Consider the following 115,343-nt stretch of genomic DNA (forward strand, 5'->3'; position numbering starts at 1 on the left):
AATCTATACCTGCTGTAAGGTATACAAATCCACCGGAAAGAGGATTATATGTAATATCTGTAGACTATATCGCGCTTTTATATTTCTCTCATCAATAAGTCGCATTATGATAAGGTCTTCTTTGGACTTTGTTCTAGGAGTATAATATATCCTTGAACGATTAATATTTAGCAAATCACACTGTTGTGAAAGTGATAGATTTTCATCTTTAGATACCATAGTCACCTTCAATTTATGTTCACCTTTTTCAAGTTTTTTTAAGAAATTGTTCTCAATAGTTTGTTGTCCTATTAAACTTTGAAGATCTTCTTTTTCAGTTTCAAGCTCTTCAACTTTCTTCTTATTGATGTTATTTTTTTGAAATACAGATTCTGCATTTACTAAAAACTCTCGCTTCCATTGCCTTACTTGCTTTTTCTTCTGCCCATATCATCTTCTATTATAGATTTATATATACAGGAGTGAACTTAATTTTCAGAATATCTGTTTAAAAAAGTTAGACCGTTATACTTTCCTCTGTTGTTATTTTAGGTTAAGCAAATGAAAAGGTAATATATTCAGAAACCAATCGGACATAGACTTTTCTGGAGCTAGTTGAGTAACTATTGTTTTTTAATTCTCAATCATATTTTCCAGAATCGAAGGAACTTCTTCTTTTGCTATATATTTCTTGCTTTGCATATTTCTTAATATCCCTGTTAGTTTAAGAATATTAATAATTTATTTAAAATGAATTTATGATAGAGTATTTATAGTACTACGGGATAAGAGTAGTTATAGGCAAGAAGCGCTAAAGGTTCTTTTATACTGGAGAAATACTATGAATGAGATTGAACTGATAGAATCTAAAGAGAAAACGGATATCAAACTCTTTCCCAAATTAAAAGAAAGCCTGACCGAAACAAAGGGCTATTCCAGAAAACTACTGCCGATCCTTTCCTTTGACAGCGGGCTTATCCGTCCCGAATGGAAGGGAGTGAAGTTTAAATTTATTTATCATTCCCTTTCCATTTCCCGTTTGGATTTTAAACCGAAGGAGGGGAAATATGAACTTCTCGCCTTTGAAGGTACCATGAAATCTGTTCAAGATTATGGAGATATTGAACAGAACCAGCTCTATCTTAAACCCTTTGATGGAGATGAAAATATTGAGAAAACCCTGTTAAGCCGACAGTATTACAATGATAAGAATATTCTCCTTACCGAGTTAAAAGATCCTTTCGAGAAAACAGAAATTGAATATACAGTCATAAATTCACTTGAACTTCCGATTCGGAAAAAGAATTACTTTCGAATCGGAGAGACCTGGAATCCTTCCTGGGATGATGTGGAATACACCTATGATGATGAAGGTTACCTGAAGAAATACAAAAAATTATTTGAGCACAAAATGCTGACCGGAACCGAAAAGTTCACCTATTCGAAGCTGAAAAACGGGGTGAAGATTACCCATCCCAGACTTGGATGGTGTGCAACCATAAAAGAAGATAGTAAATACGGAACCTGGGATGTGGAGATAAAGGCCCCAACAAAGAATCCTATTCCCTAAACACAACAACATCACTGAATGAAGTAATTCGATACATTGTCTTTAACAATTTTCTCTTTGAAACTCATTTCAACTTTCTGAAAATATTCTGCTGGCAGGAAAATGATATGAAAATCAGAGAACTCATGACTCTGAATTACGATAAAGAGAGTGAACTTCCGCAAGTTTTTGATGTTCAGATCGAGATGATGGAAGACGAAACAAAAACCATCGACCTCTACTATCTGGAAAAGTCCGATGATAAAGTGGTCTTCCACATCCATGATCACGAAACTCAATTTACCCTAACAAAAATTGATCATGGATATAATGTCCTTCGTGAATACAAAAATGAAGAAGGAAACTATGATAAACCTAGAGAATACACCATTCACTCCAACCGCAACATAAAAGAAGTGATCATGAATATTCTTACAAACTTAAATTTATACGCCGATAATTTCGGCACAAAAGAAGAGGTCATTCCCTATTCTTACACAGCACTAAACTGTGAATACGAATATGCAGATAAAGAAAAAATGCGTCATGTCTACAGAATAGTACACCACACACCGACTACTAAAGCCTCTTTGTATTTAGACGAGCCCCACTGGTGTCAAAGTGATGCCCCCCCTTGATCCGGAGGGTAATCCAATGACCTTTGCTGCACAGCTAGAATATGGAGATATCTTCGGAACCCTCTACCTCTTTTACTCAGAAAAGTACAATCTGTTAAGCCAGGTGTTTCAGTGTACCTGATTTGAGAGAACATATATGGATACACAGCTGTCCAAAATAAATATTGAAACGGGTATTATAGAAACCGATCTCCAATTACAATAAAAGGATATCGACTAATGAGTCATCAGAATACCGTTTTTCACAACTTCTTCAATTTATTCAAAGACATGATTTTGCAAAGTTAGTTAAAAAGTATAAGGGAGACTTTCACTCCAATGGTTTTAGCTGTTTGCTCAACTCTCATGTCAAACTCAATCACTCTGGATACATTCCTTCTGTTCTGACCATGACAGACCCAGTTGTCATCCGGTGACATTGTAGTATTTGATAGTGCCTACAATAACTTTAAGATCTTTTCAAACCAAGACAATAGCAGCAATGTACAAGGATAGAAGGAAGATTCGAAATACACTAATGATACAGATCTGAATATGTATGATAAGCTATTTATTATTAAAAATGGATATGGCTAAACAAGCCTAAATTAATCGATGATTTTAGTGAAAGGAATACTGGACAGTTAGGTCTTGCTTGTTGAGATAATCTATTTTGGACAGCTATGATTCTAGAATTACTTGGATATGAAAGTTCTAAAACAACTGAGATATATACTCATGTGTCTAAGAATGCTATAAATAAAGTATAAAAACTTTTAGTGAGTTGTTCTAAAAAGGAGAATTTATGATAAATGAAAAATATAAACATTTGTGCTTACGACTCGATATGGGTGTTATAAGCACAATTAATTATACACAGACGTTGCCAGTAATTGAAATAAAAAGGTACAAAAAATGAAATTAATAGCTGTTGAAGAGCATTTTTTAACAAATGAAGTAAGTGAACAATGGAAAAAATATTCAAAGGACGATCCCACCAGTAATCTTCATCTAGGTGAGGTTGAAGATCGATTAGACGATATTAGTGAAGCACGTCTTAATTTAATGGATGAAACAGGTGTTGATATACAAGTCCTTTCTCTTACAAGTCCTGCACTTCACAACATACAAAACGGAAGTGTCCAATTAGCAAGGCGAACAAACGATTACTTATCAAAAATTATTGAAAAGTATCCGGAAAGGTTTCAAGGTTTTGCCACATTACCTATGCAATCACCTAAAGATATTGTAAAAGAACTAGAGCATTCAGTAAATTCTTTAGATTTTAAAGGAGCAATGCTTTGTGGAAGAACCGGAGAAAAAAATTTAGACCACAAAGATTATTGGGAACTGTTTGAATGTGCAGAGTCACTTGATGTTCCGTTGTTTATACATCCTCAAATTCCACAGAAAGCAATAAGAGATATCTATTACTCGGGTTTTGATGATTTTACCAATCTTGCTTTTTCTACATTTGGACTTGGTTGGCATTATGAAGCAGGAATTCAATTTATAAGATTAGTTTTAGCTAAAGTCTTTGATCGTTTCCCTAAATTGCAAATTGTTTTAGGGCATTGGGGCGAAGTTATTTTATTCTACACAGAAAGATTAGCGTCCTTAAGTAAGGTCAGCAAACTAGATAAAGCTTTTATAGATTATGTTCAACAAAATTTATATGTAACATCTAGTGGGATGTTTAGTTCTGAATATTTAAAACGTTCTGTTGAGATTATTGGAATTGATAGAATTTTATTTTCACAAGACTATCCTTATCAATACCGTCCTGGTAGAGATGCTCAGAATTTCTTGCAAAATTTAAATTTAAGTAAAGAAGATAAGGAAAAATTTGCTTTTAAAAATTGGGAGAGTTTAATAAATAGAAGTTAACATTCTTTTATGAGCATAAGAATCCGCCATCCATGGCGGATAGAAATTCAAGCTAGTTTATATGCAAGATTGAAAGATCCATTTGATAATCTTATTGTTATAATGGATTTATAAGACAGATGAATCAGGATTTGTAATTGGGAATAATAAAGTCTGACCGTTCGACATCCCTATCTCACTATATTTTATTACTCCGGCATTTACTGTTTATTACAGCTGAAACGGACAAAGTCTTTGTCATGTTTTTTGCCTTCGGGACGATTTGGCAGCTTAGCTCGGCGCTGAGACTGTAGAAAAAGCCAACTTTTCAACAGATCTCAAGAAATCCATGATAAAATTCCTAAAACGGGAGGATTCACATGGCAAAGTATAACGACTATTCTTACCAACAGACATTGATGAGTCCCGTAAGCTTCAAAAAGCAGATATTACCCGGTACATTCGAATACACACTTTCCCATTTAATTGATGAACAAATAGACCTGTCCATATTTGCCAACCGGTATGAAAATGATACTACCGATGCTCCTCAGTTTTTTGCGAAGCAAAAGACCGTGCGTACACCCCATATAAGGCACAACACCTATGATACGGCCATCCTGTTAAAAATTATCCTTTACACCAAAGGCATAAACAGCAGCCGGAAAATAGCCCAGCTATGTAATGAAAACATCGTAAGTATATACGAATAAGAAAGTAAGTAATTTCACATGTGTATTCAAAGATATTTATTTCTTGTCAATATAAATTGGAGGTGCGTATGCTTCTTTTAGCAATTATTTCAATTACATTAGCTTTAGTATTTTATTCTATTGGTGTCTGGAGTGAGAAACTACAGGGGAAACTCAGGTTATGGCATGTAATTATTTTTTGGATAGGTTTTATATTCGATTCGTTAGGGACAACCTTAATGAGTAAAATCGCCCAAAATGGTTTTCAAATAAATTTTCATGGTATTACAGGTATAGTCGCAATTTTATTAATGTTTTTTCATGCAACTTGGGCAAGCGTTGTAATAAAAGACAAAAATGAAATAGTACTATTAAAATTCCATAAATTCAGTATCTTTGTTTGGCTTGTTTGGCTGATTCCTTACATTTCTGGAGCCATATTTGGAATGGCAAGATGAGTACATAAATGAAATTAATAAGAAATCTAAAGTCTCGTTAGCTAGGCTCCCCTTCGCAGAGCTAAATAAGATACATTGAAACGACAAGAAGTAAGGTGTTCTGTAGAGTTCAACTATAAAATAAAGGAGAGACAATGGATATTAAATGAAAAGAATATCGTTTTTCCTCAAGGCAAAGATATGACCCAGTAGCTAATAAAATACCTCCTCATATCACATTAGTCTTTCCTTTTGAGAGTGATTTTTCAAAAGATGATATAGTTGACCATCTTGAACAAACTCTTAATAATGTTAAAGCTTTACCAATAAAATTAAGAAGTATAAAAGCTCAAGAGTCATATGGTTATTATTTAATTCTAAACATTTCTGAGGGCAAGGATATAATAACAAAATTGCATGAAAATCTATATAAAGGATTATTATCATCAATTAAGCCTAAATGACTAGACGTAAATAAATATACACCACATATCACTATTGGAAGATTTGACTCTAATGAAGGAATGCTTATTTCAGAAAAAGATTGCTCTAAATTTGACACGATATTTGAATCCTAAAAATAAAGAGGATATGAATGGAAAATTTAAAAGGAAATATTAGACATAGAAAGACTTATTAGTTTTAAACGAAATGATAGATAGTTGATAATTGCTACATAACAAGCTTTTGAACCAGATTTTACTATTGTCACACATATTGCTGAGCAAGATATGCGCCTCTATGTCTCAACTATGTTCAGGCTGTAAAACAGCTTAAAACGACGTTACATTCACGCAAATTTTAAACTTGACCAAATGAGACAAACGGTGAAACCTTAAGAAAATGAAAACGTCGTATATTAGCAGAACGTTAGGCACAATAATCAATTGAGTTTTGATTGAAAAGGAGTACTTAGATGATTGATAACTACATAATTTCAACAATGTCAAAGATAGAGAAGCTCGAGTTAGAATTAACTGTTTTTAATTCAAAAAGAGCATTGTCAAATATTGAAAAAAATATAGAAATTATAAGAATAGGTAATAGCACACTAATAATAGATAGAAATTCACCGAAATCTGGCTATTATAACCGAGTTAAAGGATTTGGTGATGGAGATATTGACAAACTCAAAAGTATACTCAATACGTATAGTAAATATAATATAGAACCTTTTTTTGAAGTTACACCCAATAATATAACCGAAAGTGTTTCAAAAGCTTTGAACAAAGAAGGTTATGCAAATATAGAGCAATTAGTCTATATGGAGTTGAATGAATTAGAAGTATCAGAGAGCAACAGAAATGTAGATTTTGAAATAGTTAAGGTGTCTGATGCCAATTCAGAAGAATTTGTAGATATTATTCAGCAGTCAAATGGAGGCATGGACATAAGTAAAGAGGTAGTTGAGAATAAGAAACATTATTTCTATAAACCGTGTTTTCATAACTACATAGCTTATAGTCGTGGTGAAGTAGCAGGAATGGGATCAATGTTTATTAGTGAGGATGCAGGATATATTGCAAATGATTACACATTTGAAAAAGCAAGAGGACTAGGATGTCAAAAAGTATTATTGACCCATAGAATAAACGAAGCAATAAATTTAGGTTTAAAAAGTCTTTATACAGATGTAGTATTTGGAAGCATTAGCCATAATAATATGAAGAAATTTGGATTTGAAGACGTATATACGAGCTCTTTCTGGGCAAAATAGATAATCGTTCATGAATACAATTGCTTACAATGCCTAACACAAGTATATCGATGGTCATGAATGATTCTATGGATTATCTTATTTGGTAGGGTATTTCAGGAAAGTAACCAGGTTTGTTTAAAAAAAAGAACGCCCTATCAGTCTTTATTATAATCAGCTAAACTAGTCGCTTCTTCAGGTGCTAAATACTTCTCCACCCCTACTAATTTACCGAGGTCTTTTATATGTGTTGGCTCATACCTATCCAATTGCTCATATTCGCCATCAACCCATCTAAAGTATGAGATAATTTTCAATCCTTCGTCAGTCTCTGCAACTATAAAAATTCTATGATATTTTGACTTTCCTTTCTTTACAGTTTTGTCACTACCTGTGTAACACAAATAGATTATTTCCTCACTCAACACACGTTTAATTACATCCCCACACTTTGGATTTTCGTACTTCCGTATTTGATAGAATGGACGCTTTTGGACATTTTCTAAATTAACCTTAATTAGTGTTTTAAAACGATACTTATCAAATTCTCCTTCCGATCTGCCAATACCAATATCATTGAAAATTGTATGAATGTAATCGTGTATTACAGAGTCATAAACCTTACATTCTTCATCACTAATGTTCTCATTATATCTCATTTTATTTGACTCAGATTCATAAGTCAAAAAAGATTCGATAAAGCTTTGTACTTGTTCCATACTTATTTTTTTGTATCAAATAATATATTGATATGGCAACCCCCAATTAAGACACTTTATTCACGAACAGGGAGTTCTTAAATTCAACAGGTGTCATGTAGCTTAATGATCCATGAAATTTTATATTATTGTACAGATATAATTCCATCTGTGCCCAACTCGTACCTTATTTACGCTTGCTTGTCTTCATTTCTGCTATCCACTTACTTATAGAAGATCTAGCGATATTATATTCAGCCACAATTTTATACTTTTGTGTATGGAGACTTATCATTTTTAATGATTTCAAATTGAGGCCTGAAGTCGGGTTTGATTATTTCAAATAGTTCAATGTAGTGTTTTACACGTTTTAGGGAAAGATTTTCTTTTATTGTGCATGGTATGGAATTTAGATAATTTTGTGTCTTGTCTTTTGTGAAATCAAAAAACAAAAAAAAATTTTCTAACAGCTTAGTAAGATGCCTGATTTTACCCGAATGAATCAATCTTAGGTTATAAGGGCCTTCAATATCCTTATCTTTTTCAATAGTTATGTTTATATCCAGATCATTCAAAAGTTCCATATATTTTTCAGCTCTATTTAAAGAAATATACTCTTTTATGGGATAAGGACACATTGAGAATATATTTTGAGATTCCTTGCGTAAATGTAATCCCCCCATTATTAACAGGAGTAATTTGTAGAATTATTTAAAACCATTCTAGGGGTAATGCCGCCCAAAAACGAATGAGGTCTTTCGTTATTGTATATCCACATCCATCTTGTCGCAAGTTCTTGTGCATGATAGATAGATTTGAAAATATTCAACTCTAGCCATTCATAATTGCATGTAAGCATTCTGTGTTGGCTTCCTTTTCTGGATAAAAGATAGTTCGAAACAGTTTTTTTCTACTCCATGTCTAAGAGCATCACTAATGTATTCTGGTCCATTGTCACACCTTAGTTTTTGTGGTTTTCCTCTCCATTCTATTATTTGCTGGAGTGATCTAATGATTCTTTCAGATGGAAGGGAAAAATCAAATTGGACTTCTCCCAATTTACTAGGAATTGACTTATTAACTTTGGCACAGTTTATCTTGATTCAGAATACGTTCTTATTGATCCAGAGAGGTTTACCTATTGTCCTTTTCCAGATTTCAGTAAGCCAACTATAAAGGTCTTCTTCTGAATCAAATTCTTCATTTGTTATTGTATCTCTCAGAAGATCTTCGTATTCAGTTCGCGTGGCATAGGACCAATTTTCTCTTCAGCAATGCTTTGCTAGTAATTCAATATTGATAGCGTTGACATGACAGTAGGCTTCCAATATTTTTTCTAGTTTTCTTGAGTTATTCATCATTATCTTTTGTTGCAATATTTTTGATAAGTTTCTCTGTCTTAATCTAAACCATTTAAATATGGGATAGATGTGATATATTATCTCTAAAAGATACTCTCACTTCATTGGTATGTACGAGTAAGAGGATTCTTCAAGAAAGGATTTCTTTTATTCTTTTCTTTATTAGAAACATGTATAAAAACGGAATATGTAAGAGGTTATTTTGGAAAAAAAAGTAATGATAGCACTCATATTTCTAGTTCTTATCTGTTGTACAAAAGAAGTTAAAATAGTCAAAACCCCTGATGAGCTATTATTTGAAGCCATAGATAAAAATGATATATCACTTCTGAAGGAGGCCATCAATTCTGGAGCGAATGTTAATGCAACCGACCTCGAGGAAGAGGCTGTTTATAACAATGGAGATAGCGCCTTAGTATTAACTTATGGATCTACAGATTTTGAAATATCCAAATATTTGATCGAGAACGGTGCAGAGATAGATGCCAGGGATATACATGGCAACACTGTGTTGATGCATTCTGCCCTATTTGCAGACTTAGAGAGAGTGAAATATCTAGTATCCCATGGTGCAGACGTAAATGCTAGTGCCATTGACGGTACTACTCCACTCATGAATGCATCAATAGCAGATTTCGAAACGATAGACAATGATTCCATGGAAAGATTAAGTACCAAAACAGTATCCTATCTTATTCAACATGGTGCAGAAGTCAATGCCAATAAAGAGGATGGAAATACCGCTCTGATGAATGCCTCTTGGTCTGGTAACTTATACACAGTTAAAACATTAATTTCAAATGGAGCCGATGTTAATAGTAAAGATATTGAAGGGACAACTCCCTTAATGTATGCTGTTGGTAGTAACAAGTACGCCCTCCTATCTGACAGAGAAATAAAAATGATATTAAAAATTGGTGATGCCTTGATTGCCAATAGTAATGTTAGTAAAACACATCCTGCTTTAACTGAGTTCAACGAACAAATAGAAGATCTTGGAAACACTGATATTTTAGGTGTTATGGAATTAATACAGACTGTCAATTATTTGATATTGATGGGAGCAAATGTTAACGATAGAAATAACAACGGGGCAACAGCTCTCATGCAGGCAGAATTAAAGGGAAATACAGAAATTATAGAAATCCTAAAGAAAAATGGTGCACGTCAATATCCTCTTGCTTTAGATATAGCAACAGATTATCTCATCACAGGTTGCCAACGAGGAGATATCACATTAATTGAACAGGCATTGAGAAATGGTGCAGATGTTAATAGGAAAAAAAGAGATTATATTAATAACAGTGGTGATACCCCTTTAGAAATAGCAATAAATGGGGGGTATCTGGAAGTTATCAACTATCTAATTGATAATGGAGCCAATCAATTAAATGAATCCTTATTATTTGCCTCACGCAAAGGAAATCTAAATACTGTTAAATTATTAATTGCTAGAGGAGCTAATATAAATTATGAAGATGAACATGGTAAAACAGCTCTAAAAATCGCATCTGTCTATCATAAAAAGGATGTTGTTGAATATTTAGAAACTTTTCAAAAAGGAAATTAGAGGTTTGAGTGAAGTGATCCCAAATTTCGAACACATAGTAAATTGCTTTCGACCATAAATATCATAGCCTCATACTTAGATGGAGTAATCCCTATTAAATGCTTTTGTGGTCTTTCTAAGATATATTTTTTTCAGATAACATCATTTAATTGAGATTTTGCTAAATCTATTATGTATTGATTTTGGTTCTCTTGTTTTACAATTTCTACCCAAAGCTTTTTAGCTTTCTTGCAATCAAATTTTACAAGAGCATCTACAGCATGAGTTCTTACTTTTGGATTTTCATCTTTTAATAATATCTCCAAAAGCTCAAGAGCATACTCATATTTAGAATAGTCTCCAAGTTGATCAGCAATATTCATCTTTATAAATTGATTTTTATTCTTCATAGACTCGTCTTCCTGCAATACTTCACCTAGAAAAAATAAATTATCTAGCATAATAAAATTACTTAATGCTTGTATTCCAAATCCTCTATGAAACTTGTCTTTCTCTATTCTTACATATCGTTTAATGAGTGGTATAGCTTTTGGATTGTGTAGTTCTCCTAAATTGAATACAGCTCCAGAACGTACACTGCCCTCTTCGTGTTCGAGGAAAGGTGCAATTAATTCAATAGCGTTTGGTGGATTCAAATCACTAATAGCATCAAGTGCTAATTCAATTTTGTTGGTATCAGTGCTGTTTAAATATTCTTTGATGGTCGACAAATCCATATAATCCGTTCTCTTTATCTACTCAACTTTTTGATTCATTCACTGGTAAATCAACATCTCTTTCTTGATATTGTAATGGACTATTTCTTATTTTCTGTGCTAGCTCTTCAATGTAGTCTATTCCCCTACTCTTGTAGTTGCCAGTTTCTTCTTTATTCAGGTAGATATTTATTTCAAATAATCCAACGGTACCACAGGTTACAGAGAGTAGAAATCCATCATTAACCTGATAAAAAATGTAATTCCATTGAGAACGATGTAATTCAATAAGATCAGCATTTTCCCTTATTTTAAAAGTAATTATCTCGCCATCTGCATCTCGGTGGTTAAAAAGTTTATAATTATCAATCACAGCATATTCTGAATTAGATTCATCAATTAAGTGGAATCCAGTTTGGGCTTGTATTTGATTAAGTGCCTCTTCAAGACGAGGTGCATTAAGATTATATATTTCCGTTTGTCTATTACCTTTTAAATCATATGGTAACCAGGCATATGAATAGGTTATTACATCGACTACATGTTGAACAATAGTTTGTCCACAAACGGATATAGGATCAGACCAGACTATTGGCTTACTATTTTTATTGTACAATATACCCTCTCCACATATCTCTATTTCAAGAGGATATAAAAAAGGAGAAGCATCATCAGGATGAAATACGCTAAACAATTCTTCTCTGACATTTGACGAACTAATAAGGATTATCTCATCTTTTTTATTCTGACGGGTCAACTTCCTTTTATTAGGATCGTAACTTGCCCATCCGCTAATGTTTATTTGATTTGGGTATAAAAGATTTGCAGTTAAAAGGATATCAACAGCATTACATAATTTATCTATCAAGGTAAGACAATCCTCTTTTGAAAAGAATAAATCCTTGATAATTTCCCCTTCAAACCACCAATCTGCTACAGGACCATAACTACGATTAATTACCATAAGTGTTAGTATCTGCCAATAGTAATCCCAAGTCAATAACAGTAAAAATTGAAAACCAGTATAAAAAATATAGTTTTTATATAAAATGATTTATATTACTAGTTTTAAGGATAAAGAAAGTGAAAGAAGTAATAGATATGATAAAAGCTTTGAATGTAGAGGAATTGAGACAGTGGCTAATAAACGGAAATAATCCCAATAGATCTTTAGGAGATAATTACAATTTCTCAATTCTTCAATATGTATTAGATGAGCTAGATGATGACGAATTTGATAATCAAAAGGGATCTAACATTGTTAGCTTACTCATTGAATATAATGTCGATGTAAATCAGTGTTGTGGTAATAAAAATGAGTTGCCTATTTTTAAAGCCATAAAAGAGAATAATCTGGAGATTACTAAACTTTTATTAAAAGCGGGAGCCAATATTGATTTTATAGATAATATTGGAGAATCCCCATTAAGGTATGCTGTATAAAATAGTGGAAGAACTCTTAAGCTACACAGATTTTGATTTAATAAATCAGGCAGGTGGATTTTGTGATTCAACTCCCTTGGGCATCGCATTTTCTAAATTAGATCTTACACTTATTGATTTACTGCTATCAAAGGGAGCCAATATAGAAGCCATAGATATGGATGGAAAAAAAACAATTGATAGAATCCCTGAAAATATAGATGTCACTATGAAAAGTAAGATTTTCACAATAATCCGTAAGTACAGAGACTGTAAATACTACTAATATTTTTATATGTATTATTTCTTTAATAATCTATAATCAATATCCACATATCTGTTTTTATAATAATTCGGGGAAAAACGAATCTCTTTTGCATGTTTTTTTATATACTCAATACCTGTATTGTTATATCACTTTACTCCTTTATCATCTAAATATATGTTTGTATCAAATATCACGACAGTACAACACCAGAATTCACTTATACTTCAAACACTACTAATAATTTGATTAATCTCCTCCCAATCAATATGTTTATTAAACTCTATTTCATCAAAAACAAAATCTAATTTCCCAATCTCTTTTTCAGGCACTTTTCTATTATTAACAATATATATTCCTTTAATGGCTTCTTTTTTAATTTCTAACTCAACAATTTCATCCACAATAAGAGAATGCAATTTTAAAGTAATTTCCTTATCTTTTGTATTTTGAAAATATGCAATCCAGCTAATTAGTGCTGTAACCCGTACCAGTTCATCAATATCGTTCTTCCATATGTTTTCTAGCTCAGTAATTATATATTTCCGTTCCCAATATGTGCTAAGAACCATAATTGCAGCCCTTCTAACTTCTGAATCTGTATGTTTTAAAAACCTTCTAACAACACTTTCGAATTCATACAACTCATTTTTACCTATATCAATTAAAGCATCATACATTTCAAATGTATCATCTGAGTTTATTTTCTTTCTTATGGATTCTATATCATACATAAGCTTATTTTCCTATTCGAGTTTTCCGAGAGTACAACGCCTGATATTTCTTTCTCGTTAAATCCTTTAATCCTGTTGTCATATAGAAGTTCTAGTAGTTTTGGTGATACGATAATTTGGTTAGGAATTTTATAGAGTTTATTTGAATGTGAAATCTTATTATAGAAAGCTATGTCATTCTCAAATATAGACCTAGCGGTGTTCTCTGAAACAAAATATCTACCATCACTAACGACAAAAAATATTTCATCTGATTTAGAAATTATATTTAGTTGTGATATTTTAGAAACACTGACAGGTTCTTCTACAGTAGTGTTAATTATCCATTTATAAAAGATGTTGCCTTCTCTCCCTAAAATCTCTTCAAATACAAATTTATTATTAAAATTAGTAAGGATATCTCTTAGAGACTTTGTAACAATGATATGTTCTGTATCTAAATCTTTAAGTATTTGTCGTTTTTTCATAGAACCCTCATTAACGACATTATCTTTTATTATTCCATAATTCGAGGGGATTCCAGGAAAGTAACCAGGATATTTGCCGATTTCATCTTTGTGAATCCTAATTTGATAGCTTAGTTGCCACTGAAGTTTTATTCTTTTCAAATAATGGCAAGCATTTATAATGTCTTTTTTTTGTTTAAATAAAAAGAACCAAGTTTCTTTAATTCTAAATATTGAAAAGTGTTCTGCAAATTCTTCTGCATCAATTCTGAGATGTGGTGTCTTAAATAAATCGATTTGAATCTTATAGTATATTTTCATTTTTTTCGCTAAGGATTACGGTTAGCCTATTCAAATTGACTCCCTTTGTCTTTTCTTTAATTAGTATATCAATAAATCTATTAGATATGATTAACCTAGGTTTTACCTTAAAGCACCTATCCTTATGTCTTATTGTTGAATAAAAAGCAATGCCATGATTTGTGATCTCTTTAGATGCATCTTCTTTAAGAAAATATCTTCCATCACTTGCCACTAAATGATAATTTGCTAATGCCGTTGGATTGCTTAACTTTTGTATTATTGGTATGTCAACTGGTGCCGTTAAGTATTTTTTTATCTCAGCAGTAAAGTAAATATTGCCCTTTTCATCGATTATTTGTTCATAGGCAATATTTTTTAAGTGTGCTTGAAATAGCTCTTTTGTTCTTGAGCTTAAAATGAGTTTGCCACTTGTCAAATCAATAAAAATATCTTTTTTTTGAATTATCCTTGAGTCTACTTGATTGCTAAGTAAAACATGATAATTTGAAAAGAATCCCGGGAAATAAGCTGGATATTCTGTTATCTCTTTATTAGATATGGATAGTCTATAATAAAAATCCCAGTTAAAATCTTGTTTCTTTAGGAAATCGATGGCATGATTTAATTCTGATCTATTATCAAATTGAAAAAACCATGAAATATCATTTCTATTTTTCTTAAAACGCTCTGCGAACTCAAGGGCATTTCTTTGTAATTCTTCTTCATCGGGAAAATCTATGTCAATGTGATAGTTCTTAATCATATTCCTTTATTTAACTCTTTAAACGAATCTCTGCTGTTGGCATGTCTTAATAACTTCCAAAACCCATCATAATTATTATAGCCATCTATTCTATAATCAAAGGATTATTTTTATTTAATATTGGCAAGAATCTATCAGTATTATTTAAACCTTTTATATTGTTATTGATGAGTGATTTTACTATTTTTCTCGACATAATTAGATAGGGAGGAACATCATAAGATACATCTTGATACCTCATTGAATGGCACATAACAATTCCAGCATTTTCAATTTCTTGTTCTAGTGCGCCATGAATATAATATCTTCCATCACTAACAATAAAATAAAGGTTATCACTACTATTTATTAGGTTAATTTCTGAAGCCTTGACAACATTTATGGGACTACTTAGTGCTATAACATTTTCTAGAAAATAGAATAGCTTTGACTTATCACTTTCAACAGGGATAAATTTTAATCCTTCAACTATGTTCTCTAATACTTTTTGGGTCTTTTCACTTAATATAATTCTATTGGAATCTAAGTCATTAATGATATCATAATTTCTTACTCTTCTTTCTAAGACAATACTATTCTTTAATATTTTATAATCTGAATAAATCCCAGGGAAATAGGCAGAATAGTCATCTATTTCATCATTACTTAGCTCAAATTCGTAGATAATCTCCCAATCAAAAGATTGTGATTCTAAAAAGGTTTTTGCTTTCAATAATTCTTTCTTATCAGATATCTTGAAGAACCAAGTCTTTTCGATTCGGCTACTACTAAACTGAATTGCAAATTGATTGGCATCTTCCATATATTGGTTATTATCCAAAGGATCTATTTCAATTCTATAATTTACTTTCATAAAGCTTGATTTGAGGAGAGTTCACTCCTTTTTTCCTCAGATGATGTATTATAACTGAATTGCCTAATCATTTTTTCCTTCTCTCGAGTTATCTATTCCAAGAGTCAGACCTAAACATTTACTATAGTAATTTTACTATAATTTAGAAAGCTTGTACTACACGGACTTGTTACTTTCTGATGATATTTTCTTTCTATTAAAGGTATATTTGAGAATTAATAAGGTTCACCATTGTTTAGCTGAATTTGTTAACAGTAAAGGACATTGTAGAAGGATCATTAAGCGAAAACTCAAAACCGGTTACACCTTTAGACCCTATTTGAGAGCGTAAAAATAGTTATCTGTATTTTAAGAAGATATTAAAAGTTCATGGTCTTTAGTACTTTTTCTCACAACCAGAGATACACAAGGACATGAGCTCAAGTTCAGACTAGAAATTAAGAGAAGGGTAAATTATTTACCCTTCTAACGTTAAGGCAATTGCGACTTAGTCAGGGAACTCATCATGAACAAATGAACTTACATCAAAACTTAGTTGATTCGCTAGATAGGTTCCATTACCTCTGACAATTTGTAGAGAATAAGAAAGTGCCCAAATAGCTGCTGATTTCTGTGGTGGTGTTACCAATTGTTTATTAACAGTATCTTCTCTAAATTCTTCAGTACTATCTGTTGTCTCCCAACCTAATTCAGTGGATATTTCAGCAGAAACTTCTCCGCCCAAACATGCAACTCCACTTGAGTAAGAAACCTTAATTCCAGTATGAACATAAAATGAACTACTCGTTGATTCAGATATACCTGTAGTAATACTTCTACTTACTACTTGATCTACTGATGTCATATTGTAATCATATAATTCTCTTTTGTACGAAATCTGTCGTTCTACTTGATAAAATGGTGAATTATTAACTTTCCAGGATAAACTATAAGCATCATCGTTTATTGCGGTAAAAGGAACAGATATTATTCTATCAATAGTCTTGCCAGCATATTCTGGAGGCATAAAGTGTCCAGAAAGTTTTGGAACTTCTGGTACTGAAGATACTTCAACAGGAAATTGTAAATATAAGCAGTTTAATTCTGGAGCATCTGTTGGCTTACTATATTTATTATTTCCAACAAATGTATTTGGAGCAAACACTCCTTTTTCAGAATCTAGGGTCTCACTATTTGCTTGAATTTGAAATGAAGTAAAATCACTCTTTGCACCAGAACCATGATCTGCCCATATTTCATTACCTATTCTTCCCCTGTCTGTTAAATCCTTTCTTACACACATAATGTCATTCAGAGAAGGAATATTATATCCACGAACAAAGACATCCCCTAGACTTACATATCCAGTAGGAGCTTTAGGTCGCCAGCAGGACCCATCCATATGTGCACCAGAACCATGATCTGCCCAAATCAAATCATATCCTATAGGTCTTTTTATTGCATCCTCACATCCAGGTGCAGCTTTAATACAAATACTCGCTCTTTTACCATTTATATTATCGTAATTCGATGTACCAATGCTTCCTAATGGATAAAAACCAGATGGGGCTATTGGATGCCAAAATGCTCCATCACTATGAGCCCCACTTCCACTGTCATTATATCTTAGTTCAAAATAATCTGTGAATGTAAGAATTAGGTCGCCAAACTGTTTTTCTTTTTTCATTATCTAATCTCCTATTAAGACTGTATAAGTTTATAGCTGGCCAACTAATAAGCTTTATCATAATAGACACATGAATCATATTTAATGTTCAGAAGAAAGGAACGAGATACTATTAAATAAATATACTAATTATGTACGTTAATAATCTGTGATTATAGATAGAATTTTAAAATCTTAGCCATAACAATGAAAAGAAAGTTTTTTAAGTATGAATAGGCTTTCTTATTTCATTCTATATAGTAATTTATAGTTGGAAATCCTTACCTAGCTTAAATCAATTAGACTTGAAAGCAACCTTATAAAAGTTTCTTGAATTAAAGCTTTTATTTCTTGACTACTCTCTTTTAAATATCAGGCGCATCAGGGAACCACATAATATTATCACCAGCATCAACATGAGATTCACCCGGATCCACAACAGCTCCTTTGGTGATTTTCTCTTTGGTCTTGTATTTACAATGTGGACAGTGGACAGTCTTCATAAAGATCTTACCCCCAGTTTGCATGTAATACTTGATAAGATCCTTTTTAATTTTTAAAGCTTTGTTACAATAAGGACATAATCTCTGAAGACCTATTTGAATAGGGATAAGGATAGGGAATATTAAGAAAACAAAAAGTGGAAAAAGATGATGTTCCCCTACAAACGCTATGATATCACCAGTAGTACTGGTTATTGCACCCATAAGTAAAACACTTAATCCTAAGGCAAAGGCTATACCTACTAGAATGGAAATGACAATAAGGGAAAGTTTCATCTTTGTGAGATAATCTGATATTTTTCCAAGTAAAGTTTTCTTTAAAGCTATCTTTTTACTATTCATCATTACTCATATTCTATCATGTTACATGATAATTACACAGAAGATTCCCTATTCCTTCGTATATCCGAAGAAATACCCCCTGCTTATCTAAATAGGGGGTATTCATTTAGGACTAATGAATTAGCGTTTCTTAATTTGTTTAATGTACTTGGCTAATTGTTTGCCTTTTGCTTTTTTGTCTAAGTTTGCCTTGGCTGATACTTTACTATCAAGATACTTGAGTTCTTTTTTCATATCCAGATAATTTTGATAACGCCTGTAATCCAATTCGCCATCAGCTAAAGCTTGTTGAACAGCACATCCTGGTTCTCCACTATGGGAACAATCAGTAAATCGACAATCTTCACTGATAGATCTAATGTCTTCAAAGGAATCACCTAAAGAATCTTCAGAACCCCATAATTGTAATTCCTTTAATCCTGGAGTATCGATGAGCAGTCCTCCATTTTTCATAAGAAGTAATTCCTTATGGGTAGTAGTATGCTTCCCCTTTTGATCACTTTCTCTAATACCCCCGGTTCTCATTAATTCTTCTCCATAGAGAGCATTAATTAAGGTCGACTTCCCTACTCCAGAAAAGCCTGTGAACATCAGAGTCATCCCTGGTCTGATATAATTTTTTAGTTCCTCGATGCCTTCTCCTGTAACAGTACTTGTTAGGTGAATGTATACACCAGGAGCTAAAGCTTCCGTTTGATAGACGAAGTCCTCACTATCACTACAAAGATCGCTTTTATTAAGGATAATGACTGGGGTCGCCCCACTATCCCAAGCTCTGGTAAGGAACCTCTCAACGGCACCAGAGGAATAATTTCGTCCCCCCTCTAAAGAGAAGACTAAGAAAATCATATCCACATTGGCTGCGATGATTTGCTCTGAGGCTTCTATCCCTGCCTGTTTTCGGGAAAAAGAACTGCGACGCTCGATCAATTTGTTGATAACAGCAGTGTCGTCCTTGATTTCTACAGCCACCCAATCTCCCACGGTGGGATAATCTGATGAGTTTACAGCGGTGTACATAAAATGCCCGGACACTTGACCTTTATAACTACCAGTTTCAGTTACCACTTGGTAAATGTGTTTTGACTCTTTTATAATTCTACCAGGAACAATTCCCTCATAGACATTCAAAGCAAATTTTTCTTTAAAGTAACGATTCCAACCCCATTTATCTAAGTTCATTATGAGCTCCTACGATTGATGAACTGATAATACTATTCAGTGTTCCTTCCACAGGGAAAGGCAACATCGTGATAGCTTGTACTGCTAACGTAAGTAGTAAGACTTCGTTGTCATCACCAGCAATTCTGGTGGGGCGTATAAAGCCACACTTCTCACATCTGTGAATCAATGACCATTCTTTATTGCTTTTAACCCATATAGAGATGGGTTTCATTAATCCTCTACAACCAGAACGTCTATCTCCCGGTTTCATATCCATATGACGGCTATAGAGACAGTAAGGACAATGATTTCTATGCTCACTACCAAATTCAATGGGACTTACAGTTTGACCGCATTTCTGGCATATAAATGTTTGAGTATAATTAATGTTTGATTTGTCGTATCTGGACAAAGATCTATCTCCTCATTTTTTTGTTTTGAGCAGATGTTGATGTCCTGTTAGAATAATTTAAGACTAGTTTGAATTTTCTTTAATTAGTTAGAATTAAGTTAATAATCCTTAAAACAGGACACCCTTCATTACAATAAGCTTCATAAGACCTCCTTACGTTTACGCTGATTCTCTTTAACTAATAGTAACATTAACTTTTTTGCTTATCAAGTAATTACTGTTATATTCATTAATAGAGTTTTATGGAGTAATATTTTAGGACAAGCTTAAACTATTCAAAATAGAAATAATATTGATAGGAAAGATAATGGAAAAGAAATCTACTTTTATTACAGTCATATCATGGTTTTACATAGTTGCAGCTTCTCTTGGTACAATCACTAATCTTCTGCAACTTATATTAGCATTATCTTTCACTAATAATGAGGCAATGAATTTACCAGGGGGAATGCCTTCTTTCCGTTTTTTAAATTATAACATAAACTTTTTATCAGCTTTAAAGCTATGTTTGGTCTATATATATTCATCGGTCTAAGCGCAATTTTGTTATTGCTGAGAAAGAATTTCGGTCGAATTATGATTTCTATAATCAATGTACTTTTTATTATTTTTATTACTATACAAAATATGGTAGTTAAATCCCAGTTTACAGATACTTTTACTAATAATGATAGCTTTTTAATACAATAATGTTAATTATGAGTGTTATATTCATTATTGCTCTTCTATCTATTACCTATATGATAAATAGGAAAGCTGTAAGGAATGAATTCTAAGAAGCCTAACACGCCTAATTATACTTAAGGATTTGATTTAATATGATGAAATTGGCTATGACCCTTTATATAAAAAATACCATCATTGAAAAGTATGGTGTATTTTGGTACTTATATGTCACTCAACATAAACCAAGTACAACAGAGGTTTAAACACATGAAAACAAAATTTTCACATGTCAATATTAAAGGGAATATCATTGCAATCCAGAAATGGGGATGAGTAAGAACAATGAAATATTTGAAAAAAACACTAATAATCCTTTCTTTATTTTCTATATCATTAACAAGCTGTCTATCATATTCAGAACCGGAATTCTTTGATGAAAAAAGAGATAGTCCCATCAATTATACAGAATTGGATCTAAAGTACATTCCTTCTAAAGACTCATATAGTCTTTCAGAAGAGGAAAAGGCAATTATTAAAGCCACAGCCTACTCTGATGGAACAAAGCAAATTATCTATAACGAACTATCGCAGTATCTTAATGTGGATATAATGGATAAGTTTTCAGATCTTACTAATTATATACCTAAGGACCTTCTGATAACTTTTGCTGCCTACAAGAACACTACATTTACAGTTGATAGTAAAACCAGTTATATCAACGATAACATTACATGGTATGATGAAGCAGAAGCTGCTTATATTTCGCTTTTCAATGAAATGCCCAAAAGTAAATTAGATTTTAAGTTTTATTATGAAGGTTATACTTTTACAGATTATTCACCAATTGTATTCAATGAAGACAAAGATGAAGCACTTGTAGCAGCTTCTTATGACATGCTACCAGGGGGATATACTCTATTGTATTATTTAAAACTCATGGATGGAGCTTGGACTATCAATCAAGCTATAATAACATCCTATTATTGGTAAGTCTTGTAACTGTGATGCTATAGTTTTAAGAGTACTTAATATCACAATAGTTATCTAATTAGTAGATTCAGTGGCTGGATGGAATGATGGTTAATTTTACGATTATACAGTGTGAGGTACCATTGATTTTCTTCATCAACTTGATATTGAAATATTATTCAAACTAATGAGATCTGTGTTAAAATTGTTACTCAGTATTGGAGAGAATATGAAATTAAAGTTATCTATCTTTCTTTTAGGATCCTTAATAATGTCTTGCAGTTCAACAAATAATATGGATTCAAATCCCATCGTCAAGAATCCTGACTCTCCCCGTATTGGAGCAGGAAGTAGAATCTATGAACCCCAATCAGAATGGGAACAAGCGGTATATGATGAATCAACATTTGATGTGTGGCCAGATGATGTTCGTGATAGTATTGAGACCTTCAAGGATACATCAGTAGCTTGGGCTGGAGTTGTTGAGAAATATTTTATTGATGAACAAGAAGAATATATCGTTCTTAATTTCTATGCGAAGCATCATTACTATGATTGGATTGAAGACTTTGGTCCTGAAAATAAACCTATAAAGCTATCTCCCTCAGGCGAAGGATATTTCCTCAGTTATTTTCTTTTTAAGAAAGGTACTGATATGGATGAGATGACAGCAGGTCTTATAGGAGACTGTATCATATCCTATGGAAAACCAGCTCATATAGAAGAAGACGGAACAATTCAACTGGAATCAGATTACGTCAGACTAATACCGAAGAATTTCGTTTCTATCTGGTTCAACTATGGTAGAGAAGGATTTGGTGGAGCTATTCTTAAATAGAACTAATGATAATCTTGATAACAGGTGCTAGCAGCACAGGGAAAACACTTTTATCTCAAAAGATCTTGGAACGATTTTCTTATACCTATTATTCTGTAGATCATATCAAGATGGGACTTATTAGAGGTGATTTGAACTGTGGATTTGATATTAGTTATGATGACTTTAGTATTGCCCAGTTGATGGGGCCAACCATTGAAGGCCTTATTCGAACGGCCCTTGAAAATCATCAACAGCTTGCCCTGGAATCCTGTTATTTCAATGTTCAGTCCATTAAGAGATTACAAAATCAATATCCCCAGGAAATATTATGTATAAGCCTTGTTATGAGTCAATATTATTGTACAAAACATTTTACTGATCGTGTTTTAAAATATCGTAGCATCATCGAAAAGAGGATCTATGAAGAAGATCGCACAGTAGAAGAATTTATCAAAGAAAATGAGGATATGAAAAAATTTGCCATAGAGAATGGCTTTCATGTTTTTGAAGTAGATAAGGATTATGATTTAACAATAGAAAATATACTGGATTTTATTAAAGAGAAGATTGGAAAAGCGTAACGAATGAAAATTACCACAATGACAATGAATGACTATCCTGCTGCCTATCAAATTTGGACACAAGCCGAAGGTGTAGGATTAAGAACTTTAGATGATTCAGAAGCAGGAATACAGAAGTTCTTAGAGAGAAACCCTAATACTAATTTTGTTTGTAAAGTTGAAGATAATCTCGTAGGAACAATACTTTGTGGCCATGATGGTAGAAGAGCATACATATATCACGCCTTAGTAGCCGAAGAATATCGTAGCAGAGGAATTGGGCGAAATCTAGTTAATAAACTAATCCAGGCATTAAAGGAGGAAGGCATTACAAAAGTCGGTCTCGTTGTTTACACCAATAATAATCAGGGTAACTTATTCTGGGAAAAACTTGGTTTCGATCAAAGAGAAGATCTTTATTATCGGAATAAAGTGATTAATCAAAATAACAAGTGATATTTAAGCATATATATGGAACAAGTCTACATTTATACACTACCCAATAAATGGACAGCCCTATTTTCCTTTAAAGGAGAATTCAATCAAGGCTGTTAAAAGAACTATATTTCGAATTGTAGGAGAAATAAAATGTCTAAAAAAGTAAAATTTTGTATAATACTAATTATTCAAACATTAACATTCACTAGCTGTATAACAAATGGAACTAACCCAAAGTACAAACTTTCAGAGGAACTACAGATTTCTAAAATCAAGAAAGATACTTATCTTGTAACTCATAGTTATCCATGGCCTGCTAATTCATTACTCGTCCTTATGAATTCGAAGTATATTCTCTGGATTGATACACCCTATACACCCGAAGCAACAGCACAAGTCTTGAAATGGATAGATGAGGAGATAGGCTCAGGTTATTCCCTTGTTGAGATCAATACAGGATTTCACATTGATAATTTAGGTGGGAACCAAGAATTAATAAAAAGGAATATTCCTATTTATGGATCAGAACTAACTCGTCAACTACTTGATTCAAACAGTGCATCTACCATGGCTGATATGCATATTTGGTTACAAGATGAAAAATATACAAAGTATAGAGATGTCTATTCACAGTTTATTTTTTACAAACCAACCCATACTTTTGATATTAATATTGAACAATCTATTAAATTAGGAAAAAATGAAGCAATAATATATTATCCAGGTCCCACTCATACCTATGATAATCTCGTTGTCTATCTACCAAAACAAAAAATTCTTTTTGGTGGATGTATGATTTTCAATGCAAATGCCAAGAAAATGGGGTATGTAAAAGATGGGAATATAGAAGAATGGTCTAAATCCTTAGAATATTTAAAAGAAAGATTCCCTGATATAAAAACGGTTATCCCTGGTCATGGAAGTCCTGGCGATTCCACACTAATCGCTCACACCAAAGAGATAATAGACGCATCAAAATAAAATAAGAGAGGGCAAAATGCCAAATATAGAAATCTTAACTTTGAACCAGAAAATGCCAAATGGGAACATACTGATTCATCCAACCATCATATATAATGACAATGACTTAGTTTTGTGTGATACAGGTTATCCAAACCAAGAGGATCAAATAGAAAAAGAGCTCAATCGTCTTGGCTTCTCCCTCAAGGATATTACAAAAATCATCATAACTCACCATGATCATGATCATGTTGGATCACTGAAAGCTATAAAGGATAAATACAATACTATCACCATAATCTCATCTGAAAACGAAGCTATGTACATTGAGAATCAAAGGAAATCTCTTAGATTGTCACAAGCTATTGAGTATAATAAGACTCTGGATGAAGAACATGCAAATTTTGGACGTCAATTTGTCACTTATTTAAAATCTATTAAAAGCTGTAAAGTTGATCAAAAGGTAGAAGAAGGAGATTACATTATACCTGGTTTACAAGTCATAGCTACACCTGGACATACTCCAGGACACCTTTCCTTTTATGATGAGAATAGTGAGACCTTTATTGCAGGTGATTCCTTAGCTATTGAAGATAATAAATTAGTAATAGCTAACCCAGAGTTCACCCTCGACAAAGAAGGATGTATTCAAAGCATAAATAAAATAGCCAAAATGGAACCTAAGAAAATAATATGTTACCATGGTGGAGTTATGGAAGGAGATTTGGCTACCTTATTAAGTGATTATCTAGATTGATACAATCTTAAGATTTCTTATACTACTTTTTTAGTAAACAACTTTCTGATTTGTATTGTTATATGATTATAAAATAGGAGTTGTATATGTTAAGAAAAAATCATGCATTAATCGCTGGAATAGCCTTGTTGTTAATGTCAATCATGGCACCTATTGCTATTTTTGGAATATTAGGTGGCTTAATTGATTATGAAAACGCCAGACAAACTGCACAAAATATCATTGATAACGAAGAAAGTTATAGACTAGCTATTACTTTCTTATTTTTTGTGGCAACCTCAGATATAATAGTGGGCTGGTCATTGTATTATTTCTTTAAAGAAGACTCACCTACCTTATCTGGACTAGCTTGTATATTTCGCATTAGCTATGGAGTGCTCTTCCTAGTTGCCCTATCACCTCTTCTGCAAATACTGAATCTACTTGAACAAGCTAGCTGGGCATCCATTGTTGATCAAGTATTGTTAAAATTGCAAGCATTTCAAAGTTTCTGGGATCTGACCTTAATAATCTTCTCTTTTCATCTCTTATTAATAGGAATTATTCTAATTAATATAAAAGCTATGAAAAGATTACTTGGTATCCTTGTCGTGATTGCTGGATTAGGATACCTGATAGATGGTTTGGGACAAATAATATCATCTAACTACCATATTGAAATATCCGTTTATACTTTTTTAGGAGAAATATTATTAATGATCTGGCTCCTTATACAAAGTTTTAAGAAAAGTAATTAAATAGGAATGGAGTGTGTTGGTCACAATTTTAAGTGTAAAAGGTGTATCTGAATGTTAGAAGAATTCCTCAGAATAGCAAAATTTTTAAATGATAAACTTAATTTAACGCCGCTACTGTATGGATCTCTTGGTCTTGAGATATTAATTAAAGAAGATCTAAGTCCTCAAGATATCGACTTTCTAATACCAGAAATATTCATCAAAGGCAAATGGGTTATATTAAAAACATTGATTGAGGATATAGGATATCATCTAGTGGATTTACACGAACATGAATTTTTTAATGGAGAGTATCAAATAGCTTTTGCGGAAATCGAAGGCCTTGAAAAAGATATTAATGTCAGACCAAATCAAATAAAAACACATCAAAAATCGGGAGTAACCTATAAGCTTCTTAATTTGGAACAATATTTGTTAGCCTATGAATATTCTTCAAAAGATGGATATCGTAGAAATAAAAATGATAATAAAGAATTCGCAAAGATTGATAAAATCAAGTCGCGACTCTCAATAATTGGTGAAAGTTAATGCGTCAAGTTAATCCCATCAGGTTCTTCCTTCTACTCTTTTTACTTACCCAATGTGATGGAGTTATTGCACAAAGAACAATATCACCAGACTCTATCTTGCATCCCAGCCCTACCCCTTTCTCCCTGGATGGCCAAAGTGCTGTTTATTGTAAACGTATACTCCGTAACAATTTTATTCTGGAATTACAGGATGATGGAAAATACACAACAATTATGGTTAAGACAGTACAAGCTCAATTCCTGAATTGGGATACAACTTATCCACTGGGAATGCAAAAACGTTATGATATTTTAATTAATGGTCATAAACTTGATTGGAATAAGACATATATACAATATGGAAAGGAAATGATTAATCTACGAGTCCTTTTTACTTACAAAAACCAGCAATTACCTGAAGACTTGGAGAAATACAAATTAGGAGAAGATTTCTAATAATATGATTGAAGGTCCTGAAGATATCCCCAAAACAGTAAATAGAACAGAAGCCTTCCATAGGATTATCCCTCCTGAGGAGATCAAATATCTTCAAGGGATATGTCATTCTCGATACATTAAAAAAAATGATTTTTTTATTAAGCAAGGGGATACATTAAGTCCTATGGCTATAATAAATAAGGGACTCTTTAGAGTCTATTGTGTTGATTATGAAGGTAATGACAAGACTTTAGCTTTTCGTAAGGAAGAACAATTTCTGTCTGGCTATACGCCGATTTTAAAGAATCAGCCCATATGGTATTCCATTCAAGCCCTGGAAGATTCCTTGATTAGTTACATTGAATTTGAACAATATTCTACATTACTTAAAAAAAACTTCTGCTGGGTAGAATTATCACACCATTATGTAATAGGGCTTTTTATGGAAAAGGAAGAAAGAGAAAGATCCTTACTAATGGATGATGCTCTGACTAGATATAGGAATTTCACACAAACCTTTCCTGATTATACCAATAGAATTAGCCAATATCACATAGCTTCTTATCTGGGAATAACTCCCTCTTCTCTTAGTAGAATTAGAGCCAACAGTAAAAATAATTAATTGTCATAAGACAATGAACTCAGGCTTCAGCCTCTATAATATTGTTCCCATCAAGGAGGAACAAATGAATCATACATTTGTCACAGGGGCAACAGGTTTTGTAGGGATCAATCTAGTTAATCAATTACTGGAACAACAATGGAAGATTACCGCATTACATCTCCCCCAGGAAGATACTAGCCAATTACCAAAACATTTTGATTTACAATGGGTCGAAGGTAATGTTTTGGATAGATCCTCATTAATAAAGGTAATGCCACAAGAGGAGATAGTCATTTTCCATCTGGCAGGAGATACAAGCATGTGGAAAAAGTACAAAGAAAGACAGTATAACATTAATGTATTAGGCACACGTAACATCGTTAAAACAGCTCTCTTAACCAAAGCTAAGAAGCTTATCTACACTTCATCCATATCAGCCTACGGCTATCATCGTGTTAGAGTTACAGAAACAACCACATCAAACGCTTTGACCTGTGGGATGAATTACAACAGGTCAAATAGTATGTGATGATAGTAAAGCCAAGAAAGAACTTGATTACCAACACTCCTCATTGAATCAGATATTATTTGATTCCTACTCTTGGTTACAAAAAGAAGGTTTACTATGAAGATAGTGGATGTAGAACAGGAACCTTTGCACAAAGAAGTATATCGTAATCAAAATCTGAGAATATACAGAACCATACTACAACCAGGACAAAAAACTCTTATTCACAAACACAGCCATAACACAATATACATAGTTGTACAGGGGGGTAAAATGTTGGAACAACCATTAAAAAAACATTCCCCATCCCCTCAAAAAATAATTTCTTTTATCAAACTAAAATACCTTGGTGAATTGCTTTTTCAGAAGTTGTTTCATAACTACATTAATTTAGAGACTGGTTTTACTTTTTATTTACCTAGCAAGAAATATCCCATCACACATACAGCCACAGCTTCTCCTGATAATAAGAAAGCGGTTGAATTATTAGGTATCGAAATATTATAAACCTGTTAGAACTAGTTTAATAAAGAAAGCCCAGATTAAGGAAAATGTACAAGATAGTAAGGTACCAATTAGTACATATTCTGCAAATTTTTTATTATCTAGTTCTTTGAAACGGGTAACACCCTTTGCTGTTAGGATAAAGGCTATTAGATTATAATTTCCAGTGATGACAAAACTAAAGAATAATATTCGTTCTACGACACCAATAATTTTTCCTCTACTCAACTCCTTACGATCTACTTCAATATTTTCATTCGGATCTGATGATTTTGGTTCTGTTTTAATAAGTCCCAAGATATAGCGAATTATATTATTCATTTCATTAGTCAGTATTAAAACAGCAAAGATATAAATGATAATCATTTTCCATACGGATCCAGTGAGGCTTCGTAATAGGATATTATGAGTGCTTATTGCACGGAGGATTCTTAATAAATAAGGGTTAAAAGACAGACAGGGATCAAGGATGCCAAACAGAAAACTACTAATGACAACAATAAATCCTAATTCCAGTATGCGGATGAGAAACATATCATCTATTTTTTTTCTTAACAGAATGCTTCCCCCATGGTAGCCAAGAAGGAAAATAAACATTGCAATCAAGGCTGACACACTAATAATTGGTAGAAAAAGCGAAATTTCTAATATAATTATAATCCAGATAGGATCTTTTTGAGATGATGGATCATCATTCCAATTAAACAATAATCTAGGAGTGAGAAAGCAAAGTAAAAAATAGATATACCCTATACTAATCATTGTTTTTCCAAAGTAAATTTATTTGTTGATCTAAGGACTTCATATATTCTAGATATCCCTTCAGCTTTTGAGTCTCCATGATTTTATAGACTCCCCTTTCTGAAATATTTATTTCATCTGCTATGACTTTTACCGCTTTCTCTTCAATTAAATTCTGAAAAATATGCATGGTGTTAGGCTTCCAGTCATTCATGAAAGACATCACAAGTTTTAAACTCTCATTAATAAACAGTAACCCATCCCCCTTCCTTTCATAAAACTGCAGGAGATTCATTTTCTCCTTCTTCATTCCTTCAAGACCGTCTCTCGCTAGATAAAAGGCAGGACCATCCATACCGATAGATTCTATCTCATTAATCTCTGTAAGTATTTCATCACGTCCGATAGCGACCCTTACCTGATAAGGGTACAAGTGGTGCATGATGTTAAAGATATCCCATATCAATCCCTCACAATTTTTATATAGAGCTTGAAACTCATCCCCCAAAGTTATTGTAAAAGGAGATATGATATTTGTCCTTAAGGAATTTATAGTTGCTAGTTTTTCTTTTAAATCTTCCTGAAAGGCATATCTATCTTCAATTTCTTTAGAACCGACAATATCAGCTATAATGGCTATCAACTTCATATACATATTGTAGTTAATTAGTTCATTTCATGTCAATTGTACTTTTTTAGTTCATTTTGTTTATTTTGTACTTATTTACTACAGAACAACGATTTTTCCAATAGAACATCAGATATAATTCTTATCAAAAGAATTACCATTAACTTAACCTAAATATAACAAAGGCATGATATAATAACTCCAATGTTTCCAATATGCATTAAAACACAATTCTCAAAGGAGCTAAAATGAAAAGATTATTCCATGGAATGATACTTACAGCTACTGTAATTGCAATCATTAGTTGCAACAGTATGAGTGATGAAATGACTAAGGATCTGCCACCAAACAAACCAACAGGTGTTAAGTCAGAATTTATTGTCGAGGTACCAGCTGTTACTGATCCACTACCAGCCGTCGATTTTATGAATAGAAATGATGGAAATGGAAGATTTTATCGTGACAAAAATCCAGTGGATTATAACCTGAGAGGAATTAATCAGATTTGGCAAGGCACTACAGAGCAATGGCAGACAACAGCAGGAGATTATACAAGAGAAGCCAATGGATACAAAGCGGGAGATGGACCTGGTCCTGATGATTATGTTCCAGCAGGAACAGAGATTAAAGATCCGGCATCATGGAAGGCTAACATACAATATGTTGTCAAAGTAACAAACAACAGGAGTGAAGAGAAAGAATATTTCGCCTACTTAGACGATATAAGAAGTAAAAATTATGGGACTATCGATGGTTTTGGTCCTTTAACAGAAGATTATGCAGCCAACTCAGGAGCTTATGCTAGCTTCAATCCTATTTTACTCACAGACGTAACCAGTAATGACAGATACAAACCAGATAATAATGATGATTTTGTCAAATATGGTGGACAAGAGAATTCTACTTTAGGAAATATGGTAGCCCTTTCAAGCTTATTCAGAAGCTATAATGCTTCTACAAGTGGTCCTAAATATTTGTATGGAACGCCCCGTCCCTGGAGGATGGATGATGAAGGCAAAATCAACTTTTTGGGAGTGGAAACACTTTCTGATGTAATTGATGGATCAAGCCCTAATCGAGACACAATAGAAGTACGAATAGACTCTTACGAAACAAGCGTTAAAGTAATTCCAGGATTATATAGCGCGAGAAGAGGACATAGTAGCAGCAAAGAGAAAAGCGGTCTCTACTCAGCTGATACAGAAAATCGACGGAAAGATAATGGATATCCAAGTGGTCACACCAATGCAGGAGTGTTAGCTTCACTGGCCTATGCTTATATGATGCCTGAACGATTTGCAGAACAGGTAATGAGAGGTTCAGATCTAGCTGAGAACAGAATTATAGCCGGAATGCATTCACCAGTGGATATAATGGGTGGAAGAATGCAAGCCTTAATGGTAGCAGCAGCAGCTTTGAACAATAATCCTGAAATAGCAGAAAAGGCTTACGAACAATCCTATGACTATTTTAATCCCAAAGCTGAATCAGAAGGCATGAACCTATATGAATATGCCCATAGAACTGTTGAGGAAGGTTCTTTTGTTAATGAAGACGGTACTTTAAATGTTAATGTATTTAATAACAATCGCTATTCTGACCACGAGGCCATGAAAAAGGCTTATCTCTTCCGTTTAACCTATGGGTTTCCTCAAAATGGAACTAAGGGATTAGATCCTATTGTACCTAAAGGTGCAGAAGCTTTATTAAAGACAAGATTACCTTACTTAACTGATGAACAACGAAGAGCCGTTCTCTATACAACATCTATCGAGTCTGGTTATCCTTTACTCGATGCATCAAATGGTTGGGGTCGATTGAATCTAGTAGCAGCTTCTGATGGATATGGAGCCTTACTTGGTGATGTTACTGTTGATATGGATGCTAGTAAGGGCAGATTCAATGCTCATGATTGGTGGCGGAATGATATTAGCGGACCTGGACTATTGACAAAGAAAGGAAGTGGAACATTAAGTTTGACAGGAGATAATAGTTTTACTGGTGGAGTCATCATTGAAAAGGGAACCCTGGAAGCTTCTTCAACAACAGCACTAGGACAGGGAGATGTTTATGTTGAAGGTGGAACACTTTTAGATAGTACTAAAGGCTCTTTAGATATTAAAGCTTTGACTATTACGAATGGTCAGATGGCGATAAGACTAGATGATAGCAAAACACAAGTTAAAGTTGATGGCCTTTTGTATCTTGATAATGCGGTTTTAACATTAAATACTGAAGACCTTAAACTAACGAAGGCTAAAGATATTAAATTATTCAAAGCTAAGGCTGTGGTAGGAACTTTTGCATCTGTTGATTCAGACGACTACAATGTTAGCTTGATATACAAAAATAAAACTGTCATTGCTCATATTGAGCCCAAATAATAAAAAAGGTCTGTTACAAAAATACCATTTGTAACAGACCTATTTTTTCAAACTCAACTTATACCTTATAAACACTTCTATAATTTTTTATAACCTTTTCCACTTATCGTCCTTCTATACATGCAGGCAAATGTCCTAACTCACTAGTATTATCGTTCAGTTGTTTAAAGAGATTATGTCTCTTGACCCGGAGAAACAGTCTCTTCTCTCCGGGTCTTTTTTTCTCTAGTGTCAATCCATTTATTGCATAACTTTTTAAACTCATCAGAATTATTTAAAGAAAAAAACTGTTTTACCTCATAACTTAGATTATTAAAATTGGAGATATCTTTTGAGTATTTGTAAATATTAATGGCCAAATGAACGAGGTAGACACAAACAGGTTCTGGACTTTTACAAGCAGCCGGGTAATTATGATATTCAATGACCTCCACTACGGAATCTGGAAAATTCCATTTTTTAGCCAACAAAGCTCCTATTTCTGCATAACTATATCCAGCAAAAGCTTCCTCATAAATATTGACTGGGATTTGTTTATCTCGACAAAAATCGCTAAACTTTTCTGCAAAACCAGGATTAAACATATCAAAACTAAAAGACCCAATATCATGTAGGAGAGACCCCAAAAAGGCAGATTCCCAATACTTTCTGGGAATATCATATTCTTTTGCCAACATAATAACGATTTGACTAATTCCTTCATTCTTTTTAAATAAAGAACTATCAGGCTTCTGATTAAAGACAGTTTCCACACCTGTTGTGTAGAGCAAATTTTCTAACAAACCTAATCCAATAATTTTTATAGCATCTGAGATATCTGAAATACTCCCTGACAATCCATAGACAGGAGAATTAGCTAGCTTTAGAACATTAGCGGTCAAATTTTTATCTTTTAAAACTTGTTGGCTAATGTCCCTTGTTGAAGAGTTTTCATCCTTAATAAGATTTTCTAATTTAATAATATGCTCTGGAAATGTGGGTAATGTTTCAATAGATTCAGATAACTTTCTATAGAGTAACTCTGTAGAATCTTTAACACCATGAATAAAAGGGATTCTAATTTTTATTTGCGTTTCTTCCTCTGTGAGATGATATAAAAAGCCTTCTTCTTCCACACCTATTTTTTTTAACATCAACGATAGTATAATGATACCCAGTCCAGCCCCTTCTTCATCATCTACCGATTGTAGTAAAGCATCCTGCATATCTGTATATTCATTGGCTCTCTGTATCTTTTTGTGAATTCTCTCTATCTCATGTTCTGTTGCCAATGAGTTGTTACGAACCCAAATATCCAAATACTCTGATGTAGCTAGAAAAGATACTCGTACATATAATCCTGCTTCCCTTTGCCATTTTTTAAATTGATCAATGTTGATAGACAATTGCTCTTTAAATTTTTCAATTCCTTCATAATAGCTGGCAGAATCATCTAAGTCATAATTATATTTATCAAAATAGAGCCTTTTATAATTAGCTTTCTGACCATTAATGATTAATTCTTTTAAGCAATAAAACAATTGATCACAAAACTCACTTTTATTGTAGAGATCTAAAATCATCTTCAAAAGACCAAGGATAAAATCTTCTTCTTTTTGATCGAGATCCTGAATTGTACAAGTAATGGGATATTTTTTTCTAATTGACCATTTAACTTTATCTATTGAAGTCTTATCCAATCTTTGTGGCCTCCCTTGTTATTATACTATCAGGGGCTGTATAAAAATACCAATCTTAAAACTGTTGCTCTTGTATTTTTTTATCGCTACACTGTTTTAGAGTATACAGCAATAGCAACAAGGAGCCCACTTTGGAAATTCACTATGGTACTTATATAATTGCATTATTCGGGGCTTTTTGTGGTGGATTAATCGACTCTATTGCCGGAGGTGGTGGTCTTATTACCGTACCCGTTCTACTAGCCTTAGGAATACCACCCCATTTAGCTTTGGGAACAAACAAATTTCAGGCCCTCTTTGGATCATTAACTTCTTCAGCACGGTATCGTTTCAAAGGATTATACACGTTCAAAGAAGTCAGATGGGGGATCCCTTTTACCATATTAGGTGCTTTATTAGGGACATATTCAGTAAATATCATCGACCCGGATATATTGGAAAGATTTCTTCCATTTCTGCTAGGAGCTATATTTCTCTACACTTTATTAGCAAAAAAGCAACTCAATACAGAGAATACCTCAAATGATAAATACTATAAATGGATCATAATAGGACTTATCTTAGGATTCTATGATGGTTTTCTGGGCCCTGGAACAGGCTCTTTTTGGGCGATTGGTTTAGTTATCTTAATGGGTTTTGATTTGAAGAAGAGTACAGGATTGACGAAACCCATGAATTTTTTAAGTAATATAACATCGTTTATTGTCTTTCTTATATTGGGCAAAGTCTTATGGCTATTAGGAATAATCATGGCTATTGGAGCTTTTTGTGGTGCTTGGACAGGGACTCATCTTGTTGTCAAAAAAGGGGTCAAATTTATACGTCCCCTCTTTTTAATTGTTGTAGGAGCCACTATATTAAAATTAATATTCTTTAGGAGTTAAAATGAAAGTTTCAATTATAGGAATGGGCAATGTGGGGTCTACTCTAGCGTATACTCTTATGTTAAAAGGATTAGCTTCAGAACTAATTTTGGTAAATAGAACAAAATCAAAAGCCCAAGGAGATGCTTATGATTTGATTCATGCTCAATCCTTCACTGATACTATTATCCCTATTAAAGCTGGTGATATAGAAGATACGATAGGTTCTGATGTCATTGTGTTAACCCATTCTGTACCTTATCAAGAAAGCTTTAAGAATAGAATGGATTTACTTCCTGGAAATATGCAATTATTTGCTGATACGGTTCCAGAATTAGCAAGGCTAAGCCCCAATGGAATTTTTCTTGTAGTAACAAACCCTGTGGATGTTCTTACTTATGGAGTCTACAAACTGAGTGGTTTTGCACCATCAAAGGTATTAGGAATAGGAACCCTTATTGATAGTGCAAGATTTCGTTCAGAATTATCCCAGAGAATGGGAATAGCACCTGACGATATTAGGGCTTACATTTTTGGGGAACATGGTGATTCCCAATTTCCAGCAACTTCTCTAGCTAGCGCTGGAGGAGAAAGAATTAATGATGAAGAGCTTTGTAAAGAATTGCTAGAAGAGTCTGTAATACTTGGTCATAAAATTATGAAAGCGAAAGGTTATACCAATTATGCTATTGCGATGGCAACTTCTCTAGTTGTAGAAGTTATCTATAGAAATAGTCATAGAACAATGCCTATTGCCACCTACATTGATGACTATCTGGGAATTAAGGACAATTGCTTTAGCATACCTGTTGTTGTAGGCAGAGAGGGAATTTTACGAATTCAGAAACCCAATCTATCTGATGAAGAAGTTAATAAATTCCAACATTCTGCTTCGATTATTCAACAAGGTATTGATAAAATCAAGCACTATTGGGAATAAAGGTTTTCAACCAATTTATCAATAGAATGTTGCAGATTATCCGCCCTTTTATCTAGCAGACTTTCAACGACCTCTGCGATTTCTTTCATAGTTGAATTATTCTCATCATAAGGTTTAAGGGCTATTTGATTAATAACTCCTGGTTGAGCATAACCTTTACTGCCAGGGGGAGATAGGGAGGAGACAAGCTCTCCCAATATCTTACTATTCATTACACCAGTTAGATATAAACCTTCTTTGTAATTATCTGTTCCTATATAGCAATACATAGCCTGATTAGGTAAATCTTCTTCTACGATTGCAGCTTTTAATTGACGGGCCCCCAGACTTCTCCATACCACTTTATATTTTTTAAATGTATATGGGCCTATACCAAAGAGACAGTACCAGTTATGAGAGGCAAATCTAGATTTTCTTTTCTTCAAAATATTTTTCTTACTAAGAAGATATTTATATTCTATGGGATATAGTTTTTTTAGGTCCTCTTCTTTAATGATTTTGCCATCTATATTATAGGGTAAGAGAACATACTTAGTCCCATTTGCTTTATAAGCGCTAAGGTCTCCAGATCTGAGAAGTGGCTTTATGAGTTTAGATTCAAAAGGCTTGATATCAAAAAAGAAAACGGAATTTGCTCCTAAAGTGTTGATTCCTTGTCTAGGCTCATAAGGATTGGATCCTAGTAAGTTATAAAATCTTTGCTCAATAAATGTATGATTATTGGTGGTCACAAGATCCTTACTGACCCCTTTTTCCTCAAAACGCAGTGGCCATATGGTTTGTCTATTTTTCTGACCTATCACGAATACATTCTCTCTGTTTGTATGAACAAAATTTTTACCCCTTGGTAAAGATTTTATTAGTTGCAGACCAATGTCCTTATAACTTCTAAATCCAGAGGATGCTCCATTACCAACTACTAAGGATTTTGGAAGGACAACTCCAATCTGGGCCTCGTTCTTCAAATACTTCTTGATAGTGTGTATATAACAAAGAAGAGCCAAATCTCCTCTACTCGTTCCCAGAAGCATTTTGAAACCTTTGGCATCCGGAAAATACTCAAGCCACAATTTTCTAAAGTGCTTTTTATCCTCTTCGATTAGATCTACATAGTTTACAAAGGGAGGATTACCGAGATATAGATCACACGCCGGTATAGGGAATTTATCTGTTAACAAGTCTCCATGAAAAACTTTTAAGTTAGGAACATTTTTTGAATGGGATGAAAGCCATTGATAAAGGGTTTTGTTTTTTTCAATTCCATAAAATTCAATATCTGGATGTTTTAATGCCAAAGGTAATAAAAAATTACCACATCCAGCTGTAGAATCAATGACCCTATTAATCTTTGAGAAATCAAAATACTGAGTAATTTCATCTACCACTGTAAGCGGAGTAAAATATATACCGTGAGATTTTTTGGTTTCTGAATCAATCTTGTCTTCTATACTCCTAAGTACTTCAAAATCGATCACTATATAAGACCACACGTTACATTTTGTCTTACAAGCTGTTCATAATATTCCTTAGCTTTTTCATGGGTTTCAAAGAGCAAGTAAAAGGCCCCACCACCTCCTGCTCCTGATAATTTACCAGCTACAGCACCTTTTTTAATACCTTCCTGTATTAACTTATCTTGTTGATGGTTTCCTAAGTTAAGTTTTTTTAGAAGGATGTGGGCTGTATTAATCAACCTAGCCCAGGAATCGATAGAAGCTAAAGACCTTGCCAACTGAATAGCCTCTTCTGTAATGAAACCAAGCTCTTTTATTATGGAAGAGCCCTCAGGCCTATCACATTGTTCTATTACTGAATAAACTAATTCCTTTGTATTACTTGTTCTTTCTACTGAACCATACACTATTGGATAATTAATATCTTTTAACTCTTCATAGTAACTGTTGTCTTGAATAAAGGGCACGACTCTCTTTACCCCTGGACTAAGAGAAAGGGCAGTGTCAATTCCTGAAGGTTTACCATGGTAATGTTTTTCAATCTGATGCGACAGTGACCAAATATCTGCCAGTTTATTTGGTAGTTTAAAGAAATCAACCATACATTTTGCAATCGCAACGGATAAGGCACTTGAAGAACCAAATCCACTACTTATAGGGACATCACTTATCACATCCAGAGATCCCCCCCAGTTCTTTAACTCTGGGAAAAAACTTTCAATATAACTTTTCAAGTGATTAAACTCATGGCGATAAGTATAGGCTTCACCAGATAAAACCCAAGGCTCCTTGTGTTTAGGAATCCATTTTATCTTCACTTTTTCAGGAAGAGCCATACCTAAAGCTGGATATCCTTGTACGGCTGAGTGTTCTCCAAAAAGTAAAAGCTTACCCCAACCAACTCTCTCTAATTCCATACAGCCCCCGAAGGACTTAGACTTAAAAGTTGATTCAATACAATTTCGGGGAAATACAAGGCTAACTCATTTCCCGCACCTAAACATTTTGACCACCCCTTTTCCATGGGAGAAAATTCGGCAGGGACACCAATCTTTTCTCCTAATGCAACAGCAAGCTGTTTATATTCTTCTAAAATACTTACCCATTTGGGAGATGCAATATTTTCTATCATTAGTGATACTAATCTTTGATTCTGTTCAAAGAAAGTCTCAATATATTGAGAATCCTTTTTTTGCAATTCACAAAAAAGCCTCATAGAAGATACAGTTCGTACAGGATTAGAGCCATTTAGAATCTGACACGGTGGCCAATAATAGGATTCTATGGGATGAAAAGAAGGAATTATTCCCCCTTGAAATGATCCAAGGCCTCCATATAAAGAAGCAGCTATATCATAACCTGAGCCTGTTCCTCCCTGAAAAATCCTATGTCCTTGCAATGCTAAGCTAAAAATATCATCGTAACCTAATTGGCCTGATTTTAATAAATCTTTTAAAACATAAATAGAAACAAGTACAGCGACAACAGCACTGGATCCATAACCTTTTTTTCGACCATCAGGAAAAGAAAAATCATTTGTGTCTATAAGGACTGCTTCAGAGGCTAGATTGACATTATAAATAGTCTGAGCTTTCTCATATATAATGGTGAAAAGAGATTCTGATTCACCCTTCCAGTTCACGGCTTTACCATTGAACTTACTGATAAGTTGAAAATGATCACTCGCTGATGATACAAGAGTTCCATATGTAGGAACTGCTGCTACCAGACCATATCCACCGCCCAAGGTAACGGCATATTCCCCTGCAATTAGTATATTTCCCGGAACTTTTATATTCATTAGATGAGATGTGCTCCCAGTCCTGGTTTAGTTTTAAATGTATTAAGCTCGGGATATTTATTATTTATAGCTCCCAGGATTCGATCTTCATCCTTTTCTTCAAAAAATAGCTTTACCTGGGGACCAGCATCCATAGTTTCCCATACGCATATTCCTTCGTCTCGTAATTTCTGTACAAAATGAATGATATCTAAAGTCTGTGGTGACCAGAAGATAAAAGGAGGATTGGCTGTAAACATGGTGGAAAACATTCTTAAATAAGACTGTCGAATATAAGGACCTAAAATAGCTAAATCTCTCTTAGCTATACCTTCAACAGAAGGTTTAATTATACTCCGTGACGATTCTAACCATTCATTGTAAAAAGGACTTGTTTCTTTGCTTAAAGTCATACCACTTCTACTAGATATTGATTTCTTGCCCTTTTGTGTTTGAATTAACAAAACGCGTAGCTCTGGCCAATGCTGTTTGTTATAAATACATTCAGCATGTGTCGAACCTTCAGACCATATGGTAAAACCTTCAAATAGTGCACGACAGGCAGAACCAGAACCAATACGAGCCAAAGAACTTAATTCCTCTCTAGGTAGATTCAATCCCAATAAATTATCCAGTGCTACTGTAAGCGCCGCAAATCCTGAGGAAGAGCTAGCTAAGCCAGCTGCTGTGGGAAAATTATTAGTTGATTTTATATTAAATCCATTTTGATAGTCACCTAATTGACGGAATTGATCCAAATAAGGTTTATAATAGGCAGGATCCTGCTCTTCATCATTAATAACTATCTTATCAACCCTTGCTGTTTCAACTGTAGTGGTCGTATCAATCCCATCTAAGGTTAAGGCCAAACTAGTTGTATCTGGAAGGTTAAGTATGGGATCTTTTTTACCCCAATATTTTATCAATGCCAGACTAGGATGAGCTATGGCAGTTGTCATGATTTTCCTTCCTTTTTTTTATGCAGGTTCATGTGACCTTTCTGTATACCTTCTGATACCAATGCAAAGAGCGCTGCAAAGTTTTGAGACAGACCTAAAGAAGCTGCGATTGTTCCTAATTCATTTGCATTAGGATTACCTAATATTTGATGCACAATTTTGCTAATAGGATGATAAGAAATACTACCACCAACAGTCCCCAACATTACAGGCAGATCTATGGATCCTATAAGATTATTATCTTCAATTCTATATTGTGATAAAGCTTTATATTGTCCTGAACAAGCGGCATAACTATGTATAGAGGCTTCCACTGCACGTGTATCATTACCCGTCGCTAAAGCTAAAGCAGACACTCCATTCATAATACCTTTATTATGAGTTACAGCTCTATTAAAATCCTCTTGTGCTATTATTGAGGCTCTTACTATTCGCTTTGCTACCTCATGCCCCGAATAATTGCCCTTTTTTAGAACATCTACAGGTATAGTGAATTGAGCATGAGCCTGCCTTTGTATGCCACTATTGCTTAATATTGTCATTATGACAGGGACAGCATATTGTTCCTCAATCCAGGGAACCATAGACTCCCCAATGGTGTTTAACAAATTGGCCCCCATAGCATCGCATACATCAATATACAGTTCCAGTTTGTAACATAGACTTTCTTTTAAATAATCTATGCTAATTCGATGAAGCCCCCCTCCACGTTTTATCATTGATTGAAGTTGTGGATATAAATACTGCTTGATCTCTTCGATTCGCTCTGGAATCTTTTCAACATCTGTTTGAGTCGTATCAATAAAAACTTGTTGAATCATTATTGATTTGTCTGTACTGGCTGTAAAGCCTCCCTTTCTGGATATAATCTGGGAGGCATAGTTTGCTGCAGCTATGACAGAGGGTTCCTCTGTCACTAAAGGAATGGTATAACTCTTATCATTAATAAGCATATTTGTGACAATACCCAAAGGTATTGGCATAGTACCAATAGCATTCTCTATCATTTGATCTGATAGTAAGAGTTGCTGATTATCATCATTTAAGGTGAGAAAGTTATCTTCTGATATATTCCATAATTCACATATTAATTGTCTGCGGACATGGGGATCTTTCTTCCGAAAACCCATAGGGAGACGGGGACCATTATTCATTATTAAATCTTGTCCTTCCAATCCTTTATTTGTTCTTGTATGTGATGGGATACCAATAGATGATCTCTTGATAAGTCTTTAAAGTGACTAACACCTGTTAATAAGCAAACAGATTCTAAGACTTTCTTACATTGATCTATGATTGTAAGAACACCATCAGCTCCATCAGCCTTGACCGCACGAATGAAAGGTAAAGCCATACCAACGGCATCAGCACCTAAGGCTAATGATTTAGCAATGTCCATGGCATTACGTATACCACCTGAGGCAAGAACCCCAGAGACCTGGTCATTTAATGCATAGAGAATATGTGCTGTTTTTAATCCCCAATTCTTAAACTCTAACGCAGCATTTTTATAGAGATCGTTTCCTCTAAAGGCTTCCACAGAGGCCCAATTAGTACCACCCGCCCCTGCTACATTTACATAAGTGGCTCCTAATTCCTTAAGATCCCGTACTTCTCTAGGACCAATTCCCATCCCTGTTTCTTTTACCATAACAGGAACCGGGCTTTGGTTCATAAATCGTCCAAGGCTTTCACGTATTCCTTCAAAATTCCTATCACCATCAATTTGAAATATTTCCTGTGCAGGATTGAGGTGAATAGCTAGTCCTTGTACTTCTAGGCGTTTAAGCATTTCAATTATTCGGGAATGATCAAAATCTCGAATTTGGACAAAACCAAGATTAGCAAATACAGGAACATCCCTAGCAATCTTCTTTAAATGAAAATGTGGAAATACTGACTCTTCTTCAAAAAGAATACGTATAGATCCCATACCTACAGGTATTCCCGCTTGATTGGCCGCTCTGGCTAATTCTTTGTTTGCTTTAAACCCCTCTGCACTACCACCAGTCATGGAAGAAATGAATAAAGGAAGTTTTATATCCTGTCCAAATAAATGGGTACTTAGGTCAATACTATTAGCATCTATTTCAGGTAAGGATCGATGAATAAATCCAAAATCATCAAAACCTGCTGATTCCCCTTCTATAGGGAGATTAGGATCTAGACAAATCTCAAGATGTTTTTTTTTCCGTTCCTCTATAGAAGAATTACTCATATATTCTAAATCCATCTTCCCTGATATATGAAAGATAAATTTCTGATTCATCTTTCTCTATGACTTTACTATCACGTTTAGTTTTAAAATCTTCAGGGCTGGAATATCCGTTTATCCAGTCTTCATATTCAGTGAAGTCAACATCATTTACATCATTCAATAATTGGTCTAGATCCCAGTTTTTGATAACTTTAATAGCATTGGAAGCAACAGTTGCTTCAATAATAATCATGGTGTTACCAGAACCATAAGAGGCCATCAAAAGTTTCTTTCCAATGAGATCATCACCATATTTATTGTACATGGCTCTTAATTGAAAGGCCAAGGATATATAAGTACTAGCAGTATAGGTATTACCTATATATTTAATGGGCTCTATGGAATCCAGGAAGCAACGTTCATTAAGAAATAAATCTAACTCTTCTTTATGCAAATTTAAATTCCGACTTATTAACTTGCGAAGAGCATTATAAGGCATCTTGTAGAAGGGTACATGTAAGACAAACATATCTGCTTCTTTCAGTAAGTTTTGTACACTGGCCCCTTTTCTTTGAGCATGATCATTGATGGCCTCTTCCAAAGCATTATCATAACATTCCATAGAATATCGACCTTGCACTCTTGCAATCACAGATCCATTTGGACGAAAGAAATCATCAACATCCTGACTGGAGAAGCCTAAAGTTTCCAAGTTTAATTCTAATAAATCAGGATTATTTTCAACCAATAAAGCGGCAGCACCTGAGCCCTGAGTAATTTCAGCGGTTGAGAAGGTCTCATATCTAGCCACATCAGCACAAGTCACTATACCTAAATCATCAATATGACCAGAAGCTATCAGTGAAGCTACAGAAATAAGTCCTGCAGTACCACCAGCACAAGCATGTTGAACTTGAAATGTAGTTTGTCTTTTATTAATAGGATAGCCTTTTCTTTCAAGTGCTCCATTTACATAAGCCGATACAGGCTTTGCTTGATCAACAGTTGATTCTGTTCCAACAACGTGATAACGCTGTTTACTCCATTTATCATCTTTATTGTTCATTAAACAACGGACAGCTTGAGCTGCAATAGTAACGGTGTCCTGCTGTAGATTAGGAAATCTAATATACTTTTGTCCTGTTGATTGGATAGCGGCTCTTAATCGACGCTCAAGTTTAGGCTCAACTTTTGATCTATATTCTTTCACTTTTTCAAGACTAATACGATTTTGTGGGATATAGATGCCAATATCACTAATTCCAACAGTAGGCTTCATTCACTGCTCCTCGATGCACTTATTATATTAATATAACTGATATGTTTCTCTTAGACCACCAATTATCACGCTTTGTCATATTTATGCCTTAATTAGATATTAAAATAATCTATCTCTCAAAATCAAAGCGTTGATACTATAAATGAAATAATCGTTAAATTGCAAGCGAATTACAACTTTGTATGAATAGTACATATATTAATAATCAGGAAAAAAGAAGTGGAGAAAAACTCCACTTTACCCCAAACTAGTCCTGTGTTAAATAGGATTCATATTGAGTATGATCCATTAATTTATCAAACTCAGAAGGATTTGTTAATGAAACTTTCATAATCCAACCTTCCCCTTCAGCATCTTTATTAACCCACTCAGGAGCATCTTTAAGGTGTTGATTTATTTCAACAACTTTACAACTAACAGGGGAATAAACATCACTGGCTGCCTTTATCGATTCTATATAGCAAAGAACCCCATCTTTTTCGACCTCTTTACCTAAAGCGGGAAAATCAATGAATGTAATATCACCTAATTCTTCAACATGAAATATACTTATGCCAATATAGGCTAAATCGCCTTCTTTACGAACCCACAGATGATCTTTTGAATAGCGCATGTCTGTCTCCTTATACCAATTTACTTACCATTTCTTGTAAAACGTTCTTAATAAAATTTTGAATCTTCTTTTTATTTATGGGTTGTTTTCGATGATCGAATACTATTACGTACACAGGAACTTCATCAAGCCTTCCACCAAAAACTATTCCACTAGTTGTGATGAGAACACCCTTAAGCTTTAATTGTATATCTTCTATCAAAGTATTTTTCTTAAAGTCAATATATTCATCAAAAGAGCAAGCCATTCCAAAGGAACTAATATCTAGGATCCTACCATTAATCAGTCGCCCTTCATTTCTGATGTTTAAGGAGGCATTTCCCTGGTATCCTGTATTAACCCGAAGATATTTTCTCCTACCTTTTGCCTTATTTGATTCAAGAAAACTAACAATATTTTTACGGCTTCCTTCAAAACCAGATTTTAATTCTATATAACTTACCTTAACTTTCCATTCGTTAAGAATTTTTTCTCGGATATCTTTATCTCTATTATTCGACATAACAGCAATAGAAATTTCTAGTTCTGTACCATCTGGTGACAAACTATGTATAAATTCCATCCACTGGCTCAATGATAATTCTTCATCAATATCAATTAGTAATATAGAATTGGGATATTTAGAGCATATGAGAGGTACAACCTTATGTTTGTCCAAAACATAAACCTCATACTCTTGCGAAATCAGATAGTTAACTAACTCCTCTTTTGTGCTATTAGGCAAGTAAACAAAAAATATCTTCTTACCATTTAATTCACTATCAGTCATAAAGCTAATTGTAATTCATTTACCTTTAAGTTCAAACAAATAACAATAACTAGTAACCTGATCAACTTACTTGACTATATAAAATATAAAAGCTATATTCCTGATTATATTAGTAAAAATCGCAAGGGAGGCGACGATGGGACACAAATCTAATTTATTATTTATCATTGCAATATTTGGATTGTTCATCAGCTGCAGCAATAAGACAGATGATAATCAAAAGGAATTGCTTCACGTTAGCTATGATATAGCGAGAGAAATCTTTAAGAATGAGAATACTGCTTTTGAACCTTGGTATAAGGAAAAAACAGGTGTTAACGTAAAAATTGAACAAAGTCATGCTGGTTCTTCACGCCAAGCACGTTCCGTTGTAGATGGTGTTCCTGCCGATTTAGTATCAATGAACCAATTTCTTGATATTGATATGTTATACCAAGAAACAAAAGACTCACCAGAAGGAAGCTTAATACCAAAAGACTGGTATACAAAGTATCCCAACAACTCAAATCCCTACTCTTCAACTATGGCTTTCGTAGTACGAAAAGGGAATCCGAAGAACATCAAAGACTGGTCAGACCTTGAACGAAATGATATTCAAATTGTAGCTCCTAACTATAAATCAACAGGCAATGGCCGTTTCAGTTATCTCTCAGCATGGGCATGGGGACTGAAAGAGAGTGGTAACAATCAAAACCTGGCCAGAGAATATGTGAAAAAAGTACTGCAACACACTATACTCCAGGCTTCTGGGGGAAGAGCGGCAACCAATGCTTTTGTATCTGATGGTTTAGGAGATGTATTACTAACTTTTGAATCAGAAGTTAACTTGATAGCTCGAGACTTAGGGGATGGAGATTTTGAAGTTGTTGTACCTTCTTATGGAATTGATGCAAAGATGTATGTAGTTGTCGTAGAAAAAAATGCCAAAGAAAAAGGAAACCTTGAAGTAGCCAAAGCCTATTGGGATTTTTTATATACCAAAGAAGGTCAGGAAATCGTGGCTCAAAGTTACTACAGACCTTACAATAAAGAAGTCGCTGCTGAATATGCCAATCAATTACCTACCCTGGATTTATTCGAAGTTGAGGATGTGTTTGGTGGTTGGAAGAAAGCAAAGGAAGTCCATTTTGCCCAAGGCGGAACTTATGATCAGATTCAGGAAGAACTAGGTAATAACCAATAGTATATGTGCTGATAGGAGGACTATGTGATCTTTAAAAAGAAGGATAATAATATACTCCCAGGTAAAAGCTTGAGCTTAACGATTGTACTAATGCACACTACCATAGTCCTTATCATTCCCTTGATAGCTTTAGTTATCAAGGGAACTTCTGTTGGACTATCTGGTATAATTCGTACACTTTTAACACCGGCCACTCTATACGCCATCAAATTAACTCTGGGAATTAGTGCTTTAGCTGCCTTATTTAACCTAATAATGGGATTAATTACTTCCTGGGCTTTAGTCAGATATGATTTTCCAGGGAAATCTATTATGGACAGTATGCTTGATTTGCCTTTTGCTATTCCAGGTGCCGTTGGAGGTGTGGCCTTAGCAGCTTTTTTTGGAACAAAAAGTTTTTTAGGGGCGTTCCTTAAGCAATTTGATATACAGTTATCCTATTCCCCTATAGGAATCTTCATAGCCTTGACTTTTGTTGGATTGCCATTTGTCGTTAGAAGTCTTCAGCCTGTAATTGAAGGACTTGATAAACAAGAAGAAGAAGCTAGTCTTCTCCTGGGAGCCTCTCCATTTAAAACATTTAAAGATGTTATATTCCCGGCCTTAATACCTGGCTTAATAAGTGGTTTTATCATGGCATTTGCCAGAGGTATAGGTGAATTCGGTACAGTCATCTTTATTGCAGGGAACCTCCCCTTCAAATCAGAAGTCCTAACGCAAATAATCTACAATAAGATTGACACCTATGACACAGAAGGTGCGGCAGCTTTATCTTTGGCCATCTTAACTATTAGTTTGATAACATTGATTATATTTAACGCCATACAGAGCCATACATTGAGGAAGTCAAAAGCATGAAAAAAATATTGATAACAATTTCAACTTCCTACATTTTTATCTTCATTGTACTCCCTCTGTTTTCCTTATTATTAAGTGGCTTTAGTAAAGGTCCGGAAAAATGGCTAGAAGGTGTTTTACATTCAGATACAATACAAGCCTTTTTATTAAGTCTATCACTAATCGTCGTGTCCTTACCTTTTAATGCAATATTTGGATTAGCAGCAGCATGGTTAATATGTCATTTTGATTTTCCAGGAAAAAAAGTGCTAAGAGCAACCCTAGACTTACCGCTCACAATAAGTCCAGTGGTCGCTGGACTAATGCTAATATTAGCTTATGGAAAGAATTCCCCAATAGGCGGATTCTTTGATCAATTAGGTTTTGCTATCATATTTAGTTGGCCTGGACTATTCTTAGCCACTCTCTTCGTCACCTTTCCCTATGTAGCTAAAGAAATACTTCCCATTATGGAAGAGCAAGGGCACAACGAAGAAGAAGCAGGATTACTACTTGGTGCCAATGGTTGGAAAGTATTCTTTCTCATTACTTTGCCCAAAATAAAGTGGGGACTCTTTTATGGCTTAATACTGGCAGCAGCGAGAGCCGCTGGAGAGTATGGTGCGGCTTCAGTAGTGTCAGGATTATTGAGAGGCAAAACAGTGACCTTACCCATACAAGTACAAATATATTTCAGTGAATATCAAACAATCAGGTCATATGGAGCAGCGACGTTTTTCTTTGCTTTTGCTATCATTAGTCTAGTAGTAAAAAAAGTAGTCCAAAAGAAGAGAGGAGAATAAGACATGGACGTACATGTGAACAATATACGGAAATCCTATGGAGACATTGAAGTACTACATAATATTGAATTAAATTTTACATCCGGTGGATTGTATGCCCTATTAGGACCTTCTGGTTGTGGTAAAACAACTCTCTTAAGAACAATAGCAGGACTAGAAACAGCTGATTCAGGAAAGATCCTCATTGAAGGAATGGATCAGAACGGCATTCACCCTAGAAAACGCAAGGTAGGTTTTGTTTTTCAACACTATGCCTTATTTAGACATATGTCTGTTTTTGACAATATAGCCTTCGGATTACGTGCTAAAAACAAAGAGCAACGTCCTAGCAAGGAAGAAATCGCGAAACAAGTCAAGGAGCTCATTCTCTTAGTTCAATTAGAGGGGCAACAAAATAAATATCCTGACCAGTTATCTGGAGGGCAAAAACAAAGGGTGGCTCTAGCTAGAGCTTTGGCCGTAAAACCCTCTCTACTCCTCCTTGATGAACCTTTTGGAGCTCTTGATGCCAATGTTCGGAAAGGTTTAAGACGCTGGTTAAAAAAACTTCATTCTCAGATGCATATTACCACTATCATGGTAACCCATGACCAGGAGGAAGCCCTGGAAGTCGCTGATAAAATTATTTTGATGAATGAAGGTAATGTAGAACAAGTAGGTACTCCACAGGAAATCTACGAAAAACCAGCCAATGAGTTTGTATATTCTTTCCTTGATACTGTAAATGTCTATCATCTTCGTAATGAGGATAAACAGGTCTTTGCCAGACCTCATGAAATAAAGATTAATGAAAAACCTCAATCAGAACATGATGTTGAAGCAGTGGTCAAAGAAATAAGTTGGCTAGGAGCTCGTCTTAAAGTAGAAGTACAGCGCAAGGACAACGATCAATTATTGGAAGTCAGTATATTACAGAAGGAAGGTCATGATTTGAATCTCAGCAAAGGAGATACTGTCTATCTACATCTCCAAGATTGGACAGTCTTTATGGGAGAAGGTATCTAATCAATATTGAAGCATAAACTCTTCTCTATTGGTTTAAGCAATAGAGGAGAGAAATATGCATCCCCTAAATCAATTTGCAAAAACGAAACTGGGAATCAATTACTTATATCCCAAACAAATTCTCGTCATACACCAATTAATAGAGTCTTTTAAATCAAGGAATAATGATGAGGCTATCAATAATCATATCTATGTTATGCCAACAGGAGCTGGTAAATCTCTTTGTTTTACCCTACCAGGATTGATTTGTCATACCCAAACCTTAATTATATTACCAATAAGAGCCTTAGTAGAAGATCAACACCGTCGCCTAAGGGAACAAGGCTTAGACGTTGTAAAAATTATGGGTAGAGTAGATAAGGATTTGATCAAAGAACAATTTAATAAGTTGAGTCCTAATGGTTTTATCTTAGCAACTCCAGAATCTCTTTTGAATCCCCAATTTGACTATATAATACAATCACACAAAATAGGTTTTATGATCTGCGACGAAGCACATACTATTAGTCAATGGGGTTTAACATTCAGGCCAACCCTACTAGAACTAGGAAAAATCCGATCAAAAATGACAATGGCTGTTTGCGGAGCTTTTACAGCCACAGCGACCCCACAAGTACAACAAGACATAAAAAAACATCTATTTAATGATCACAGTGCAATAGAGCTATTATCAAGTCCTTTGAGAGATAATCTAAGATTATTCTATATTAAGGTTCTAGATCCTCTTGTTAGTTTATATCACCTGCTAAACAAAACTCCTATTGTTTCAATAAGCAAAGAAGACCAGACTCTTATCCTTTATTTAACAAATTCCTGTATACTTATTTTTGTCTCAACACGCAATACAGCTGAGATTCTATGCCACCAAATCAGAAAAAGATATCCTGAAAGGGATGTATTTTACTATCATGCGGGCTTAGAGATTGATCAAAAAAAGCATATAGAAAAGGAATATATGATCAGTACCAATGCTATATTGGTAGCTACCTGTGCTTATGGATTGGGTATAGACAAAAAGGATATTGGTTTAGTCATACATTATCAAGAACCAGAAGACCCAGAATCGTACTTACAAGAAGCTGGGAGAGCAGGAAGAAATGGTGACACAGCGGCTAGTGTTGTGTTTGTACAAAGCTGTAAAAAAGAATCCTTCCTGCACCAGAAAAAATGCCGATATGAAACACTTATGGAATATTTCGATCACACCCTATCTTATTGTCCAGGTTGCGACATCTGCCATTCTAGCCATTCAAAAAAATCCTATAGTCTGAAAGCAGTACAATTGATTCATAGATACTATCATTATGATAGCATCAAAGAAACATCAAAATGGTTAAAGGGATTACGTTCTCTTCATAATCCCTATTCCCCTTTTATTCCTGGTTACGGCCATCTAAAACATTGGGTAATGGATGATATAATAAGCATAAGTGATAAGAAGTTTAATTCTAAGATACGTCGTGATAAAGACTATTACTATCCTTAATCACTCGTAAGCAGAGCTTTTACCTTATTGATTTCCACTACAGAAGCATTGGGAGATTGATATATGATAGAACTTTCATCCCATTGTTTTAGAGCCTCTTTATTATCATTAAAGGCAATAACATCCATACCAGCACGTATCGCCGCTTCTACACCATGAATAGAATCTTCCAGAACAAGACAACTTTTAGGATCTAGAGACATTCTCTCTGCAGCCATGAGAAAGACATCAGGATGAGGTTTGCCTTTACCAACCTCATCACTACTAGTAATAATGGGAAAAAAGGTATCTAACTTTGTAATTTTTAGTATCTCAGATATAATCTTCAAGGAGGATCCTGAGGCCACAGTCTGTTTTATTCTTTTTTGAGCGGCCCATTCGATTAACTGAACAACAGCAGGAAAAGGATTAACCCCTTTTTCCTTAGCTAACGCCAGATAGATTTGATCCTTTTCATACAATAAATCTTCTAAAGACTTTTTCAAGTTAAGCTTTTCAATAAAATATTGAACAAAAGCTCGACCTCCAGCACCAATGAACTTCTTATTTTCTTCTTCAGTATAGGATCCACCATAGTTTTCCACAAACTGCTTATCAGATTCATAGAAGATCGGTTCTGAGTCTACAATAGTCCCATCCAGATCGTAAATAATACCTTTATATTTCATGGTTAGCCCTATTTCTTGTCCTGTGTTTTACGATACTTTTCTGCTTTTCGAGATATTTTATTCCAAATACCAGTCAATCCCATAGCTTTCTTTGCTGCAAGAACTGTTTGCCGTGCTTCTTCACGCATTTTTAAGGTGCCTTCATAAATAATCTCATCCACAAGACCATTTTGACTTTCAAACTCATTCCTTTTCTCTCGAATGGGTTCAAGGAAGTTATTCAATGCTGTTGCGAGTTTTTGTTTGACTTCCACATCACCCACATTACCTGTCTCGTATCTTTGTTTTAGGTCTTCGACTTCTGCTTTATTAGGGTTAAATATGTCATGATATATAAAGACAGGATTCCCCTCTACTTTTCCGGGAATATCTGCACGAATACGATTAGGATCTGTATACATAGAATTGACCTTCTTAATAAGATCCTTTTCTGATTCAGATATTAAAATAGAATTGTTTAACGATTTGGACATTTTGGCATTACCATCAATCCCTACCAGAGTGGGAACTTCACCAATTAGTACATCAGGAATAGGAAAAACATCTCCATAGAGGTAATTAAAGCGACGAGCTATTTCTCTCGTCAACTCTACATGAGATTCGTTGTCTTTGCCGACAGGGACAAGATTAGCTCGAGGCATTAGGATATCTCCCGCTTGAAGAACAGGATAACCTAAAAGACCTAAGGGCATTTCTGTAAGATTAGCCCCTTTAGCCATATCTTTTAAGCTAGGTATTCTTTGCAAACGTGGCACGGTTACCATCATCTCAAATATAAGGTTCAATTCATATATTTCTGAAACAGCTGATTGTAAATAGATGGTTGATTTACTTGGATCAATACCACAGGCTAAATAATCCAATACCATTTCTCTGGCATTATCGCTTATTCGTTCAATATCTTCTTTTGCTGGCTTTGTGGTAAGAGTATGGAGGTCAGCAATGATAAAAAAACAGTCATATTCATCTTGAAGTCTAACTCGTGAAGATAAACTACCGACATAATGTCCTAAGTGAAGTTTTCCTGTGGGCCTATCACCGGTTAGTATACGTTTTTTATCCATAATATCCTCTCATTGTTATAGTTCAACCACTATAACAAGGGAGTTTCTCTTTAGCAATACAGGATGATCTAGAAAGCCTCAATGGCCTCTTCATAACTGTCATATATTTCCAATAGTCTTCCTAAACGTACCAGGTCAAATAGTATTTTTACGGATCTACCCACATTGCAGATCTTTATCTGTCCCTTTTTCTGATGCACACTTCTAAGAATGGCTAATATAGCCCCTAAACCTGCAGAATCAACAAATTCTAAGGATTGCATATCTAATAAAAGCTTACCCTCTTCTTCGACCTTCTCTAACAGTTCATTCTTAAAAGCCTTGTAACTATTCGTGTCTAATACCTTCATTTCAATGGATACTACTGAGATGCCCCGGTCTTTATAGATTTCCATACCTTTACCTATGCCATGATTTTATCATTTATACTGTCAACATCTTCCGAATAAAGGATTTTTTCCACATCAAGGATGATTTTTACAGATTCACCAACTTTCCCAAGACCAGAAATGTATCTATCTTTTCCATTTGTTTTACGAAATGATGGTGGAGGAGCAATATCATGGGGAAAAATATCATGTACTTCCGCTACTGTATCTACGATAAAACCCATCTGTGTAGAATCTAGTTTCACAATAATGATACAGGTTCTGTCATCATACTCCCGGGCAGTCATATTAAAGCGAAGTCGTAAGTCCATAACAGGAATAACGGCACCTCTTAAATTAATCACACCCTTAATATAAGATGGCAAATCAGGAACTTCTGTTATTTTCTGTAATTCTATAATGTTAATAACATACTTAATGCCAACTCCGTATATTTCCGTTCCTAAGTTAAATAGAAGATATTTATTATCCTGGGTATTATCATCATCATCCTCTACCCAGAGTAGGTTGTCGTCTTTGTTGTCCTTATTCATTACAACCTCCCCCTTTGGCTTAAGTCTAATAGAGTTCATTTAAATATCAAGAACTTTCCCATATTGCTAGTTAAAACAAAAATATGTCACTATATTAGCAATATGATCAGTAATTTAAAGCTTTTACTGCCTATTGCCTTACTCTTTCTGCTAGGCAGTTGTTCAACACTAGAAGTAATTGATAGTTGGGGACCCGGGAATAATCCCTTAGCCAAACAACAACAGCAACGATCTCAAAATCAAACTCATATTCAAACAAGTCTTGTTCAATCAGCCCGGAGTTTTGTAGGTAGACAGAACTTATGGGTTAGAAATGAATCCTTTCGTATGGACTGTAGTGGCTTGGTTTTAGCTATATACTGGTCAGTAGGCATTGATTTGGCCCAAGATTATGATCAGTATGTTGGCAATGGCGTTGACCGGATATATAAAACGCTTCAAGACAAAGGACTCCTATATAAAACCCAATACCCCCAGCCGGGAGACCTCATATTCTTTGATAATACCTATGATTACAACGATAATGGACTCTGGGATGATCCGTTAACCCATGTTGCCATGGTGGTATCTGTTGATTCCCAAGGGCAAATCGAATACATCCATGACAATTACAGCAAAGGCATTGTTATTGAAAAAATGAATTTACTCCATCCTGATATTTATGAGACAAATAAGGGTTCCAAAAGAATAAGATATAATTCCCCTATGCGTATGAAGATACCGGGAAAACCCCATCCTGATAAATGGCTCAGTTCTCATCTAATGCGTAATTTTGGTTCTGCATACAAGATATAGGTTCCTTCTTTTTTTCTTGAAACGCTATTGACAGTGTGTTACCATTACTTTTATACACTTACCACACTATGAAGGAATATATATGAAATGTCCCCTGTGCGGAAGCCTCGATGATAAAGTGCTGGAATCAAGACAGAACATAAGTGGTACCTCTATCAGACGAAGAAGAGAATGTAACTCCTGTGCTTATCGCTTCACTTCGTATGAGAGAATTGAAGAAACACCTCTTATGGTTATCAAATCTGATGGAAGACGACAGCCCTTTGATATAAAGAAGATAGAAAGAGGGTTAAACAGAGCTCTTGAAAAGCGCGCTGTACCTAGTGTCACCATCGAAAACATCCTTAACAAGATTGAAGATGAAGCGGCTATCCTGGGGAAAGCAAGTCATGAAATCCCTTCTATTCAGATTGGAGAAATAGTATTGAAAAAGCTCTATGAACTAGATCGTGTGGCTTACATCCGTTTTGCATCCGTTTATAAAAAATTCAATGATGTGGCTGAATTTGTGAACGAAATTGAAAAGATAGAGGATTAGGAAAAGTATGAAATCACAGTGGAATGAATTTCTTGGGTTTACCCAAGAAGAACTCACGCCGGACTGCCCCATAAAGAAGGTAGTAAAGCGGAATGGTAAAATTGAAGAGTTTGCCATAACAAAGATTGAAAAAGCCATCGAAAAAGCTATTAAAGCAACAATTAAAAAAGAAGACAAAACATTATCAAGCAAATTAACGGGTGAAGTATTAAAAAAACTAACCGACTTCATGAGTTCACGGCATCCTAATTCTGTTCCTGCAATTGAAGAGATTCAGGATATCGTTGAATCAGTCCTTATTGAGCAGAAAGAAGTCGAAATAGCAAAAGCTTATATACTTTACAGAGCGAAACACGCTGTTATTCGTGACACAAAAGCTTTGGTTCTTGACATTAATGAGACCATGGATGGTTACTTAGGACAAACAGATTGGCGGGTCAATGAAAACGCTAACGTCAACTTCAGCTTAGGAGGGCTAATCCTTCATAATTCCGGTGCTATAACGGCTAATTATTGGCTTAAAAATATTTATACACCTGAAATAGCAGAAGCTCATCGTAGTGCAGCATTTCATATTCACGACTTGTCCATGTTTTCAGGATATTGTGCGGGTTGGTCATTAAGACAATTGATAGAGGAAGGACTGGGAGGAGTTCCTGACAAAATCACTTCAAAGCCTGCAAAACACCTATCAACACTAGTTAACCAAATTGTTAACTTTCTTGGTGTTATGCAGAACGAGTGGGCAGGAGCACAGGCTTTATCAAGTTTTGACACTTACTTGGCCCCTTTTGTAAAACAAGACAAACTGAGTAAAGATGAAGTAAAGCAAGCCATGCAATCTTTTGTATTTGGGGTGAATACTCCCTCAAGATGGGGATCACAAGCTCCTTTTACAAACATTACATTAGATTGGATAGTACCTCAGGATCTAAAAGATAAAAATGCCGTTGTTGGTGGAAAAACAATGGAGTTCACTTATGGGGACTGCCAGGCTGAAATGGACCTCATTAATGAACTTTTCATACAGTCCATGTTAGAAGGAGATGCTAATGGTCGAGGATTTGCATATCCCATTCCCACTTATAACATTACTCCTGATTTTGATTGGAATACGGCCAATGCTAAGCTCCTTTTTGAAATGACAGCCAAATACGGAACTCCTTATTTTCAGAACTTCATTAATAGTGATCTAGATCCCAGTGATGTGAGATCCATGTGTTGTCGTTTACAATTAGATAAAAGAGAGTTAAGAAAACGAGGGGGAGGGCTATTTGGATCTGATGAGTTTACAGGAAGTATTGGTGTCGTCACTATTAATCTGCCTAGAATCGGTTATCTTGCCTCCTCTGAGGAAAACTTTTGGCATAGACTAAATCATCTCATGGATTTAGCTGCAGAATCATTAACAATCAAACGTAAGGTAGTAGAACGACTATTGGAAGCAGGACTCTTTCCTTACACAAAACGTTATCTTCAACATCTTAATAACCACTTTAATACCATTGGTTTAACAGGAATGAATGAAGCTCTACTTAATTTTATTGGTAAAGATATTACAACTACAGAAGGTAAGGCTTTTGCTGGAAAAATTCTTGATCATATGCGACAACGTTTAGCAGATTATCAGGAAAAAACTGGCGACCTATTTAACTTAGAGGCAACACCTGCAGAAAGCACAAGTTATCGGTTAGCTCGACATGACAAGATACATTATCCTGACATTATCACCAGTGGAGAAGAAGATCCTTTCTACACAAATTCAAGTCAATTGCCTGTGGATTATACAGAAGATATTTTTGCAGCACTTGATCATCAAGATGATTTACAGACTAAGTATACGGGAGGAACGGTATTCCATGGTTTCTTAGGAGAAGCAATTGATGATTGGGAAATTTGTCAGAAACTTGTTAGAAATATAGCAGAAAATTACAGACTACCCTACTTCACAATATCACCTACTTTTAGTATATGTCCGAAGCATGGCTATATAAAAGGAGAACATTTTCATTGTCCTAAATGTAAAACTGAGGAAGAACAGAACATTCAACAACAAATAACAATTCTTGAAAATAAAAAACGAGAGCTATTAAGCTAAGGGGGAAGCATGACTCAAGTAGAAACAATTGATTCACAAATTGAGGAATTACAATCACAATTAAGTAAGGTAAAAGGGACTCAAACAGAAGTGTATACCAGAATTGTTGGGTACTACCGATGTGTTAATAACTGGAACAAAGGTAAACGAGATGAATTTAACCAACGTGTTACTTTTAAACAAGAAGCTTCTGTATTGAGTAATAGTACACATAGTTATTATGAATATTATTTTAAAGATACCTGTCCAAACTGTCCTCCTGTTAAGAATATACTTGAGTCAGTTGACCTAGAGAGCAGACAGTACAATGTCGAAAGTGATGAGGGGTTTGAAAAGGCTCTAGAAAAGAACATCTTAGCAACACCAACAGCTATTTTCTACAATGAGAATGGTAAGGAATTATTCCGTGCATCAACACCTCAGGCGTTGATGGATAAATTGAACTAAATGGGAATTACATCAGAATCAATACTGGGCTATCTGCAACCATCATCATTCATTGATTATCCTGGGCAAATATCCGCAGTGTTATTTCTACCAGGCTGTAATTTACGTTGTCCGTATTGTCATAATCATGACTTATTAATACGCCCCTATCCAGAGGGGCGTATCACATGGGAAGAACTAAGTAATTTTTTGGATAAACGGAAGAAAGTACTCTCTGGTGTTACAATATCAGGAGGTGAACCTAGCATGTATCCTGATTTAAAAGAACTTATTCATTTAATTAAAGACAAAGGATATCTGGTTAAGCTGGATACAAATGGGTGTTATCCTTCTAAATTAGATAATATCGATGTTGATTATATTGCCCTGGATATAAAAACGACACAACAAAAACAAAAACTCATGGGTCTCAGTGAAAACTATGATTACTATGATCTGCTTCAACAAAGTATAGACAAGATTAAACATCAAAATATCTTTTTAGAAATGCGTTCCGTTATTGTTCCTCCTTTATTGGAGGATGATGATATAAGAGAGTTAATACCCTTTATAAGGCAATCCGATCAATACTACTTTACAAAGTTCAGACCCGGGAAATGCCTATCTAGAGATTACGGAATACATAATGTTCCAAGTGTAGAAATGATGAAAAAGGTTGAGATGATTCTATCAGATTATAACATTTCTTTTAAAATTCGAGCTTAAAAAATCCGCCCCCAAACAGGGACGGTCTTTTACTACTTATTGATCAAGAACTGTCATGACCCTTTCCAGAACTTTCTTTCTATCAAGCGGCTTAACAATATAATTCTTAGCACCGATAACGAGAGATTTTTTAACAAGATCTTGTTTACCAAGTGCAGAAATCATAATAACCTTCGCATCTTTATCGAATTCGATAATCTTTTCCAAAGATGTTACACCATCCATTTTAGGCATAGTTATATCCATTGTGACCAAGTCAACATTAGGATATAGTTCTTTGTATTTTTCTAGTCCTTCTTCACCATCAGCAGCGGTTCCAGCAACTTCAAAGCCTTCTGAAGTTAGAATCTGACCTATTTGCTTCTTTACGAACATGGAATCATCTACTATCAAAACCCTAAAGGGAGAACCATCTGGTCTGCTACCATCAGGAGATTTTGAGTTGATATTAGGGAAATCCACTTTCGTCTTCATATTTGTTCCTCCAAGTACAGTTCTTAAGCGATGAATGCACTCTAGTTACCAGTTTATTGTACTTCAGCTAGTAAATCAAGTACGGAAAATATAAAGTTTTCGAAGCTTTTTGCAATGGAATAAATATTCATTACTCCTTGTATAAGGCTTTGTAAATTATTATTATAGCAACCAAAATGGTATAAATTTTAGGAGAGACAATGAAGAAAACAGAGAGTAAAGCCTCCCTTAATATTAAAGGTATTGAATATACCTACTTCAATATTTCTCAAATTAAGGAAGCTCAAAATCTTCCCTTTAGTTTGAAGATTTTATTGGAAAATGTCCTACGAAAACAAGATGGTACTATTATTACAGAGGAACATGCAACAGAAATAGCTTCTGGAAAGGATAGAACAAAACACCCCTTTGAGATTCCTCACCATCCAGGACGTGTATTAATGCAGGATTTTACTGGTGTTCCTGCGGTAGTCGATTTGGCTGCTATGAGAGATGCGGTCAAAAAAGCTGGAGGCGATCCTCTCAAAATCAACCCTCTTGTACCTGTAGATCTTGTTATTGACCATTCTGTCCAACTTGATCATTACGGAACTCCTGAAGCCTTAGCCCAAAATGTAGAAAAAGAATATGAACGTAATAAAGAAAGATACTCACTCTTAAAATGGGCTCAAAAGAGTTTTGATAATTTTAGGGTTGTCCCACCAAACTCGGGAATCATTCATCAGATCAATCTAGAATACCTTGGTGAAGTAGTCCAGCAAAAAGAGGAAGCCGGTGAAATCATTCTTTACCCAGACAGTCTAGTAGGGACTGATAGTCATTCCACAATGATTAATGGGTTAGGTGTTATGGGATGGGGTGTTGGTGGTATCGAAGCGGAAGCCGTTATTTGCGGACAACCTTACTATATGCTCATACCGGATGTTGTAGGTGTCAAATTAACAGGAAAATTAAAGCCAGGTATTACAGCAACAGATATGGTCCTCACTATTGTACAAATGCTTCGTAAACATGGAGTCGTTGGTAAGTTTGTTGAGTTCATTGGCGAAGGAATGAAAAATTTAGGGGTAACTGATCGAGCGGTTATAGCAAACATGAGTCCAGAATATGGGGCAACAATGGGCTTTTTTCCCGTAGATGAAAATACAATTGATTATCTAAAATTGACAGGTAGAAATGAAAAAGCTTCTATTGTCGAAGCCTATGCAAAAGCTCAGGGAATGTTTTATACAGGGACGAATGACCCTCATTATTCCACCTTGTTAGAATTAGACCTATCAACTGTTGTACCTTCTCTAGCAGGCCCAAGCCGTCCACAGGATCGACTCAACTTTAGTGACACTCAAACAGCCTTAGGTAAAGTTCAAACTGATAAATCTAAAGAACGGGGCGCGATTGAAGTTAGACTAGGAAAAGAGACTGTTCAAATTGATGATGGAACCATTGCCATCGCTTCTATTACCAGTTGTACCAATACTTCCAGTCCAGCGCTTATGATAGGAGCGGGATTGGTAGCAAAGAAAGCCGCCGCAAAAGGATTAAAAGTTCCCTCCTGGGTTAAAACTACTTTAGCACCTGGATCCAGGGTCGTTAAGGATTATCTTGAAAAAGCTGGCCTATTAAGCTCCCTAGAAAATTTAGGGTTCAATATTGCCGCTTTTGGTTGTGCCACCTGTATTGGGAATTCAGGGCCACTACATCCAGCCATAGAAGAAGCAGCATCTACAAATGATATAGCCCTGACTTCTGTACTATCAGGTAACAGAAATTTTGAAGCCCGTATCCATCAATTAGTTAAAGGTAATTTCCTAGCCTCCCCTCCTTTGGTAGTCGCTTACGCTCTAGCTGGTAGAATAACAATTGATTTATCAAAGGAACCTATCTGTAAAACAGCAGAAGGAGAAGATGTCTTCCTAGTAGATATCTGGCCCACTGATGAAGAGATTCAATCCTTAATTGATTCCTCTGTCTCTGGAGAATCATTTAGACAACAATATGAATCCATCTTTGAAGGAGATGAATACTGGCAATCTCTTCAAGTTGAAGAAAGTGAAACTTTCCAATGGGATCCTGATTCCACTTATATTAGAAACCCACCTTTCTTTGAAGGTTTTACTAAAGAAATAACACTCGTTGATTCTATTGAAAAAGCACGGCCCCTACTTCTATTGGGAGATTCAATCACTACAGATCATATCAGTCCTGCAGGAGCAATTCCTAAAGACTACCCAGCTGGACAATATCTGTTATCCCATAAGGTAGATAAAGTAGACTTTAATTCTTACGGGTCCCGTCGTGGTAATCATGAGGTCATGATGAGAGGAACTTTTGGCAATATACGTGTTAAGAATCAGCTTGTGGCTCCTAAGGAAGGAAGTTATACCAAAAAGTTCCCTGAAGACGATGTAGTTTATATCTATGATGGAGCCATGTCCTATAAGGAAGAAGGAACACCACTACTGGTTATGAGTGGCAAAGAATACGGGACAGGTTCTAGTCGTGATTGGGCTGCTAAAGGAACTATCCTATTGGGAGCACGTTTTGTGATTGCCCAATCTTATGAACGTATTCACAGATCAAATCTTGTTGGTATGGGAGTATTACCTTTAGAATTTATTGAAGGACAATCTTGGGAATCCCTTGGTATCAAAGGGGATGAACAATTTAGTATTCATAACTTAAAAACGACTCAACCTGGAGATATACTTACCATTGAAGTCCAACCAAAATCAGGCGATGCTTGGTCATTCAAAGCAAAAAGCCGATTAGATACAATTGTAGATTTAGGTTACTTCCAAAATGGAGGAATCCTCCCTTATGTGATTCGTCAGTTAATATAATGTTAAATAACCCATTAGGTATTTGCCTAGTGGGTTTTCATTAACTTTATTTTCAGTCTTTGTTGCAATCCACTTTTCTTCCCTGCCCACTCATCATCAATCATAGAATACCAGGCTGTATCACGATTACGTCCTTTAATGATCATATGCTTCCTAAATAATCCTTCATAAACAAAACCAAGAGCCTCAGCAGATTTTTTACTGGAAATGTTAATATCATCACACTTCCACACGACTCGTCTATAATGAAGATCATCAAATAAATACTTAAGAAGACATAGAGCGACAGCAGTATTTACTTCTGTATGTTGCACTTTTAAAGAATACCAAATACTACCTATTTCTGCTTCCCCTGTTTTATTATTGATATTTATAAGTGAGACACTTCCCACAACTTCTTGTGAACGTTTAGATAAAACAGTGAATACTACATTTGCTGTATTTTGAAGCTGAGATTCTATATATAGCCTAACATCTTCCTCTGATTTAAAAGGTCCAAAGAACATGTGGTAAAAGAGATTATCATCATTCTGTTCTATTACCCTATATAAGGAATTTGTATCACTTATATCCATTGGAGTTAGAATTATATGCTCATTCTCTAGTATTCTCTTTTCCGGGTATGGGTACATTCCGTAGCTCCTTACTGATTAATAACTGTTTACCTAAAGCAAGCGCGACTTCAATACGAACTTGTTCTTCTGGATCGTTTCTTAGTCTCTTTATTTCCATAATAACATCTTTATCAGAGTCGGTAATCATTTCCGAAAGGGCATAAACAGTAGATCTTCGGACAAGCCATTCTTCATCATTAAGTAGTTGAACCAACTTTGGGATGGCATTTCTTGCAAGGTCTTTTTGGATTGCAAGAGCTAATACAGCACTGTCTCTAATGATCCATTCTTCATTATCCAGATCCAATATTAATTCGTCAACACTACGGGTCTCTATACTACTATCACTTAGTATACCCTTGTCTTCTATTCCACTATTAAACTGAGTGTATAAGACTTCCCAAATAGGGTTAGGAACTCGAATCTTAAGTTTTTCAAGATCAATATCCTTTTTATCAATATTTATTATATAGCGACCAGAGTCAGGTATGTCTCCAAGTTGATAGTCAAAGCCGGTATAGGGACTATAAATATTAAATGCCCAGAAACTCCAATGCCATTGATTACGATTGTATAAAGTAATCAGATCACCTAAGTATTCAGCACAACCATTAATTCTTCTATTACACCAAACTTCACTGGCGATAATACGAAATGGTTCTATTTCATTATCATTAATAAATTGATAAACAGGTGATAATAGTTTATTAAGATCATCAATTGTCCATACTTCTGTTAGGCCTTTCCAATATTGGGGCATAGCATTAGGATAGCTGTATCTCCCTTTATTTCCGTTCTCCAAAGAAGAGAAAGTCCAGGGTCCTGGATTATGAAATGCATATAGGATATTAGGATCCTCTTGTGGTTTAAGAAAAGGCATACCTTTGGGATCTGCCCATAGATAGCCATCAAGTAAAATAGGAGTTTCTGAATCCACCTCTCTAATGGCTTCGATCATCAGAGTATTAAACAAGTTTAAATCCGCAACGGTTCCCTCTGCCCTCTCCAACCATCTTTTAAAACTACCATTAGGTCTATCGAAACCATATGCATAAGCAGCACAAGGTTCATTAATAGGATTATAGGCAACAATCGCGGGATGATCCTTAACAGCACTAGCAAGCTCTTTCCAAAAATCAAATGACTGTCTCCAGTACTTCTCATCTTCCCAAAGTCGAGTATCTGTTTCAACTTCATTAGGATTACCATATCTATGTCCAGGGAGTTCGAACATTGTTAACACTATTGCTATATCATTTTTATAAGCATCATCCAAAATATCCAGCAATAATTCCAGATCATCTCGATTGATTGTCTCAAAATCATCAAGATCGCCTATCAGAAAATCCTTTTCATTTGCAGGTAATAGGTTTGGTCCAAAACGAATGTATTGCAAACCTATTTCTTTTGCTTTATTAAAGTAATCTGGCTCATATCTTTCCATGAAGAAATTCCCACCTTTCTTCTGCTCCAACCAGAATCCAATCTTTCCTGAAGTATTGTTGCCAGATAGAGCTTTCTGATTCTGATGTAAAGTTATTTTATCTGGTGCTTTTTGAAGTGTTGCTGAACATCCAATAAGGAATACCATTATCAAAGATATAATAGTTTTTCTCATTTTTACCCCGATTTTATAAATATGACATTTTATTATAAGTAGTTATAAGTGAAAATCACAGCTCTCCAAAAGACATTCTTCATATTTTCAAAATACCTTTAGAGATTGGAAAGACAAAAATTTTACAGTCTCTTCTACTTCCCTATAAAACACCTGAATCATATTTCTTTTTGATTCTCTAAATGAGATTAATAATTCATCGATTAAATATATACGGAAATCATAATAATCACTGTGTCTTGAATCAATGCTTTTTAATAGAAAAAGGATTTCTAGCATTCTATATAATTTTGATCTTAGGGAATAATTACTCATTTCTAATGTTTTAGATATTATTTTAGAATCCTGTATCTCCTCTACAGATTCAAAGATAAAATAATTACCACGTTTAACATATTCATCATCTGTTCTGTTATATATATGTATTTGTCCTAGAGTTCTTTCTTCCTGGATATATGTGATGGAACCATCTTGTTTGACAAATATCCTATCAATGGACAAGTCTAGTGGTAATTGGATTCTGGGTTCCAGATAATAGTTGTCTTTATTTATAAGATAACCTTCATTATCTATATGTAATGCTCCATCACGGGAATAAAGAAAATGAGTTGAATTTGAATCAGAATAACAAAAAAAGCCATTTCCATTTATAGCACAATCCAATGCTACTCCTGTGTAACGTAAAGTAGCTTGTAGATCTATATCAGCAAAGTTATCCTTGTAACCATTTTCAGAAATAAAAGATAAATCTTCCACATGTAATTGGTATTCATGCTGATATTTTGATATTTCATTTTTGTTACACCCTATAACTAAAAGAAGAAAAAGAGGTGATGCTATAATCCACACAACTTGTTTCAAATGTGATCTCCCAATGAAATAAAAACTTTTACAAATATTGGTAATATTCTTAAGACTGGAGTACAGTGAAAACATATCTCTTGTTAGACAATTTTCTGTTGAGGAGAAAAGAATTGAAGAACCTTCTCCATTTTTACTGTTCCAATCATGTTCTTTTTACATGTCTCACGTTTCCTTTAAAACTCCTGATATCATCCCTAATATTATTTGGTAATTTGTATCAACTGGGTTGTCCCCATTAAGTTCTATAGTACTACATGATAAATCTTCTAACCAAGTTTTCTGTTGATATCTACTTCTGACATCCATGCCACCGGTTTCATATCGATCTGCCCACTCCATAAATTGTAAAAAATCTTTATATCGATGTCCTTTGGGAGAGATCTCATCTCCATAGCGTTTAACTTCTCTTTCCCGTAGTCGTTTTAAACGGATTTCATTTGTAACTGAAATAAATATAACTAAATCAAACAATGGAATTATGGGATTCCCCCAATCTATTACAGCTCCCGATAAGATCCAATTATCGTAGTAATATAGTTCTTTTTTTAACAAGTTAAGACGTACATCCCTTGGATTAGTTTCTGTATATTTTGTTTTCCAGAAAAAATCATCAGAATCTAAGTGTTTATGAGGGAGTTTTTTACATAATTTTTCGGCTAATGTTGTTGTGCCTGATCCAGAAGCGCCAAAAATATGAATATGTTTGTACTTGATATTCTCTTCCAATATATCACTCCAGTTTTGATTTCTTATTGTAACTAATATTCTTGATATACCCAAAGAAGGTATTCCATGCTAAAGGAAATTCACTCTCTAGGAAACTTTGTTTCTAATAGATCAAATGCACCATTAATCTTACTTTCAATTTCCTTCATTTTGTATACAATAGTTGATAAAAAACTTCCAGCTTCTACAACTCTATAATGAGCCCATTCTTCAGTTAAATCGATTCTCTTGATTTCACACCTATCAGACCTCAGCTCTTACTATATAATATTATTGTAAATTGCACAGAGACTATGTTCTAACGCCTTTCTCTTTAGATTTTTGAATTATATCCGCAAAAAACCATCTGTATTCATTTTCTTTATGCCAAGGTCACCTAGATGTTCATATCCTAGTTCCTTTAATTCCTGCGTTATCTTATGAAAGCGGGCCATATTCTCAATTAAAATATCTATATCTATTATTTGTTCAGTATAACCCTATTCATTTCAAACCCTTTACCACTTTTTCCTTAAATGGGATGCCTTTTTTAATAAAAAAACCACATATCACTTATAATGTTGAACATATAGCTTCATCGATATATGTTTTCCTTGCCCGGCTAATAAGTAAATCATAATCTTTTTATCAACTTACAGTTTTCACTCTACCAAGGAGATCACAGAGAGTTTCTACTTCTCTCTTAGAGAGAGCCGCGAATAATTTATCCTCAATGGCAAAAACAATACCATCTGCTTCTTTTAATAAAGCTAATCCTCTAGGAGTAAGTTCAATTTTTTGTATTCGTCCGTGAGTCTCCGAATCAAACCATTTTATGAGTCCATTTTCTTCGAGCTTGTTTACAATCAAAATTATAGTTTGAGGGGATACGAAACATTTTCTGGCAACTTCAGCATTTGATATACCAGGGAAATTCATCAATAACACTTAAACTAGAATATTGAGACGTTGTTAAGCCAATCGTTTTTAGCTCCCTATCCATATGATTTCTTATTTCCTGTTGCACTACTTTTAGTAAATATCCAGCATGGTGACAACAATTAACGGATTAGACTTTTTTTCCCTACAAGTTTTTGATTTAGATAAGTCCAAAGAATTTTATACAGAAGTTATTGGGTTTGACACTATACCACAGAGTCCACCCCAAGTCCCTTTGGATTAACCTTTCAGTTCAAAGATATCAATGGTTATACACTAACAGTCCATGACAAAGCTTAAGTTATATTGAATTACTAAATCTTATAGAGTCTGTATTACCTCTTAGAGATACCGTCCCTCTAGCCTAATCTGTAACATTCAAAGTCATGCTAGATTTCAAGTGTTTTATCAGAGCTATAGGAATACAACATAATAGTTCCTACCATAGCGGAAACCAGATAATTTCAAATCAATGATGTTATTAAACTTCCCTTCTATCTTACCCACTCACCAAATCCTAGAATAAATAAGTAAATCGACAAAACCTTTATTTCCCCAATATTCTGGTAATAGGTCATATCCGAGACAAGCACGCTTATGATATGAGTTTATTAGGTACAATCCACAGGTTCCTATAATCGTACCCGATTTGGATATAGTAAAACGCACTTGTTTCTTTTCCTGATAGAAATTTAACCAACGCTGGATATGCTTTTCAGCTTGGCTAATCTCAGTGAAGGGTTCGAGGTCATAATATTTACAAACCTGTTCTGATTCTATTATATTCATTTTCCTATTATAGGCATAATGTTAATATTCTTTCATCTTATTTATATTGACCGATTTCCTCTTAAATGTAAGGAATGCTTTCTGTTATTAAAAAGGAAATCGGTATAGCAATAGATTATTTATTGAAAACATAAACACTAACTTTTTCTCGTCATTGCCCCAAGTTCGTCCCCCTATGGCCCTGTCATCTTATGATGTAGTAACAGAACAACCTTTCGTCAGTTTCTAATTATAGATCTAACATATTACTAAAGAGGAATAAGAACAATTTAACTGCATATGTTGGAGGTGATTTGCTTTATGAAGTTTAATTTTGACGAGATCAATCAGTATACAGCATTTACTGGTACTAACAATATTTATCATATGGATAATAGTTGCAAAAAACCCACCTTTTTAATAAGGCGGGTCTCTTTATGGCATTAGATAGATATAAGTGTTGGTTGGTTTAGATTTCTACATCTGCATCGTAATCGACGCCTGGAATATCAAAACCATTTTGATTCATGAATTCAGTTCTGAAACCTTCCAAGTCTGTTAATTCTTCTAAATTATCATCCTTGATTTGAGACCAGATGTCTTCAACAGCTTGTTGAACATCATCTCTTAATTCCCAATCATCCATACGAATCATTTTATCCTCATCAATTTTCACAGCATCAGAGCCATAGATTTTATCAGATAACATACGGTACATTTGCTCAATACAAGCTTCATGTAGACCTTTTTCTTTCATGACTTTGTACAAAATACCTGTGTATAGAGACACAACAGGAATAACAGAACTAGCCCGCGTTACAAGAGCTTTGTTTACAGAGATATAGGCTTCACCATTAACCTTTGTCATTAGCTCTCTAATCTTGTCTGCTGTATCTTCCAAGTGTTTCTTAGCTTGTCCAATAGTCCCGTTTCTATAGATAGCATGAGTTACTTTGGGTCCAATATAGGAGTATGCAATAATCTTAGCACCTGTTTCCAGAACGTCAGCTTCCAGTAAAGCATTTACCCATAGCTCCCAATCTTCACCACCCATTACTTTCTTGGTAGCAATGACTTCTTCTTCATTAGCAGGTTCAATAACAGCTAGCTTTACTTCTCCTTTGATAGGATCAATACTTTTGGCTGAATAAGAATCACCTAGAGTTTTTAGAACAGATCGATACGTTTCTCCCGTGTCAGGATCTACCCGGATCCCACTCGCCAGGGAGTAGACAACCAAATCAACCTTTCCAAGATCGGCTTTAATGGCATTGATAACTTCTGCTTTCATTTCATGGCTGAAAGCATCCCCATTAAAACTCTTAGCATAAAGACCTGCTTCTTTAGCATATCTTTCAAATGCAGCAGTGTTATACCAACCTGCTGTACCAGGTCTCTTTCCACTTCCTTCTTTCTCAAAAGCAACACCAATAGTAGAGGCTCCTGATCCAAAGGCAGTAGTTATCCTTGTGGCTAAACCAAACCCTGTTGAACTACCAATAACAAGGACTTTTTTAGGACCATTAAAAGCTCCATGGCTCTTAACATAGTTGATTTGTCTTTCGACCTCTTTATCACATCCAACGGGATGGGCTGACATACAAATATTATTACGAATTTTAGGTGTTACGACCATTTCACTTTCCTTTCTTCTAAGGTGTTTAAAACTCTACCGCTTAGGGGCAGAACTGTCAAGATAATGAATATGCAAGGCTCAAAATTCAGGAATTACTTATTCTTTTGCCATATACCTGGTTGTATCTCTCGGAGACCATAACGATAGAGATCTCCTTTTCCACTGAATATGACATAGGTTTTGTCATTTATAGACCTCCAAAAGTCGGACATATCCTTAATGTCCTCAATCTTGTTCAAGGACAGATCCAGGTATATAACACCGACAAAGGGAACCTGTTCTGGTAAATCTTCCAGCTTATGATAATTCTGTAATCTTTGGAGAAGACTGTTCATTTTCACAAAATGTTTAGAGGGATCCTTACTTTTAAGGAAAAATCGACTTTTTTCATCTTGAGATAGATAAGGAAACATGTTCTCTTGGTAGATACCAGAATGGATTTTTTCCAGCTCCTCTTCTCCCTGTACATAAAAATCCCCTCTGACTCCATCAACGAGAGTAGACATCATAATGAACAACTGGATACCTCGTGAGGATTGCTTTCCTATATACATATATTTCGTAAGTATCAAATCATCAGTTTTATCTTTGATTTCATAAAGGAAACGCTGGATTTGATCAGGTGCTTTTACTGCTGGTTTATCCTCTTTACTGGTCTTAAGTCCGCCGCCATGATCATGAAGATCATTAATATGGATTGTAGTTTGAACTGGCTTCTGATGGCCAAACAAGCGATAAAGCAGGATAGCCCCCAGGAATAGTAAAAAGAACCCCGTAGGTTGACTTAATATACTTATAGGGGCCTGGCTTAGGACGGGAATATCATAGGATACGCCCCCACTAACAAAATGTGGTAAGCTTATGGTGCCCGCCCCCAGGGCTTCTCTTATTAAGGAGAGAAACAATCCTAGTAAAATATACCCTAAACCTTCTAGTAAGATATGGCCTAACCAGGTGGATAAGTTCTCCTCTTCAGAACGGCCTTTTTGCAATTCAAATATATACGTACCAAGGAACAATATTTTTATATAAAAACCAATAGCTTTATAGTAAGTAGGACTAAAGAACCAAAGACCACTTAAAAATAATGTCCCCCCCACTAAAAGTGTACCAAGAAAAGCCCAATCCTTTTGGTTTTCTTTCATAGAGGGTTCGATAAATGCATAGACAGCCCCCTGATAGAGGGTAATAAAAAGCACAGCTATGGCCATGATAATGGCATAATCCACACGTAAGGTTAGACCTACTAATGGGGCTATACCAAGAAGTTTGACAAAGTAAGTATTTTTAAACACCAAAGATGTTCTAATTTCCACTATTTTTCTCCCGAATCACACGACCTGAGGCCATTAAGACAGATATTGGACGTAGGGCATCAATATTGGCAGATATGATTTTGATGATTACCATTAAAGGCACACTTAATATCATTCCAACAATTCCCCATAGCCATCCGAAGAATAATAAACTCACCAAAATTAGTAAAGGTGACAAATCCAAACTATCTCCTTGCATTTTTGGTTCAGCTAAATTACCTAATATCATCTGAATGCTAGCAGTTCCAATGAAGACAATCAATGGAACTCGCCAATCAGGGTAAAACTGTACAAAAGCCAGTATAGAAGTTAGGAACACAACAAATATGGAACCAATGTTGGGAATAAAATTAAACAGGAATCCAATGATTCCCCATATAGGAGCAAAGTCCACCCCTGCCCAGGTTACCACAAGAAAGATTAAAAATCCTGTTAGTAGGGATATACTCATCTTGACAATCAAATACCGGCCAATCTGAGAGTTAATGTCATGAATCATTCGAAATATACGTGTAGAAGTTTTGATATGAAAAGCTCTTCTAACCTTTAAGTCAAAGTAAGGAGCTTCAAAGGATACAAACATTAGAAATATCAAGACAATGCCTAAAGCCTTAAGAAAGGACATAAAATTACTGGACCACCCCACTAATATATTACTTAGAGTGGATGTCCAATTAAACTCATCAATCAAATCACCCGGAATCTGAAAACGGGTCATGATATCCTCAAGGATAGCCAGGAATCGATCCTGATACTTTGGCATCTCATGTACAAAGGACCGTAAGCTGGAATAGAAAAATATACCAAGAACATAGATTAGTCCTAATATGAGGCCTATCATTAATAAAATAGCAATGAACCGGGGAATCCTCAGTTTGGTCAGAAATTTTACAATAGGTAAGAGGGTAAAGTGCAATAACACCGCAATGACTAGGGGTTGGAGGACATTCTGGGTCAGCTTGGCGATGGCCATAAAGGCTATCAACAGCATGGTACTGAGGAAAAAAGTATTTAGTCTTTCAGAATTCACAGAATGTCTCCTTTGTTATTGGGGATTCAAATCCGATTCCTTTAAACCGAACTCTTCCCTGGAATGATGGATACCCTCTGGTTCAACATGGATAAGAACATCATAAATATTTTCCACACTATGTCGTATGGACTTCTCCACTTCAGAAGCCAATTGATGTCCTTCTGCCACACTTAACTGAGGATCAACCTCAATATCCATTTCCACTACATATAAATTATTCACTTTCCGTATTCGAGTCTTATGAGGATTATTAACGCCTTGTATTTTTTTTACTGCATCAAATACTATTTTATATATCTCTGGATCACTGATACCATCCATTAATTCTTCACTGGTTTCGATAAAAATCTCAAATCCTACTTTAACGATGATTACACTCAAAAAGAGAGCCAGTATTTTATCCAATATAGGGAGCCCAAGGATAAAGGTAAAGAATAAACCTATTAAGACACTGAAAGAGATCAGGATATCATTACGCATATTCTTTGCATCAGCGATAAGCATATTCGATTGGGTTAACCGCCCTATTCGCCCTTTATAGAGAGCCAAAAGAATCTTTCCTATAACACTGATTCCTGTAGCGATTAGAGCTAAGGACGTTGGAATAGCCATAGATTGTTTTATTATTAATTGCTTTATAGTAGTAACGGCCAGTTGAAAACCAGCAAAAACGATCACAAAGGATAGAACTTTTGTAGCGATTGTTTCAGCCCTTCCATGTCCATAGGGATGTTGAGCATCCGGCGGTTTTGCAGCAATTCTAGCTGATACAAGGGTGATGATACTGGTTAAGATATCTGTCGCCGAATCGACACCATCCCCAATAACAGCCAAAGAACCACTTAGGAAACCTAAAACTAGTTTTGTTCCACTCAAGAGGGCATTCCCCATGATTCCCGCCCAACTGGCACGATTGATTAAATGTAAACGCTCTTTACTATCCATTACACCTCTTTTGGATAAGGGTAGATATGTCCTTCCAAATTTTTAATATAATACCATTTATCATCTTCATGACTGATTCGATCTTCTGTCAGAGGAACTTTCCCTCCTCCTTGAGGCAAGTCAACCGCATAGGTGGGAATACCCATACCACTTAAATGTTGTCTTAACTTCTCCATTATAGTTAGACCTTTACGAATATCAACACGGAAATGGGATGTTCCTGATGCCAAATCCCCCTGAAATAAGTAATACGGCTTGATTCCTAATTGAAGTAAACGACGATACAAGGTTTTTAACACCTGCCAATCATCATTGACTCCTTTTAAAAGAACAGATTGGTTTAAAAACTGTACACCAGTTTTTCGAAGATCTCCGATGGCTTTTATAAAATCAGGTGTTATCTCCTGAACATGATTGATGTGTAAGATCATCCATATAGGTCCATATTCTTCCATTACCCTTAAGAGCCCCTCATCAATTCTCTTGGGCATAACGATAGGAACCCGGGTTCCAATTCTAACGGTCAATTCCTGTTTTGTATCTTTTAAGGAACTAATGATATCCTTGATATTACTATTACTCAAGCTTAAAGGATCGCCCCCTGTGATGAGAACTTCATCGATTTGGGGATGGTCTTTAAGGAATAAACATGCTTCACTCAACTCTTCTGCTGTAATACGGGAACCTTCCTGTCCTGTAAAATGTCTACGAAAGCAATACCGACAGTAAGCGGCGCAGCGATCATTAACAAGTAAGAGCATGCGGTCATAGTAATGATGTACCACTCTTGATGCGGTTTTATATAAGTTATCCCCCAGGGGGTCAGTTGTTTCATATTCTTTTATAATTGACTCTTCCGGACGTGGCCAAAACTGGGCCGCTACAGGATCCTTATTAGGATCGGAAGATCTGAGCATGCCCGTTATAGCCCCTGTCACTTTGAAGGGCATAAAATCCATTATTCCTCACATATTGTCTTGATAATCAGAAGAGATAGTACTAATTAATCATTATTTAGGTTCATCATCGAATTTCCTTTCGAAGATAGCCAGCATATCCTTCATGGCCTCTTCTTCATCAGGACCTTCTGTTGTGATTTCCAATTCTTCCTGGAATTGAGCACCTAGAGCAATGATCTCCATTATATTGCAGGCATCAGCTTCAATACCTGATTTGATAATTGTTATCTTTGATTGGTATTTTTGACCTGTCTGGACTATCATCGCAGAAGGTCTGGCATGAATACCTTTTGGATTAGTTAGGACTATCTCTTTTTTAATCATGGTCTAATTTCTCCAATTCCGTTTTAACTTTTTGCATTAGGTCCCGATCCACTACATCAATGTGTTCCACTTCATGGATTTCTATCCAAAGCTTAAAGATTTCCATTACCATAAAAGGAAGGAAAGACTGTGCCCGAGACAATTCTTCAGCCCTAGTGTGCCTGTCTGGATCCATACCCATATCTTTATAGAACTGATCTGCATTATACACGATAAGGGCATTTTGCATGAGATGTTTTAGTTCAAAACTACCTTTTTCTATATACTCATCACCCCAAAAGCCAAGGGCTGATAGAAAACCTTCTGCCCAGGCATCAAGATTCTGAGTTACAGGAGCAAAGAAAGATTCATCATAGTTGGCCACCTTCTCATGCATCTCTTTATGTAATGATAATGCTAAAGTGACAGGTTTTTCACCTAAATCTTCCTGAGCTTGCTTTGGCCCCTGTCCCTGAGGGTCTAAAAGAAAATTTGTCCAGGCCGTTGGGACTAATTCAATTGGCGAACAAACAATACCTGCGAGGAATCCATGCCAGAATTCAAAAGGTGTCTGTGCCTGCTGAATTCGGTTTAATTCCTCTCCCATAATTATCCAAGAATTTAAATTCATACTGAGAAATATGTATGGAAACCTACTAAAATTTCAAGGGAAATCGATTGACCTGTACAATATTTCCCAATAGAGTAAACACTACTATGGTAGTTAATATGATCAATAACTTAAAGAAGTGGGGATTATCCGAGTACGAAGCCAAAGCTTATCTGGCTCTCCTATCTAATCCTGCTGTAACAGCTTACGAAGCGGCCAAGTCAGCCAGGATTCCCACGTCCAAGATATACGAGACCCTAAAAAAACTTCAAAACAAGGGAATGGCTATTGAGGTTAACCAAGAGGGTAAAGCCTATTACCATCCCTTGCCACAGGAAGAATTCATTAAAAGATCCCGTACTCAGGTGGATAAGGAACTGGAAGAATTGGAAGCAGATCTAAAGACTTTCCAAACTCAACCATCCCCAGAATTCGTATGGAATCTACGCTCCTATGAAGAAGCACTGGACAAGGCAAGAGAGTTTTATCAAGACGCTCAACAGAGCATCTTGATTAGTGGATGGGAAGAAGACATCAAAAACCTCCGCCCTATTATCAAGGAAAAGGAAAAGCTAGGAATCAAGGTTGTTACTGTCCATTTTGGAATGCTTAGGGAATCGATTGGTTTGAATTTTTATCATCCTATTGAAGATACGATCTACCACGAACAGGGAGGAAGAACATTTCTTACTGTGATAGATTCCCGGAAAGTGCTCTGGGGAACTTTTACAGATACAGGATTTGATTTGGCAACCTATAGCCACAACAAAGGTTTTGTTCATTTGGCTGAAGATTATATAAAGCATGATATCTACATTATGAAAATCGTAAAACGTTTTGATAAGGAATTAATCGCCACCTTTGGCGAGAAATATCACCTCTTAAGAGACATCTACCAGGATAAGGAGAAGTAAAATGGTTTGGATGAATGGAAATTTTATCAAAGATGAAGAAGCTAAAATCTCTGTTTGGGATCATGGTCTTCTCTATGGTGACGGGATATTCGAAGGGATTCGTATCTATAACAACAAGATCTTTAAACTTCATGAACATGTGATCCGTTTGTTTGATAGTGCCATCGCACTACGTCTGGATATTCCCTATACCCCGGAACACATCAGTTCTGTTCTGGAAGAAGGTTGCCGGGTCTATGGCCAAAAGGAAGGTTATATTCGTCTGGTCATAACAAGAGGTGTTGGAACACTGGGACTAGATCCTGATAAGTGTGAGACCCCTAACGTCTTTATGATATTCAGTACCATTCAGCTCTACCCTAAGGAATACTATGAAAAAGGTATTCCTGTGGTCACAGCAGCCACAAGAAGACCTTCTTCAGATGTACTTGATCCCCGGGTAAAAAGCTTGAACTACCTGAATAATATTATGGCCAAGATCGAGGCCAAACAAGCAGGTTGTATGGAAGCGATTCTCCTTAACAAAGAAGGTTATGTCGTTGAATGTACGGCAGATAATATCTTTGTCATTCGAGACGGAATCATCAAGACTCCCGATTTAAGCCTGGGAGCGTTAGGTGGCATCACAAGAGCCACAATCCTTGAAATCGCCCGGGAAGAAGGACTCCCCTTTAGGGAAACAAACCTCACCCGGTATGATCTTTACACAGCTGATGAAATATTCATGACTGGAAGTGGGGCAGAGCTTATGCCCATTACAGCTGTTGACGGAAGGGATATCCCCTATAAAAAGGATGGATTAACCAAAAGACTTCATGGTAAATTCGTACAAAAGGTCAATGAATAGGATAGATTATGAACGAAAAAGACAAAGCTATATACCATATTGATATACTATTACGTAACAAAGATAAGAATATTACGAATCATGAAGATATGCAGAAGGCTTTGTCTGAAGTCGGTATCTATAAAAATACAGAGTCGATTAAAAAATACCTGGCGGACATGCGTTCCGCCGGAGCACCTATAGTCAAAGAGAAAGGTTGTTATCGTTATGAGAATAAGCATTATATCCATCCTCTAGTAGAGTTAACTCCCGATGATTACCTTCAGTTCCAGTTCACCATTGCAGGACTGGAAGTCTATAAGAACACCCCGCTCTATCATCATTCTCAGGAGCTTTTACGCAAATTCACTACAGAAGATGATCAAAATATTGATAACTGGCTCCATCAGCATGTAAGTATCTTACCCGAATCCTGGGTATCTATTCAGGAAGAGGTATGGAATCATTTATTGGAAAGTCTGAACAATAGCCATTATGTGATTATTGAATACCAGAGAGACTCCTCAGTGGAAGCCAAAAAAGTGACTCTTGAGCCCTATCATATATACTTTGTCAAAGGGAATTGGTACTTAATAGGGCGCAATAAATCACGGGATCGTTTTACCACCTATGCCCTATCCAGAATCAATCAGGTCTCAGTTTTGGAAGAGCAGTTCAAAAGGGAAAGCTTTGATTTTGAAAGTTTTATTGATCAGGATAATTACGGATTCTTTGGGGCCTCTTCTTCCCCCTTCTTGGTAAAGGTTCTCGTCGATATCAATAAAGGTCACTGGATTTATGAACGAAGATGGACGGCCGACCAAAAACTCTCCCCCTATGATGATACTAACCTGCTATTAGAGTTCTATGCCAATAATGAATGGGAAGTGCGCTATCTCATTCTCAGTTGGGGAGCAAGCGTCCAGGTTCTAGAGCCAAAGGATTTGGTTGATAACATCAAAGAAGAGCTTCACCATACCTTATCAAAATACCAGACAAAAAGCTGAGCTTCCCCTTGAAGGGCCTATCCTAAGGAATTAGAGTTAATCTTATGGGTAAAGGGAGAGGAAAAAGCCTCAGTGGCTTTTTACTTATTGCAGAGCCTAATCTATATGATCCGAACTTCTACCATGGAGTGATTCTTATAGTTCAGCATGATGAGGAAGGAGCATTAGGCTTTGTCTTAAATAGACAGTTGGATAACAAACTCATAGAAGTAATAAAGGATATACAAGATCCGCATATAGCCCAACAGAAAGTCTATTGGGGAGGACCTCTTCACGAACACCTTCTCTTTGTCCTACACAATGGGATCCCCAAAAAATACCGAAGTATCGAATCCCTTGAACCAGTAAAAGATGTCATATTTGAACCGGATCACCATTTGATCAAATCCTATCTCCATGATAAAACTGAAGAAGCCAATCCAGGCTTCACCCTCCTTCCTTTTGCAGGATGTGCGGTTTGGGCTCCAGAACAGTTAGAAAAGGAAATTGAGGAACAACTCTGGACAACCCTTGCTTTCGACAAAGATATTGTTTTCAGTGATAACAAGAAAGACCTTTGGCGAGCTGCGCTGATTAAGAAGGGAGGAATATACGGGGTCGTTGCGGCCACAGGCTATAAACCTTCACTTAATTAAAGGATCGATCATGGAACAATATAAGGAAGACTTCATTACCTTCATGGTAAGAAGCGGTGTGCTTACCTTTGGGGACTTCACAACTAAATCAGGAAGAAAAACACCTTTTTTTATCAACACAGGCAATTATGACTCTGGTGATCAGATGGCTCAACTTGGTAAATACTATGGGGAAGCCCTAATGAATGTATATGGTGAGGACTTTGATGTCTTATTCGGGCCTGCCTATAAAGGAATTCCTTTAGTCATAACAACAGCCATGGCCCTCTCAGACAAATATAAACTGGATAAGTTCTTTGCCTTTAACCGTAAGGAAGCCAAAGATCATGGAGAAGGGGGCAATCTAATTGGACATAAACTAAAAGATGGGGAAAAACTCATTATTGTTGAAGACGTGACCACCGCCGGAACCAGTATCAGAGAGAGTATCCCTCTCTTACAAAAAGCAGCTGATGTTAAAATAAAAGCCCTATTAGTGTCTGTAGATAGACAAGAGAAAGGAACAGGTGATAAATCAGCCCTGGCCCAGATAGAAGAAGACTACGGCATTCAGCCTATTCCTATAGTTACCTTAGATGAAATCGTAGAATACCTGTACAATCGACCCATTGACGGGACTGTCTATATTGACGATACAATCCTGGAACGGATTAAAGAGTATCGTACAAAATACGGGGCTTAAACCATAATGGACAAAGTATTTATTAAGAACTTAAAAGTTCCCTGCTTAGTGGGAATCTACCCTCATGAGAGAGAAGCTCCCCAAGAGCTTCTTCTCAACATTACCCTGGGAACAACTATTACAGAAGCGGCTCGGTTAGATGAACTATCCCTCTCGATTGATTATGAGGAAATGAAAAACAAGGTCATTGACTACATCCGCAGTACGGAGTTCTTTTTATTAGAGACTCTAGCAGAGAAGACGGCCGCTTTTTGCCTGGAACATCCTCTGGCTGAAGAAGTCACCCTTTCCATTGAAAAGGTAGGAATATTCCCAGACTGTGAGAGTGTGGGAATAGAGATAACAAGAAGGAATTAAGATCAATGAATCTAGATAATATGGAAAACTATATAACAGGTATCCTCAATGAGATGGGGGAAGACACTAATCGTAACGGTTTACTCAAAACACCTTCACGGGTGGCCAAAGCCTATGAGTTCCTAACCCAGGGCTATCACCAGAACCTGGAAGAAGTTATTAATGGGGCTGTCTTTGAGACTAGTAATAAAGATATGGTTATAGCAAAGGACATTGAAATATTCAGCTTATGTGAGCACCATATGCTTCCTTTCTTTGGAAAGGTCCACATTGGTTATATTCCCAAGACTAAGGTACTGGGGGTGAGTAAATTAGCCCGTATTGCGGATATGTTTGCCCATCGATTACAAATACAGGAAAACCTAACTCACCAGATTGCTGAAGCAGTCATGACTTCCATCGATGCCCTTGGTGTTGGTGTGGTTATGGAAGCTAAACATATGTGTATGATGATGCGCGGTGTAGAAAAGCAGCATTCTAATATGGTCACATCAAGCGTCCTGGGAAGCTTCCGGGAGAATATTAAGACCAGAGAAGAGTTTATGACTCTGATCCGGTCTAACTTCTAAAGTTCCCGTGAGGGACAAACTTCCTGTAGAAAACACTGTTCACAAAGAGGTCGGCGGGATTTGCACAGATCCCGTCCGTGATAATTGGCTGTCATTGAAAGACGTAACCAACGTTCTTTGGGAATGATCTGTTGAATATCCTGTTCCACTTTAATAGGGTCTGTGGCATCAGTGAACCCTAGACGGCGCATTACTCTGCCGAAATGAGTATCCACAATGATGCCTGGTTCATCCCATATATGCCCTCGTACCACATTGGCGGTTTTACGCCCGACTCCCGGTAAGGAAGTCAATTCTTCTAATTCTCTTGGAACCTTTGATTTGTATTTCTTTACAAGCATTGAGGCAGTAGCTTTGATATTCTTAGCCTTATTTTTATAGAATCCTGTTCTTCTGACTAGTTCTTCCAGATTATCGAGATCTGCATGGGCCAAAGCTTCTGCATTAGGATAGGCTTTAAAGAGATCAGGAGTAACTCTATTCACCATAGCATCTGTGCACTGAGCTGATAGAATAACAGCAATTAATAGTTCAAAAGGATTGTTATAATGCAGTAATGTACGTGTGTTTGGGTAATGAAGAGCAAGAATCTCTTCCATATCTATCTTAGTCATAGTCATGTGGCTTTAAGTTAATTGTACCAGAGTCCTTAGTCAATAGACGTTGTATAAAGGACGAATAAGGATTAGATTAGGAGTCAATTATTATGCAATTTGGTTATTCATTCTTTTGGTTTATAACATACTCCATTCTTGTAGCAGGTACGGCTATCTCTGCTGGAGCGATTCATTACGACAAACGTTTCTCTCTTATAACAGCTATGAATCTATCATTGATCTTGATAGCAGTATCGGTTTTCTTTATTTTATTTTTCTATTACCAAGGAGATATTAGTGTAGAAGGCTGGGGATATTTCCTTCTAGTCTTTCTTTTCTTCCTGGGCTTAGCCACTTCTTCCTATTTTATTCTTCCTATACCTGATACTTTATTGTCCCAAGATACTGAGCAGAATAAATGGCTCCTTGCCATTAAAACTATTATAGCCCTAGGATTCTTAGGTTACACCATCACCGCCTTTTTGGATAAATTATTCTTTTATAATGAAGGAAATAGCATTCTCAATGGAATATTCCAGCTCCTTGTATTCTTTTGTTTTTTAGCAAGCTCTATCTACTCATATGTTAGGTTTATGAGGGGAAAACTTATACAATCTCCTTTGTATAAGGTCTTCATCACTCTACTGGGAATATTAGGGATATCTTCCATTTTTATTATTGATGTATTTTATGGCCTTTGGTCGAAAATCCATACTCAGAATGAACTCAGCATATTTTATCTCCTGCCAGCCTACTCTATTTTGTTATCTTCCCTTTTGACTATCCATATTCTTAAGACTCTTCGCCAAAACAGGACAAAAAATCTTACAGGATACAAGGATATACTGTCAGAAAGCGGGATTAGTCCTCGGGAAGAAGAGATCATTCAGCTCTTGATTAAGGGGAATAGCTACAAAGATATAGCGGAAACCCTGTTCATCTCCTTAGCTACGGTTCAGACCCATGTCCGTAGTATTTACAAGAAAATGGGTGTAAGAAATAAAGTTGAACTCATAAATTCCCTCCAAATACCATAAATATGTGAGCCCAATACCATCAATATGTGACAGATTAGCTTACTTTTTTTCCTCATAATTCTCCTTAGATCACAAACAAAGAGGAGAAAAGATCTATGATAAATCGCAATGTTTTATTCGTAATGATTCTGGAACTGTTGCTGATTCTGCCCTTGTGCGCAGCTGATATCCAGGAAGAAGAAAGCTATTCTATAGCGAACATGGACAAGGTTATTATCGACCAGAGCAAATTAAAAGCTGTGGCCATAGGGATTAGTATTGTTCCCACTAAGACTTTGATAACCAGCGGTCCCCAAGAAAGTCTACTCGTTAAGATCGAAGCACAACAGTTCTTTAGAAAGAGTAATCCTGTAAAAATCAATACAACACAGGAAGGAAGAGAGCTTCGAATATTGATGCAATACCGTAATCCTCTCAGATTTGGTATTAGTTTTGGTAAAATAAAAATCCATGTGATTGTTCCCGAATCCTGGTTAAAGGATGTAGAGCTATATAATGGCCGTACAGAGACTATCGTATCGAATCTAAGGATAGCTCACTTCAAAGCGAACCCAATCTTGACTGATATTGACCTGCAGAACTCAAATTTTGAGTCCATTGATATAAACCTGGGATCAGACTCCAGTCTTATGGCACAAGGGGTTCACGCTAATGCCTGGACTATCATGGGAAAACTCGGCACGGTCAAAGCCAAAGAGGTAAGTGGTGCTATGAACATCAGTACTTTTGACGGGAACATAGACATTGATTTTGCTACATTCCAGGGAATGTCAGAATTTTCTTCTACCCTGGGAAACATCAATATTAAAATACCAGAACAAACAGAAATGGCTTTGGACTTATCCAGTACTCTAGAGAAAATAAAGACAGACATACCTATTATGGGCTCCATCGGTGATAATGATGACAGACACATAAAAGGAACAACTGGTCCTACTTCCAACAAAATAACCGCTCATACTGGTGACGGTGTCATTAAAATACTCACAAAAAAATCATAAGGAACACTCAACACAATGAAATATACAACACTGATCCTGGCGTTATGCCTCAGCCTTTCTAGCATCCTCTATGCTGAAGACAATACTAGTCAGCAATTAAGTCCCTTCCAGATTACAGTGGCCTATCCCCTGGCGACTCATGGTTCGGAATCTCTTCATTATACAAATATGTTATCCCTTAACTGGTTCTATGGGCTCAATGGGGGCGTCAAAGGTTTAGAATTAGGAACCCTATTTAACTACAATGCCCAGGATGTGATGGGCTTACAATGGGCTGGTATTACAAACATTAATGGGGGTGACTCTAAAGGGGTGATCCTATCAGGGGTAACAAACATTGGTTATGGCCGTTATACAGGTCTCTTTCTATCGGGAATTCTCAATTATTCCCGGAAAGGTTTAACTGGAGTGGCGGCAGCCCCTGTTAACATTAATACATCAGAAGTAGAAGGCCTTCAATTAGGAGTCTTTAACTACACAAAGAATCTTAAGGGAGTTCAGTTTGGATTGGTGAATTATGTAGAGAATGCAGATAAAGGACTTCCTATTGGCTTAGTTAACATTGTCAAAGATGGATATATGGGAGTAGAAAATGTATCTGGTGAGGTTATTTATACCAGTCTGATTCTAAAGGTGGGGATGGAGCGATACTATACAAGCTACAAATTTGGTTTGACACAGAATGATCATCAGATACTTTATGTCACAGGCTTGGGCATTGGGCGTAATGTGACATTGTCCGACACCCAAAAGTTGAGTATTGATCTATCTGTGAACCAAATCCATGAATCCAGTACCATTCATGAGTCTTTAAACCTATTACATAAACTGGATCTTAATTACAAGAGGAAGATCATCAACAATCTGTCCTTCCTATTGGGACCTTCTTTGAACTTTTATGTATATGATGAAAAGCTTATTAGAGTTCCTTATTCCTTTGGGACATGGGACTTAGGTGATAATAAGGCTAATATGTGGATAGGGATGAATACTGGGATAGGATATAGTTTTTAGTTGACTAAATTAATTAATGGATGCAAGTGAGTACTTTTCCGTACTCACTTACATTCAAGCTATTCTGTAAGCTCTAAATTTAGTGTGTAAGCTGTTCCAGTTCCCCACTTAGACCCTTGTTTTATGGAAAAGGATACAAGATCATCTGGGGTAACATTGAGCTTAATTTCTTGATTGTATTCAATACTAACTGGATCAGAGTATTTACCATTTTTTATAAAGGTATAGTGAAACCATCCGGAATTTGCTTTAGTTAAGGTAAATTTAAATATTCCATCTTCAAGAAAACCCATTTTCCCAGATCTATCTGAACCACCCGTATATGACATAAAAGATCCTATTATTTCGGCTTTTTTACCTACTTTAAAATCATCAATATCAGTTAAAAAAGTGGTTATATTATCAAAATCAAATGTCCTAGTTACCACTTTAGTTGTTGAATTAAAAATATAGGCTCTAAAATACATTTCATTATGAAAAGAATCAATAATATTTCTTACTTTGCCACTATCATCAGAGAAAAAATTGTCATAACCTACAATGTAATAATAATTATCATCATCAAATTCATGTCCATCATTATTGTAAGCTACATATGCATTACTAGGAGTTGTTTTGAGGTATAGATCTTTGTAGCTACTATAATGTCCACTAGGAGATATATCTATAAAATCTTTAAGATAATCATCTGAAACTGTTAAATACCCATATTTCTCCTCTATTCTACTATCAATTACTTTAAAGCCATACCAAGTATATCCATTAAATTCCAAGTAAACATCTCGATGATCACCTAATAGAACAATGATTGAACCTGATTTATTGCTAACAGTTTCTTTCTCAACTATATAGTTTTTACTTCCGTCACTATTAAGACTATAAACGCTTAAGGAAACAGAACCAGTTAGCATATAATTCTTATAGGTTTTACTATCATAGATAGAAACTTGAATAAAATCACTAACCGCTTTTAAGTGATAATCGGTATTATAGTCATCTGGAGATTTAACATATTCTACATCATAGCCTATTGAAGCTATTTCATGAGGTTCTTCTTTATCAGTAAAATAAAAACGCTCAGGTTCTTCCGTTGCATCTGTACAACTCATCAGTAGAGCAACAATAATAAGAGAAGACAATATCTTTTTCATTATTTTTCCTTTTTTTCTTATATTTAAATTAAATAAAAACTATGTCTATGATACTAATTAAAACTAAAAATAAAATCAAATTGGTTCATTTTTAGTGAAATTCACTAAACATAAAAAAACCCTTAAACCGTTGTCAAGCAAAGGTTTAAGGGTCATTACGCCCTGCACGATTCGAACGTGCGACCTACGGCTTAGAAGGAGGTCCTATAGGTACATTATTTACCCACAAAAAACCACATAAATGCTTGTATTTAAAGAGTTTATAAAATACACTTATTTTTACTAATACTACTGAATTTAAAAATAAAATGACAATAGAATGACAATTTGGGGGATAAAAATTGCCTAGACAACAACAACCTTATGCGTTACGAAAACGTGGTGATTATTGGCATTATAAACTTAAGGATAGCCACTTTAAAACCACAGGAAAAAAGAATAAAGCGCAAGCCATGACTTACGCTTTAAATAAGTTTAATGAATCACAAAAAATCGCTAATCACAAGCAAACCATCAAGAATTGGATTAACCTATTCTATATACCTGAAACCTGTCCTCATGTACAAAGATTAAGAGCTGAAGGGAAACGTATATCAGAACGCCATTGCAATACAGAACGTAGTAGAATAGAGCGTTTAATACTAACAGATAAGAAAATATGTAATATGGTTATGAGTGAAACTAGGCGTGGTGATATCCTAGATTTTAGAGAAAGACTTATCAAAAAACACGGAAGAACTAGCAAGGTTAATAAAGCAATAGGGACTCTTAAAACGGCTTTTAAAGAAGCTTACTTCCGAGAAATAATAGATAGAGATCCAACCCAAGGAATTGGTAATATTAAGTATGAAGTACAGCAGGTCGGTATCTTTACAAGATCAGAGTTAAAGAAACTCTTTCACACAGAATATCCAGGCATTTGGGTTGATAAAATGACTTATTTAATCTTCTATATGGCGGCCTCAGCAGGACTAAGACGAGGTGAGATCTTCGCTCTAAAATGGTCAGACTTAAACGGCAATGTATTAACAATAAATAGAGCCTGGGCAGATGCTAAAGGAACTATACTAGATCTGCCAAAATGGGGAAAGAAACGTGAGACAATCATCACCCATGACCTCGCTAATAAGCTTGCAGAATACAGAGAAACCCAATTCGCTAGGCAAGATGATGACTTTATATTCTCCTATTCTGATGGACAAAGAGTATCCTTTACTCTTTGGAAAAGACGCTTTGCTACTGCATTAAAAAGAGCAGCAGAAATGGAAGATGATGATAGTCCCGATTTCAAAAATATTGAAAATAGAAACCTAAAACCTCATAGCTTTAGGCATACACTGAACACCCTACTCCTTGCTGAAGGGATGTCAGATATTCTCATTCAAGCTTCCTTTGGCTGGAGTAATCCAGTTACTCAGCAAGGTTATACCCATTTGGGTGTAGAGCATATTAGGGAGCAGAAGAATATTGTTGAGGGGATATTTGGGTAAATTAAATTATCCCACTGTCGCATTGATATTTACATAAAAAACCATAAGTTTGGACTAGAGAATTCATATTATATACTATCGTTACAACGCAATTATCGTCTTTTAATTCATCTTTCAATTTACTGAAGCTATATTCAAGTAGACGAATATTAAAAAGATAATTAAGAATTTTTTTTGTTTCATCAATTTCTTCCATTGGAAGTTGATAGCTCACTGGGAAAGGTAATCTAAAACACTCATATCTGAAGAATTTGTTCAATGTGATGAAAATAAGCTCAAGAATATATTTATTATTTGCTTCATCCATATGATTTTTGAATGAACTATATTGGGTACTCAACGATTCAACTTTGGAAATGCACAATTGATCGTAAAATGTTTTTAAAGGTACTTCATAATAGTGGGATTCAAGCATGTTATCTATTTTATAAAATTTACCAATATCCTTATTTAAAGAAGATTTATTCTCGTCTTTGGAAGTTATATTTTCCGCATATTCAGTATTGACTACTTGAGAGCTTGTGGGATTTATATCTATCCCATGTTCAGTATTTTCTACTTGAGAGCTTGTGGGAGTTATATCTATCCCATGTTCAGTATTTTCTACTTGAGAGCTTGTGGGAGTTATATATTTACCATATTCATTATTGACTACTTGAAAGTTTGTGGGAGTTATCATTTCTCCACATCTAATAAATTCCATATCAGTAATATAATCTTGACTCATTTAACTGCTCCTTATCATTATTTGATTTTTACACTATATTTGGTGTCTATAATGTAGATTATAAACAAAAAACACTATCGTCAAATTTATTTTACTTATATTTCAAATTAAAAAGCGATATTATACTTTATTATATGTAAAGGAGTTCAAAGTTGGATAATGAGTATTTTTATAGGTTCCGCCCAATAGAGTTTAGATATGAGGATAAGGACGGTAAACCAATAAAGAAATGTGTATCTGAAGAGCTTAGGAATCAGGAAATTGCCCTTTGTACAGTATCTGAAAACAACGATCCTATGGATGGATTAATGTCAATCTATTGGGAAGGCGATGCTGTTTTATGGAAGAACTTAATAAAACATTATGCTCTTTGCCTATTTGACAACTTAATTAAATTACCATTATATGGAAACGATGTCTCTTTTTCGATTACAGATGTTAAGATCAGTTTAACTCCTGAAGACTTTAGAAATGTAGAAATTAAAAATTTGTTTGAAACCTATTTAGCTAACGTACTTACAAACAAAAATATAAATTTTCTAAAAGACATTCTAATAAAGCTTCATAAAGTTAATCAATCAACAATGAAAGGCTTACTGGGAATATTTCAAGAAGATTTCTCTTATGAATTTTCGAAAGTTATATATCAAAGTGAATTTAGTAAATTTTATAGATTCCCAAAATTTAAAACAAAGGATAAATCAAGTATATTTTATTTTCTGGAAAATGAAGATGAACTAAATCTCGAAAGTATATCAAATGTCATTGGTAACATTGAAATGAGTAGTATTTTAATTCAAAGAAAAGAGAACAAAGAAGTAATACCAATTTCCAAAGAAAATTACATCAATATAACATTGTTATTCCATAATTATTACATTAAAGCTTGTAATAGATTTGTTTTTCCGATTCATTATCTAGCGTCTTTCTCTAAACATTATTCAAACATAACAATGTGGGGACATTATGCCTCTGGCCATAGAGGTATTTGTTTAGTGTTTAAAAAAGATAAACATCTAAAGCTCACGACAAGACAAAAACTTCCCTTTAAAGAAGTCATATATGAAGATAAAGCAATTGAAATGAATTTTTTCACAAGTTTGGCAGCTCTTTCACTATATAAAATTGACAAATATTGGCTAGAAGACGGAAATTCCTTTAGTAAGTATGAAGGTATCTCTGTATATGATTCTGATAGTTTTCGTGATGATTACTGGTCACGTTTCAACAGAAAAACACAAACAAAAACTGAATCATGGAGTAGCGAGCAGGAAGTCCGAGTAGTATTTTCAAATCATTGGGGTCCTGAAATAGAATATGCAGCTAGAATAAAACAATATGATTTTGATTGTCTAGATGGAATTATATTTGGCATAAAAACACCAGATAAAGTTAAAATTGATATTATATCTGTGGTAGAAAATATATTAAAAGAAAGAAGAGATACTCGAAACTTCAATTTTTACCAAGCAGAAATAGATTTAGAAAAGTATAAGATGAAATATTTTAAGTTGAATATAAGCCTCAATGATTGAAAATCACTTGTACTATTCCAAGCAAACTCATAAAAATTAACCAAGAAGGTTAATTTACAATTGACATATTTTACATACAGCACTATATTAACCTCACAGGTTAATTAACCTCACAGGTTAATTTTCATAATAGGAGTATGGAAATGGCAACCAAACTAGGACAGGCTTTTAGAGATCTGAGACTAACTAAAGGCGTTACTATGGGTAAAATGGCAGAAGCATTAAATGTAACCCCACCATTTCTTTCAGCCATTGAACACGGTAAAAAGAAGCCGAGTGATGAGCTAATTGAAAAAGTTATTCAGTATTTTGAACTAAATGAAGAAAAAGCACATTCAATCAAAGATTTAGTAGCTAAGGAAATAGGAGAAAAGAAAATCTCCTTAGATGGATTATTGGAAACAGACAAGGACGACATACTTGCCTTTGCTAGAAAATATACAGGGTTGGGAGAAGATGCAAAAAATATGATCAGGAAAATGCTTGATGAAAACTGAACGAGCCCCAGAAGGTTTTAGAGTTAAACCAAGGTCTGTAGATCAAATCAGGAAAATAGCCTTAAATCTAAAAGACATGTTGATACGCAATAGGGATTATGTCCCTATTGTCCCCCTACTAGAAGCACTAGCCTATAATGAAGTAATTGATTACGAAATTATTGAAGATTGTGATATTGAAAGTGATACATGGGGTTATACGTTACTGGGAAGGAATTCTGAAGGAGGGATTATACCTTTCATTAGAATTCCCAATAAGGTTTATGCGGGAGCTTTAAAAGGCGATGGCTTCCATCGATTTACTATTGCTCATGAGATTGGTCACGCAATCCTTCATAAAACAGATTTATTAATCAATTTTATTCGTGCTGAAAGATCAACCTCACACAGGAAGGAAAAAAAATGGTACGAAGATAGCGAATGGCAAGCGAATACCTTCGCATCAGAGCTATTGGCTGATATAAGGAGTATAACAACAGCTGATAATGAAATAACAATTTCTAACAAGTTTGGTATATCTAGATCGGCAGCTAGAACAAGAATAGGTAAATTAATAAGAGATAAAAAAAGACTCAATCAGCGGGCACTGAAGAGTCTTTATAATAAATAAAAGGTTAAATCTGTGGGATACCAAAGGTACTAACCAACATAAAGATTTAAACTAAATTTACATCTGACAGTGCAAATTTTAGTTCAATTACAAAAAAGAGTCAATCTTTTTAAATATCTTTATGTCTCCCACTAAGTTAGGAGCAATTACTTGAAAAATACGAAAGTAATATATGTAAAGTGGATTACTCGTAGAGGTAAAAGAATTTATGCCTCACAATACGGGAAAAAAGCATTTCGCTTAGAAATTCCAAGACATAAGTTTAAAGGGTAATGACCGTACCATCCTATAGAGGTTTGCCCAACCTCTTTTTTCATCTATTCGTGGAATAGTAGTATCAAATACATAGGAAGTATTTTAATGGCAACAAAATACACACAAAGAGAAATATGGGCAATCAGAGAAATAGCTCAAAAACATGGTAGCATATGCTATGTTAATGATTATAATTTGGAAAAAGAATATTTTGATCTGACTAATATTGATAGAAAAAGTGGTGCCATTTATATGGCGTACTGGAGAATGCAGCAAGGTAAATATGATCATTATTTAAGGTAGATTTTCATAGTTATACGAGAGGGTACTCATTACCCTCTCATTGTATAAAAAGGAGATACATGGATATTAAGAAATATCATATTGAATGGAAGGAGTATTCTTGTAATGATTTTTTTTGAGATTTATACAGAAAAAAATATAGATTCAATGTATTTTTTTTGAATCCAAGACTGTCTTGAAATAAAAGGAATTACTGTCCGTTTTTACAGGAATATGCAATTAAATAAACTTAACCTAAATATCCTCAATAGAAAGTATTTTTTTATTATTATATTCTATCTTTTAATGTAACTAATAGTTCATTATACCTAATATTTTTCATATGCCCTTTTTCTCCATTCTCAAGTAGTTTCTCGATATAATTTATAACTGTCCTTATGGCAATTACTTGTTCGTTAACATCCTGCCTTTTCCCAGATATTTGTCCTGCTACGGATTCTAAGTATCTTTCAAAAAATGTTATACCTTGATTACTTATATTATCAAAATAAGAAAGATTTTCACTTCTTATCATTTTTTGAAATAAAGAAGTATCATCAAAATACTTATTATTTACACCCTTTAAATCATAGATAGCAATATATTGATCTATATACTTAAACATTTCTTTAATATAAATATCGTCAATTTTATATTTTTCTTTGGTGACCAGTTCTATATATTCATTTTGTATATCTTCACTCATTTCAGGATTTTCTAGTATAAACTCTGTAAGACCAGAAGTAAATCTTTCTAATTCAATCATACTATTTTTATAAGATTCTATATATGATTTAATATATAAATCCAAATAATTCATATCTAATTCTCCAAGATAATCTGATGCTTTTATACGCTGAAATATACGAAATGCTCTAGAAATATCTTCTGCTTTATATCTACCTTCAATTAAGAATTTAATGATTCTATCAAATAGATCTTGTAATTCTTCTTCTTCCATAGAATAGAATCTTTCCAAAACATCTAGTGATCTAACATATAAAGTACTATTATAGTCTAAGCTAGTATCCAATTCCTCTTTTAATAGATTACTTTTAATACTTGTCCCTAGAACGATATACTTAAATAACTGATCAATATACTTAAAGTTCAAACCTTGATTCACTATATATTTCTCATAGAAATTAAGTAAAAATATTTCTTTAGAATTAAGAATTGCATTAGTATTATTTTCTGAGTCACCAGTTAATTTCCTAGTCTTCCCTTCATCATTTATCTTATTTACTATCTTGTTAATTTGAGATTCAATAATTTTAAGAGAATCATAATTATCAATTAAAACATTACATGAACTTTTTTTTTCTAGTATTAGAATACTTATATTTTTAAAAATGAACTCGAAATATTCTTTATCAAAGAATTTTTTATTACACTTTTTAATTTCAAGCATTTGATCAAGTATTATCTGTACAGTTCTCCAATTTTTGATTTTTAATTTTAATATAATATCTAAGATATAATCCTTATGTTCTTTCATACACATATATCTTGTATTCATATTCATTACAGATCCTAACTGTTCTTTTTGATTAGGTGTGAAATTAATTGTATGCCGGACTACTTTTTCTTTAATTTCTTTATATAAAATAGAATTAGATAGTTTAGTTTCATCACAAATAAAAATTGTCCTTAAACCTATTTCTGTAACATATTTATGAATATTACCAATTAATAAATTAATTTCAGGGAGTATTGCATATCGTTCTAAATCGTCAATAACGATTACATATATTTCTTCTTCCTTTAAAGTTCTATTTTGTTCTAATAAAGATTTAAGCAATGAACCAATTCTTATCGGCTCTTTTTCATAATCACGGATATCAATTTTTTCAATAAAAGAGTAATTACAGTTCCCTGATTTGGTTTTCAACTTTAGATCATAGATGATATTTTTTACAACTTCACCAAAAGATTTTACACCTTGAACTGAGGTATATAGCAATGTAAACCTTATAGATTTATCTTTTTCTTTTCGAATATAATTTCTAAGATAGTTGTCCAATTCGTTTCTTACAAAATATGTCTTGCCGCTTCCCCATTCTCCATCAATCATATAGGCAAAATCTATTTTATATTCAATATCCAAATAGTTTTTAATTGTTCTGATCAGATTTTTCATACGCTTTCGCCTTTTTAATTATAAAATTATTTTTATATGCCTAAGTTGACTATATTGAACCTCTGAACTTAGGTTGTACTTATTAATTATATTTTTCCAGTTTTGTCCTATATCAGTATTTGAATAATAAAAAAGTAAAATTTGTTCGTCGATAGATAATTGAGTTCTTAATATATTTACATATTCGGACTTTTCCCCTTCACTTAGATATTCAGATTGTTCAATCACGTTTACTGCTTCATACATATTCCGAAAATATGAACCTAATGAGGCAGAGCAGCTCCTAGAAAGGTCCCAATTATACTCCTGTTCATATCTTGTTATTTCATGCATAATCCGACTTTCAAACTGATCATCAAGTTTAATTTGACTATCAATTTTTGTAATTCTTCCAAAATACATTAATTGAAATCCTATATCATATATTATCTGATCAGATAATTTTTCTTTGATAAATAGGTAATCAATATTACGTGTCAATAATGATATACAATTTTCTAGTTGTTCCTTCATATTAGCTAAAGCTGCTGTTCCGACCAACTTTTTATTTTTGCTTCGTTCGTAATTAGATATTTTTATTCTATTTAAATTGTCACGGTGAAAATCAAGTAGTTTAAAATATAAAGTTTCAATTTTTTCAATCTCTTGAGAACTTCTTTGATTAACAAAAACTGTGGCTACAAATAGTGCACTAGCGATAGTCCCAGTTGTACCTACTAATCCACTAAATAAACTGCTAAATATAGGAATCAATTCAAAGTCAAATTTCCCTGAAAATGTTATAAAAGACTTGTTAAAAATTATTAAGAAATAAAGTATAATAGTTAAAAATAAAAAGACGAAGCTAGAATACTTCAATACACTTTGAAAAATTACATACTTTAGTCTACTGTTTCTTGCCATTCTATATTCCAATAATTAATTATTGTTTTCTTCATATATTTTCTTCAATACTTCGATAGAAAGACAAGGCTTCTTAATATGTAACACTGCATGACAATTCGGACATACTGGTCTTAAATCCTTTTTGGGATCAATATTATGAATACCAGTGAAAGAAGTAATTTCTTTTAAATGATGTATATGAATGATTTTACTTGCAATCTCACCATATACATTTTCCATCGATTGCCCACAAACAGCGCATTTATATCCATATTCTTTTATACATTCCTCACGGGCTTTTTTATTTCGCTCAATAGTTTTTGATAGTATTCTTTTTATTGCCCCCTCATTGTATACCTCTTCATTAAAGTTCTTATCCAAAATATTACTCGATTTAGGATCAGGGCAACGAAGTAGCCATATTATTATTACTGGACTATTTTTAATCACAATGAATGGGATTGCTAAACCATGAAAAACAAATGGATCAGTGTTTTTTTCTCTACAAAAAATATAAACATTTTTAGTAGTAATTAGTTCTTGTATTTGTGGTTGTTCAAATACAGTTTTAGATTTGGCTTCCCAGTGTAGTATTTCAGGTGAAACAAAATAATTATTATAATCATGTCCTGTTCGACCACTACTATCTATATTAACAAACAAATAATAGTCACTATTATATTTGTTATAGCCTGTATCCCAATTCCCACCTTGCTTATTTTTAGGTACTTTAATTAGAGAGTAAATATCTTTTTTACTATATGTAGTACCACAAGAAAATAAACTCATATATGACTCCTTACTTTCCCATTTTATTTATATTTTAATTACAAAAACTTCTACAATTGTACTTGATCCACAGATGCACATATTATATTAACACGTTTCAAGTATTAATATTTAATCTAATTGAACCTTATCAGTGCTGTTTACATTTCTGATACACTTAATAAATATTGGATTAACAATATTTATTTCTAATGGAGTAGTAATGCTGTCAAGTTCTAAGAGTTCCTTACTATCAAAATCTAAAAATCTAACGTTTTTCTGTAAGATATGAACAGTACTTTACAACAGGGCAAACAAGATCTTCATGCATTTCTCCACTCAATTTTTAAGAGGATTTATTCGTAACAACTTATACTTCCTACAATTCTCAGTTTTAAACAGGAGCCAAAGCCCCTATTACAAAAAAAAGTGGGGGTATAATCTCGTAGAAAAGAAAGCAATGTTTCCCAAGAAAAGAACCTAGTCGATAACACACAACTAAGTTAGTAGTAAAGTTTAGAACAATTTAAAAACATTTTATTTTTCAATTCATACACTTATTGTTACTCAATTATCGATCATTTTGATTCAAGTATTAATGAAGTAAATAAAATAAATTACCGATCGATTTATTTACAGGCTCGAGTTCTAGCTGATAATACAATTTCATTACTATAATCTTTAGTAATATGCTTTTATATTTCAACACTCTTCTCTCCCAAGTAATGCAACTTCAATATGTCTAACAAATAACTGTAGATTATAGAATTTACGGTTAAAAAAACGTTCTATTATCCAGTAAGACATTCCAATTACTGGTATCCAAAAAATAAAAATCATTAAAGCTTTCCCACCATCAAAAGTTGCTCCAGTTATATTAATTGTTACAAGACTGATAATAAATGGAATATAGACTAATTGAAAAAATGAAATCGGAGCTAAGGGTTTAAATTCTGGATTTAAAATCTCTAAGTTAAAATTAGCAACTCTCTTCGATATTTTTAATTCTGCTTCGGTAATCTCTTTATATTTAGTACTAACATAGAACATTTCATGTGATGAAGGGTTTTTCTTTACTCCAGTAATTTTATAGTAAACTTTCTTTGTATGATACTGACGTCGAAGAACTAGGATAGTCATAAACGACAGAGAAACTACCAATGCTAATAAAAAATAATTACTCATATCCTTATAGTAATCCTTGTTAATTAAATACACTGTTAACGATATTAAAATATTAGCTATATTTAATATCTGTGATGATACCATCAGTATATAATTAAGAGTGTCATATAGAATAGATTCTTCATTATACAATGAGTATACTTTTTCAAAGATGCCTAGTGAAGGTGAATTTTCTAATATATTGTCCATATAATCTCCATTAAATATTATTTAAAATGATTTACATTATCCTGATTAATATAAACTATAGTGCTTGCAATGCTTCTTCTAAATCTTCTTTCAATTCTAATAACCGGATTTTTCTCATATTACTCATTTTTGAATTTATTACCTTTATTTCAACTTGTCCACTAAGTGTAATCCCCAATATTTATATCTCTTTATAAGTTTCCTTTATAATATGTTCACAAAATTTAATACCCAATTCATTAAGACTACCTCCCCGAGGAATACCAGGAGAAGAGCCATTAGCGTTCCCTCCTCCTATAAATGCAATTGGTATTTTTATTAAACATGACTGAACTATAGATGAATAATCTAGATTTGCTTCTTCACTATTTAATTTCAAAAGAGATATATTAGTTTCAGTTTCTTGTTTTTTCATTTCAATATCATAGTACTTTTTTAGTAAAGGAAAACCGACTGTGGGATGAATATTATCGATACTAAACAAAAGAGTATTATATTCATCAATAGTAAATATATTCTTATCGAACGTTTTTACAAATAAAAGTCCTAAAACCTTAGCTTTCAATTCAGATTGGTATCTATCTAATTGCACAATTGTGTTTTCAATTAACTTATGCATATTTTGGTTATGAACTAAGAGTTTTTTTATTTTTTCCATATCATTACTTGATATTACTTGATTAATTACACCAATGAAGCAAGCATACTTTTTAACAAAAAAAGCTTCTTGAATATTAGAACGTATATTATTTAGCGTATATAAACTTTTGAGAAATGGTATTTCTTGAAGTAAACTATCGCTACTAGATATTCGCTCAATCAAACTATCAAACCCCATTTCACCATATTCAGTTAATACTTCTTTACTTCCATTCAAGAAAGAATTTATTAACTTATTTTTTTCATCCATATCTTTTACAACCTTATTTGTTATAGATGGTCCCTATTTAAAGGGGAATAGCTATACCTTTTATTAATATATTGGTATCAATAATCAAGTTTATCATTTTGATTTCCTTTTAATCTGAATTATGCATTTTATTAACAATATTTTAGCAATATTCCCCCTAATTCATGTAAAAACTTTCTATCAAAGGACTTATCAGTTTTAGTTTCATGTAAATATCTCCAATCTTCAAAGGTCCTTGAAAATGCATGTAATTTTGAAAGAAATGTTTCTCTATCAAAACTCATCCTTTCAATAATATCTTTTCCAATATTTACTTCTAATTCATTAAATAGTTTTTCAAGATCATGACCTCTAGTCGCATTTCCTATCAAATATTTGAGAGCTAATTCTATTGAAAAAGCATAGTTAACAGCTGCTGGTACAGCTAAAAATTGGATATTGCCTTCAACTTCTATTTGCTGCATACACCTTTCACCAGCCAAGTAAAATGAGTGGGCATTTGATTTTAATAACTGATTATTCATATAAAATCCTTATCAAGATAATTATTCTCATCACTAAAAAACTTCTTCCAGGTATCTATAGTTGTTGAAATTACATCACTTACATCTTCATCCCTTCCATTAATCTCAACCACATACTTATATTGTGTAAAATAACCCGAATAGGAATCATCATCTCCAGCACCAAAAGTTCCAGATACACTACATATTGGACCTTTTTTGCCCTTTACTATAGGTACTTTTTTGAAATGCTTAGCTTTATTAGCTAAAAGTCGAATTGTAAACTGGTAAGGATTTGTTGAAGGAAAAGTTCTTTTTTTATAGTAAGGATTAAAATCTCGAGGTATTTTGTCACTAGGTTCATATGGATTTAACAATTTTAAACAATTATCTTTTCCACTTTCTGAAATTATTTCTTCATCTTTTAAAGTCCAATCAAACAAATGATTCAATGAAATTATGGTATTTATCAATCCATACTCATATTCAGGATATGTATTCCTTTTTGAAGTTTGTTCCCAATTGAAAATTACCATCTTAAAGTAATCATTTATGTTTAATAAATTGAACATTATTCTAACCTTCTTGTACTAAAGATAAAAACAGGGGCCAAAGCCCCTATTACAAAAAAGGGGGGGTATAATCTCGTAGAAAAGAAAGCAATGTTTCCCAAGAAAAGAACCTAGTCGATAACACACAACTAAGTTAGTAGTAAAGTTTAGAACAATTTAAAAACATTTTATTTTTCAATTCATACACTTATTGTTACTCAATTATCGATCATTTTGATTCAAGTATTTATGAAGTAAATAAAATAAATTACCGATCGATCTATTGGGAAGGAAAATCAATAACATTTCCCCCTCTTTCCCTTTAGGACTAACACTATCCAAACGAAGAAACATCTTCCCCATCTCATACAATTCTACCACCCTATCTCTAGATAGTTCAAATAGAATCTTGAGAAAATCGTTGATTAACTCTTGTCTGCTTATTCGTCCGAGAATGAGATATTCAACAGGACAATCCAATGCTTCAGCAATTAAAATGGCTTGATCAGCCCTTGGGAGAAGGATTTCGGACTGTAAAAAGGAATCTATAACAGAACTTTTCACCCCTGTACGATAGATCAATTCTTTTCTAGATACTGATTTCTTTTTCATTAAATATTTAAGTCTATTTTTAAAGCTCATATCAAAAATATGTTTACAGTTTTATAATAAATCAATTACACTTTCTCTTTTTATATAATATCTATATCATCGTATCCATTGCATTTAACATATTGTTTAATTTCTTCATGTATTTTGTAAGAGATTTCAATCTTTCTATTAGACCAAAGTTTTAATGTATCAGCATTTGCATCAATATTATTCTTAATTTGACGAAATACTTTACATAGATTAGAAGTTAAAAGTTCGAATAATGATGGTTTTCTTTTATCAAAATTCACGTATTTAAATATATCAAGAATGATTTCTAAGATTTTTTTAAATGGCTTTCCAGAATCTTTTGTATCTATATCATTCCAACATTCATCAAATATCTTGTATAAAAAAAGTAGATTATCTTCACTAGTAGATAAGTGATTATCATTAACCATTGTTAAACTTTCAATTCTATAACTATGATCATTTATAAATTTATCTGTATTTGGTTCACTTATACTAACAAGTGAAAATCTATGTTTGGCTTCCCCATTGAGGGGTGATTGCTCCCATTTGTATCTTTGTTTAATTACCTTCGTAATATCTTTTATACTTTTTAATAAAGAACTGGTCTTTAAAATGATTATACCTTCTTCTGAAATTACAACTTTTCCATCGTCTTCAGCATCAGAATAGGCTAATTGAATAACACCATTAGGATAATATTCCTTATTTTGAGTATATATATTCTCCGACCAATCAATGGCAGTTAGAACATTAGGGTCGCCTATACTATATCCCATCATCAAAGTGGTAGATTCATTAATTGTAAAAGATAGCTTTTGTAAATTATAACTGTTTGGCCTAAACAGTTTTATATAGTCTTCGTTAGTTATAATTATTGAATTTGGATCAGTTCTAATTCCATGAAGATGGTATATGGGGAGTACTCCATTTTGGGTAATAAAAGAATCTTTAGTACTTAAGGATATAAAATTATCAGGCAATAAACTTTCTAATAGCAAATCGTAGTTTGTTGTAATAATCCATTCAGGTTTTAATTCTTCAACATGAACGCCAAAACAAAATCGTTGCATTTGATTAGAATACCAACAAGTTAGTTGGGAAATCAGATTCTTCATCCTTGTTCTAGCTTCTGCTACTGGAATATTATCCTTTTTTGCTATCTTTTTGCACATAATTGATGCAATTTCAGGACAAGAATGAAATTTTATCATTTTTTCATCCAATTCTACATTCATATTACTACCAATTTCTTTAAGGAGCTCTATCCATGTTAATGGTCTAGCGTTCTGATCTAAATTCTCTATTTCGAAAAGAGCTTTTGAAAAACCTGATCCAATAAATAATCCCAGATTACCAAACCGTGCAGATTCTGCTATTCTTTCGTATACATCATTTTTTGTCATTGTTTTGTATCCTTCAATGAAACACCATCAAATCACAATTGATTATCAAATAAACTATTATATTAAAGATAATGTATCTGTATTTCCTATCTTCTACGTTAATTTCTTTCTGACCTTATCCAATCTCTCTAACAACTTCTTATAACTTTAACCTCTAGCACGAATTAGTAAACTATATCGTTCTAAAATATTTAATTCTTTCTCATATTCATTATTTTTCTAAATAAAGTAGCAAGCTGCTCATAATACCAAGGAGCCACACCTGTTTCTGTTACTCTAGATTCATCTTCAACAGCATCTAGAATGTCTAATAATAAAATAATGGCATTAATGACGTCATTATCTTTTTTATATTTTTAAATCTGATCAATGTAATCAGAGTAATGCTTTCCTTTGTAATATCCTATTTTAGACATAATCTACTCCCGCGATTTTGAGTAAACAATTTTTATTTAACATTAGCTTTTTACAACTTCATATGTCATAAATATGAAGTATTAAATTTCCATCCACTCAATTAACGAAATTTCACCTAATTTTGTTAAAGACCAATACAAATGCTCTATATCTTGTTTATCTTTTCTTTTTTTTATGCAAATCAAACCCAATTTTTCAAAACAAATTTCAATTTTATGAAAATCCTGATAATCAATTTTAAATTTGTCGTTCATTTTAATAATGTTCTTGCTTAATTGTGTTGTAAAGATTTTAACAACCGATTCTTCAATATTTTCTGTTCGCAGAAATGGTGCTATTGTTAAAAATATTTCCTTATATGTAATGGTTAAATCTCTATTACTAACACCAATTATTCTATCATTATACATTGATTTTTTAAGAACTCTTCCTTTAATGCAAATAGATTTATCTAATTGATTTTCAATATCTTTATTTGACATAGGAACATCAACATCTATGGCTTGTTCTGATAAAGTATTATCCTGAGTAAAAGATGTTCTAATCCATCCATCTAGTATATATTCCTTATCAATATCAGCTAATGTCTGAACAATAGCTAATTGCAAATCTTTCTCAGACGAAACATATTTTACAACTCTACTATTTACCAGATTTAAAAATTCTTCATACTTAGCAACATTCTCTTTCTCATAAAAGTTATTATCACTTCTTTTGTTTCGAACATATTCATCCTCTAGGATAATTGTGAATATAGGGAAATTTTTTTTACTCTTTTTATATATTTTTTCTCGTTCTAAGGCATATTCATACTCAAGGTGCGTATAACTTTTACCAGTTTTTATATCAATACTACCATAACGTTTACCCAAAATAAGTAAATAAATATCTGAGTCATCTATCCATCTATTAATTGTCTCTAATTGTTCTTTTCCTGGTTTAAAAAGTTCCATCCCTGCAGGTATATGATTAGCCATTAATATAGCCTCTACAGCCGCATTTCTTTCATCTATTAAATCTATATATGTTGAAGAAATAAATACCTGATACTTCTTTTTCAAATCACGCCCCTATTTTCTATATTTTTTGATTTATCATTTTATCACAAGCAAATTAATCTAAGCCTGATCAGCCATCTTCCCCTCATCCAACTTCTGAAAAACCCTAACCATCTCTAAAAGCTCTTTTATCCTACTACTAGATAATTTCGAAGCTTCATTGCATAATTCCCTAATTATTGACTTCTCACCATATGAGACAATATTTTCTTTCATATATATATCATCAATAAAATCTTGCCTTTTATATTGAGTATTTTCCTTTCCTGTAACTAAATACTCTAAGCTAACGTTCAAAGCTTCTGCTACAGAAAATGCAATGTCAACTCTAGGTATTTTAGACTGACTACTTAACCATCCCTCTATCGTTCTATAGCTTAATCCAGTTAGATTTCCTAAGTCTTTAGCGGTGATGTCCTTTGCTTTCATAATAGAACGTAAATTAACTTGAAAACTCATACAACACTCCATAAGAACCTATTTTCATTGTATTATCGTTATGTTAGCACGCTCTTTAAAGTAATTATATGTAATTCCCTCTTGACAAACACTTCCTATAGAGTAATCATATAGAAAACACGCCTAAAGGAGTGGATATGATCACATCACAAGATAGTATAAAACTAGACACTGTAATTCGGGTTTCAAATGATGAAGCTAGACGTTTGAAATTATTCTTGAGTAAAACAGGTCGTAAACGAGCACCATTTGTCAAAACCTTGCTTATTTCATCCCTTGAAGAGTGGGAGAAATCTTCTAATCTAGAGAAGGAAGTATAGTCATGAGCACAATAGCCTACTCCATCCTAGATGAAAAAGAAGCCGCCGACTTTGTGCAGCACCTAAAAGCACTAGAAGCTAAGATAGACATAATCCAATCACGATCCTTTCTCACCAAAGAATGGTATTCACGGGAAGAAGTAGCGGAAATGAAAGGATATTCTATCAACCTAGTATCAACACAGCCCCTATTACTACCAAACTTTGGAGTACCTCACAGACTGTCCCAAGGCAAATGGGGGTTCCATTGGAAGGAAGTAGCAGAATGGCTTCCAAAAGACTATGACCAGATTCTTGCGGAATATGAAGGGCAAGAGCCATGAGTGATATTATAAGCTTTGATAACACATCCTTTGGGAAAGTTCGAGTAGTCTACAAAGAACAACAGCCTTGGTTCATAGCGATGGATATATGCCAGTCACTAGAAATCACACCAAGGGATAGTGTTAGATACTTGGATGATGAAGACAAAAGCAATGTGTCTAGTAAACACATTGGTCTATCAGGAGGAAGAGACCTTCTTATCATCAATGAATCTGGCTTATATTCCCTTATCCTACGTTCTCGTAAACCTCAAGCCAAAGCCTTCAAACGATGGGTAACCTCTGAAGTACTCCCCTCTATACGTCGAACAGGATCTTACAACAGTAAGAAGATACCCCAAACCTTCCCTGAAGCTCTACGAGCCTATGCTGAAGAAGTCGAAAAACGACAATCCTTGGAGATAGATAACCAAATCAAAGAATCCAGGATCAACAAACTTATTCATACAGGTAAAACCTATACCATAACAGAACTAGCAAAGGAATTAGGATTTACCAGTGCTTCAAAGCTTAATAAGCAACTTCAAAAACTTGGTTTTCAATACAAAGTGAATGGCTGTTGGGTATGCACTAGCAAGTATTCTGACAAAGGATATGAACAAATCAAACAGGAGGAACGAGGTAATAAAATATTGTATTACAGGAAATTAACAGGTTTAGGAAGAGATTTTGTTACAACCTTGATTTCACAGGAAGAACACGATGAAGACAAAAAAAGCTGACCAACGGCCAGCCTCTCAACAATTTAGAAGGTATGTGAATGACCTTCATATATCCATAATACTAACAAACAAAGGATATTGCAATGGAAAATTATGATGATTACTTACTTATCCTTAGAAAGGATCAATACGACGATATTATGCAAAACCTAAACTCTATTGATACCGACCTAACCAAAGCAAACACGACCTCAGAGTCGCTTTTGAAAGATATAACAAATAAAAGGAGGTTAAAAAACATACACACCACCTTCAAGAACACTTATCTCATCAATAAAAGCCTATTGAGCAAGCGAATCTTGAAGCAAATCGAACAATAAAAACAGTATCCCAACAATTTAGGAGAAGTGTATGAATCTATCATTTATTAAACTCGATATTAACATACTCAATGACACCAAGATCAAAGTCATTCGAAAGATGCCTGACGGTGACAATATGTTTGTCCTATGGGTAGGAATACTCTGTCTAGGCATGAAAAGCGGTCGCCCAGGAGTACTGGAAATCGGTGAAAACATTCCCTTCACCGATGAAATCCTGAGTGATGAGCTGGACATTCCCCTCAACACGGTAAAGCTAGGATTAGAAATGTTCGAACGATTACGAATGGTGGAAAAAGTCGAAGAGGGAACCTATTTAATTTCTAACTTTGAGAAACACCAGGAACTTGAGAAAATCGAGAATATGAGGGAAAAGGAACGTCAAAGAAAGGCGAAATACAGAGAAAAATTAGCCCTTGGATTGTCTTCAAATCAGGATGTCCCACGGGACAAGACAGGGACAGAACAGGGACAGGACGAGGACGTCCCCATGCCGTCCCCCGAATGTCCCGCTACAGATAAGAATAAGAATAAGACAAAGAATAAGAACAAGAGTATATACACAGGGACAGACCTGGAAGAAATCATCCAATTCGCTAAGGACCAAGATTTCAAACCTGACTTTCGTAAGCTACTCCCTCACATATCAGCCTATCGTTTGGGAACAGTACTTGAGGAAATGAGTTTCTATTCTAAATCAGAAGTGAAGGAAGCCATTACCAACTATATCCAGATCATGAATGATCAGGATAACTACAAATTAGGATTCCGCTACCAGGACCTTCTCAGCTTCTTGGAAAAGGGGATTAATCTATTCATCAACGATTCAGATCCTTTCACCGTTTACCGTAAGAATCGCGAACTACACCCCAGAGAAAGCCCTCAGGATTCATACCAGGATAATTTTTGGGAGGAGGTAGAAAACCATGACAGATCGTGATTTTGTGGAAGGACTAAGACAGCGGTTCAACAAACTAACACCTGTTGATGCTAGGGATATTCTTGACGGTGTAAGACGATTTACAGACTCAGGAAGGAGTAAGTTATTTAGAATCTTCATTGACAGCTATGATTCATCCTTTCCCCCAAAATGGGGAATGATCAACAAGATTGCAAAGGTCAATGAGATACCTTTCCAGCAAAGATATAGCTCAAAAGTCATCTTTTGGAAGTGTAATAACTGTGGATGCTTATTTGAAAACTCTCCTGAAATATCCCGTTGTCCAAGCTGTAATGAGAATTATGAAAGGACTCTGTACACAGCAGAGACCTATCCAGAGGAAGTTATGCTAGAAGACGAAGCCCTTAAGCGACTGCACCAGTACAAAAACAGAGTAGAAGTAACCCCAGAATTGAAGAAGCAACTTAGTTTTGTGGGTTTAGATAAGAGCAATTAAACCTAAGGAATCAAAATGTATTATATAGATGGACAAGCTTTTTATGATTATTCGGCTATTCCTGAATGGGTAAGGTTAACACCACCGAGAAGAAGATTTCCCATTAAAGCAGAAGGACCTAAAGAGGATAGGCCCCTACCCAAAGGAGAAATAGGATTACGATCCATGAGAGGCTTAAAATGTGTTTATCCAGATTAAAAAGGAAAAACCAATTCCTTTATAAGTTGGGGATTATTTTAAGATTATCCATAGTAGCAATTCCCTTTACCCTATTGGTAATTCTAGCTACTACGTTGTATTTTAAGGGGCATTAGGAGTGAGTACCATGGGAACAGAGACAAACATAGATATTGAAGACATCAAAAAGAAGGTAGCCAAACTCTTGTCATTATCTGAAAGCGATAATGAACATGAAGCGAACCTTGCCATGTTACAAGCGAATAAATTACTAGCAAAATACAACCTCGAAATGTCTGATATATCCCTGGAAGAACCAGACCTGATAGAAGATTCCCTGTTCAAATCTTCTAAGAAATGGGAAAGGCGAATAGCTGCAGTCATCGCAGAGCTTAACTTTTGTTCAACCATGCTTGTTACATATTCCACAGGTAGTGTTCAAATAGTATTTGTAGGAACGAAAGACAATGTGGAAGTAACTAAGATCATGTTTAAGAAAATCAGATCTCACTTCCTACAGAAGTCAAAATACTATCACCCAAGATTAAGAGATTCTTACTTAATGGGTGTATCCATCAGCATTATAGGAACTGTGACAGAAGTATTATCCAAAAGAAAACAGCCAGACAATACAGAAGAAAAAGGATTACTAGTCATTCAAAACCGATCGAATGAGTATGTAGAACAACTTACCAAAGGGAGAATGAGAAGATCCAGACAATCAACGGTCATTAAGGAAGCTTACTTAAAAGGCCAAAGGGATGGACTTCAAGCTCCTATATTTGATGAAATAAAGAGGTAACACCATGCTAGTAGATTTAACAAATGAAGAAGTGGACGTATTGCTTCAATATATTGATTTTACAAAGACCCTTGATGATGATCCATTCTTCCAAAAGATATTTATTAATGATCCAACTTTTCCAGATAAAACGATAACAGTTAAAGAAAAGTTAGACAGACTAATCTGTAAAGAACAAAATACTGCTGTTTATAGCAATGACATTAGGAATCTAAACGATGGTCTTCAATGGTTGGACAAAGCCGTTAGGACCATTAACTATGGAGAATGCGGTATCAAACTGACCCTCAAAAGAGGAAAGATCTCATTGATAGATCCCTTTTACAAACCAAGGTTTCTACCAAACGAAGCTTAACTAAACACAAAGACAAATTACTAAGATAGCCAACTAGGAAAAACCAGGGGCAATGCTAAGGATAACTATATCCTTTCATTGCCCTTTTTTATTACAGGAGGAACACATGAAGGAATTCACTATAACAAAAGCCCCAGAAACTGATCATGTCATTATCAAGATTGAAGGAGCGGTAAAGCCAGCTCTTTATCATTCCAATAAGGAAATGACAAAACATTTCAGAGATCAAGCAGAGGTTTTAGCTGATCAATTGATTAAAGCCTTACCTGCCCAAACCTGTATAGAACTATTCAAGAATTTACAGGATAGATTTCTAGCTCCCATTGAAGATTCTATTCGCCTACCTGAAGAATCAATGGAGAATTACCTATGACAGCAAAGGAGTTTTTAATCATTGAAGAAAAACTCCGCAAAGCAGGGCCCATCGGATTAACCTCTCATGAATTGTCCCATATCTTACAGACCTCAAAGCCCAGAGCATTGAGGTTATTGTTAGATATAGGAGCCACATTACCCATTAAACAGGAAGTGAGGTATTGCAAAGGGGGATCCGTATTGGTCTTTAGGATGGATATCTATGCGAGAGTTCAACAGCTCCGTTCTAGTTATGAGGGTTATTTGAAATGAACGACACAGAATACAAATGGCTGAGTATCAAAGACAATTATGTTCCAGGCATTAAGAAGTTTATTGCCTTCTGTAAAACCAGAAGACTGGATCTATCATCAAGTAGTTTGATCCAATTCAAACAGTTCTTACGAGAACAGGGGTATGCCGTAAGAACAAGGAACCAATACATAGCAGGAGTGAAAAAGAGGTTGATTACCCTATTTGAGGAATCAGACGAAGCCTTAGATAATGTCAAAGCTTTTAGATTCTATGAAGGAATACGTAAGGTCAAACCCGATCCTATTAATTCCAAAGCCATCAATCTATCTAAGATACTAACACCCATTGAGAGAAACAGAATTATCCTATCATCCTCCTTGAAAGCCTCCCTATTCATTGAGTTCATTACTAAGACAGGGCTAAGAGTATCCGAGGTATGTGTTCAACGCCAGCGAAGGATTGAAGCAATCGATGAAGAACATTCCTTGATCAGGGTTGATGGTAAGGGAGCCAAAGAGCGAACTGTTCAAGTCAAAACCATCTTAATTAATAGGATTGTCAGAGCTTTTGAATCAAAAGTTTTTCTCTTTGAGACATCGACAGGAAAGGCCTACACTAGGCAGCAGGTCTACAAGATAGTGAGACGGGGAGCTAGGAGAAAGATTGGTCCTCATGTCTGCCGTCATACCTTTGCAACGGAAGTACTGAGGCAAGCCCCACAAGCAAGGAAAGCCTTATCACTCATGCTTGGTCATAGTTCAATCAAGACGACAGATGATACCTATGTGCATATAGATCTACCTTATACCCTCCTGGATAACTTGTACACTCAGACAGAAGGTTTACAAAATGAACCTTAAGTTGACACAAAATGTAAACCCTAAGCTGTTTTATGCTTTACTGCACCCTAGGTTTACACTTTTGCCTTGCTTTTGTGGAAAAAAGGGGTTCATAACGTATCTTTTGAACCTGTTTTTTCCACAAGTAAAGCAAAAAGGGTCCTTCCAGAGGGGGTTTTATGGATATCGGGCACAAAGCGCGCTGAGATTTTTCCCACACAGATTTTATTTAGGGTTTACAAAATGGCTGAATTGATAGGAGTTTCAGAGTTTGCCAATCGTAAGAAGGTTACAAGACAGGCGGTCTATAAAGCCCTCAGTTCCGGACGTATTGAGTACAGTAATGAAAACCCCAAGAAGATTGATTGGGAGCTCATGTCTTACAGATGGGAAGAAAGAGATAGGCCTTCAACAACAAGTGAGAAGACCCATGGATCCACCAAGAAAGAGAAGGAATATTATGACACTCAACTCAAGAAACTCGAGTACGAGGAGAAATCAGGAACATTAATTACTAAGGAAACTGTGGAGGATGTACTCTTTGATTTCACCCATCGCATGAAAGAATTAATAATGGCTATCCCCATACGTTCAGCCCCCCGTTGTCAGTCTGTCTTTGTAGATTATGTAGATTCTATATTAGGTGAAACTCTAAGTGAAAAAAAGAAGGAAGAGATACTGGAGAGGTTAGATGTAAAGGCTATTGAACGGCTTCTTGAGGAATGTTTGGAACCTGAAATGCGCTCCTTACTTGAAACAGCATCTGAGGAGGATTTCTTTGGGAAAGACTCCTGATCAACAATGGGTTCAAACTTTACTATCTAAATACATCTCACCTGGGAAAAAACTAACAGTAACCCAATGGGCAAATGCTAACCGGTACCTATCAAAGGAATCGAGTGCAGAGCCAGGAATATGGAGAACATCCAGAACACCCTTTCTTAAAGGGATTATGGATAGCTTATCAGATCCTAAGGTCAAAGAAACATGGTTTATGAAAGGTTCCCAAACCGGAGGAACAGAAGCAGGAAATAACTGGTTGGGATTCATAATCGATCATGCTCCCGGTCCTGCTATGATGATCATGGGGGATGAGCAATCAGCAAAGGACAATTCTCTCATACGTATTGATCCAATGATTGAGAACTCCCCTTCCCTCCGCTCCAAAGTACGAAGCGCGAGAGAACAGGATTCTGGAAACACCAGGTTAATGAAAAGATTCCCTGGAGGATATCTTTCCATCATTTCCGCTAGATCTGCAAGCAAACTAAGATCTAAACCTATCAAATATCTATTTGCTGATGAAGTGGATTCTTATCCCGGTGATGTGGGAGGTGAAGGAGATCCTGTCAAACTAGCCCAAAAGCGATTGAGGACATTCACCAGAGCCAAGTCATTTGCTGTTTCAACACCAACAATCAAGGGCCATTCCAGAATCGAAAAAGGTTATGAACAATCTGATAGACGGAAATATCATGTTCCCTGCCCTCATTGTGGAGCAAAACAGGAACTGATTTGGGAACAAATCAAATACACAGAGGACAATCCCTATACCACCTATTACGAATGCAAATCATGCAAAGCTAAGATTCATGAACACCATAAGGAAAAACTGTTACGCGAAGGAGTTTGGGTTGCAACAAATCCTAAGGCACGAGAAGGTATTGTAGGTTTTCATTTATCCTCACTCTACAGTCCGTGGACCTCGTGGGCAGAAGTAGTTCAGATCTATTTGGATTCTAAAGACGATCCAGCCGCTTACATAACCTTTGTAAACCATGAACTAGGTCTCCCATATGAAGACAAAGGGGAAGCGCCTGCCTGGGAAAAACTCTTCTACCGAAAGGGTGGATATTTAAGAGGACAAGTTCCTGATGGCGTTCTATTCCTTACTGCTGGTGTGGATATACAACAAGACCGGATAGAATGTGAAGTCGTTGGTTGGGGGCGAGGAAAAGAATCTTGGTCTATTGATTACTTCATATTCCTAGGAGATACCAGTACAAAGGGAACCGGACCATGGAAAGAACTATCTGAACTACTTGAAAGGCAATTTGAACGCGTATCAGGGGGATCGATGCCCATATGGACAATGGCAATTGACCAAGGATATCGCAAGACTCAAGTCTTTGATTTCTGTATGAAATACACCCAAAACCGAGTCATTCCAGTAAAAGGGTCCTACTCACTTCAATCAGTTATATCCAGACCACAACCGGCTTATCTTGTCGTATCAGGTAAGAAAACCCAAATATCCTTATACCGTTATGACGTTGGTGACGGAATCATTAAATCCGAAATCTACAGTTATCTAAAATCTGAGCCAGAAGAAGGAGAATATCCTCCTGGTTATTGTCATTTTCCAGAAAACTATGATGAATCCTATTTTCAAATGTTAACAGCAGAACAGTTGGTCCAGAGGGAGAACTCCAAAACAAAAGTGATTACCTTTGCATGGGAAAAGATAAGAGAAAGGAATGAATCCCTAGATTGTCGTAAATATGCTCGATCAGCGGCGGCTTTAAGAGGAATTGACTCCTTTTCTGACAAAATATGGAGTCAAATGGAAGCCTGTTATCCAACAGGAGAAGAGAAAGTGCAACAAAATTATTCCACTAAACCCCGCAAAACAGCCCGAAAAGGGCGCAAAATCTATAGTTCTGGCATTAGGTCTTGATAAAAAAGACCGGTCAGGTATTTTGATAACTATGACGAAGGCACAGGCACAGGAATTGGCTCAAGCCAAAGAAGCGCTTAATCAAGCAATACAAACAGAAAGAGACATCATGACAGCTCAATCCTACGAGCATAATGATAGCGGAAGCTCCACTAAGGTGACAAAAGCATCCCTCAACCAAGTAGCAGAAAGAATTAGATATTGGAAGAGAGAAATAGCTCGCTTAGAAGGCCGTTATGCCTACAGAGGAAGGAAAAGTTGAATATCGTTGATTCCATTCTTAAGTCAGTATCCCCTTCAACCTACCTAAAACGAGTTGCTACTCGTAAAGTTATTAGTGCCATTGAAGGCAATTCTTCACGCAAAACCAAACGATCCAAAGGATCAAAAGGACTTGAGACAGAATCAAACGAATATGCCAACCTAGAAGCCCTTCGGGACAAATCAAGAAAGCTTTTTAAATACAATACCACAGCCCGAGGAGCCATTCTCAATAAGGTTACTAATGAAATAGGAACTGGTTTACATCTCAATGCTCAAATCGATGCTTCCATTTTAGGTATATCAGAGGAAGAAAAAGACCAATGGGAAGAACGAGTGGAAATGTGTTTTGACCTATGGGCTAAGAGTAAGAATGTAGATGTTAGAAGAATATCTAATTTCTACGAACTCACAGACCTCATAAGCCTTTCCCACTTGATTGACGGCGATGCCTTTGCCTTATTTCCTAAGGTTCAACGTACAGGAGATATTTCTCCTGTAAAGGTCCAACTAATAGAAGCTTCTCGTTGTTCTAATCCCAATTATGGAATGGACAGTAAAACAATCGCTGGTGGTGTGGAAGTTGACAAATACGGCGCGCCAATAGCTTACCACTTTTCTACAAGCCAAGATTCTTATGGTGCTGTTAAAAGCTGGAAAAGAGTCGAAGCTTACGGAAAGAAAACAGGTCAAGTAAATGTCGCTCATGTTTTCAAACCATCCGCACCAGGAGACAGAAGAGCCTATCCTTGGATAACACCTATCATTAAGAGTCTTAAAACTTTGGGAGATTATCAAGAAGCAGAATTAGCCGCCGCCGCAGTTTCTGCTCTATTTACTGTATTCGTTAAGAATGACACAGGAAAAGTCACTGACACTATTAGTGATTATCCAGGGAGGGAAAGAGTCACAGTCACCAACGAGGAAGAAGATGACAACGATACAAAGAATCTTCACCTTGGAACTGGGGCAGTCGTCGGACTTGCCGATGGGGAAACCATTGAAACAGCCAATCCTTCCCGACCAAATCAAGGATATAAGTCCTTTATTGATGCCGTATTAAGGGAAATTGGAATGTCTCTTAATATTCCCTTTGAAGTTCTTGTCAAACACTTCACTAGCTCTTATACCGCCGCCCGAGCCGCATTACAAGAAGCCTATAAGGAATATAAAAGAGGACGTTCCTTCATCGCCAATGCTTTTTGTCAGGTGGTCTATGAACATTGGTTAACCTGGGAGATCTACTCAGGAAGAATCAATGCTCCTGGTTTCTTTAGTGATCCCCTTAAAAAAGCAGCTTGGTTAAATGCCGCATGGATTGGTCCTTCCGTGGGAAGTCTCGATCCTTTGAAAGAAGCAAAAGCTTCAAAACTCCTTATTGATAATATCCTTTCTAATCATTCCCGAGAATCTATAGCCATTCATGGGGAAGATTGGAACAAGATTTTGAAGCGGTACATGGTTGAACATAAAAAAATTGCTTCGATTACCCCAGAAAAGGAAGTTGTAAATGTATAAGAAACGATTCACACCCTACTTAATGACTCAAGATGCAGTTAATGAACTACAAGCCATACAAGCTGATTCTGATTTTCTGAAAGCATTGATTACAGAAATGAGAGAAGGTTCCAATATTGATCCCTTACGTGTAGTAAATGGGATAGCAGTGATTAGTATTGCAGGAGCTGTAAGTCGTTATATGACATGGTATACCTATTTTACTGGTGGATCCGCTTATGACATTCTCACAAAGGTTCTTGAACATTGCCAGAATGACAGCAAGATCAAGGCAATCATACTGGATATTAATTCTCCTGGGGGAAGTGTGGATGGAACAGAACAGTTCGCCAATTATATCTCGAACTTTCCTAAACCTATCTATTCTTTTATTGATGGTCTGGGAGCTTCAGCCTTATATTGGGTAGCCTCTTCAACTAGTAAGATATTCGCAACTCCTACTTCTCGTATCGGTTCTATTGGTGTTATAGCAACCTTTATTGATGATTCCTTAGCCCTAGCCAATGAGGGATATGAGAGAATTACCTTCACCTCAAAACATGCTCAATTTAAAGCTCCTTCCCCTACCTCTGATATTGGAAAAGAAGAATATCAAAACATGGTTGATGATATCGAATCAGTTTTCCATGAAAGGGTGGCTTCTGGTCGAGGGGTTACCGTCGAAGACGTAAAGAAAGAATACGGCCAGGGAAAAGTATTTATTGCATCTAAAGCTCTAGAAATTGGGCTTATTGATAAAGTTGTTACCTCTTTTGAAGAGGTGATTGAGGAAGTAAAAGACCAAATCACAAAGGAGGATGATCGTTATATGGATGAACAAGAACTTAGATCTAAGTTTCCAGACATAGTTCAGGCTATTGAAACCAAAGCGGTTAAACAAGAGTCAGAAAGAATCAAAGGAATCGAAGCCCTTGAAAGTATGGATGGGGCAAAAGAAGTACTAAGTACTCTTAAATACGATGGGAAAACCAGCCCAGAAAGTGCAGCTCATGCCATTGTGTTAAAACAGAAAGAAATGAGAGATCATGGAATGGCAAACATCTTAGAAGATGCTTCAGCAGTTCCCGTTATTGGACCAGAGTCCGCTTCTGCTATTGGTTCCAATGAACCAACTCCAGAAGCCAAAGAGGATCGCTTAGTCTCTGGTTTTCTTAAAAGACACAAAAGGAAATAACCATGATAACAGAAGAAGTCAACAGTTATGACCTCCTAATCCTAGGGGGAAATGTTAAGACCTCTAGAGGGACTCTAGAACAAAGCGAAACCCCCTATGTTAGGGGTACCGTACTAGCAAAACTATCTGATGATCTATATGGCGTTTGTAAAAGTGATCATGAAACAGAAGTAAATCAAACACCGAACTGCATTCTACTGGAAGACGTTGATGCCACTGAGTCTAGTGTTGATAATATTGCCATCCTGTTAGCTGGCGATGTGGAAACATCCCAGGTTGTTACAATGGATCCAGACACTACGGACACACACAAAGAGAGCTTAAGAGCTTTGTCTATCTATCTCAAATAAACCAAAAGGAGACCAATTACAATTATGGGTTATTTTACAATTAAGGCTCTTTCTAGGGCTGTTGTTGGGATAAGAGAAAACTTTGGATTCCTTAAAAGTTTCTTCTTTACTGCACCCGAAACCTACTATGAAGAAAACATTGTCATTGATGTTCAATCAGCGACAAGAGAAGTTGCCACGTACATACACCCCGATGAAGAATCAGCTTTGGTAAAACGAGATGGCTACAAAACTAAAACGGTTACACCTGATCTTTTGTCAGAAAAGATTCCAACAAAGGCAACTGATTCTGTAAAAAGACTTCCAGGTGAAGATCTATCAGGTGATACTATTACACCTGAAGAACGAGCCTTTGAACTAGCCGTCATGGATGCTAAACAGTTATCAGACCGTCAGGAACGAGCCGAAGAAAAGCAGGCTGCAGAAGCCATTTTCACTGGAATGGTAACAACTAGAGAGGGGAAAGTTTTCGACTTTGGCATGAGACCAGAGCACCAGATTGCTATGGTGGGTACTGATCAATGGAATAATGAGGCTTCCAATCCAATTCTCACCATGAAAACATTAAAGAAGCTTATACAAATGAACGGTGGACGAACTCCTAATTCCTGCATTATGGATGCTAATGCATTGTATGATTTTCTCTCTCATCCAAAAGTAAAAGATTCATTCATGGATGTACGTAACTACAACATGGGTAATATTTCACCACAAATCATGGAATTAGGGGGAGAATTAGTAGGAAGATTAAACATTCCCGGCTTAATTTTGGACCTCTACACTTATGAAGCCACTTACGAGAATAAAGGAAAATCAACTCCTTACGTTCCCGAAAACACTTGCTGGATGGGATACCGAGGGGCTCAATATACTCCCATGTATGCAGGAGTCGCTTTGGATGAAGTAATGTACAAAGGTGTACGAGTCATTGACAGCTTCAAAACAAAAGATCCTGATCGAAGATTTATCCGATGTCAATCAAGACCTCTTTATGTACCCAAAGAAATTGACACCTTCGGTGTAATCAAAACAAGAGTGGCATAGGAGAATTAAATGGCAAAGTATTATGTACATAAGACAGTTTTCAAAAATGGAACAGCCTATGACCGTGGGGCTCCAATCGAACTCACAGAGGATGAGTTTAAGTCTTTGAGTAAGACAGGACATGTGGGAGCAGATACTCCCAAGACGGATAAAAAGGCAGTTAAAGTGTCTGAGGTAAAGAAAAACATTGTCGACGAAGGTAAAAAAGATGGCTCTAAAGGATCTAATCAATAAGGATGGAGCCAAACTATTTAGTTCCACTGACTTTGAGGACATCATTCTAAGGGCTACCGACAAAGATGATGTGATTATTAAAGGTCGTTATTATGAATCGGAACAGGTCGTTGAAGAAGGTGTTCCTAAAATAGTGATGACACCTCATGTGGTGTTTTGGAAAAGTCTTATACCGGATAACTTCAATTTTAAAGATTATCAGGTAATTATTGATGATCATATTTGGGATGTTCTTCGCAAAGAAGTGACTCGATTCAAAGTAAAGGTGTTTTTAAGTTAATGAATTTCTTGCCTGATTATAAGATAGATGTTGAGAGTATCTTTGACCTTATTAAGGCCATTCCTAAGATAAGGATCAGACTACTTTCCTTTATATCTAAAGATGCAAAAGATATTCTAAGACATGATTTTTTATCAGGTCAGGAGATTCAACTTAGAAGCACAAAGAAAGGATTGATATCCTATGGGCCTAAGAATAGAACAGCTAAGAAGTATGTATTAAGAGCATACCCAGTTAATCTATTTGAAAACGGCAGAAGATTAAGGTCAGGAGAAAGGGAACCTGGAAGGGATATATTTAAGGCAAAACTTCCACCTCGTGTTCAATCACGCTTAGGAGACAGGATTAGAGCTTTTGAAAAAATATTGGAGCAAGAGTTAAGTGACTAACTACATTAATGACATAACAAATGAAGTGGTAAAGGGAATACTCTCCTACTTTAAGGAAGAACTTCCCGAAGAACTAAACAACCTGAGCCTTATAGACTGCAAAAGCTATTCCCTGAATACTTTTGAGTCTAATGATGACAATGATCTTCCTGCCATGGCTATTGCTTCAGGAGAAGTACACCATGGGGTATCTGAACAAGAGAACAAGATATATATAGATATCATTCTTCCTAATTCAGAGAATAAGAACATATATCTATATCAGAAGGCTTTAGTTAAAACTTTGACTAAAGATCACCATTTAGGAGGGGTTGTTATCGACTGTAAGGATATTACCGTTGAACCAATCCCCTTTTCAGCCAAATCAAAAGGAAAGCCTGTGGTATTAATGGATTTTACTACAGAGGCTTCAAGGGAAGGATAAAAATGAGGAATTCTGGTAAAGATGGATTCATATACCATCTAACAGAAGGGGCTAAAGTGGTAGGTGATGGATCTACCCAGATTACAAAAGACTCCTTCTATAAGATCTTAGCTAAAGGGGCAGGAAGTGGACTACCAGAGCCTGTTCCTGTTGGATATCCTTTTTACTGTTCAACAGACATCACTTTAGCAACAGGGGACAGTATTGCAGAATGGGTATTCAGCAAAATGGGAATTGCTAAAGATATGGACATGTCTTTTTCCAAAGAAAATATGGATGCTACCACACAGATTGATGAAAACTATGCTTACGTACCTGCAAAGTTTTCCAAGAACTCTGGAACTCTAAATGCCATCTATGAGTCAACAGATGAAACCGCCAAGAACTTACTAAATAAGTTCTTCCCTAGTATCGAAGATGATGGAGCAGGCTCCTACACCTTTAAATCTGTAAACTCTGATGTTCTTTGGTTTGCAACTACCCTTTTTGAAACAACCGAAATTGGTAAGGTAGAAGTCACCATATTCAAACCTTGTATGATCAATGGGGGAAGCTTGAAAAAACCCATGGAGGGAGTATTAGAGTTTAACTTCAACTATGATGTTGATGGTTCTCAAAAGCCTCTAGTCTACTATCGTAAGGTGGCCGCTTGATGAAGTTAGCCTATAAAGAAGGAAAACTATTCAATAGTGATGGCAAGGAAATCGAAAATGCGGACATAAATAAGGTCTATAAGGGTCCTGATTATTATGTACTAGAAGCTAGTATCCGAGTCGATATGAACCCAAAAAAGACAACCAAATCACCTGCTAAAAAAGGAGAAGATAATAATGAGAGTTAACGCTCCCAAAAACTATACCTCTATCTCTTCCAATTTGGAAGAAACCTATATTCCCAAGTTCAATGGGAATCGTGATCTACCAGCTTCCGAGCAAGTCATTGTAACCCTCAAGCGACTGACAAATGGGAAAAAAAAGAAGCTTAGAACCTTTCAGTACGATCGAAATACGGAAGGAATCACCACGATGACTCAGACGGAACAATTGATGACAGATCATGTTCCTTCTATAGATAACTTCTTTGTGGGAGAGGTAAAAATTGACAATGGTGAAAAGTTATTCAATACCAGAGGAAATGATGCTTATTCCCTACTAGTTGAATTAGAAGGAGAACTGTTCAAGGATGAACTAGAAGAAGAGGAAGTTGAAGACTTAAAAAAGGATTCTGCCTCGCCTATCTTGGATGGTTCAAAGAAGACTGGCGAGAAGAATTCTCAGAAGGAATAGTCCTCTGTCCAGGTTTCTGGATAAGGCGTAAAGAAGTAAAGAAATACAAGACTGAGGCGTTTTTTGAAGCCTTAGAGATATACCAAAGGTTTAACCTTCTTGGTGTATTGCCAAATGGGAAGGGAACGAACCAAGAAAGACCAATTGTCATTCAAATATTGATGGCATTTGAGTCAGAAAAGCGAAAGCTTGAATCTTGGGAGTTGAAAAGATCAAGGGAAGGAAATGGCATCTAAAATAGAACTAGAGATTATTGCACAATCCAAAAAAGCTATTGAAGATATGAAAAAGTTCGGAAATGAACTGAGCTATACAGAAGATGTTATGCAAAAGTTCAAGAACTCCGCCAAAGAATCAGATCTCAGAGGCTTCGAAACTCGTCTTCTAAGATCAGCCACAGCGGCTAATTATATGGGAGGGCAAATGTCCTCCTTGAGAACCACAAACAATATGTTATCCGGCCAAATCAAAAGGATGATCAAAAGTGGTATTGATCCTAACGATAAAGCCATTAAGAAACTATCAATCACCTATAAAAAGAATGAAGCTCAAATTAAAAAACTTATTATCCAAGACAAAGCCTTAGCTGTTGCTAAAAAAGCCGGACAAGGAGCAGCATTGG

Annotated in this window: 137 protein-coding genes and 1 pseudogene (1 of these 138 running past the window's edge); 81 read left to right on the plus strand and 57 right to left on the minus strand. The window is 35.0% G+C overall.

Annotated features, from left to right (window positions below):
• Positions 1-820 precede the first annotated feature (820 nt).
• From K345_RS0104570 to K345_RS0104600, 8 genes and pseudogenes are all read left to right on the plus strand, one after another.
• Positions 821-1,549, plus strand: a complete 729-nt coding sequence (locus tag K345_RS0104570) for a hypothetical protein (RefSeq protein ID WP_028973176.1) — start codon at positions 821-823, stop codon at positions 1,547-1,549.
• A gap of 107 nt (positions 1,550-1,656) precedes the next feature.
• Positions 1,657-2,166, plus strand: coding sequence for a hypothetical protein (locus K345_RS0104575; protein WP_028973177.1), 510 nt, complete (start codon positions 1,657-1,659; stop codon positions 2,164-2,166).
• Positions 2,167-2,375: 209 nt separating this feature from the next.
• A complete protein-coding gene (locus tag K345_RS23770; RefSeq protein ID WP_425423280.1) occupies positions 2,376-2,582 on the plus strand; it encodes a DUF4372 domain-containing protein in 207 nt (68 codons plus the stop codon).
• A gap of 478 nt (positions 2,583-3,060) precedes the next feature.
• Positions 3,061-4,032: an amidohydrolase family protein gene (locus K345_RS0104585; protein ID WP_028973178.1), complete on the plus strand. Its 972-nt coding sequence runs from the start codon at positions 3,061-3,063 to the stop codon at positions 4,030-4,032.
• A 359-nt stretch (positions 4,033-4,391) separates the two neighbouring features.
• Positions 4,392-4,724 carry a transposase gene (locus K345_RS19740; RefSeq protein WP_053228066.1) on the plus strand — a complete coding sequence of 111 codons (333 nt, stop codon included), beginning with the start codon at positions 4,392-4,394 and terminating at the stop codon, positions 4,722-4,724.
• Between the two features lie 68 nt (positions 4,725-4,792).
• The gene (locus K345_RS0104595) at positions 4,793-5,161 is read left to right on the plus strand and encodes an HsmA family protein (protein WP_028973179.1); all 369 of its coding nucleotides are present in this window, start codon (positions 4,793-4,795) and stop codon (positions 5,159-5,161) included.
• Between the two features lie 170 nt (positions 5,162-5,331).
• Positions 5,332-5,604: pseudogene (locus K345_RS23775) on the plus strand (2'-5' RNA ligase family protein); the annotation flags it as partial.
• Between the two features lie 452 nt (positions 5,605-6,056).
• Positions 6,057-6,857, plus strand: coding sequence for a GNAT family N-acetyltransferase (locus tag K345_RS0104600; protein ID WP_028973180.1), 801 nt, complete (start codon positions 6,057-6,059; stop codon positions 6,855-6,857).
• Positions 6,858-6,994: 137 nt separating this feature from the next.
• Here K345_RS0104600 and K345_RS0104605 read toward each other — a convergent pair whose 3' ends face one another.
• The 3 genes from K345_RS0104605 to K345_RS23780 form a co-directional block, all read right to left on the minus strand.
• The gene (locus K345_RS0104605; RefSeq protein ID WP_028973181.1) at positions 6,995-7,555 is read right to left on the minus strand and encodes a hypothetical protein; all 561 of its coding nucleotides are present in this window, start codon (positions 7,553-7,555) and stop codon (positions 6,995-6,997) included.
• Positions 7,556-7,800: 245 nt separating this feature from the next.
• On the minus strand, positions 7,801-8,172 hold the full coding sequence (locus tag K345_RS23300; protein ID WP_028973182.1) for a hypothetical protein: 372 nt from the start codon (positions 8,170-8,172) through the stop codon (positions 7,801-7,803).
• 47 nt (positions 8,173-8,219) lie between these two features.
• Entirely contained in the window at positions 8,220-8,393 is a 174-nt protein-coding gene (locus tag K345_RS23780; RefSeq protein ID WP_083963633.1) for an integrase core domain-containing protein, read from the minus strand.
• Between the two features lie 704 nt (positions 8,394-9,097).
• On the opposite strand from K345_RS23780, the gene K345_RS0104620 reads away from it, so the two are divergent.
• On the plus strand, positions 9,098-10,465 hold the full coding sequence (locus K345_RS0104620) for an ankyrin repeat domain-containing protein (protein ID WP_028973183.1): 1,368 nt from the start codon (positions 9,098-9,100) through the stop codon (positions 10,463-10,465).
• Between the two features lie 131 nt (positions 10,466-10,596).
• Here the strand turns inward: K345_RS0104620 and K345_RS0104625 are convergent, their stop codons facing one another.
• Together K345_RS0104625 and K345_RS0104630 are read right to left on the minus strand one after the other, a co-directional pair.
• Entirely contained in the window at positions 10,597-11,181 is a 585-nt protein-coding gene (locus K345_RS0104625) for a HEAT repeat domain-containing protein (protein WP_028973184.1), read from the minus strand.
• 22 nt (positions 11,182-11,203) lie between these two features.
• A complete protein-coding gene (locus K345_RS0104630; protein ID WP_028973185.1) occupies positions 11,204-12,124 on the minus strand; it encodes a hypothetical protein in 921 nt (306 codons plus the stop codon).
• A gap of 119 nt (positions 12,125-12,243) precedes the next feature.
• Here K345_RS0104630 and K345_RS0104635 point away from each other — a divergent pair, with 119 nt between their 5' ends.
• On the plus strand, positions 12,244-12,603 hold the full coding sequence (locus K345_RS0104635; RefSeq protein WP_028973186.1) for an ankyrin repeat domain-containing protein: 360 nt from the start codon (positions 12,244-12,246) through the stop codon (positions 12,601-12,603).
• Positions 12,593-12,868: a hypothetical protein gene (locus tag K345_RS0104640; protein WP_028973187.1), complete on the plus strand. Its 276-nt coding sequence runs from the start codon at positions 12,593-12,595 to the stop codon at positions 12,866-12,868. Before K345_RS0104635 ends, K345_RS0104640 begins: the two co-directional genes overlap by 11 nt.
• A 206-nt stretch (positions 12,869-13,074) precedes the next feature.
• Here K345_RS0104640 and K345_RS0104645 read toward each other — a convergent pair whose 3' ends face one another.
• The 8 genes from K345_RS0104645 to K345_RS0104680 all read right to left on the minus strand — a co-directional run bounded on the left by K345_RS0104645 (position 13,075) and on the right by K345_RS0104680 (position 20,012).
• Positions 13,075-13,581 (minus strand): HEAT repeat domain-containing protein, encoded by a 507-nt coding sequence (locus K345_RS0104645; protein ID WP_028973188.1) that lies wholly within the window; start codon positions 13,579-13,581, stop codon positions 13,075-13,077.
• Positions 13,569-14,348 carry a hypothetical protein gene (locus tag K345_RS0104650; protein WP_028973189.1) on the minus strand — a complete coding sequence of 260 codons (780 nt, stop codon included), beginning with the start codon at positions 14,346-14,348 and terminating at the stop codon, positions 13,569-13,571. The genes K345_RS0104645 and K345_RS0104650 overlap by 13 nt, the downstream gene beginning before the upstream one ends.
• On the minus strand, positions 14,332-15,093 hold the full coding sequence (locus K345_RS0104655) for a hypothetical protein (protein WP_028973190.1): 762 nt from the start codon (positions 15,091-15,093) through the stop codon (positions 14,332-14,334). The genes K345_RS0104650 and K345_RS0104655 overlap by 17 nt, the downstream gene beginning before the upstream one ends.
• Before the next feature lie 85 nt (positions 15,094-15,178).
• A complete protein-coding gene (locus tag K345_RS0104660) occupies positions 15,179-15,946 on the minus strand; it encodes a hypothetical protein (RefSeq protein WP_028973191.1) in 768 nt (255 codons plus the stop codon).
• A 487-nt stretch (positions 15,947-16,433) separates the two neighbouring features.
• Positions 16,434-17,612: a Vps62-related protein gene (locus K345_RS22155; RefSeq protein ID WP_028973192.1), complete on the minus strand. Its 1,179-nt coding sequence runs from the start codon at positions 17,610-17,612 to the stop codon at positions 16,434-16,436.
• Between the two features lie 344 nt (positions 17,613-17,956).
• A complete protein-coding gene (locus K345_RS0104670) occupies positions 17,957-18,436 on the minus strand; it encodes a hypothetical protein (protein ID WP_028973193.1) in 480 nt (159 codons plus the stop codon).
• Between the two features lie 120 nt (positions 18,437-18,556).
• Positions 18,557-19,618, minus strand: a complete 1,062-nt coding sequence (gene rsgA / locus K345_RS0104675) for a ribosome small subunit-dependent GTPase A (RefSeq protein ID WP_028973194.1) — start codon at positions 19,616-19,618, stop codon at positions 18,557-18,559.
• The gene (locus K345_RS0104680; protein WP_037571323.1) at positions 19,605-20,012 is read right to left on the minus strand and encodes an RNHCP domain-containing protein; all 408 of its coding nucleotides are present in this window, start codon (positions 20,010-20,012) and stop codon (positions 19,605-19,607) included. The genes rsgA and K345_RS0104680 overlap by 14 nt, the downstream gene beginning before the upstream one ends.
• Before the next feature lie 307 nt (positions 20,013-20,319).
• On the opposite strand from K345_RS0104680, the gene K345_RS0104685 reads away from it, so the two are divergent.
• The 13 genes from K345_RS0104685 to K345_RS0104750 all read left to right on the plus strand — a co-directional run bounded on the left by K345_RS0104685 (position 20,320) and on the right by K345_RS0104750 (position 28,485).
• The gene (locus tag K345_RS0104685) at positions 20,320-20,547 is read left to right on the plus strand and encodes a hypothetical protein (RefSeq protein WP_028973196.1); all 228 of its coding nucleotides are present in this window, start codon (positions 20,320-20,322) and stop codon (positions 20,545-20,547) included.
• Positions 20,548-21,020: 473 nt separating this feature from the next.
• Positions 21,021-21,668, plus strand: coding sequence for a hypothetical protein (locus tag K345_RS0104695; RefSeq protein WP_028973197.1), 648 nt, complete (start codon positions 21,021-21,023; stop codon positions 21,666-21,668).
• A 208-nt stretch (positions 21,669-21,876) separates the two neighbouring features.
• On the plus strand, positions 21,877-22,485 hold the full coding sequence (locus tag K345_RS0104700) for a hypothetical protein (protein WP_028973198.1): 609 nt from the start codon (positions 21,877-21,879) through the stop codon (positions 22,483-22,485).
• A gap of 5 nt (positions 22,486-22,490) precedes the next feature.
• The gene (locus K345_RS19750; RefSeq protein WP_053228067.1) at positions 22,491-23,048 is read left to right on the plus strand and encodes a DEAD/DEAH box helicase family protein; all 558 of its coding nucleotides are present in this window, start codon (positions 22,491-22,493) and stop codon (positions 23,046-23,048) included.
• A 3-nt stretch (positions 23,049-23,051) separates the two neighbouring features.
• Entirely contained in the window at positions 23,052-23,483 is a 432-nt protein-coding gene (locus tag K345_RS0104710; RefSeq protein WP_028973199.1) for a GNAT family N-acetyltransferase, read from the plus strand.
• A 132-nt stretch (positions 23,484-23,615) separates the two neighbouring features.
• Positions 23,616-24,446 carry an MBL fold metallo-hydrolase gene (locus K345_RS22160; RefSeq protein WP_053228068.1) on the plus strand — a complete coding sequence of 277 codons (831 nt, stop codon included), beginning with the start codon at positions 23,616-23,618 and terminating at the stop codon, positions 24,444-24,446.
• A gap of 16 nt (positions 24,447-24,462) precedes the next feature.
• A complete protein-coding gene (locus tag K345_RS0104720; RefSeq protein WP_028973200.1) occupies positions 24,463-25,182 on the plus strand; it encodes an MBL fold metallo-hydrolase in 720 nt (239 codons plus the stop codon).
• Between the two features lie 86 nt (positions 25,183-25,268).
• A complete protein-coding gene (locus K345_RS0104725) occupies positions 25,269-25,919 on the plus strand; it encodes a DUF4386 domain-containing protein (RefSeq protein ID WP_028973201.1) in 651 nt (216 codons plus the stop codon).
• A gap of 51 nt (positions 25,920-25,970) precedes the next feature.
• Complete coding sequence (locus K345_RS0104730; protein ID WP_028973202.1) at positions 25,971-26,447, plus strand: hypothetical protein; 477 nt, start codon at positions 25,971-25,973, stop codon at positions 26,445-26,447.
• Positions 26,447-26,884 (plus strand): hypothetical protein, encoded by a 438-nt coding sequence (locus K345_RS0104735; protein WP_028973203.1) that lies wholly within the window; start codon positions 26,447-26,449, stop codon positions 26,882-26,884. Before K345_RS0104730 ends, K345_RS0104735 begins: the two co-directional genes overlap by 1 nt.
• Before the next feature lie 4 nt (positions 26,885-26,888).
• On the plus strand, positions 26,889-27,488 hold the full coding sequence (locus tag K345_RS19760) for a Crp/Fnr family transcriptional regulator (RefSeq protein WP_083963635.1): 600 nt from the start codon (positions 26,889-26,891) through the stop codon (positions 27,486-27,488).
• A gap of 64 nt (positions 27,489-27,552) precedes the next feature.
• Complete coding sequence (locus K345_RS19765) at positions 27,553-27,999, plus strand: NAD-dependent epimerase/dehydratase family protein (protein WP_053228069.1); 447 nt, start codon at positions 27,553-27,555, stop codon at positions 27,997-27,999.
• A gap of 96 nt (positions 28,000-28,095) precedes the next feature.
• Positions 28,096-28,485, plus strand: a complete 390-nt coding sequence (locus tag K345_RS0104750; RefSeq protein WP_028973204.1) for a cupin domain-containing protein — start codon at positions 28,096-28,098, stop codon at positions 28,483-28,485.
• Here K345_RS0104750 and K345_RS0104755 read toward each other — a convergent pair.
• The gene (locus tag K345_RS0104755) at positions 28,480-29,244 is read right to left on the minus strand and encodes a hypothetical protein (RefSeq protein WP_037571324.1); all 765 of its coding nucleotides are present in this window, start codon (positions 29,242-29,244) and stop codon (positions 28,480-28,482) included. The two genes, K345_RS0104750 and K345_RS0104755, sit on opposite strands and share 6 nt — an antisense overlap.
• On the minus strand, positions 29,237-29,872 hold the full coding sequence (locus K345_RS0104760) for a SatD family protein (RefSeq protein WP_037571360.1): 636 nt from the start codon (positions 29,870-29,872) through the stop codon (positions 29,237-29,239). The genes K345_RS0104755 and K345_RS0104760 overlap by 8 nt, the downstream gene beginning before the upstream one ends.
• 227 nt (positions 29,873-30,099) lie before the next feature.
• On the opposite strand from K345_RS0104760, the gene K345_RS19770 reads away from it, so the two are divergent.
• Entirely contained in the window at positions 30,100-32,235 is a 2,136-nt protein-coding gene (locus tag K345_RS19770; RefSeq protein ID WP_053228071.1) for a phosphatase PAP2 family protein, read from the plus strand.
• A gap of 173 nt (positions 32,236-32,408) precedes the next feature.
• On the opposite strand, the gene K345_RS0104770 is transcribed toward K345_RS19770, so the two are convergent.
• Positions 32,409-33,914: an HDOD domain-containing protein gene (locus K345_RS0104770; protein WP_028973207.1), complete on the minus strand. Its 1,506-nt coding sequence runs from the start codon at positions 33,912-33,914 to the stop codon at positions 32,409-32,411.
• Between the two features lie 131 nt (positions 33,915-34,045).
• Between K345_RS0104770 and K345_RS0104775 the strand changes: the two genes are divergently transcribed.
• Positions 34,046-34,798, plus strand: a complete 753-nt coding sequence (locus K345_RS0104775) for a TSUP family transporter (RefSeq protein WP_028973208.1) — start codon at positions 34,046-34,048, stop codon at positions 34,796-34,798.
• A 1-nt stretch (position 34,799) separates the two neighbouring features.
• The gene (locus tag K345_RS0104780) at positions 34,800-35,717 is read left to right on the plus strand and encodes a lactate/malate family dehydrogenase (protein WP_028973209.1); all 918 of its coding nucleotides are present in this window, start codon (positions 34,800-34,802) and stop codon (positions 35,715-35,717) included.
• On the opposite strand, the gene K345_RS0104785 is transcribed toward K345_RS0104780, so the two are convergent.
• The 9 genes from K345_RS0104785 to K345_RS0104825 form a co-directional block, all read right to left on the minus strand.
• Entirely contained in the window at positions 35,705-37,192 is a 1,488-nt protein-coding gene (locus K345_RS0104785) for an N-6 DNA methylase (RefSeq protein WP_169714766.1), read from the minus strand. The genes K345_RS0104780 and K345_RS0104785 overlap by 13 nt on opposite strands.
• The gene (locus tag K345_RS0104790; RefSeq protein WP_028973211.1) at positions 37,192-38,088 is read right to left on the minus strand and encodes a mevalonate kinase family protein; all 897 of its coding nucleotides are present in this window, start codon (positions 38,086-38,088) and stop codon (positions 37,192-37,194) included. The genes K345_RS0104785 and K345_RS0104790 overlap by 1 nt, the downstream gene beginning before the upstream one ends.
• Positions 38,079-38,972 (minus strand): GHMP family kinase ATP-binding protein, encoded by an 894-nt coding sequence (locus tag K345_RS0104795; RefSeq protein WP_037571327.1) that lies wholly within the window; start codon positions 38,970-38,972, stop codon positions 38,079-38,081. Before K345_RS0104795 ends, K345_RS0104790 begins: the two co-directional genes overlap by 10 nt.
• Positions 38,972-39,910 (minus strand): diphosphomevalonate decarboxylase, encoded by a 939-nt coding sequence (gene mvaD / locus K345_RS19775; RefSeq protein ID WP_053228072.1) that lies wholly within the window; start codon positions 39,908-39,910, stop codon positions 38,972-38,974. Before mvaD ends, K345_RS0104795 begins: the two co-directional genes overlap by 1 nt.
• The gene (locus tag K345_RS19780; RefSeq protein WP_053228073.1) at positions 39,907-41,064 is read right to left on the minus strand and encodes a hydroxymethylglutaryl-CoA reductase, degradative; all 1,158 of its coding nucleotides are present in this window, start codon (positions 41,062-41,064) and stop codon (positions 39,907-39,909) included. Before K345_RS19780 ends, mvaD begins: the two co-directional genes overlap by 4 nt.
• A gap of 2 nt (positions 41,065-41,066) precedes the next feature.
• Positions 41,067-42,143 carry a type 2 isopentenyl-diphosphate Delta-isomerase gene (gene fni / locus K345_RS0104810; protein ID WP_028973213.1) on the minus strand — a complete coding sequence of 359 codons (1,077 nt, stop codon included), beginning with the start codon at positions 42,141-42,143 and terminating at the stop codon, positions 41,067-41,069.
• A complete protein-coding gene (locus K345_RS0104815; protein WP_028973214.1) occupies positions 42,121-43,386 on the minus strand; it encodes a hydroxymethylglutaryl-CoA synthase family protein in 1,266 nt (421 codons plus the stop codon). Before K345_RS0104815 ends, fni begins: the two co-directional genes overlap by 23 nt.
• 247 nt (positions 43,387-43,633) lie before the next feature.
• The gene (gene gcvH / locus K345_RS0104820; RefSeq protein ID WP_028973215.1) at positions 43,634-43,999 is read right to left on the minus strand and encodes a glycine cleavage system protein GcvH; all 366 of its coding nucleotides are present in this window, start codon (positions 43,997-43,999) and stop codon (positions 43,634-43,636) included.
• 10 nt (positions 44,000-44,009) lie between these two features.
• A complete protein-coding gene (locus K345_RS0104825) occupies positions 44,010-44,768 on the minus strand; it encodes a PilZ domain-containing protein (protein ID WP_028973216.1) in 759 nt (252 codons plus the stop codon).
• A gap of 136 nt (positions 44,769-44,904) precedes the next feature.
• Here K345_RS0104825 and K345_RS0104830 point away from each other — a divergent pair, with 136 nt between their 5' ends.
• Genes K345_RS0104830 through K345_RS0104850 form a run of 5 tightly spaced genes read left to right on the plus strand, consistent with a single transcriptional unit; the run spans position 44,905 to position 50,082 of the window.
• Positions 44,905-45,951, plus strand: a complete 1,047-nt coding sequence (locus K345_RS0104830; protein WP_028973217.1) for a sulfate ABC transporter substrate-binding protein — start codon at positions 44,905-44,907, stop codon at positions 45,949-45,951.
• Between the two features lie 24 nt (positions 45,952-45,975).
• Positions 45,976-46,809 carry a sulfate ABC transporter permease subunit CysT gene (cysT, locus tag K345_RS0104835; protein ID WP_028973218.1) on the plus strand — a complete coding sequence of 278 codons (834 nt, stop codon included), beginning with the start codon at positions 45,976-45,978 and terminating at the stop codon, positions 46,807-46,809.
• Complete coding sequence (locus K345_RS19785; protein WP_037571330.1) at positions 46,806-47,591, plus strand: sulfate ABC transporter permease; 786 nt, start codon at positions 46,806-46,808, stop codon at positions 47,589-47,591. Before cysT ends, K345_RS19785 begins: the two co-directional genes overlap by 4 nt.
• Before the next feature lie 3 nt (positions 47,592-47,594).
• The gene (locus K345_RS0104845) at positions 47,595-48,596 is read left to right on the plus strand and encodes a sulfate/molybdate ABC transporter ATP-binding protein (RefSeq protein ID WP_028973219.1); all 1,002 of its coding nucleotides are present in this window, start codon (positions 47,595-47,597) and stop codon (positions 48,594-48,596) included.
• A 55-nt stretch (positions 48,597-48,651) separates the two neighbouring features.
• The gene (locus K345_RS0104850; RefSeq protein ID WP_028973220.1) at positions 48,652-50,082 is read left to right on the plus strand and encodes a DEAD/DEAH box helicase; all 1,431 of its coding nucleotides are present in this window, start codon (positions 48,652-48,654) and stop codon (positions 50,080-50,082) included.
• On the opposite strand, the gene K345_RS19790 is transcribed toward K345_RS0104850, so the two are convergent.
• The 4 genes from K345_RS19790 to K345_RS0104870 all read right to left on the minus strand — a co-directional run bounded on the left by K345_RS19790 (position 50,079) and on the right by K345_RS0104870 (position 52,736).
• Positions 50,079-50,750: an HAD family hydrolase gene (locus K345_RS19790; protein ID WP_053228075.1), complete on the minus strand. Its 672-nt coding sequence runs from the start codon at positions 50,748-50,750 to the stop codon at positions 50,079-50,081. The two genes, K345_RS0104850 and K345_RS19790, sit on opposite strands and share 4 nt — an antisense overlap.
• Positions 50,751-50,758: 8 nt before the next feature.
• Positions 50,759-51,814 (minus strand): tryptophan--tRNA ligase, encoded by a 1,056-nt coding sequence (trpS, locus tag K345_RS0104860; protein WP_028973221.1) that lies wholly within the window; start codon positions 51,812-51,814, stop codon positions 50,759-50,761.
• Between the two features lie 68 nt (positions 51,815-51,882).
• Positions 51,883-52,209: an STAS domain-containing protein gene (locus K345_RS0104865; protein WP_028973222.1), complete on the minus strand. Its 327-nt coding sequence runs from the start codon at positions 52,207-52,209 to the stop codon at positions 51,883-51,885.
• A gap of 8 nt (positions 52,210-52,217) precedes the next feature.
• Positions 52,218-52,736, minus strand: coding sequence for a chemotaxis protein CheW (locus K345_RS0104870; protein ID WP_028973223.1), 519 nt, complete (start codon positions 52,734-52,736; stop codon positions 52,218-52,220).
• Positions 52,737-52,838: 102 nt separating this feature from the next.
• On the opposite strand from K345_RS0104870, the gene K345_RS19795 reads away from it, so the two are divergent.
• The 5 genes from K345_RS19795 (at position 52,839) to K345_RS19800 (ending at position 57,319) form a co-directional block, all read left to right on the plus strand.
• Complete coding sequence (locus K345_RS19795; protein WP_053228076.1) at positions 52,839-53,531, plus strand: NlpC/P60 family protein; 693 nt, start codon at positions 52,839-52,841, stop codon at positions 53,529-53,531.
• An 82-nt stretch (positions 53,532-53,613) separates the two neighbouring features.
• Entirely contained in the window at positions 53,614-54,069 is a 456-nt protein-coding gene (gene nrdR, locus K345_RS0104880) for a transcriptional regulator NrdR (protein ID WP_028973224.1), read from the plus strand.
• Between the two features lie 7 nt (positions 54,070-54,076).
• Positions 54,077-56,167 carry a ribonucleoside triphosphate reductase gene (locus tag K345_RS0104885; protein ID WP_083963637.1) on the plus strand — a complete coding sequence of 697 codons (2,091 nt, stop codon included), beginning with the start codon at positions 54,077-54,079 and terminating at the stop codon, positions 56,165-56,167.
• Positions 56,168-56,176: 9 nt separating this feature from the next.
• Positions 56,177-56,614, plus strand: a complete 438-nt coding sequence (nrdD, locus tag K345_RS0104890; RefSeq protein WP_028973226.1) for an anaerobic ribonucleoside-triphosphate reductase — start codon at positions 56,177-56,179, stop codon at positions 56,612-56,614.
• On the plus strand, positions 56,615-57,319 hold the full coding sequence (locus K345_RS19800; RefSeq protein ID WP_053228077.1) for an anaerobic ribonucleoside-triphosphate reductase activating protein: 705 nt from the start codon (positions 56,615-56,617) through the stop codon (positions 57,317-57,319).
• Positions 57,320-57,355: 36 nt separating this feature from the next.
• Here K345_RS19800 and K345_RS0104900 read toward each other — a convergent pair whose 3' ends face one another.
• The gene (locus K345_RS0104900) at positions 57,356-57,793 is read right to left on the minus strand and encodes a response regulator (RefSeq protein ID WP_028973227.1); all 438 of its coding nucleotides are present in this window, start codon (positions 57,791-57,793) and stop codon (positions 57,356-57,358) included.
• Positions 57,794-57,993: 200 nt separating this feature from the next.
• On the opposite strand from K345_RS0104900, the gene acnA reads away from it, so the two are divergent.
• Positions 57,994-60,633 carry an aconitate hydratase AcnA gene (gene acnA / locus K345_RS0104905; protein ID WP_028973228.1) on the plus strand — a complete coding sequence of 880 codons (2,640 nt, stop codon included), beginning with the start codon at positions 57,994-57,996 and terminating at the stop codon, positions 60,631-60,633.
• 26 nt (positions 60,634-60,659) lie between these two features.
• On the opposite strand, the gene K345_RS19805 is transcribed toward acnA, so the two are convergent.
• The 5 genes from K345_RS19805 to K345_RS19815 form a co-directional block, all read right to left on the minus strand.
• A complete protein-coding gene (locus K345_RS19805; RefSeq protein ID WP_053228078.1) occupies positions 60,660-61,265 on the minus strand; it encodes a GNAT family N-acetyltransferase in 606 nt (201 codons plus the stop codon).
• Positions 61,228-62,865, minus strand: a complete 1,638-nt coding sequence (locus tag K345_RS19810; RefSeq protein ID WP_037571331.1) for a cellulase family glycosylhydrolase — start codon at positions 62,863-62,865, stop codon at positions 61,228-61,230. The genes K345_RS19805 and K345_RS19810 overlap by 38 nt, the downstream gene beginning before the upstream one ends.
• Before the next feature lie 87 nt (positions 62,866-62,952).
• Positions 62,953-63,726 carry a flagellar hook-basal body protein gene (locus tag K345_RS0104920; protein ID WP_028973229.1) on the minus strand — a complete coding sequence of 258 codons (774 nt, stop codon included), beginning with the start codon at positions 63,724-63,726 and terminating at the stop codon, positions 62,953-62,955.
• Positions 63,727-63,891: 165 nt separating this feature from the next.
• Positions 63,892-64,455 (minus strand): P-loop NTPase family protein, encoded by a 564-nt coding sequence (locus K345_RS0104925; protein WP_053228079.1) that lies wholly within the window; start codon positions 64,453-64,455, stop codon positions 63,892-63,894.
• Between the two features lie 627 nt (positions 64,456-65,082).
• Entirely contained in the window at positions 65,083-65,373 is a 291-nt protein-coding gene (locus K345_RS19815; protein WP_053228080.1) for a MarR family winged helix-turn-helix transcriptional regulator, read from the minus strand.
• A gap of 109 nt (positions 65,374-65,482) precedes the next feature.
• On the opposite strand from K345_RS19815, the gene K345_RS23785 reads away from it, so the two are divergent.
• Positions 65,483-65,617, plus strand: a complete 135-nt coding sequence (locus K345_RS23785) for a VOC family protein (protein WP_425423279.1) — start codon at positions 65,483-65,485, stop codon at positions 65,615-65,617.
• Between the two features lie 263 nt (positions 65,618-65,880).
• Here the strand turns inward: K345_RS23785 and K345_RS19820 are convergent, their stop codons facing one another.
• The 8 genes from K345_RS19820 to K345_RS0104975 all read right to left on the minus strand — a co-directional run bounded on the left by K345_RS19820 (position 65,881) and on the right by K345_RS0104975 (position 72,964).
• On the minus strand, positions 65,881-66,162 hold the full coding sequence (locus tag K345_RS19820) for a GNAT family N-acetyltransferase (protein WP_053228081.1): 282 nt from the start codon (positions 66,160-66,162) through the stop codon (positions 65,881-65,883).
• Between the two features lie 448 nt (positions 66,163-66,610).
• Entirely contained in the window at positions 66,611-67,777 is a 1,167-nt protein-coding gene (gene fabV, locus K345_RS0104945) for an enoyl-ACP reductase FabV (RefSeq protein WP_028973231.1), read from the minus strand.
• Positions 67,778-67,869: 92 nt separating this feature from the next.
• Positions 67,870-69,093, minus strand: coding sequence for an Rnf-Nqr domain containing protein (locus K345_RS0104950; RefSeq protein WP_028973232.1), 1,224 nt, complete (start codon positions 69,091-69,093; stop codon positions 67,870-67,872).
• Positions 69,083-70,123 (minus strand): AI-2E family transporter, encoded by a 1,041-nt coding sequence (locus K345_RS19825; protein ID WP_053228082.1) that lies wholly within the window; start codon positions 70,121-70,123, stop codon positions 69,083-69,085. Before K345_RS19825 ends, K345_RS0104950 begins: the two co-directional genes overlap by 11 nt.
• A gap of 15 nt (positions 70,124-70,138) precedes the next feature.
• Complete coding sequence (locus tag K345_RS0104960; protein WP_028973233.1) at positions 70,139-71,071, minus strand: cation diffusion facilitator family transporter; 933 nt, start codon at positions 71,069-71,071, stop codon at positions 70,139-70,141.
• Complete coding sequence (locus K345_RS0104965; RefSeq protein ID WP_028973234.1) at positions 71,071-72,030, minus strand: KamA family radical SAM protein; 960 nt, start codon at positions 72,028-72,030, stop codon at positions 71,071-71,073. Before K345_RS0104965 ends, K345_RS0104960 begins: the two co-directional genes overlap by 1 nt.
• 51 nt (positions 72,031-72,081) lie before the next feature.
• Positions 72,082-72,354 (minus strand): HPr family phosphocarrier protein, encoded by a 273-nt coding sequence (locus K345_RS0104970; RefSeq protein ID WP_028973235.1) that lies wholly within the window; start codon positions 72,352-72,354, stop codon positions 72,082-72,084.
• Entirely contained in the window at positions 72,347-72,964 is a 618-nt protein-coding gene (locus tag K345_RS0104975) for a UPF0149 family protein (RefSeq protein WP_083963639.1), read from the minus strand. Before K345_RS0104975 ends, K345_RS0104970 begins: the two co-directional genes overlap by 8 nt.
• A gap of 98 nt (positions 72,965-73,062) precedes the next feature.
• On the opposite strand from K345_RS0104975, the gene K345_RS0104980 reads away from it, so the two are divergent.
• Genes K345_RS0104980 through folE form a run of 7 tightly spaced genes read left to right on the plus strand, consistent with a single transcriptional unit; the run spans position 73,063 to position 77,933 of the window.
• Positions 73,063-73,857, plus strand: coding sequence for a TrmB family transcriptional regulator (locus tag K345_RS0104980; RefSeq protein WP_028973237.1), 795 nt, complete (start codon positions 73,063-73,065; stop codon positions 73,855-73,857).
• A 1-nt stretch (position 73,858) separates the two neighbouring features.
• Positions 73,859-74,704: a branched-chain-amino-acid transaminase gene (gene ilvE / locus K345_RS0104985; protein ID WP_037571339.1), complete on the plus strand. Its 846-nt coding sequence runs from the start codon at positions 73,859-73,861 to the stop codon at positions 74,702-74,704.
• Between the two features lie 8 nt (positions 74,705-74,712).
• Entirely contained in the window at positions 74,713-75,690 is a 978-nt protein-coding gene (locus K345_RS0104990) for a helix-turn-helix transcriptional regulator (RefSeq protein ID WP_028973239.1), read from the plus strand.
• Between the two features lie 44 nt (positions 75,691-75,734).
• On the plus strand, positions 75,735-76,325 hold the full coding sequence (locus K345_RS0104995; protein WP_028973240.1) for a YqgE/AlgH family protein: 591 nt from the start codon (positions 75,735-75,737) through the stop codon (positions 76,323-76,325).
• A 10-nt stretch (positions 76,326-76,335) separates the two neighbouring features.
• Complete coding sequence (gene pyrE, locus K345_RS0105000; RefSeq protein ID WP_028973241.1) at positions 76,336-77,007, plus strand: orotate phosphoribosyltransferase; 672 nt, start codon at positions 76,336-76,338, stop codon at positions 77,005-77,007.
• 6 nt (positions 77,008-77,013) lie between these two features.
• Entirely contained in the window at positions 77,014-77,364 is a 351-nt protein-coding gene (locus K345_RS0105005; protein WP_028973242.1) for a dihydroneopterin aldolase, read from the plus strand.
• Between the two features lie 5 nt (positions 77,365-77,369).
• Positions 77,370-77,933 (plus strand): GTP cyclohydrolase I FolE, encoded by a 564-nt coding sequence (gene folE / locus K345_RS0105010; protein WP_028973243.1) that lies wholly within the window; start codon positions 77,370-77,372, stop codon positions 77,931-77,933.
• On the opposite strand, the gene nth is transcribed toward folE, so the two are convergent.
• Positions 77,930-78,553 carry an endonuclease III gene (gene nth, locus K345_RS0105015; protein WP_028973244.1) on the minus strand — a complete coding sequence of 208 codons (624 nt, stop codon included), beginning with the start codon at positions 78,551-78,553 and terminating at the stop codon, positions 77,930-77,932. The genes folE and nth overlap by 4 nt on opposite strands.
• An 86-nt stretch (positions 78,554-78,639) precedes the next feature.
• Between nth and K345_RS0105020 the strand changes: the two genes are divergently transcribed.
• The 3 genes from K345_RS0105020 to K345_RS0105030 all read left to right on the plus strand — a co-directional run bounded on the left by K345_RS0105020 (position 78,640) and on the right by K345_RS0105030 (position 81,581).
• The gene (locus K345_RS0105020; protein ID WP_028973245.1) at positions 78,640-79,566 is read left to right on the plus strand and encodes a helix-turn-helix transcriptional regulator; all 927 of its coding nucleotides are present in this window, start codon (positions 78,640-78,642) and stop codon (positions 79,564-79,566) included.
• Positions 79,567-79,661: 95 nt separating this feature from the next.
• A complete protein-coding gene (locus K345_RS0105025; protein ID WP_028973246.1) occupies positions 79,662-80,567 on the plus strand; it encodes a DUF4097 family beta strand repeat-containing protein in 906 nt (301 codons plus the stop codon).
• A gap of 15 nt (positions 80,568-80,582) precedes the next feature.
• Entirely contained in the window at positions 80,583-81,581 is a 999-nt protein-coding gene (locus tag K345_RS0105030; protein ID WP_028973247.1) for an LA_2272 family surface repeat-containing protein, read from the plus strand.
• Positions 81,582-81,640: 59 nt separating this feature from the next.
• On the opposite strand, the gene K345_RS0105035 is transcribed toward K345_RS0105030, so the two are convergent.
• The gene (locus K345_RS0105035) at positions 81,641-82,732 is read right to left on the minus strand and encodes a hypothetical protein (RefSeq protein WP_028973248.1); all 1,092 of its coding nucleotides are present in this window, start codon (positions 82,730-82,732) and stop codon (positions 81,641-81,643) included.
• A gap of 341 nt (positions 82,733-83,073) precedes the next feature.
• Between K345_RS0105035 and K345_RS0105040 the strand changes: the two genes are divergently transcribed.
• On the plus strand, positions 83,074-84,222 hold the full coding sequence (locus tag K345_RS0105040) for a tyrosine-type recombinase/integrase (protein WP_028973249.1): 1,149 nt from the start codon (positions 83,074-83,076) through the stop codon (positions 84,220-84,222).
• A gap of 1 nt (position 84,223) precedes the next feature.
• Here K345_RS0105040 and K345_RS0105045 read toward each other — a convergent pair whose 3' ends face one another.
• A complete protein-coding gene (locus K345_RS0105045) occupies positions 84,224-84,949 on the minus strand; it encodes a hypothetical protein (protein ID WP_028973250.1) in 726 nt (241 codons plus the stop codon).
• A gap of 152 nt (positions 84,950-85,101) precedes the next feature.
• Between K345_RS0105045 and K345_RS0105050 the strand changes: the two genes are divergently transcribed.
• The 4 genes from K345_RS0105050 (at position 85,102) to K345_RS0105070 (ending at position 88,149) form a co-directional block, all read left to right on the plus strand.
• Positions 85,102-86,484 carry a DUF2971 domain-containing protein gene (locus K345_RS0105050; RefSeq protein WP_028973251.1) on the plus strand — a complete coding sequence of 461 codons (1,383 nt, stop codon included), beginning with the start codon at positions 85,102-85,104 and terminating at the stop codon, positions 86,482-86,484.
• Between the two features lie 143 nt (positions 86,485-86,627).
• Entirely contained in the window at positions 86,628-86,981 is a 354-nt protein-coding gene (locus K345_RS22165; protein WP_053228083.1) for a helix-turn-helix domain-containing protein, read from the plus strand.
• A complete protein-coding gene (locus K345_RS22170; protein WP_053228084.1) occupies positions 86,971-87,591 on the plus strand; it encodes an ImmA/IrrE family metallo-endopeptidase in 621 nt (206 codons plus the stop codon). The genes K345_RS22165 and K345_RS22170 overlap by 11 nt, the downstream gene beginning before the upstream one ends.
• 360 nt (positions 87,592-87,951) lie before the next feature.
• Positions 87,952-88,149: a hypothetical protein gene (locus tag K345_RS0105070; protein WP_028973252.1), complete on the plus strand. Its 198-nt coding sequence runs from the start codon at positions 87,952-87,954 to the stop codon at positions 88,147-88,149.
• Positions 88,150-88,417: 268 nt separating this feature from the next.
• On the opposite strand, the gene K345_RS0105075 is transcribed toward K345_RS0105070, so the two are convergent.
• The 11 genes from K345_RS0105075 to K345_RS22185 all read right to left on the minus strand — a co-directional run bounded on the left by K345_RS0105075 (position 88,418) and on the right by K345_RS22185 (position 99,220).
• Positions 88,418-90,268 (minus strand): P-loop NTPase fold protein, encoded by a 1,851-nt coding sequence (locus tag K345_RS0105075; protein ID WP_028973253.1) that lies wholly within the window; start codon positions 90,266-90,268, stop codon positions 88,418-88,420.
• A gap of 18 nt (positions 90,269-90,286) precedes the next feature.
• The gene (locus tag K345_RS0105080) at positions 90,287-91,171 is read right to left on the minus strand and encodes a putative phage abortive infection protein (RefSeq protein WP_028973254.1); all 885 of its coding nucleotides are present in this window, start codon (positions 91,169-91,171) and stop codon (positions 90,287-90,289) included.
• 15 nt (positions 91,172-91,186) lie between these two features.
• On the minus strand, positions 91,187-91,942 hold the full coding sequence (locus K345_RS0105085) for a DUF3427 domain-containing protein (RefSeq protein WP_028973255.1): 756 nt from the start codon (positions 91,940-91,942) through the stop codon (positions 91,187-91,189).
• 681 nt (positions 91,943-92,623) lie between these two features.
• Positions 92,624-93,295 (minus strand): hypothetical protein, encoded by a 672-nt coding sequence (locus K345_RS0105090; protein ID WP_028973256.1) that lies wholly within the window; start codon positions 93,293-93,295, stop codon positions 92,624-92,626.
• A 181-nt stretch (positions 93,296-93,476) separates the two neighbouring features.
• Positions 93,477-94,205 (minus strand): hypothetical protein, encoded by a 729-nt coding sequence (locus K345_RS0105100; protein WP_028973257.1) that lies wholly within the window; start codon positions 94,203-94,205, stop codon positions 93,477-93,479.
• 131 nt (positions 94,206-94,336) lie between these two features.
• Positions 94,337-94,729, minus strand: coding sequence for a hypothetical protein (locus K345_RS0105105; RefSeq protein WP_028973258.1), 393 nt, complete (start codon positions 94,727-94,729; stop codon positions 94,337-94,339).
• A complete protein-coding gene (locus tag K345_RS0105110; protein WP_028973259.1) occupies positions 94,726-95,280 on the minus strand; it encodes a hypothetical protein in 555 nt (184 codons plus the stop codon). The genes K345_RS0105105 and K345_RS0105110 overlap by 4 nt, the downstream gene beginning before the upstream one ends.
• A gap of 201 nt (positions 95,281-95,481) precedes the next feature.
• Positions 95,482-95,871, minus strand: a complete 390-nt coding sequence (locus K345_RS22175) for a hypothetical protein (protein ID WP_053228085.1) — start codon at positions 95,869-95,871, stop codon at positions 95,482-95,484.
• A gap of 80 nt (positions 95,872-95,951) precedes the next feature.
• The gene (locus K345_RS0105120; protein ID WP_028973260.1) at positions 95,952-97,286 is read right to left on the minus strand and encodes an SIR2 family NAD-dependent protein deacylase; all 1,335 of its coding nucleotides are present in this window, start codon (positions 97,284-97,286) and stop codon (positions 95,952-95,954) included.
• Positions 97,287-97,783: 497 nt separating this feature from the next.
• Positions 97,784-98,764, minus strand: a complete 981-nt coding sequence (locus K345_RS22180; protein ID WP_053228086.1) for a DUF4062 domain-containing protein — start codon at positions 98,762-98,764, stop codon at positions 97,784-97,786.
• Between the two features lie 57 nt (positions 98,765-98,821).
• A complete protein-coding gene (locus K345_RS22185; protein WP_053228087.1) occupies positions 98,822-99,220 on the minus strand; it encodes a helix-turn-helix domain-containing protein in 399 nt (132 codons plus the stop codon).
• 137 nt (positions 99,221-99,357) lie between these two features.
• On the opposite strand from K345_RS22185, the gene K345_RS0105135 reads away from it, so the two are divergent.
• From K345_RS0105135 to K345_RS0105275, 27 genes are all read left to right on the plus strand, one after another.
• On the plus strand, positions 99,358-99,540 hold the full coding sequence (locus K345_RS0105135) for a hypothetical protein (RefSeq protein ID WP_028973261.1): 183 nt from the start codon (positions 99,358-99,360) through the stop codon (positions 99,538-99,540).
• Between the two features lie 2 nt (positions 99,541-99,542).
• Complete coding sequence (locus K345_RS0105140) at positions 99,543-99,863, plus strand: hypothetical protein (protein WP_028973262.1); 321 nt, start codon at positions 99,543-99,545, stop codon at positions 99,861-99,863.
• Positions 99,860-100,585 (plus strand): BRO family protein, encoded by a 726-nt coding sequence (locus tag K345_RS22190; RefSeq protein ID WP_053228088.1) that lies wholly within the window; start codon positions 99,860-99,862, stop codon positions 100,583-100,585. Before K345_RS0105140 ends, K345_RS22190 begins: the two co-directional genes overlap by 4 nt.
• Positions 100,586-100,668: 83 nt before the next feature.
• Positions 100,669-100,905, plus strand: coding sequence for a hypothetical protein (locus tag K345_RS0105155; protein WP_028973263.1), 237 nt, complete (start codon positions 100,669-100,671; stop codon positions 100,903-100,905).
• 31 nt (positions 100,906-100,936) lie between these two features.
• On the plus strand, positions 100,937-101,845 hold the full coding sequence (locus K345_RS22195; RefSeq protein WP_028973264.1) for a phage replisome organizer N-terminal domain-containing protein: 909 nt from the start codon (positions 100,937-100,939) through the stop codon (positions 101,843-101,845).
• Positions 101,832-102,302: a hypothetical protein gene (locus tag K345_RS19870; RefSeq protein ID WP_037571342.1), complete on the plus strand. Its 471-nt coding sequence runs from the start codon at positions 101,832-101,834 to the stop codon at positions 102,300-102,302. Before K345_RS22195 ends, K345_RS19870 begins: the two co-directional genes overlap by 14 nt.
• A gap of 15 nt (positions 102,303-102,317) precedes the next feature.
• Positions 102,318-102,500: a hypothetical protein gene (locus K345_RS0105170; protein WP_028973265.1), complete on the plus strand. Its 183-nt coding sequence runs from the start codon at positions 102,318-102,320 to the stop codon at positions 102,498-102,500.
• A 127-nt stretch (positions 102,501-102,627) separates the two neighbouring features.
• Entirely contained in the window at positions 102,628-103,281 is a 654-nt protein-coding gene (locus tag K345_RS0105175) for a DUF2786 domain-containing protein (protein ID WP_028973266.1), read from the plus strand.
• A 4-nt stretch (positions 103,282-103,285) separates the two neighbouring features.
• Complete coding sequence (locus K345_RS0105180; RefSeq protein ID WP_028973267.1) at positions 103,286-103,636, plus strand: hypothetical protein; 351 nt, start codon at positions 103,286-103,288, stop codon at positions 103,634-103,636.
• A gap of 106 nt (positions 103,637-103,742) precedes the next feature.
• The gene (locus K345_RS0105185; protein ID WP_028973268.1) at positions 103,743-104,009 is read left to right on the plus strand and encodes a hypothetical protein; all 267 of its coding nucleotides are present in this window, start codon (positions 103,743-103,745) and stop codon (positions 104,007-104,009) included.
• Positions 104,006-104,263 carry a hypothetical protein gene (locus K345_RS0105190; protein ID WP_028973269.1) on the plus strand — a complete coding sequence of 86 codons (258 nt, stop codon included), beginning with the start codon at positions 104,006-104,008 and terminating at the stop codon, positions 104,261-104,263. Before K345_RS0105185 ends, K345_RS0105190 begins: the two co-directional genes overlap by 4 nt.
• On the plus strand, positions 104,260-105,105 hold the full coding sequence (locus K345_RS0105195) for a tyrosine-type recombinase/integrase (protein WP_028973270.1): 846 nt from the start codon (positions 104,260-104,262) through the stop codon (positions 105,103-105,105). Before K345_RS0105190 ends, K345_RS0105195 begins: the two co-directional genes overlap by 4 nt.
• Before the next feature lie 222 nt (positions 105,106-105,327).
• A complete protein-coding gene (locus K345_RS0105205) occupies positions 105,328-105,879 on the plus strand; it encodes a hypothetical protein (protein ID WP_028973272.1) in 552 nt (183 codons plus the stop codon).
• Positions 105,863-107,761: a phage terminase large subunit family protein gene (locus tag K345_RS19875; protein WP_053228089.1), complete on the plus strand. Its 1,899-nt coding sequence runs from the start codon at positions 105,863-105,865 to the stop codon at positions 107,759-107,761. Before K345_RS0105205 ends, K345_RS19875 begins: the two co-directional genes overlap by 17 nt.
• Positions 107,762-107,792: 31 nt before the next feature.
• Entirely contained in the window at positions 107,793-108,023 is a 231-nt protein-coding gene (locus K345_RS23045; RefSeq protein ID WP_028973273.1) for a DUF6148 family protein, read from the plus strand.
• Positions 108,020-109,540 carry a phage portal protein gene (locus tag K345_RS19880; protein ID WP_053228090.1) on the plus strand — a complete coding sequence of 507 codons (1,521 nt, stop codon included), beginning with the start codon at positions 108,020-108,022 and terminating at the stop codon, positions 109,538-109,540. Before K345_RS23045 ends, K345_RS19880 begins: the two co-directional genes overlap by 4 nt.
• On the plus strand, positions 109,533-110,714 hold the full coding sequence (locus K345_RS0105225) for a S49 family peptidase (RefSeq protein WP_028973274.1): 1,182 nt from the start codon (positions 109,533-109,535) through the stop codon (positions 110,712-110,714). The genes K345_RS19880 and K345_RS0105225 overlap by 8 nt, the downstream gene beginning before the upstream one ends.
• A gap of 2 nt (positions 110,715-110,716) precedes the next feature.
• On the plus strand, positions 110,717-111,064 hold the full coding sequence (locus K345_RS0105230) for a head decoration protein (protein WP_028973275.1): 348 nt from the start codon (positions 110,717-110,719) through the stop codon (positions 111,062-111,064).
• A 24-nt stretch (positions 111,065-111,088) separates the two neighbouring features.
• Entirely contained in the window at positions 111,089-112,108 is a 1,020-nt protein-coding gene (locus K345_RS0105235; RefSeq protein WP_028973276.1) for a major capsid protein, read from the plus strand.
• 9 nt (positions 112,109-112,117) lie between these two features.
• A complete protein-coding gene (locus K345_RS0105240; RefSeq protein WP_028973277.1) occupies positions 112,118-112,342 on the plus strand; it encodes a hypothetical protein in 225 nt (74 codons plus the stop codon).
• On the plus strand, positions 112,317-112,622 hold the full coding sequence (locus tag K345_RS0105245) for a hypothetical protein (RefSeq protein ID WP_028973278.1): 306 nt from the start codon (positions 112,317-112,319) through the stop codon (positions 112,620-112,622). The genes K345_RS0105240 and K345_RS0105245 overlap by 26 nt, the downstream gene beginning before the upstream one ends.
• Entirely contained in the window at positions 112,622-113,011 is a 390-nt protein-coding gene (locus tag K345_RS0105250; RefSeq protein WP_028973279.1) for a hypothetical protein, read from the plus strand. The genes K345_RS0105245 and K345_RS0105250 overlap by 1 nt, the downstream gene beginning before the upstream one ends.
• Positions 113,004-113,435, plus strand: coding sequence for a hypothetical protein (locus K345_RS0105255; RefSeq protein ID WP_028973280.1), 432 nt, complete (start codon positions 113,004-113,006; stop codon positions 113,433-113,435). The genes K345_RS0105250 and K345_RS0105255 overlap by 8 nt, the downstream gene beginning before the upstream one ends.
• A gap of 2 nt (positions 113,436-113,437) precedes the next feature.
• Complete coding sequence (locus tag K345_RS0105260) at positions 113,438-114,088, plus strand: hypothetical protein (RefSeq protein ID WP_028973281.1); 651 nt, start codon at positions 113,438-113,440, stop codon at positions 114,086-114,088.
• Positions 114,088-114,276, plus strand: a complete 189-nt coding sequence (locus tag K345_RS0105265; RefSeq protein ID WP_028973282.1) for a hypothetical protein — start codon at positions 114,088-114,090, stop codon at positions 114,274-114,276. The genes K345_RS0105260 and K345_RS0105265 overlap by 1 nt, the downstream gene beginning before the upstream one ends.
• A complete protein-coding gene (locus K345_RS0105270; RefSeq protein ID WP_028973283.1) occupies positions 114,266-114,721 on the plus strand; it encodes a hypothetical protein in 456 nt (151 codons plus the stop codon). Before K345_RS0105265 ends, K345_RS0105270 begins: the two co-directional genes overlap by 11 nt.
• Before the next feature lie 225 nt (positions 114,722-114,946).
• Positions 114,947-115,343, plus strand: the beginning of a protein-coding gene (locus K345_RS0105275) for a tape measure protein (protein WP_028973284.1). Its footprint extends 2,987 nt past the window's final position; only the first 397 of its 3,384 coding nucleotides appear in the window; the start codon lies at positions 114,947-114,949; the stop codon falls past the right edge of the window.

This window comes from Spirochaeta cellobiosiphila DSM 17781 (assembly GCF_000426705.1).
GTDB classification, from domain to species: Bacteria; Spirochaetota; Spirochaetia; order DSM-17781; family DSM-17781; genus Spirochaeta_E; species Spirochaeta_E cellobiosiphila.

Bases quoted from the DNA above. Each gene is read 5' to 3' on its own strand.
- K345_RS0105035 (WP_028973248.1), bottom strand. From the start codon at position 82,732: ATGAAAAAGATATTGTCTTCTCTTATTATTGTTGCTCTACTGATGAGT.
- K345_RS0105245 (WP_028973278.1), top strand. From the start codon at position 112,317: ATGGCTCTAAAGGATCTAATCAATAAGGATGGAGCCAAACTATTTAGT.
- K345_RS0105120 (WP_028973260.1), bottom strand. From the start codon at position 97,286: ATGACAAAAAATGATGTATACGAAAGAATAGCAGAATCTGCACGGTTT.
- K345_RS0104990 (WP_028973239.1), top strand. From the start codon at position 74,713: ATGAACGAAAAAGACAAAGCTATATACCATATTGATATACTATTACGT.
- K345_RS0104725 (WP_028973201.1), top strand. From the start codon at position 25,269: ATGTTAAGAAAAAATCATGCATTAATCGCTGGAATAGCCTTGTTGTTA.
- K345_RS0104645 (WP_028973188.1), bottom strand. From the start codon at position 13,581: ATGTATGATATAGAATCCATAAGAAAGAAAATAAACTCAGATGATACA.
- K345_RS19820 (WP_053228081.1), bottom strand. From the start codon at position 66,162: ATGAATATAATAGAATCAGAACAGGTTTGTAAATATTATGACCTCGAA.
- K345_RS19800 (WP_053228077.1), top strand. From the start codon at position 56,615: ATGGGAATTACATCAGAATCAATACTGGGCTATCTGCAACCATCATCA.
- K345_RS22185 (WP_053228087.1), bottom strand. From the start codon at position 99,220: ATGAGTTTTCAAGTTAATTTACGTTCTATTATGAAAGCAAAGGACATC.
- K345_RS0105260 (WP_028973281.1), top strand. From the start codon at position 113,438: ATGAGGAATTCTGGTAAAGATGGATTCATATACCATCTAACAGAAGGG.
- K345_RS22175 (WP_053228085.1), bottom strand. From the start codon at position 95,871: ATGAAAAAGAAATCAGTATCTAGAAAAGAATTGATCTATCGTACAGGG.
- K345_RS0104760 (WP_037571360.1), bottom strand. From the start codon at position 29,872: ATGAAGTTGATAGCCATTATAGCTGATATTGTCGGTTCTAAAGAAATT.
- K345_RS0104650 (WP_028973189.1), bottom strand. From the start codon at position 14,348: ATGAAAATATACTATAAGATTCAAATCGATTTATTTAAGACACCACAT.
- K345_RS0105090 (WP_028973256.1), bottom strand. From the start codon at position 93,295: ATGGACAATATATTAGAAAATTCACCTTCACTAGGCATCTTTGAAAAA.
- K345_RS0104845 (WP_028973219.1), top strand. From the start codon at position 47,595: ATGGACGTACATGTGAACAATATACGGAAATCCTATGGAGACATTGAA.
- K345_RS0104750 (WP_028973204.1), top strand. From the start codon at position 28,096: ATGAAGATAGTGGATGTAGAACAGGAACCTTTGCACAAAGAAGTATAT.
- K345_RS0105005 (WP_028973242.1), top strand. From the start codon at position 77,014: ATGGACAAAGTATTTATTAAGAACTTAAAAGTTCCCTGCTTAGTGGGA.
- mvaD (WP_053228072.1), bottom strand. From the start codon at position 39,910: ATGACAACTGCCATAGCTCATCCTAGTCTGGCATTGATAAAATATTGG.
- K345_RS0105170 (WP_028973265.1), top strand. From the start codon at position 102,318: ATGTATTATATAGATGGACAAGCTTTTTATGATTATTCGGCTATTCCT.
- K345_RS0105110 (WP_028973259.1), bottom strand. From the start codon at position 95,280: ATGTTCAATTTATTAAACATAAATGATTACTTTAAGATGGTAATTTTC.
- K345_RS0105265 (WP_028973282.1), top strand. From the start codon at position 114,088: ATGAAGTTAGCCTATAAAGAAGGAAAACTATTCAATAGTGATGGCAAG.
- K345_RS0105085 (WP_028973255.1), bottom strand. From the start codon at position 91,942: ATGAGTTTATTTTCTTGTGGTACTACATATAGTAAAAAAGATATTTAC.
- pyrE (WP_028973241.1), top strand. From the start codon at position 76,336: ATGGAACAATATAAGGAAGACTTCATTACCTTCATGGTAAGAAGCGGT.
- K345_RS0105135 (WP_028973261.1), top strand. From the start codon at position 99,358: ATGATCACATCACAAGATAGTATAAAACTAGACACTGTAATTCGGGTT.
- K345_RS0104980 (WP_028973237.1), top strand. From the start codon at position 73,063: ATGATCAATAACTTAAAGAAGTGGGGATTATCCGAGTACGAAGCCAAA.
- K345_RS22160 (WP_053228068.1), top strand. From the start codon at position 23,616: ATGTCTAAAAAAGTAAAATTTTGTATAATACTAATTATTCAAACATTA.
- K345_RS0104660 (WP_028973191.1), bottom strand. From the start codon at position 15,946: ATGAAAGTAAATTATAGAATTGAAATAGATCCTTTGGATAATAACCAA.
- K345_RS0105225 (WP_028973274.1), top strand. From the start codon at position 109,533: ATGTATAAGAAACGATTCACACCCTACTTAATGACTCAAGATGCAGTT.
- K345_RS19765 (WP_053228069.1), top strand. From the start codon at position 27,553: ATGAATCATACATTTGTCACAGGGGCAACAGGTTTTGTAGGGATCAAT.
- nrdD (WP_028973226.1), top strand. From the start codon at position 56,177: ATGACTCAAGTAGAAACAATTGATTCACAAATTGAGGAATTACAATCA.
- K345_RS0105070 (WP_028973252.1), top strand. From the start codon at position 87,952: ATGGCAACAAAATACACACAAAGAGAAATATGGGCAATCAGAGAAATA.
- K345_RS0105205 (WP_028973272.1), top strand. From the start codon at position 105,328: ATGGCTGAATTGATAGGAGTTTCAGAGTTTGCCAATCGTAAGAAGGTT.
- K345_RS0104900 (WP_028973227.1), bottom strand. From the start codon at position 57,793: ATGAAGACGAAAGTGGATTTCCCTAATATCAACTCAAAATCTCCTGAT.
- K345_RS19780 (WP_053228073.1), bottom strand. From the start codon at position 41,064: ATGAATAATGGTCCCCGTCTCCCTATGGGTTTTCGGAAGAAAGATCCC.
- K345_RS0104970 (WP_028973235.1), bottom strand. From the start codon at position 72,354: ATGATTAAAAAAGAGATAGTCCTAACTAATCCAAAAGGTATTCATGCC.
- K345_RS0105025 (WP_028973246.1), top strand. From the start codon at position 79,662: ATGATAAATCGCAATGTTTTATTCGTAATGATTCTGGAACTGTTGCTG.
- K345_RS23045 (WP_028973273.1), top strand. From the start codon at position 107,793: ATGACGAAGGCACAGGCACAGGAATTGGCTCAAGCCAAAGAAGCGCTT.
- K345_RS0104870 (WP_028973223.1), bottom strand. From the start codon at position 52,736: ATGAATAAGGACAACAAAGACGACAACCTACTCTGGGTAGAGGATGAT.
- K345_RS0105105 (WP_028973258.1), bottom strand. From the start codon at position 94,729: ATGAATAATCAGTTATTAAAATCAAATGCCCACTCATTTTACTTGGCT.
- K345_RS0104670 (WP_028973193.1), bottom strand. From the start codon at position 18,436: ATGAATAGTAAAAAGATAGCTTTAAAGAAAACTTTACTTGGAAAAATA.
- K345_RS0105175 (WP_028973266.1), top strand. From the start codon at position 102,628: ATGGGAACAGAGACAAACATAGATATTGAAGACATCAAAAAGAAGGTA.
- K345_RS0104790 (WP_028973211.1), bottom strand. From the start codon at position 38,088: ATGGAATTAGAGAGAGTTGGTTGGGGTAAGCTTTTACTTTTTGGAGAA.
- K345_RS0104865 (WP_028973222.1), bottom strand. From the start codon at position 52,209: ATGGAAATCTATAAAGACCGGGGCATCTCAGTAGTATCCATTGAAATG.
- K345_RS0104685 (WP_028973196.1), top strand. From the start codon at position 20,320: ATGGAAAAGAAATCTACTTTTATTACAGTCATATCATGGTTTTACATA.
- K345_RS0105030 (WP_028973247.1), top strand. From the start codon at position 80,583: ATGAAATATACAACACTGATCCTGGCGTTATGCCTCAGCCTTTCTAGC.
- K345_RS23300 (WP_028973182.1), bottom strand. From the start codon at position 8,172: ATGTGTCCTTATCCCATAAAAGAGTATATTTCTTTAAATAGAGCTGAA.
- K345_RS19805 (WP_053228078.1), bottom strand. From the start codon at position 61,265: ATGTACCCATACCCGGAAAAGAGAATACTAGAGAATGAGCATATAATT.
- K345_RS0104755 (WP_037571324.1), bottom strand. From the start codon at position 29,244: ATGATTAGTATAGGGTATATCTATTTTTTACTTTGCTTTCTCACTCCT.
- trpS (WP_028973221.1), bottom strand. From the start codon at position 51,814: ATGGATAAAAAACGTATACTAACCGGTGATAGGCCCACAGGAAAACTT.
- K345_RS0104640 (WP_028973187.1), top strand. From the start codon at position 12,593: ATGCTGTATAAAATAGTGGAAGAACTCTTAAGCTACACAGATTTTGAT.
- K345_RS0104795 (WP_037571327.1), bottom strand. From the start codon at position 38,972: ATGAATATAAAAGTTCCGGGAAATATACTAATTGCAGGGGAATATGCC.
- K345_RS0104695 (WP_028973197.1), top strand. From the start codon at position 21,021: ATGAAATATTTGAAAAAAACACTAATAATCCTTTCTTTATTTTCTATA.
- fni (WP_028973213.1), bottom strand. From the start codon at position 42,143: ATGGATTTAGAATATATGAGTAATTCTTCTATAGAGGAACGGAAAAAA.
- gcvH (WP_028973215.1), bottom strand. From the start codon at position 43,999: ATGCGCTATTCAAAAGATCATCTGTGGGTTCGTAAAGAAGGCGATTTA.
- K345_RS22190 (WP_053228088.1), top strand. From the start codon at position 99,860: ATGAGTGATATTATAAGCTTTGATAACACATCCTTTGGGAAAGTTCGA.
- K345_RS0105195 (WP_028973270.1), top strand. From the start codon at position 104,260: ATGAACGACACAGAATACAAATGGCTGAGTATCAAAGACAATTATGTT.
- K345_RS22165 (WP_053228083.1), top strand. From the start codon at position 86,628: ATGGCAACCAAACTAGGACAGGCTTTTAGAGATCTGAGACTAACTAAA.
- K345_RS19795 (WP_053228076.1), top strand. From the start codon at position 52,839: ATGATCAGTAATTTAAAGCTTTTACTGCCTATTGCCTTACTCTTTCTG.
- K345_RS0104595 (WP_028973179.1), top strand. From the start codon at position 4,793: ATGCTTCTTTTAGCAATTATTTCAATTACATTAGCTTTAGTATTTTAT.
- K345_RS0104720 (WP_028973200.1), top strand. From the start codon at position 24,463: ATGCCAAATATAGAAATCTTAACTTTGAACCAGAAAATGCCAAATGGG.
- folE (WP_028973243.1), top strand. From the start codon at position 77,370: ATGAATCTAGATAATATGGAAAACTATATAACAGGTATCCTCAATGAG.
- K345_RS0105180 (WP_028973267.1), top strand. From the start codon at position 103,286: ATGCTAGTAGATTTAACAAATGAAGAAGTGGACGTATTGCTTCAATAT.
- K345_RS0104830 (WP_028973217.1), top strand. From the start codon at position 44,905: ATGGGACACAAATCTAATTTATTATTTATCATTGCAATATTTGGATTG.
- K345_RS0105140 (WP_028973262.1), top strand. From the start codon at position 99,543: ATGAGCACAATAGCCTACTCCATCCTAGATGAAAAAGAAGCCGCCGAC.
- K345_RS0104625 (WP_028973184.1), bottom strand. From the start codon at position 11,181: ATGGATTTGTCGACCATCAAAGAATATTTAAACAGCACTGATACCAAC.
- K345_RS0104700 (WP_028973198.1), top strand. From the start codon at position 21,877: ATGAAATTAAAGTTATCTATCTTTCTTTTAGGATCCTTAATAATGTCT.
- K345_RS0104850 (WP_028973220.1), top strand. From the start codon at position 48,652: ATGCATCCCCTAAATCAATTTGCAAAAACGAAACTGGGAATCAATTAC.
- K345_RS0105075 (WP_028973253.1), bottom strand. From the start codon at position 90,268: ATGAAAAATCTGATCAGAACAATTAAAAACTATTTGGATATTGAATAT.
- K345_RS0105155 (WP_028973263.1), top strand. From the start codon at position 100,669: ATGGAAAATTATGATGATTACTTACTTATCCTTAGAAAGGATCAATAC.
- K345_RS19790 (WP_053228075.1), bottom strand. From the start codon at position 50,750: ATGAAATATAAAGGTATTATTTACGATCTGGATGGGACTATTGTAGAC.
- rsgA (WP_028973194.1), bottom strand. From the start codon at position 19,618: ATGAACTTAGATAAATGGGGTTGGAATCGTTACTTTAAAGAAAAATTT.
- K345_RS19770 (WP_053228071.1), top strand. From the start codon at position 30,100: ATGAAAAGATTATTCCATGGAATGATACTTACAGCTACTGTAATTGCA.
- K345_RS0104575 (WP_028973177.1), top strand. From the start codon at position 1,657: ATGAAAATCAGAGAACTCATGACTCTGAATTACGATAAAGAGAGTGAA.
- K345_RS23780 (WP_083963633.1), bottom strand. From the start codon at position 8,393: ATGCTTACATGCAATTATGAATGGCTAGAGTTGAATATTTTCAAATCT.
- ilvE (WP_037571339.1), top strand. From the start codon at position 73,859: ATGGTTTGGATGAATGGAAATTTTATCAAAGATGAAGAAGCTAAAATC.
- K345_RS0105045 (WP_028973250.1), bottom strand. From the start codon at position 84,949: ATGAGTCAAGATTATATTACTGATATGGAATTTATTAGATGTGGAGAA.
- K345_RS0105250 (WP_028973279.1), top strand. From the start codon at position 112,622: ATGAATTTCTTGCCTGATTATAAGATAGATGTTGAGAGTATCTTTGAC.
- K345_RS0105080 (WP_028973254.1), bottom strand. From the start codon at position 91,171: ATGGCAAGAAACAGTAGACTAAAGTATGTAATTTTTCAAAGTGTATTG.
- K345_RS19785 (WP_037571330.1), top strand. From the start codon at position 46,806: ATGAAAAAAATATTGATAACAATTTCAACTTCCTACATTTTTATCTTC.
- K345_RS0104965 (WP_028973234.1), bottom strand. From the start codon at position 72,030: ATGGATTTTATGCCCTTCAAAGTGACAGGGGCTATAACGGGCATGCTC.
- K345_RS0104960 (WP_028973233.1), bottom strand. From the start codon at position 71,071: ATGGATAGTAAAGAGCGTTTACATTTAATCAATCGTGCCAGTTGGGCG.
- K345_RS0104655 (WP_028973190.1), bottom strand. From the start codon at position 15,093: ATGATTAAGAACTATCACATTGACATAGATTTTCCCGATGAAGAAGAA.
- K345_RS0105190 (WP_028973269.1), top strand. From the start codon at position 104,006: ATGACAGCAAAGGAGTTTTTAATCATTGAAGAAAAACTCCGCAAAGCA.
- nth (WP_028973244.1), bottom strand. From the start codon at position 78,553: ATGACTATGACTAAGATAGATATGGAAGAGATTCTTGCTCTTCATTAC.
- K345_RS0104570 (WP_028973176.1), top strand. From the start codon at position 821: ATGAATGAGATTGAACTGATAGAATCTAAAGAGAAAACGGATATCAAA.
- K345_RS0104995 (WP_028973240.1), top strand. From the start codon at position 75,735: ATGGGTAAAGGGAGAGGAAAAAGCCTCAGTGGCTTTTTACTTATTGCA.
- K345_RS0104730 (WP_028973202.1), top strand. From the start codon at position 25,971: ATGTTAGAAGAATTCCTCAGAATAGCAAAATTTTTAAATGATAAACTT.
- K345_RS0105185 (WP_028973268.1), top strand. From the start codon at position 103,743: ATGAAGGAATTCACTATAACAAAAGCCCCAGAAACTGATCATGTCATT.
- K345_RS0105020 (WP_028973245.1), top strand. From the start codon at position 78,640: ATGCAATTTGGTTATTCATTCTTTTGGTTTATAACATACTCCATTCTT.
- K345_RS23785 (WP_425423279.1), top strand. From the start codon at position 65,483: ATGGTGACAACAATTAACGGATTAGACTTTTTTTCCCTACAAGTTTTT.
- K345_RS19760 (WP_083963635.1), top strand. From the start codon at position 26,889: ATGATTGAAGGTCCTGAAGATATCCCCAAAACAGTAAATAGAACAGAA.
- K345_RS19740 (WP_053228066.1), top strand. From the start codon at position 4,392: ATGGCAAAGTATAACGACTATTCTTACCAACAGACATTGATGAGTCCC.
- K345_RS0105235 (WP_028973276.1), top strand. From the start codon at position 111,089: ATGGGTTATTTTACAATTAAGGCTCTTTCTAGGGCTGTTGTTGGGATA.
- K345_RS19815 (WP_053228080.1), bottom strand. From the start codon at position 65,373: ATGAATTTCCCTGGTATATCAAATGCTGAAGTTGCCAGAAAATGTTTC.
- K345_RS0104815 (WP_028973214.1), bottom strand. From the start codon at position 43,386: ATGAAGCCTACTGTTGGAATTAGTGATATTGGCATCTATATCCCACAA.
- K345_RS0104600 (WP_028973180.1), top strand. From the start codon at position 6,057: ATGATTGATAACTACATAATTTCAACAATGTCAAAGATAGAGAAGCTC.
- K345_RS0104780 (WP_028973209.1), top strand. From the start codon at position 34,800: ATGAAAGTTTCAATTATAGGAATGGGCAATGTGGGGTCTACTCTAGCG.
- K345_RS0105270 (WP_028973283.1), top strand. From the start codon at position 114,266: ATGAGAGTTAACGCTCCCAAAAACTATACCTCTATCTCTTCCAATTTG.
- K345_RS0104735 (WP_028973203.1), top strand. From the start codon at position 26,447: ATGCGTCAAGTTAATCCCATCAGGTTCTTCCTTCTACTCTTTTTACTT.
- K345_RS0105240 (WP_028973277.1), top strand. From the start codon at position 112,118: ATGGCAAAGTATTATGTACATAAGACAGTTTTCAAAAATGGAACAGCC.
- K345_RS19750 (WP_053228067.1), top strand. From the start codon at position 22,491: ATGATAATCTTGATAACAGGTGCTAGCAGCACAGGGAAAACACTTTTA.
- K345_RS0104825 (WP_028973216.1), bottom strand. From the start codon at position 44,768: ATGACTGATAGTGAATTAAATGGTAAGAAGATATTTTTTGTTTACTTG.
- K345_RS22170 (WP_053228084.1), top strand. From the start codon at position 86,971: ATGAAAACTGAACGAGCCCCAGAAGGTTTTAGAGTTAAACCAAGGTCT.
- K345_RS0105100 (WP_028973257.1), bottom strand. From the start codon at position 94,205: ATGGATGAAAAAAATAAGTTAATAAATTCTTTCTTGAATGGAAGTAAA.
- K345_RS22155 (WP_028973192.1), bottom strand. From the start codon at position 17,612: ATGAAAAAAGAAAAACAGTTTGGCGACCTAATTCTTACATTCACAGAT.
- K345_RS0104885 (WP_083963637.1), top strand. From the start codon at position 54,077: ATGAAATCACAGTGGAATGAATTTCTTGGGTTTACCCAAGAAGAACTC.
- acnA (WP_028973228.1), top strand. From the start codon at position 57,994: ATGAAGAAAACAGAGAGTAAAGCCTCCCTTAATATTAAAGGTATTGAA.
- K345_RS0105230 (WP_028973275.1), top strand. From the start codon at position 110,717: ATGATAACAGAAGAAGTCAACAGTTATGACCTCCTAATCCTAGGGGGA.
- K345_RS19870 (WP_037571342.1), top strand. From the start codon at position 101,832: ATGACAGATCGTGATTTTGTGGAAGGACTAAGACAGCGGTTCAACAAA.
- nrdR (WP_028973224.1), top strand. From the start codon at position 53,614: ATGAAATGTCCCCTGTGCGGAAGCCTCGATGATAAAGTGCTGGAATCA.
- K345_RS0104710 (WP_028973199.1), top strand. From the start codon at position 23,052: ATGAAAATTACCACAATGACAATGAATGACTATCCTGCTGCCTATCAA.
- fabV (WP_028973231.1), bottom strand. From the start codon at position 67,777: ATGGTCGTAACACCTAAAATTCGTAATAATATTTGTATGTCAGCCCAT.
- K345_RS0104605 (WP_028973181.1), bottom strand. From the start codon at position 7,555: ATGGAACAAGTACAAAGCTTTATCGAATCTTTTTTGACTTATGAATCT.
- K345_RS19810 (WP_037571331.1), bottom strand. From the start codon at position 62,865: ATGAGAAAAACTATTATATCTTTGATAATGGTATTCCTTATTGGATGT.
- K345_RS0104585 (WP_028973178.1), top strand. From the start codon at position 3,061: ATGAAATTAATAGCTGTTGAAGAGCATTTTTTAACAAATGAAGTAAGT.
- K345_RS22195 (WP_028973264.1), top strand. From the start codon at position 100,937: ATGAATCTATCATTTATTAAACTCGATATTAACATACTCAATGACACC.
- K345_RS0104630 (WP_028973185.1), bottom strand. From the start codon at position 12,124: ATGGTAATTAATCGTAGTTATGGTCCTGTAGCAGATTGGTGGTTTGAA.
- K345_RS0104975 (WP_083963639.1), bottom strand. From the start codon at position 72,964: ATGAATTTAAATTCTTGGATAATTATGGGAGAGGAATTAAACCGAATT.